At 40.0% G+C, this 115,343-nt stretch carries 112 protein-coding genes, 20 tRNA genes, 9 rRNA genes, 1 pseudogene and 2 other annotated features (1 of these 144 running past the window's edge); of the genes and pseudogenes, 2 read left to right on the forward strand and 140 right to left on the reverse strand.

Going from position 1 to position 115,343, the window contains the following annotated elements:
- From glmM to MHH45_RS15605, 18 genes and pseudogenes are all read right to left on the reverse strand, one after another.
- Window positions 1–111: the 5' portion of a phosphoglucosamine mutase gene (glmM, locus tag MHH45_RS15520; protein ID WP_016116970.1), read on the reverse strand. The gene continues 1,236 nt to the left of window position 1, outside the view; only the first 111 of its 1,347 coding nucleotides appear in the window; the start codon lies at window positions 109–111; its stop codon lies off the left edge, out of view.
- The gene (locus tag MHH45_RS15525; protein WP_077295741.1) at window positions 104–1,579 is read right to left on the reverse strand and encodes a CdaR family protein; all 1,476 of its coding nucleotides are present in this window, start codon (window positions 1,577–1,579) and stop codon (window positions 104–106) included. The genes glmM and MHH45_RS15525 overlap by 8 nt, the downstream gene beginning before the upstream one ends.
- Window positions 1,572–2,399 (reverse strand): diadenylate cyclase CdaA, encoded by an 828-nt coding sequence (gene cdaA / locus MHH45_RS15530; RefSeq protein WP_016116968.1) that lies wholly within the window; start codon window positions 2,397–2,399, stop codon window positions 1,572–1,574. The genes MHH45_RS15525 and cdaA overlap by 8 nt, the downstream gene beginning before the upstream one ends.
- Window positions 2,400–2,651: 252 nt before the next feature.
- The gene (rocF, locus tag MHH45_RS15535) at window positions 2,652–3,545 is read right to left on the reverse strand and encodes an arginase (RefSeq protein ID WP_003194411.1); all 894 of its coding nucleotides are present in this window, start codon (window positions 3,543–3,545) and stop codon (window positions 2,652–2,654) included.
- 220 nt (window positions 3,546–3,765) lie between these two features.
- Window positions 3,766–4,916, reverse strand: a pseudogene (locus MHH45_RS15540) (glycerate kinase).
- A 162-nt stretch (window positions 4,917–5,078) separates the two neighbouring features.
- Window positions 5,079–5,151: transfer RNA gene (locus tag MHH45_RS15545), tRNA-Ala, on the reverse strand.
- 10 nt (window positions 5,152–5,161) lie between these two features.
- Window positions 5,162–5,233: transfer RNA gene (locus MHH45_RS15550), tRNA-Gly, on the reverse strand.
- A 5-nt stretch (window positions 5,234–5,238) separates the two neighbouring features.
- A tRNA-Lys gene (locus tag MHH45_RS15555) sits at window positions 5,239–5,314 on the reverse strand.
- Between the two features lie 5 nt (window positions 5,315–5,319).
- A tRNA-Gln gene (locus tag MHH45_RS15560) sits at window positions 5,320–5,394 on the reverse strand.
- A gap of 65 nt (window positions 5,395–5,459) precedes the next feature.
- Window positions 5,460–5,543 (reverse strand) — tRNA-Tyr (locus MHH45_RS15565).
- Between the two features lie 16 nt (window positions 5,544–5,559).
- Window positions 5,560–5,635 (reverse strand) — tRNA-Val (locus tag MHH45_RS15570).
- Window positions 5,636–5,640: 5 nt separating this feature from the next.
- Window positions 5,641–5,715: transfer RNA gene (locus tag MHH45_RS15575), tRNA-Glu, on the reverse strand.
- A 23-nt stretch (window positions 5,716–5,738) separates the two neighbouring features.
- Window positions 5,739–5,811 (reverse strand) — tRNA-Thr (locus MHH45_RS15580).
- A 4-nt stretch (window positions 5,812–5,815) separates the two neighbouring features.
- A tRNA-Asn gene (locus MHH45_RS15585) sits at window positions 5,816–5,890 on the reverse strand.
- A gap of 8 nt (window positions 5,891–5,898) precedes the next feature.
- Window positions 5,899–6,014: ribosomal RNA gene (gene rrf / locus MHH45_RS15590) — 5S ribosomal RNA — on the reverse strand.
- 101 nt (window positions 6,015–6,115) lie between these two features.
- Window positions 6,116–9,037, reverse strand: a 23S ribosomal RNA gene (locus MHH45_RS15595).
- A 145-nt stretch (window positions 9,038–9,182) separates the two neighbouring features.
- Window positions 9,183–10,734 (reverse strand): 16S ribosomal RNA (locus MHH45_RS15600).
- Together the 16S, 23S and 5S rRNA genes with 9 tRNA genes alongside form the textbook arrangement of a ribosomal RNA operon.
- A gap of 222 nt (window positions 10,735–10,956) precedes the next feature.
- The gene (locus MHH45_RS15605; RefSeq protein WP_006093093.1) at window positions 10,957–11,175 is read right to left on the reverse strand and encodes a hypothetical protein; all 219 of its coding nucleotides are present in this window, start codon (window positions 11,173–11,175) and stop codon (window positions 10,957–10,959) included.
- A 401-nt stretch (window positions 11,176–11,576) separates the two neighbouring features.
- Here MHH45_RS15605 and pdaB point away from each other — a divergent pair, with 401 nt between their 5' ends.
- Window positions 11,577–12,341 (forward strand): polysaccharide deacetylase family sporulation protein PdaB, encoded by a 765-nt coding sequence (pdaB, locus tag MHH45_RS15610; RefSeq protein ID WP_016116966.1) that lies wholly within the window; start codon window positions 11,577–11,579, stop codon window positions 12,339–12,341.
- 216 nt (window positions 12,342–12,557) lie between these two features.
- Here the strand turns inward: pdaB and MHH45_RS15615 are convergent, their stop codons facing one another.
- Window positions 12,558–13,172: a KinB-signaling pathway activation protein gene (locus MHH45_RS15615; protein WP_006093095.1), complete on the reverse strand. Its 615-nt coding sequence runs from the start codon at window positions 13,170–13,172 to the stop codon at window positions 12,558–12,560.
- A 138-nt stretch (window positions 13,173–13,310) separates the two neighbouring features.
- Here MHH45_RS15615 and gerD point away from each other — a divergent pair, with 138 nt between their 5' ends.
- Window positions 13,311–13,931: a spore germination lipoprotein GerD gene (gerD, locus tag MHH45_RS15620; RefSeq protein ID WP_003205520.1), complete on the forward strand. Its 621-nt coding sequence runs from the start codon at window positions 13,311–13,313 to the stop codon at window positions 13,929–13,931.
- Window positions 13,932–14,002: 71 nt separating this feature from the next.
- Here gerD and MHH45_RS15625 read toward each other — a convergent pair whose 3' ends face one another.
- The 121 genes from MHH45_RS15625 to sspF form a co-directional block, all read right to left on the reverse strand.
- Entirely contained in the window at window positions 14,003–15,070 is a 1,068-nt protein-coding gene (locus MHH45_RS15625; RefSeq protein WP_018783612.1) for an Mrp/NBP35 family ATP-binding protein, read from the reverse strand.
- A gap of 148 nt (window positions 15,071–15,218) precedes the next feature.
- Entirely contained in the window at window positions 15,219–15,932 is a 714-nt protein-coding gene (cwlD, locus tag MHH45_RS15630) for an N-acetylmuramoyl-L-alanine amidase CwlD (RefSeq protein WP_016116963.1), read from the reverse strand.
- Between the two features lie 66 nt (window positions 15,933–15,998).
- Entirely contained in the window at window positions 15,999–16,427 is a 429-nt protein-coding gene (locus MHH45_RS15635) for a DUF2521 family protein (RefSeq protein WP_016116962.1), read from the reverse strand.
- Between the two features lie 413 nt (window positions 16,428–16,840).
- The gene (rpsI, locus tag MHH45_RS15640; protein WP_000079986.1) at window positions 16,841–17,233 is read right to left on the reverse strand and encodes a 30S ribosomal protein S9; all 393 of its coding nucleotides are present in this window, start codon (window positions 17,231–17,233) and stop codon (window positions 16,841–16,843) included.
- Between the two features lie 21 nt (window positions 17,234–17,254).
- Complete coding sequence (rplM, locus tag MHH45_RS15645; protein WP_001260793.1) at window positions 17,255–17,692, reverse strand: 50S ribosomal protein L13; 438 nt, start codon at window positions 17,690–17,692, stop codon at window positions 17,255–17,257.
- Window positions 17,693–17,844: 152 nt separating this feature from the next.
- The gene (gene truA, locus MHH45_RS15650) at window positions 17,845–18,588 is read right to left on the reverse strand and encodes a tRNA pseudouridine(38-40) synthase TruA (protein ID WP_016116961.1); all 744 of its coding nucleotides are present in this window, start codon (window positions 18,586–18,588) and stop codon (window positions 17,845–17,847) included.
- A 14-nt stretch (window positions 18,589–18,602) separates the two neighbouring features.
- Window positions 18,603–19,397, reverse strand: coding sequence for an energy-coupling factor transporter transmembrane component T family protein (locus tag MHH45_RS15655; RefSeq protein ID WP_088094332.1), 795 nt, complete (start codon window positions 19,395–19,397; stop codon window positions 18,603–18,605).
- On the reverse strand, window positions 19,385–20,266 hold the full coding sequence (locus MHH45_RS15660; protein WP_016133318.1) for an energy-coupling factor ABC transporter ATP-binding protein: 882 nt from the start codon (window positions 20,264–20,266) through the stop codon (window positions 19,385–19,387). Before MHH45_RS15660 ends, MHH45_RS15655 begins: the two co-directional genes overlap by 13 nt.
- A complete protein-coding gene (locus MHH45_RS15665) occupies window positions 20,242–21,084 on the reverse strand; it encodes an energy-coupling factor ABC transporter ATP-binding protein (protein WP_016116958.1) in 843 nt (280 codons plus the stop codon). Before MHH45_RS15665 ends, MHH45_RS15660 begins: the two co-directional genes overlap by 25 nt.
- Window positions 21,085–21,195: 111 nt before the next feature.
- On the reverse strand, window positions 21,196–21,558 hold the full coding sequence (gene rplQ, locus MHH45_RS15670; RefSeq protein WP_000331491.1) for a 50S ribosomal protein L17: 363 nt from the start codon (window positions 21,556–21,558) through the stop codon (window positions 21,196–21,198).
- Window positions 21,559–21,593: 35 nt separating this feature from the next.
- Window positions 21,594–22,538: a DNA-directed RNA polymerase subunit alpha gene (locus tag MHH45_RS15675; protein WP_000569645.1), complete on the reverse strand. Its 945-nt coding sequence runs from the start codon at window positions 22,536–22,538 to the stop codon at window positions 21,594–21,596.
- Between the two features lie 181 nt (window positions 22,539–22,719).
- Window positions 22,720–23,109: a 30S ribosomal protein S11 gene (gene rpsK, locus MHH45_RS15680; protein ID WP_000101797.1), complete on the reverse strand. Its 390-nt coding sequence runs from the start codon at window positions 23,107–23,109 to the stop codon at window positions 22,720–22,722.
- Window positions 23,110–23,133: 24 nt separating this feature from the next.
- Window positions 23,134–23,499 carry a 30S ribosomal protein S13 gene (gene rpsM / locus MHH45_RS15685; protein ID WP_003194382.1) on the reverse strand — a complete coding sequence of 122 codons (366 nt, stop codon included), beginning with the start codon at window positions 23,497–23,499 and terminating at the stop codon, window positions 23,134–23,136.
- 21 nt (window positions 23,500–23,520) lie between these two features.
- On the reverse strand, window positions 23,521–23,634 hold the full coding sequence (gene rpmJ, locus MHH45_RS15690) for a 50S ribosomal protein L36 (RefSeq protein ID WP_000868344.1): 114 nt from the start codon (window positions 23,632–23,634) through the stop codon (window positions 23,521–23,523).
- Between the two features lie 35 nt (window positions 23,635–23,669).
- Window positions 23,670–23,888 carry a translation initiation factor IF-1 gene (infA, locus tag MHH45_RS15695; RefSeq protein WP_001029884.1) on the reverse strand — a complete coding sequence of 73 codons (219 nt, stop codon included), beginning with the start codon at window positions 23,886–23,888 and terminating at the stop codon, window positions 23,670–23,672.
- A gap of 68 nt (window positions 23,889–23,956) precedes the next feature.
- Entirely contained in the window at window positions 23,957–24,703 is a 747-nt protein-coding gene (gene map / locus MHH45_RS15700) for a type I methionyl aminopeptidase (protein WP_016116957.1), read from the reverse strand.
- Window positions 24,703–25,353: an adenylate kinase gene (locus tag MHH45_RS15705; RefSeq protein ID WP_003194378.1), complete on the reverse strand. Its 651-nt coding sequence runs from the start codon at window positions 25,351–25,353 to the stop codon at window positions 24,703–24,705. Before MHH45_RS15705 ends, map begins: the two co-directional genes overlap by 1 nt.
- Before the next feature lie 54 nt (window positions 25,354–25,407).
- Complete coding sequence (gene secY, locus MHH45_RS15710) at window positions 25,408–26,709, reverse strand: preprotein translocase subunit SecY (protein WP_016116956.1); 1,302 nt, start codon at window positions 26,707–26,709, stop codon at window positions 25,408–25,410.
- On the reverse strand, window positions 26,709–27,149 hold the full coding sequence (gene rplO, locus MHH45_RS15715; RefSeq protein WP_006093108.1) for a 50S ribosomal protein L15: 441 nt from the start codon (window positions 27,147–27,149) through the stop codon (window positions 26,709–26,711). Before rplO ends, secY begins: the two co-directional genes overlap by 1 nt.
- Before the next feature lie 33 nt (window positions 27,150–27,182).
- Window positions 27,183–27,365 (reverse strand): 50S ribosomal protein L30, encoded by a 183-nt coding sequence (rpmD, locus tag MHH45_RS15720; protein WP_001085234.1) that lies wholly within the window; start codon window positions 27,363–27,365, stop codon window positions 27,183–27,185.
- Between the two features lie 16 nt (window positions 27,366–27,381).
- Window positions 27,382–27,882: a 30S ribosomal protein S5 gene (gene rpsE, locus MHH45_RS15725; protein ID WP_000554646.1), complete on the reverse strand. Its 501-nt coding sequence runs from the start codon at window positions 27,880–27,882 to the stop codon at window positions 27,382–27,384.
- Between the two features lie 21 nt (window positions 27,883–27,903).
- The gene (gene rplR, locus MHH45_RS15730; RefSeq protein ID WP_000628818.1) at window positions 27,904–28,266 is read right to left on the reverse strand and encodes a 50S ribosomal protein L18; all 363 of its coding nucleotides are present in this window, start codon (window positions 28,264–28,266) and stop codon (window positions 27,904–27,906) included.
- Between the two features lie 31 nt (window positions 28,267–28,297).
- Window positions 28,298–28,837: a 50S ribosomal protein L6 gene (rplF, locus tag MHH45_RS15735; protein ID WP_003194369.1), complete on the reverse strand. Its 540-nt coding sequence runs from the start codon at window positions 28,835–28,837 to the stop codon at window positions 28,298–28,300.
- A 32-nt stretch (window positions 28,838–28,869) separates the two neighbouring features.
- The gene (rpsH, locus tag MHH45_RS15740) at window positions 28,870–29,268 is read right to left on the reverse strand and encodes a 30S ribosomal protein S8 (protein WP_000245511.1); all 399 of its coding nucleotides are present in this window, start codon (window positions 29,266–29,268) and stop codon (window positions 28,870–28,872) included.
- 29 nt (window positions 29,269–29,297) lie between these two features.
- Entirely contained in the window at window positions 29,298–29,483 is a 186-nt protein-coding gene (rpsN, locus tag MHH45_RS15745; RefSeq protein ID WP_001085700.1) for a 30S ribosomal protein S14, read from the reverse strand.
- Between the two features lie 33 nt (window positions 29,484–29,516).
- Window positions 29,517–30,056, reverse strand: coding sequence for a 50S ribosomal protein L5 (gene rplE, locus MHH45_RS15750; RefSeq protein ID WP_016116955.1), 540 nt, complete (start codon window positions 30,054–30,056; stop codon window positions 29,517–29,519).
- A gap of 26 nt (window positions 30,057–30,082) precedes the next feature.
- Window positions 30,083–30,394, reverse strand: a complete 312-nt coding sequence (gene rplX, locus MHH45_RS15755) for a 50S ribosomal protein L24 (protein ID WP_000558201.1) — start codon at window positions 30,392–30,394, stop codon at window positions 30,083–30,085.
- Window positions 30,395–30,432: 38 nt separating this feature from the next.
- A complete protein-coding gene (rplN, locus tag MHH45_RS15760; RefSeq protein ID WP_000615914.1) occupies window positions 30,433–30,801 on the reverse strand; it encodes a 50S ribosomal protein L14 in 369 nt (122 codons plus the stop codon).
- A gap of 43 nt (window positions 30,802–30,844) precedes the next feature.
- Entirely contained in the window at window positions 30,845–31,108 is a 264-nt protein-coding gene (gene rpsQ / locus MHH45_RS15765; RefSeq protein ID WP_016116954.1) for a 30S ribosomal protein S17, read from the reverse strand.
- Window positions 31,109–31,128: 20 nt separating this feature from the next.
- Window positions 31,129–31,329, reverse strand: a complete 201-nt coding sequence (gene rpmC, locus MHH45_RS15770) for a 50S ribosomal protein L29 (RefSeq protein WP_000855718.1) — start codon at window positions 31,327–31,329, stop codon at window positions 31,129–31,131.
- Window positions 31,319–31,753 (reverse strand): 50S ribosomal protein L16, encoded by a 435-nt coding sequence (gene rplP / locus MHH45_RS15775; protein ID WP_016116953.1) that lies wholly within the window; start codon window positions 31,751–31,753, stop codon window positions 31,319–31,321. Before rplP ends, rpmC begins: the two co-directional genes overlap by 11 nt.
- Window position 31,754: 1 nt before the next feature.
- Window positions 31,755–32,414: a 30S ribosomal protein S3 gene (gene rpsC, locus MHH45_RS15780; protein ID WP_000529958.1), complete on the reverse strand. Its 660-nt coding sequence runs from the start codon at window positions 32,412–32,414 to the stop codon at window positions 31,755–31,757.
- A 3-nt stretch (window positions 32,415–32,417) separates the two neighbouring features.
- Window positions 32,418–32,759 (reverse strand): 50S ribosomal protein L22, encoded by a 342-nt coding sequence (gene rplV, locus MHH45_RS15785; protein WP_003194358.1) that lies wholly within the window; start codon window positions 32,757–32,759, stop codon window positions 32,418–32,420.
- 17 nt (window positions 32,760–32,776) lie between these two features.
- Complete coding sequence (gene rpsS, locus MHH45_RS15790; RefSeq protein WP_000124454.1) at window positions 32,777–33,055, reverse strand: 30S ribosomal protein S19; 279 nt, start codon at window positions 33,053–33,055, stop codon at window positions 32,777–32,779.
- A 60-nt stretch (window positions 33,056–33,115) separates the two neighbouring features.
- Window positions 33,116–33,946 carry a 50S ribosomal protein L2 gene (gene rplB, locus MHH45_RS15795; protein ID WP_003194355.1) on the reverse strand — a complete coding sequence of 277 codons (831 nt, stop codon included), beginning with the start codon at window positions 33,944–33,946 and terminating at the stop codon, window positions 33,116–33,118.
- Window positions 33,947–33,974: 28 nt separating this feature from the next.
- A complete protein-coding gene (gene rplW, locus MHH45_RS15800) occupies window positions 33,975–34,265 on the reverse strand; it encodes a 50S ribosomal protein L23 (RefSeq protein ID WP_016116952.1) in 291 nt (96 codons plus the stop codon).
- The gene (rplD, locus tag MHH45_RS15805; protein ID WP_001127261.1) at window positions 34,265–34,888 is read right to left on the reverse strand and encodes a 50S ribosomal protein L4; all 624 of its coding nucleotides are present in this window, start codon (window positions 34,886–34,888) and stop codon (window positions 34,265–34,267) included. Before rplD ends, rplW begins: the two co-directional genes overlap by 1 nt.
- Before the next feature lie 25 nt (window positions 34,889–34,913).
- Complete coding sequence (gene rplC / locus MHH45_RS15810; protein ID WP_016116951.1) at window positions 34,914–35,546, reverse strand: 50S ribosomal protein L3; 633 nt, start codon at window positions 35,544–35,546, stop codon at window positions 34,914–34,916.
- Window positions 35,547–35,580: 34 nt separating this feature from the next.
- The gene (rpsJ, locus tag MHH45_RS15815) at window positions 35,581–35,889 is read right to left on the reverse strand and encodes a 30S ribosomal protein S10 (protein ID WP_001040596.1); all 309 of its coding nucleotides are present in this window, start codon (window positions 35,887–35,889) and stop codon (window positions 35,581–35,583) included.
- A gap of 400 nt (window positions 35,890–36,289) precedes the next feature.
- The gene (gene tuf / locus MHH45_RS15820) at window positions 36,290–37,480 is read right to left on the reverse strand and encodes an elongation factor Tu (RefSeq protein ID WP_003205504.1); all 1,191 of its coding nucleotides are present in this window, start codon (window positions 37,478–37,480) and stop codon (window positions 36,290–36,292) included.
- A gap of 117 nt (window positions 37,481–37,597) precedes the next feature.
- Entirely contained in the window at window positions 37,598–39,676 is a 2,079-nt protein-coding gene (fusA, locus tag MHH45_RS15825) for an elongation factor G (RefSeq protein ID WP_016116950.1), read from the reverse strand.
- A 208-nt stretch (window positions 39,677–39,884) separates the two neighbouring features.
- A complete protein-coding gene (gene rpsG / locus MHH45_RS15830; protein ID WP_003194344.1) occupies window positions 39,885–40,355 on the reverse strand; it encodes a 30S ribosomal protein S7 in 471 nt (156 codons plus the stop codon).
- 29 nt (window positions 40,356–40,384) lie between these two features.
- Window positions 40,385–40,807 carry a 30S ribosomal protein S12 gene (gene rpsL / locus MHH45_RS15835; RefSeq protein WP_001142341.1) on the reverse strand — a complete coding sequence of 141 codons (423 nt, stop codon included), beginning with the start codon at window positions 40,805–40,807 and terminating at the stop codon, window positions 40,385–40,387.
- 115 nt (window positions 40,808–40,922) lie between these two features.
- Window positions 40,923–41,171 (reverse strand): 50S ribosomal protein L7ae-like protein, encoded by a 249-nt coding sequence (locus tag MHH45_RS15840; protein WP_016116949.1) that lies wholly within the window; start codon window positions 41,169–41,171, stop codon window positions 40,923–40,925.
- 113 nt (window positions 41,172–41,284) lie between these two features.
- Window positions 41,285–44,896, reverse strand: coding sequence for a DNA-directed RNA polymerase subunit beta' (gene rpoC, locus MHH45_RS15845; RefSeq protein ID WP_016116948.1), 3,612 nt, complete (start codon window positions 44,894–44,896; stop codon window positions 41,285–41,287).
- A gap of 37 nt (window positions 44,897–44,933) precedes the next feature.
- Window positions 44,934–48,464 (reverse strand): DNA-directed RNA polymerase subunit beta, encoded by a 3,531-nt coding sequence (rpoB, locus tag MHH45_RS15850; protein ID WP_016116947.1) that lies wholly within the window; start codon window positions 48,462–48,464, stop codon window positions 44,934–44,936.
- 290 nt (window positions 48,465–48,754) lie between these two features.
- Window positions 48,755–49,354, reverse strand: coding sequence for a class I SAM-dependent methyltransferase (locus tag MHH45_RS15855; protein ID WP_016116946.1), 600 nt, complete (start codon window positions 49,352–49,354; stop codon window positions 48,755–48,757).
- 75 nt (window positions 49,355–49,429) lie between these two features.
- Window positions 49,430–49,789, reverse strand: coding sequence for a 50S ribosomal protein L7/L12 (gene rplL / locus MHH45_RS15860; protein ID WP_003194333.1), 360 nt, complete (start codon window positions 49,787–49,789; stop codon window positions 49,430–49,432).
- Window positions 49,790–49,855: 66 nt separating this feature from the next.
- A complete protein-coding gene (gene rplJ / locus MHH45_RS15865; RefSeq protein ID WP_016116945.1) occupies window positions 49,856–50,356 on the reverse strand; it encodes a 50S ribosomal protein L10 in 501 nt (166 codons plus the stop codon).
- A 40-nt stretch (window positions 50,357–50,396) separates the two neighbouring features.
- Window positions 50,397–50,540 (reverse strand) — a sequence feature (ribosomal protein L10 leader region).
- A gap of 49 nt (window positions 50,541–50,589) precedes the next feature.
- Window positions 50,590–51,282: a 50S ribosomal protein L1 gene (rplA, locus tag MHH45_RS15870; protein ID WP_016116944.1), complete on the reverse strand. Its 693-nt coding sequence runs from the start codon at window positions 51,280–51,282 to the stop codon at window positions 50,590–50,592.
- A gap of 182 nt (window positions 51,283–51,464) precedes the next feature.
- On the reverse strand, window positions 51,465–51,890 hold the full coding sequence (gene rplK, locus MHH45_RS15875) for a 50S ribosomal protein L11 (protein WP_001085872.1): 426 nt from the start codon (window positions 51,888–51,890) through the stop codon (window positions 51,465–51,467).
- Between the two features lie 166 nt (window positions 51,891–52,056).
- Window positions 52,057–52,590, reverse strand: a complete 534-nt coding sequence (gene nusG, locus MHH45_RS15880) for a transcription termination/antitermination protein NusG (protein WP_000415795.1) — start codon at window positions 52,588–52,590, stop codon at window positions 52,057–52,059.
- A gap of 131 nt (window positions 52,591–52,721) precedes the next feature.
- On the reverse strand, window positions 52,722–52,901 hold the full coding sequence (secE, locus tag MHH45_RS15885) for a preprotein translocase subunit SecE (RefSeq protein WP_003194325.1): 180 nt from the start codon (window positions 52,899–52,901) through the stop codon (window positions 52,722–52,724).
- A gap of 32 nt (window positions 52,902–52,933) precedes the next feature.
- Entirely contained in the window at window positions 52,934–53,080 is a 147-nt protein-coding gene (gene rpmG / locus MHH45_RS15890; RefSeq protein WP_002055487.1) for a 50S ribosomal protein L33, read from the reverse strand.
- 130 nt (window positions 53,081–53,210) lie between these two features.
- Window positions 53,211–53,870, reverse strand: coding sequence for an RNA polymerase sporulation sigma factor SigH (locus MHH45_RS15895; protein ID WP_016116943.1), 660 nt, complete (start codon window positions 53,868–53,870; stop codon window positions 53,211–53,213).
- A 67-nt stretch (window positions 53,871–53,937) separates the two neighbouring features.
- On the reverse strand, window positions 53,938–54,450 hold the full coding sequence (locus MHH45_RS15900) for an NYN domain-containing protein (RefSeq protein ID WP_016116942.1): 513 nt from the start codon (window positions 54,448–54,450) through the stop codon (window positions 53,938–53,940).
- A gap of 2 nt (window positions 54,451–54,452) precedes the next feature.
- Window positions 54,453–55,196 carry a 23S rRNA (guanosine(2251)-2'-O)-methyltransferase RlmB gene (gene rlmB / locus MHH45_RS15905; RefSeq protein WP_003194319.1) on the reverse strand — a complete coding sequence of 248 codons (744 nt, stop codon included), beginning with the start codon at window positions 55,194–55,196 and terminating at the stop codon, window positions 54,453–54,455.
- Window positions 55,193–55,600, reverse strand: coding sequence for a Mini-ribonuclease 3 (locus MHH45_RS15910; RefSeq protein ID WP_016116941.1), 408 nt, complete (start codon window positions 55,598–55,600; stop codon window positions 55,193–55,195). The genes rlmB and MHH45_RS15910 overlap by 4 nt, the downstream gene beginning before the upstream one ends.
- Window positions 55,601–55,602: 2 nt before the next feature.
- Window positions 55,603–57,000 carry a cysteine--tRNA ligase gene (gene cysS / locus MHH45_RS15915; RefSeq protein ID WP_016116940.1) on the reverse strand — a complete coding sequence of 466 codons (1,398 nt, stop codon included), beginning with the start codon at window positions 56,998–57,000 and terminating at the stop codon, window positions 55,603–55,605.
- Complete coding sequence (cysE, locus tag MHH45_RS15920) at window positions 56,981–57,646, reverse strand: serine O-acetyltransferase (RefSeq protein ID WP_003194315.1); 666 nt, start codon at window positions 57,644–57,646, stop codon at window positions 56,981–56,983. The genes cysS and cysE overlap by 20 nt, the downstream gene beginning before the upstream one ends.
- Window positions 57,647–57,944: 298 nt before the next feature.
- Window positions 57,945–58,191, reverse strand: a binding site (T-box leader).
- A gap of 48 nt (window positions 58,192–58,239) precedes the next feature.
- Window positions 58,240–59,697 carry a glutamate--tRNA ligase gene (gltX, locus tag MHH45_RS15925; protein ID WP_016116938.1) on the reverse strand — a complete coding sequence of 486 codons (1,458 nt, stop codon included), beginning with the start codon at window positions 59,695–59,697 and terminating at the stop codon, window positions 58,240–58,242.
- Window positions 59,698–59,786: 89 nt separating this feature from the next.
- Window positions 59,787–60,263, reverse strand: a complete 477-nt coding sequence (gene ispF, locus MHH45_RS15930; RefSeq protein ID WP_003205484.1) for a 2-C-methyl-D-erythritol 2,4-cyclodiphosphate synthase — start codon at window positions 60,261–60,263, stop codon at window positions 59,787–59,789.
- Window positions 60,264–60,372: 109 nt separating this feature from the next.
- Window positions 60,373–61,053 (reverse strand): 2-C-methyl-D-erythritol 4-phosphate cytidylyltransferase, encoded by a 681-nt coding sequence (gene ispD / locus MHH45_RS15935; RefSeq protein ID WP_016116937.1) that lies wholly within the window; start codon window positions 61,051–61,053, stop codon window positions 60,373–60,375.
- Window positions 61,054–61,069: 16 nt separating this feature from the next.
- Window positions 61,070–62,188, reverse strand: coding sequence for a PIN/TRAM domain-containing protein (locus MHH45_RS15940; RefSeq protein WP_016116936.1), 1,119 nt, complete (start codon window positions 62,186–62,188; stop codon window positions 61,070–61,072).
- Between the two features lie 160 nt (window positions 62,189–62,348).
- Entirely contained in the window at window positions 62,349–63,422 is a 1,074-nt protein-coding gene (disA, locus tag MHH45_RS15945) for a DNA integrity scanning diadenylate cyclase DisA (protein WP_016116935.1), read from the reverse strand.
- A gap of 3 nt (window positions 63,423–63,425) precedes the next feature.
- On the reverse strand, window positions 63,426–64,802 hold the full coding sequence (gene radA, locus MHH45_RS15950) for a DNA repair protein RadA (protein ID WP_016116934.1): 1,377 nt from the start codon (window positions 64,800–64,802) through the stop codon (window positions 63,426–63,428).
- Between the two features lie 94 nt (window positions 64,803–64,896).
- Window positions 64,897–67,332 (reverse strand): ATP-dependent protease ATP-binding subunit ClpC, encoded by a 2,436-nt coding sequence (gene clpC, locus MHH45_RS15955; protein WP_016116933.1) that lies wholly within the window; start codon window positions 67,330–67,332, stop codon window positions 64,897–64,899.
- A gap of 22 nt (window positions 67,333–67,354) precedes the next feature.
- Window positions 67,355–68,419, reverse strand: coding sequence for a protein arginine kinase (locus MHH45_RS15960; RefSeq protein ID WP_016116932.1), 1,065 nt, complete (start codon window positions 68,417–68,419; stop codon window positions 67,355–67,357).
- A gap of 4 nt (window positions 68,420–68,423) precedes the next feature.
- On the reverse strand, window positions 68,424–68,975 hold the full coding sequence (locus MHH45_RS15965) for a UvrB/UvrC motif-containing protein (protein ID WP_016116931.1): 552 nt from the start codon (window positions 68,973–68,975) through the stop codon (window positions 68,424–68,426).
- 148 nt (window positions 68,976–69,123) lie between these two features.
- Window positions 69,124–69,585, reverse strand: a complete 462-nt coding sequence (gene ctsR, locus MHH45_RS15970; RefSeq protein WP_016116930.1) for a transcriptional regulator CtsR — start codon at window positions 69,583–69,585, stop codon at window positions 69,124–69,126.
- Window positions 69,586–69,814: 229 nt separating this feature from the next.
- Window positions 69,815–69,930 (reverse strand): 5S ribosomal RNA (gene rrf / locus MHH45_RS15975).
- Window positions 69,931–69,980: 50 nt separating this feature from the next.
- Window positions 69,981–72,902, reverse strand: a 23S ribosomal RNA gene (locus MHH45_RS15980).
- Window positions 72,903–73,047: 145 nt separating this feature from the next.
- Window positions 73,048–74,599, reverse strand: a 16S ribosomal RNA gene (locus MHH45_RS15985).
- 75 nt (window positions 74,600–74,674) lie between these two features.
- A tRNA-Ala gene (locus tag MHH45_RS15990) sits at window positions 74,675–74,750 on the reverse strand.
- Between the two features lie 10 nt (window positions 74,751–74,760).
- A tRNA-Pro gene (locus MHH45_RS15995) sits at window positions 74,761–74,834 on the reverse strand.
- Window positions 74,835–74,843: 9 nt separating this feature from the next.
- A tRNA-Arg gene (locus MHH45_RS16000) sits at window positions 74,844–74,917 on the reverse strand.
- Window positions 74,918–74,920: 3 nt separating this feature from the next.
- Window positions 74,921–75,009 (reverse strand) — tRNA-Leu (locus MHH45_RS16005).
- Between the two features lie 16 nt (window positions 75,010–75,025).
- Window positions 75,026–75,100 (reverse strand) — tRNA-Gly (locus tag MHH45_RS16010).
- 29 nt (window positions 75,101–75,129) lie between these two features.
- Window positions 75,130–75,210, reverse strand: a tRNA-Leu gene (locus MHH45_RS16015).
- Between the two features lie 13 nt (window positions 75,211–75,223).
- Window positions 75,224–75,299, reverse strand: a tRNA-Lys gene (locus MHH45_RS16020).
- Window positions 75,300–75,312: 13 nt separating this feature from the next.
- Window positions 75,313–75,388, reverse strand: a tRNA-Thr gene (locus MHH45_RS16025).
- 5 nt (window positions 75,389–75,393) lie between these two features.
- Window positions 75,394–75,469: transfer RNA gene (locus MHH45_RS16030), tRNA-Val, on the reverse strand.
- A gap of 4 nt (window positions 75,470–75,473) precedes the next feature.
- Window positions 75,474–75,589 (reverse strand): 5S ribosomal RNA (gene rrf, locus MHH45_RS16035).
- Between the two features lie 91 nt (window positions 75,590–75,680).
- Window positions 75,681–78,602, reverse strand: a 23S ribosomal RNA gene (locus MHH45_RS16040).
- Between the two features lie 145 nt (window positions 78,603–78,747).
- Window positions 78,748–80,299: ribosomal RNA gene (locus tag MHH45_RS16045) — 16S ribosomal RNA — on the reverse strand.
- Window positions 80,300–80,674: 375 nt separating this feature from the next.
- A complete protein-coding gene (gene lysS, locus MHH45_RS16050; protein ID WP_016116929.1) occupies window positions 80,675–82,174 on the reverse strand; it encodes a lysine--tRNA ligase in 1,500 nt (499 codons plus the stop codon).
- 163 nt (window positions 82,175–82,337) lie between these two features.
- Window positions 82,338–83,336 carry a tRNA dihydrouridine synthase DusB gene (dusB, locus tag MHH45_RS16055; protein ID WP_016116928.1) on the reverse strand — a complete coding sequence of 333 codons (999 nt, stop codon included), beginning with the start codon at window positions 83,334–83,336 and terminating at the stop codon, window positions 82,338–82,340.
- A 23-nt stretch (window positions 83,337–83,359) separates the two neighbouring features.
- Window positions 83,360–83,563 carry a helix-turn-helix domain-containing protein gene (locus MHH45_RS16060; RefSeq protein ID WP_000387032.1) on the reverse strand — a complete coding sequence of 68 codons (204 nt, stop codon included), beginning with the start codon at window positions 83,561–83,563 and terminating at the stop codon, window positions 83,360–83,362.
- Window positions 83,515–84,030 carry a 2-amino-4-hydroxy-6-hydroxymethyldihydropteridine diphosphokinase gene (gene folK, locus MHH45_RS16065; protein ID WP_016116927.1) on the reverse strand — a complete coding sequence of 172 codons (516 nt, stop codon included), beginning with the start codon at window positions 84,028–84,030 and terminating at the stop codon, window positions 83,515–83,517. Before folK ends, MHH45_RS16060 begins: the two co-directional genes overlap by 49 nt.
- Complete coding sequence (gene folB, locus MHH45_RS16070; protein ID WP_016116926.1) at window positions 84,027–84,389, reverse strand: dihydroneopterin aldolase; 363 nt, start codon at window positions 84,387–84,389, stop codon at window positions 84,027–84,029. The genes folK and folB overlap by 4 nt, the downstream gene beginning before the upstream one ends.
- Window positions 84,390–85,232, reverse strand: coding sequence for a dihydropteroate synthase (folP, locus tag MHH45_RS16075; protein ID WP_077295494.1), 843 nt, complete (start codon window positions 85,230–85,232; stop codon window positions 84,390–84,392).
- On the reverse strand, window positions 85,225–86,097 hold the full coding sequence (pabC, locus tag MHH45_RS16080) for an aminodeoxychorismate lyase (RefSeq protein ID WP_016116924.1): 873 nt from the start codon (window positions 86,095–86,097) through the stop codon (window positions 85,225–85,227). The genes folP and pabC overlap by 8 nt, the downstream gene beginning before the upstream one ends.
- Entirely contained in the window at window positions 86,091–86,678 is a 588-nt protein-coding gene (pabA, locus tag MHH45_RS16085; RefSeq protein WP_033671259.1) for an aminodeoxychorismate/anthranilate synthase component II, read from the reverse strand. Before pabA ends, pabC begins: the two co-directional genes overlap by 7 nt.
- Before the next feature lie 5 nt (window positions 86,679–86,683).
- Window positions 86,684–88,081 (reverse strand): anthranilate synthase component I, encoded by a 1,398-nt coding sequence (trpE, locus tag MHH45_RS16090; RefSeq protein WP_016116922.1) that lies wholly within the window; start codon window positions 88,079–88,081, stop codon window positions 86,684–86,686.
- A 211-nt stretch (window positions 88,082–88,292) separates the two neighbouring features.
- Window positions 88,293–89,216 carry a cysteine synthase A gene (gene cysK / locus MHH45_RS16095; protein ID WP_016116921.1) on the reverse strand — a complete coding sequence of 308 codons (924 nt, stop codon included), beginning with the start codon at window positions 89,214–89,216 and terminating at the stop codon, window positions 88,293–88,295.
- A 119-nt stretch (window positions 89,217–89,335) separates the two neighbouring features.
- Window positions 89,336–90,211 (reverse strand): redox-regulated molecular chaperone HslO, encoded by an 876-nt coding sequence (gene hslO / locus MHH45_RS16100; protein WP_003194276.1) that lies wholly within the window; start codon window positions 90,209–90,211, stop codon window positions 89,336–89,338.
- A gap of 6 nt (window positions 90,212–90,217) precedes the next feature.
- Window positions 90,218–91,006 (reverse strand): type III pantothenate kinase, encoded by a 789-nt coding sequence (locus MHH45_RS16105; protein WP_033671258.1) that lies wholly within the window; start codon window positions 91,004–91,006, stop codon window positions 90,218–90,220.
- A gap of 226 nt (window positions 91,007–91,232) precedes the next feature.
- Window positions 91,233–93,134 carry an ATP-dependent zinc metalloprotease FtsH gene (ftsH, locus tag MHH45_RS16110; RefSeq protein WP_016116919.1) on the reverse strand — a complete coding sequence of 634 codons (1,902 nt, stop codon included), beginning with the start codon at window positions 93,132–93,134 and terminating at the stop codon, window positions 91,233–91,235.
- A gap of 85 nt (window positions 93,135–93,219) precedes the next feature.
- A complete protein-coding gene (gene hpt, locus MHH45_RS16115; RefSeq protein ID WP_016116918.1) occupies window positions 93,220–93,762 on the reverse strand; it encodes a hypoxanthine phosphoribosyltransferase in 543 nt (180 codons plus the stop codon).
- Entirely contained in the window at window positions 93,759–95,189 is a 1,431-nt protein-coding gene (gene tilS / locus MHH45_RS16120; RefSeq protein ID WP_016131606.1) for a tRNA lysidine(34) synthetase TilS, read from the reverse strand. The genes hpt and tilS overlap by 4 nt, the downstream gene beginning before the upstream one ends.
- A gap of 227 nt (window positions 95,190–95,416) precedes the next feature.
- Window positions 95,417–97,888, reverse strand: a complete 2,472-nt coding sequence (gene spoIIE / locus MHH45_RS16125) for a stage II sporulation protein E (RefSeq protein WP_016116916.1) — start codon at window positions 97,886–97,888, stop codon at window positions 95,417–95,419.
- 262 nt (window positions 97,889–98,150) lie between these two features.
- A tRNA-Glu gene (locus MHH45_RS16130) sits at window positions 98,151–98,222 on the reverse strand.
- 13 nt (window positions 98,223–98,235) lie between these two features.
- Window positions 98,236–98,309 (reverse strand) — tRNA-Met (locus tag MHH45_RS16135).
- A gap of 169 nt (window positions 98,310–98,478) precedes the next feature.
- Window positions 98,479–98,994, reverse strand: coding sequence for a S1 domain-containing RNA-binding protein (locus MHH45_RS16140; protein ID WP_016116915.1), 516 nt, complete (start codon window positions 98,992–98,994; stop codon window positions 98,479–98,481).
- Window positions 98,995–99,081: 87 nt separating this feature from the next.
- Entirely contained in the window at window positions 99,082–99,441 is a 360-nt protein-coding gene (gene divIC / locus MHH45_RS16145; protein WP_016116914.1) for a cell division protein DivIC, read from the reverse strand.
- Window positions 99,438–100,091, reverse strand: a complete 654-nt coding sequence (gene yabQ, locus MHH45_RS16150; protein WP_016116913.1) for a spore cortex biosynthesis protein YabQ — start codon at window positions 100,089–100,091, stop codon at window positions 99,438–99,440. Before yabQ ends, divIC begins: the two co-directional genes overlap by 4 nt.
- On the reverse strand, window positions 100,088–100,396 hold the full coding sequence (gene yabP / locus MHH45_RS16155) for a sporulation protein YabP (protein WP_003194251.1): 309 nt from the start codon (window positions 100,394–100,396) through the stop codon (window positions 100,088–100,090). The genes yabQ and yabP overlap by 4 nt, the downstream gene beginning before the upstream one ends.
- Before the next feature lie 59 nt (window positions 100,397–100,455).
- On the reverse strand, window positions 100,456–100,731 hold the full coding sequence (locus MHH45_RS16160) for an RNA-binding S4 domain-containing protein (RefSeq protein ID WP_003194249.1): 276 nt from the start codon (window positions 100,729–100,731) through the stop codon (window positions 100,456–100,458).
- 12 nt (window positions 100,732–100,743) lie between these two features.
- Window positions 100,744–102,207, reverse strand: a complete 1,464-nt coding sequence (gene mazG, locus MHH45_RS16165; RefSeq protein ID WP_016116912.1) for a nucleoside triphosphate pyrophosphohydrolase — start codon at window positions 102,205–102,207, stop codon at window positions 100,744–100,746.
- Window positions 102,208–102,219: 12 nt separating this feature from the next.
- Window positions 102,220–103,821: a putative polysaccharide biosynthesis protein gene (locus tag MHH45_RS16170; RefSeq protein WP_088094413.1), complete on the reverse strand. Its 1,602-nt coding sequence runs from the start codon at window positions 103,819–103,821 to the stop codon at window positions 102,220–102,222.
- Window positions 103,822–103,992: 171 nt separating this feature from the next.
- On the reverse strand, window positions 103,993–104,529 hold the full coding sequence (spoVT, locus tag MHH45_RS16175) for a stage V sporulation protein T (RefSeq protein WP_006093076.1): 537 nt from the start codon (window positions 104,527–104,529) through the stop codon (window positions 103,993–103,995).
- Between the two features lie 135 nt (window positions 104,530–104,664).
- A complete protein-coding gene (mfd, locus tag MHH45_RS16180) occupies window positions 104,665–108,195 on the reverse strand; it encodes a transcription-repair coupling factor (protein WP_016131602.1) in 3,531 nt (1,176 codons plus the stop codon).
- Window positions 108,196–108,301: 106 nt separating this feature from the next.
- A complete protein-coding gene (locus MHH45_RS16185; protein ID WP_016116909.1) occupies window positions 108,302–108,526 on the reverse strand; it encodes an anti-sigma-F factor Fin family protein in 225 nt (74 codons plus the stop codon).
- Window positions 108,527–108,596: 70 nt separating this feature from the next.
- Complete coding sequence (pth, locus tag MHH45_RS16190) at window positions 108,597–109,157, reverse strand: aminoacyl-tRNA hydrolase (RefSeq protein WP_016116908.1); 561 nt, start codon at window positions 109,155–109,157, stop codon at window positions 108,597–108,599.
- A 72-nt stretch (window positions 109,158–109,229) separates the two neighbouring features.
- Window positions 109,230–110,183 (reverse strand): ribose-phosphate diphosphokinase, encoded by a 954-nt coding sequence (locus MHH45_RS16195; protein ID WP_000107420.1) that lies wholly within the window; start codon window positions 110,181–110,183, stop codon window positions 109,230–109,232.
- 18 nt (window positions 110,184–110,201) lie between these two features.
- Window positions 110,202–111,581, reverse strand: coding sequence for a bifunctional UDP-N-acetylglucosamine diphosphorylase/glucosamine-1-phosphate N-acetyltransferase GlmU (gene glmU / locus MHH45_RS16200; RefSeq protein WP_016116907.1), 1,380 nt, complete (start codon window positions 111,579–111,581; stop codon window positions 110,202–110,204).
- A 510-nt stretch (window positions 111,582–112,091) separates the two neighbouring features.
- Window positions 112,092–112,385, reverse strand: a complete 294-nt coding sequence (gene spoVG, locus MHH45_RS16205; RefSeq protein WP_002174553.1) for a septation regulator SpoVG — start codon at window positions 112,383–112,385, stop codon at window positions 112,092–112,094.
- 150 nt (window positions 112,386–112,535) lie between these two features.
- Complete coding sequence (locus tag MHH45_RS16210) at window positions 112,536–112,910, reverse strand: RidA family protein (RefSeq protein WP_016116906.1); 375 nt, start codon at window positions 112,908–112,910, stop codon at window positions 112,536–112,538.
- A gap of 204 nt (window positions 112,911–113,114) precedes the next feature.
- Window positions 113,115–113,963, reverse strand: a complete 849-nt coding sequence (gene purR, locus MHH45_RS16215; protein WP_016131601.1) for a pur operon repressor — start codon at window positions 113,961–113,963, stop codon at window positions 113,115–113,117.
- A 54-nt stretch (window positions 113,964–114,017) separates the two neighbouring features.
- On the reverse strand, window positions 114,018–114,887 hold the full coding sequence (gene ispE / locus MHH45_RS16220; RefSeq protein ID WP_018767331.1) for a 4-(cytidine 5'-diphospho)-2-C-methyl-D-erythritol kinase: 870 nt from the start codon (window positions 114,885–114,887) through the stop codon (window positions 114,018–114,020).
- A 196-nt stretch (window positions 114,888–115,083) separates the two neighbouring features.
- Window positions 115,084–115,263: an acid-soluble spore protein SspF gene (sspF, locus tag MHH45_RS16225; RefSeq protein WP_016116903.1), complete on the reverse strand. Its 180-nt coding sequence runs from the start codon at window positions 115,261–115,263 to the stop codon at window positions 115,084–115,086.
- Between the last annotated feature and the right edge of the window lie 80 nt (window positions 115,264–115,343).

Consider the following 115,343-nt stretch of genomic DNA (forward strand, 5'->3'; position numbering starts at 1 on the left):
ATCTTTTGTTAATACATACCCTCCAAAACGACCAATTTTAAACGCTAATTCAGGCGTTAATTCCTTATTCGCGACACCGCGCACACCATCTGTACCAAAATATTTACCCATTGCTATTCGCTCCTTTATTTTGCTCTTTTTGTTTTTCTGCTTCATTCTTTTTTTCAGATTCTTTGTTCTGTTCTTCTGTTGGTTTTTCTGTTGGTTTTTCTGTTGGTTTTTCTGTTGGTTTTTCTGTTGGTTTTTCTGTTTCATTCTCTTTATCTTTTTGTGAATCTGGTTGCTCCGGCTTACCTTGTACTTCTTGATCTGGTTTTTCTTTCTTTACAAGGGTTACCTTTACATTTTTTTGTTTTGCTTCTATTGAAACATTACTAGGACCACTAACCTGAATTGGAATATCATGCGTCCCAGAAGATACGTTTTGTAGATTAATTGATGCTGTTATTTGCGCCGCTGTTATTTTATCTACTATACTTGCTTCTCCTGAAATATCAACGCTTATCTTTTCACTTTGTGGAGAAAGTAATTGTAAAGTGAATTCATCTGACAATCCATTTTTTTGTATAGAAATGCCATCTATTGTCTTATGCTTTACATTTTTTTGTTTTTGCACTTCGACAGAAACCTTCACTTGACTGGGGCTTACATTGGTTACACCTTTCGGTAATAAAACAGAGGCATCGAATGTTGTAGATTCCGTAATTTTACTAAGATCTACTTCGACGCCCTCCAAGGACTTTATATTATCCAAAACATCTTTTGGGCCTGATATTGTCACTTCATTTGGTTCGATACCGATGTTTGTAACCGCTAACCCCTCTGGTAGACTTCCTTTTTTCACATAAGTTAGTGGCACAGTTTTTTCAATATTATTTGTCGCAGTTGGATTTGAAACTGGGATTGTAACATTTACTTTAGACGGTGTTGTTTGTAAGTCTAATTTCCGGCCCTCTTCATCATACAGTACAATTTCGGCTGTCTTTGTTACTGTTTTTGTTATCCCCTTCAAATCAATATACGCCCTGACAAGCGCAACTTTTGCTAGTTCCTCTTCTGTACCAATAACTTCAACAGTTCCTGGTTTGATAGTCGGTTTTTCAACCATACTACCTTGCATTTGACTCTCATTTGAGTACTTTACTTCCACAGGAAATGACTTTTTTGCTTTCTTTTGAATCGTAACTTTAACTTTCGCCGGTTGAGCTGTTGCTTTTAAATTGTTTTCCATCCCGGTATACTTTAAAGGAACATCGTATGTTCCTGTAGAATACCCACGTAAATCTAAAGATACTCCAAACTCACGTTGCGACCTTGCTGCAGTAATTACATTTTTTGGCCCTTCCAATTTTATTTTTACATACTTTGGAACACCACTTACAATATATTTATCTTCATCATAATTTACTGCTACTACAACGTTAGATACTGTCTCCGTTACATCACCTGTTGGAAAAAGTGATGCACTCGTATTCCCTGTCGTACTTTTATCTGACAAATTCGTCGACATGTAAAGCATTAACGCCAATAGTAATGAAATTCCTTTTAAAAACCAGTGGTTCTCCATTAGCTTATCCATGACGCTTTCTCCTCCAATTCCAATTCCATAAAGATGAAGAAGTTGTCTTCACATTTCCACTGAACTCTGCTAAAAGCATCTCTTTTAACTGTTCGGCTTTTAGGTCACGATGCAATTCTCCATTTTTAGTTAAAGAGATTTGGCCTGTTTCTTCTGATACAACCACTGTAATGCTATCAGTTACTTCACTAACTCCCATCGCAGCCCGGTGACGCGTTCCTAATTCTTTTGATATGAACGGGCTTTCCGATAATGGCAAATAACAAGCTGCTGCTTTAATCGTATTTCCTTGCATAATCACTGCTCCATCATGAAGCGGTGTATTAGGGATAAAGATATTAATAAGCAGTTCTGATGACACATTCGCATTTAAAGGAATCCCGGTTTCTACATAATCTCCCATTCCAGTTTCTCTAGATAATGTAATAAGCGCACCAATGCGTCGTTTCCCCATATATTCAGTTGCCTTTGCCACAGCATTCGCAACGATTTCATGCTCTTCTTCTTCCTGACCAATTCCACGGGAGAACAAACTTCCTCTTCCTAATTGTTCAAGCGCTCGTCTAAGCTCTGGTTGAAAAATAATAATTATCGCTAAAAATCCCCATGTTAAAGCTTGGTCCGTGAGCCACTGCAATGTATGCAACTCAAATAAATAACTTAATATACGAACGATAATAATAACTGTAATCCCTTTCAAAAGTTGAACAGCTTTTGTTCCTCGGATTACAAGAATTAGCTTATATATAACAAACCACACAACGGCGATATCTAATATCGTACTGAGATATTTCAAAAGGTTCATATCTCCAAAAGGCATGCTAACCCTTCCTCCTACTTATGAGCAATTTTATCCATATACTGAAATATTATTATTTTGCTCTATCTGTATGTATTTACAACAACTAGTTAATTATACCATACATGAAAGAAACGACAATTACAACGACACCCCCCTTGGTGGAAATTGGTAAGATGTCGAACTTTTCTTATAAAGTGGTATAATATAACTCATTATTATACTCTTTTTTTAAAATAAAAAAAAGCAGCATTTCAGCTGCTTTTCTTACATTTATTTTAGTTTTTCACCGAATAAAGAACCCATTAACGCTACCGCTGTTGTTGCCGTTCTATTTTTCTCATCTAAAATCGGATTTACTTCAACAAACTCAGCAGATGTAATGATATCAGCCTCCGATAACATTTCCATCGCTAAATGACTTTCACGATATGATAATCCACCAGTTACAGGTGTTCCAACTCCTGGTGCATCATGTGGATCAAGTCCATCTAAATCTAATGATAAATGAACACCATCTGTATGAGATAAATATGCAATCGTTTCTTCCATAACAGCAGTCATACCCATACGATCAATTTCATGCATTGTAAACACTTTAATTCCTTCATTACGAATGAATTCTTTTTCACCTTCATCTAACGCACGCGCACCGATAATAACAACGTTTTCCTTTTTAACCTTTGGATACGCTTCATATAAATTAACGAGTGAAGGATGTCCATAACCTAAACTTGCTGCAAGTGACATACCATGAATGTTTCCAGATGGTGATGTCTCTTCCGTATTTAAATCCCCATGTGCATCGTACCAAATAACACCTAAATTTTTATAGTTCTTTGCCACCCCTGCAAGTGTCCCGATAGCAATACTATGGTCACCACCTAATACAAGTGGAAAACGACCTTTTTCTATAATATGATCAACCTTACTTGCTAATTCATCACAAACATGTGCAACTTGTGTAAGGTTTCTTAATTTTGTATTTTCATCTATTTCCTGTTCTCTCTCAATACATAGGTCTCCGATATCTTCTACGTCATACCCAATATTTTGAATTCTTTCAATTACTCCCGCATAACGAATTGCACTTGGTCCCATATCAACTCCACGACGCATTTGCCCTAAGTCCATTGGAACTCCAACGATTGAAATTTCTTTCTTCATAGATAGTCTCCCCCTTTTATGCCTTCACTAAATATTTTAAATCTTTTCTATAGTCTGACTCAACTCGACATTTTTTTGTATGTATATGCACCTTATTCACTCATATCTACGTAGAAACCAATATCCTAAAGCTATTTTATGTATAAAACGAAACTCTTCCCAGGAAACCTCATTACACATGTGTTCATAAATAATTGAAAGTAAAAAAACGCCTCCTATATTAGAGACGTCTTTCTGATGCTATTTTCCATACAGATGCGATATTTCGTGCGGACATTTCAATATTTTCCTTTGCTGTTATATATGCTTCCTCTAATGTCATTGGACTTGATGTGGCAGCAAACACAGCATCTATTCCTTCTTTATAAACTGAAATGTGATTAGGGAGCACGGAACCCCCAATAGCTATAACGGGTATATGAAGCTTCTTTGCCCGTCTAGCAATTCCAACTGGAGCTTTTCCATAAGCTGTTTGTACATCTATCCTTCCTTCACCTGTAAGAACTAGATCCGCTTCTTTTATATGTTCATCAAAATTTGTATAATCTAGTACAATTTCAATTCCTTTTCTTAATTCCCCTTGTAGTACAGCAGCAACAGCAGCACCTAATCCCCCCGCAGCTCCTGCACCTGCAATCTCTTCCACATCAATATGTAAATATTTTTTTAATACATGGGCATAACGCTTTAAGTTATCATCTAACTGTGCAATCATTTCTGCACTTGCTCCCTTTTGTTTTGCAAATACAAAAGATGCTCCTTTTTGTCCTGTCAAAGGATTATCTACATCACACGCCGCTTCCAGTTTTACATGTGCTAAACGAGAATCCAACTTCGATAAATCTAAAGAATCAATAGAATGTAAATTTCCACCGACAGGTTCTATTACTCGTCCATCTTTCTCTAAAAATTTTACACCTAAGGCAGAGAGCATTCCGGCACCCCCATCGTTCGTAGCACTTCCTCCAAGACCTAAAATGATGTGCTGTACGCCTTTATCCAGCGCATCTAATATAAGCTCTCCCGTTCCTTTTGTTGTTGTAATAAGAGGATTTCGCTTTTTAACTGAAACATGCTGTAATCCTGATGCTGCTGCCATTTCAATAAACGCTGTTCTTTTGTCTTGAGAAATGCCGTAAAATGATTCTACACGCTCACCAAGTGGACCTGTTACATGAAGTGGAATAATCTTTCCTCCTGTAGCATCAACAAGGGACTGGACTGGACTGTACCTTCTCCTCCATCTCCAATCGGGACTTTTACATACTCAGCTTCAGGAAAAATTTTAGTAAATCCTTTTTCAATAGCCTTACATACCTCTATCGCTCGTAAGCTTTCTTTATATGAATCAGATGCAATAACAATTTTCAACACCGATCCCTCCATTCCCCTTATTCCAACACACTTCAATTCAAATAGTATATTTCACTCTATCTTTCTATTGTAAACGAAATGAATGGAAACTCATCCTTATTAAGCAAGATAAACAAAAAACCTTACATCAAAAGATGTAAGGTTTTTTCTAATTTATAATGGAGCCTAGCGGGATCGAACCGCTGACCTCCTGCGTGCAAGGCAGGCGCTCTCCCAGCTGAGCTAAGGCCCCGAAGTATAAAAGCGGAAGACGGGATTCGAACCCGCGACCCCAACCTTGGCAAGGTTGTATTCTACCACTGAACTACTTCCGCGAAAATGGTGAGCCATGAAGGACTCGAACCTTCGACCCTCTGATTAAAAGTCAGATGCTCTACCAACTGAGCTAATGGCTCGTAAATGGCTGGGCTAGCTGGATTCGAACCAACGCATGACGGAGTCAAAGTCCGTTGCCTTACCGCTTGGCTATAGCCCATTAATATTTACTAGTATGGTTGTCTTTTCAAAAAAATAAACCTTTTCAGGTTGTTTTTTTGAAAATGGTGGAGGGGGGCAGATTCGAACTGCCGAACCCGAAGGAGCGGATTTACAGTCCGCCGCGTTTAGCCACTTCGCTACCCCTCCGACATTATAAAATATATGGTGGAGGATGACGGGATCGAACCGCCGACCCCCTGCTTGTAAGGCAGGTGCTCTCCCAGCTGAGCTAATCCTCCAAAAGTGGTGACCCGTACGGGATTCGAACCCGTGTTACCGCCGTGAAAGGGCGGTGTCTTAACCACTTGACCAACGGGCCAAAAAGTTTTAATACCGTTCGCAAGCTTCCAACCGGGCTTGAACCGGTGACCTCTTCCTTACCATGGAAGTGCTCTACCAGCTGAGCTATGGAAGCATAATGGCTCCGCAGGTAGGACTCGAACCTACGACCGATCGGTTAACAGCCGATAGCTCTACCACTGAGCTACTGCGGAATAATATTGCCTGGCAACGTCCTACTCTCACAGGGACAAGGTCCCAACTACCATCGGCGCTAGAGAGCTTAACTTCCGTGTTCGGTATGGGAACGGGTGTGACCTCTCTGCCATCATTACCAGACATTATTCATTTGAGACAACAATCATTATAACTTATTCACTTGAAAAGTCAACAAGTTTTTTATATTCTCTCAAAACTAGATAACACTTGCTTCATATTATATGGTTAAGTCCTCGATCTATTAGTATTCGTCAGCTCCACATGTCACCATGCTTCCACCTCGAACCTATCAACCTGATCATCTTTCAGGGATCTTACTAGCTTACGCTATGGGAAATCTCATCTTGAGGGGGGCTTCATGCTTAGATGCTTTCAGCACTTATCCCTTCCGCACATAGCTACCCAGCTATGCCCTTGGCAGAACAACTGGTACACCAGCGGTGCGTCCATCCCGGTCCTCTCGTACTAAGGACAGCTCCTCTCAAATTTCCTACGCCCACGACGGATAGGGACCGAACTGTCTCACGACGTTCTGAACCCAGCTCGCGTACCGCTTTAATGGGCGAACAGCCCAACCCTTGGGACCGACTACAGCCCCAGGATGCGATGAGCCGACATCGAGGTGCCAAACCTCCCCGTCGATGTGGACTCTTGGGGGAGATAAGCCTGTTATCCCCGGGGTAGCTTTTATCCGTTGAGCGATGGCCCTTCCATGCGGAACCACCGGATCACTAAGCCCGACTTTCGTCCCTGCTCGACTTGTAGGTCTCGCAGTCAAGCTCCCTTATGCCTTTGCACTCTACGAATGATTTCCAACCATTCTGAGGGAACCTTTGGGCGCCTCCGTTACACTTTAGGAGGCGACCGCCCCAGTCAAACTGCCCACCTGACACTGTCTCCCGGGTCGATAAGACCCGTAGGTTAGAATTTCAATACAGTCAGGGCGGTATCCCACCAGCGCCTCCACCGAAGCTAGCGCTCCGGCTTCAAAGGCTCCCGCCTATCCTGTACAAACTGTACCAAAATTCAATATCAGGCTACAGTAAAGCTCCACGGGGTCTTTCCGTCCTGTCGCGGGTAACCTGCATCTTCACAGGTACTATAATTTCACCGAGTCTCTGGTTGAGACAGTGCCCAAATCGTTACACCTTTCGTGCGGGTCGGAACTTACCCGACAAGGAATTTCGCTACCTTAGGACCGTTATAGTTACGGCCGCCGTTTACTGGGGCTTCAGTTCAGAGCTTCGCTTACGCTAACCCCTCTCCTTAACCTTCCAGCACCGGGCAGGTGTCAGCCCCTATACTTCGCCTTACGGCTTCGCAGAGACCTGTGTTTTTGCTAAACAGTCGCTTGGGCCTATTCACTGCGGCTTTCCGTTAAGAAAGCACCCCTTCTCCCGAAGTTACGGGGTCATTTTGCCGAGTTCCTTAACCAGAGTTCTCTCGCACACCTTAGGATTCTCTCCTCGCCTACCTGTGTCGGTTTGCGGTACAGGCACCTTTTATCTCGCTAGAAGCTTTTCTTGGCAGCGGGGAATCAAAGACTTCGCTCCATAAGGAGCTTCCCCATCACAGCTCAGCCTTCACGATAAGCGGATTTGCCTACTTATCAGCCTAACTGCTTGGACGTGCACAACCAATCGCACGCTTCTTCTATCCTTCTGCGTCCCTCCATTGCTCAAACGATAAAGAGGTGGTACAGGAATATCAACCTGTTGTCCATCGCCTACGCCTGTCGGCCTCGGCTTAGGTCCTGACTAACCCTGAGCGGACGAGCCTTCCTCAGGAAACCTTAGGCATTCGGTGGACGGGATTCTCACCCGTCTTTCGCTACTCATACCGGCATTCTCACTTCTAAGCGCTCCACCAGTCCTTACGGTCTGACTTCACTGCCCTTAGAACGCTCCCCTACCACTGATACCATAGGTATCAATTCGCAGCTTCGGTGGTGTATTTAGCCCCGGTACATTTTCGGCGCAGAGTCACTCGACTAGTGAGCTATTACGCACTCTTTAAATGGTGGCTGCTTCTAAGCCAACATCCTAGTTGTCTAAGCAACTCCACATCCTTTTCCACTTAATACACACTTTGGGACCTTAGCTGGCGATCTGGGCTGTTTCCCTCTTGACTACGGATCTTATCACTCGCAGTCTGACTCCTAAGGATAAGTCATTGGCATTCGGAGTTTGACTGAATTCGGTAATCCGATGAGGACCCCTAGTTCAATCAGTGCTCTACCTCCAAGACTCTTACACTTAAGGCTAGCCCTAAAGCTATTTCGGGGAGAACCAGCTATCTCCAGGTTCGATTGGAATTTCTCCGCTACCCACACCTCATCCCCGCACTTTTCAACGTGCGTGGGTTCGGGCCTCCATTCAGTGTTACCTGAACTTCACCCTGGACATGGGTAGATCACCTGGTTTCGGGTCTACGACCACGTACTAAACGCCCTATTCAGACTCGCTTTCGCTACGGCTCCGCCTCTTCAGCTTAACCTCGCACGGGATCGTAACTCGCCGGTTCATTCTACAAAAGGCACGCCATCACCCATTAACGGGCTCTGACTATTTGTAGGCACACGGTTTCAGGATCTCTTTCACTCCCCTTCCGGGGTGCTTTTCACCTTTCCCTCACGGTACTGGTTCACTATCGATCACTAGGTAGTATTTAGCCTTGGGAGATGGTCCTCCCAGATTCCGACGGAATTTCACGTGTTCCGCCGTACTCAGGATACATTCAAGAGAGAACGAAGTTTCGACTACGGGGTTGTTACCCTCTGTGACGAGCCTTTCCAGGCTGCTTCGTCTACCTCGTTCCTTTGTAACTCCGTATAGAATGTCCTACAACCCCAAGAGGCAAGCCTCTTGGTTTGGGCTAGATTCCGTTTCGCTCGCCGCTACTCAGGAAATCGCATTTGCTTTCTCTTCCTCCAGGTACTTAGATGTTTCAGTTCCCTGGGTCTGTCTTCCATACCCTATGTATTCAGGTAAGGATACCATACCATTACGTATGGTGGGTTTCCCCATTCGGAAATCTTCGGATCAAAGCTTACTTACAGCTCCCCGAAGCATATCGGCGTTAGTCCCGTCCTTCATCGACTCCTAGTGTCAAGGCATCCACCGTGCGCCCTTTCTAACTTAACCAAACTAAAATTAAAAAATATGAGCTACACTGTTATCTAGTTTTCAAAGAACATACATTTATTTCTGAGAGATAGTTCTCTCAAAACTGAACAAAACGAAACACGGAAACTTATATTGATGAACAGCGTTCATCAATTCTCCATAGAAAGGAGGTGATCCAGCCGCACCTTCCGATACGGCTACCTTGTTACGACTTCACCCCAATCATCTGTCCCACCTTAGGCGGCTGGCTCCAAAAAGGTTACCCCACCGACTTCGGGTGTTACAAACTCTCGTGGTGTGACGGGCGGTGTGTACAAGGCCCGGGAACGTATTCACCGCGGCATGCTGATCCGCGATTACTAGCGATTCCAGCTTCATGTAGGCGAGTTGCAGCCTACAATCCGAACTGAGAACGGTTTTATGAGATTAGCTCCACCTCGCGGTCTTGCAGCTCTTTGTACCGTCCATTGTAGCACGTGTGTAGCCCAGGTCATAAGGGGCATGATGATTTGACGTCATCCCCACCTTCCTCCGGTTTGTCACCGGCAGTCACCTTAGAGTGCCCAACTTAATGATGGCAACTAAGATCAAGGGTTGCGCTCGTTGCGGGACTTAACCCAACATCTCACGACACGAGCTGACGACAACCATGCACCACCTGTCACTCTGCCCCCGAAGGGGAAGCCCTATCTCTAGGGTTGTCAGAGGATGTCAAGACCTGGTAAGGTTCTTCGCGTTGCTTCGAATTAAACCACATGCTCCACCGCTTGTGCGGGCCCCCGTCAATTCCTTTGAGTTTCAGCCTTGCGGCCGTACTCCCCAGGCGGAGTGCTTAATGCGTTAACTTCAGCACTAAAGGGCGGAAACCCTCTAACACTTAGCACTCATCGTTTACGGCGTGGACTACCAGGGTATCTAATCCTGTTTGCTCCCCACGCTTTCGCGCCTCAGTGTCAGTTACAGACCAGAAAGTCGCCTTCGCCACTGGTGTTCCTCCATATCTCTACGCATTTCACCGCTACACATGGAATTCCACTTTCCTCTTCTGCACTCAAGTCTCCCAGTTTCCAATGACCCTCCACGGTTGAGCCGTGGGCTTTCACATCAGACTTAAGAAACCACCTGCGCGCGCTTTACGCCCAATAATTCCGGATAACGCTTGCCACCTACGTATTACCGCGGCTGCTGGCACGTAGTTAGCCGTGGCTTTCTGGTTAGGTACCGTCAAGGTGCCAGCTTATTCAACTAGCACTTGTTCTTCCCTAACAACAGAGTTTTACGACCCGAAAGCCTTCATCACTCACGCGGCGTTGCTCCGTCAGACTTTCGTCCATTGCGGAAGATTCCCTACTGCTGCCTCCCGTAGGAGTCTGGGCCGTGTCTCAGTCCCAGTGTGGCCGATCACCCTCTCAGGTCGGCTACGCATCGTTGCCTTGGTGAGCCGTTACCTCACCAACTAGCTAATGCGACGCGGGTCCATCCATAAGTGACAGCCGAAGCCGCCTTTGAATTTCGCACCATGCGGTGCAAAATGTTATCCGGTATTAGCCCCGGTTTCCCGGAGTTATCCCAGTCTTATGGGCAGGTTACCCACGTGTTACTCACCCGTCCGCCGCTAACTTCATAAGAGCAAGCTCTTAATCCATTCGCTCGACTTGCATGTATTAGGCACGCCGCCAGCGTTCATCCTGAGCCAGGATCAAACTCTCCAATAAAGTTAGTTTGTCTAGCATCTAAAATAAAAATTGACGTTTCACGTTGTTTGTTTCGTTCAGTTTTCAAAGAACTTGTTTGTCGCTCATTTGCGACTTCCTTATGTTAACATCTTCGTTTTTTGATGTCAACTAAGTTTTTTAATTTCTTTTTTCGCTTTCTGCTGTTCCGCATCAGCGACGGTTATTAATTTATCATATATCAACTACTTGAGTCAACACTTTTTAATAAAAAATTCTTTTTCTTACATAACGGATGCATTCTTCTGCATTTGCTACTCTTCTAAATAAACAAAAAAGAATTTTATATCGTTCTTCCATTGTCTTTTTTACGACATCATGTATTCGCTCGTCTGCAAAATCAAATAAAAGCTCATCCAGCTCTCTCTTCAATACATATTCTATTTCTTTCTGTTCTTCTTTTGTAATCATAATCCCAAGCAAACTATCACCTCAACAATTACTCATATGCCTATATAAATACAAATTGAAAAACCAACATAAACCCTAATCTTTAGGTGGGAGAGAACATCCGGTCATGCATAGAAGCGATCAGACCCTCTTCCCGCGCCCTATGCCAAGTTAAAACAAAGAGTGAAACGAGTGCAGGTCACCCTTTGTTCTTCCTAGCAGCGACTTATATGTTAGAAAATCAAAACATATATATACACAAAATAGCGTAATATATTCATCAACTCTAATGACGAATGCATCACCACCAAAATTACAATTCATACTATATTGTCCATTATATCCATTTCCTACGATATTAATCGTTCAGTTCTCTTTTCAACTTTTTGAGCATATAAGTAACTGAAAAGGATTGGACAAAGGGGCGGAGTATTATGTTTTTCTTTTTTATAACAAGTAAACGTAAATTTAAGCACATTAGTTTAATTATCATACTGTCCTTATTTACAGCGTGGCTTCTTTTTTTAAAGACATATTCTCATCAATCGGCTTTTTCAACTGCAACTGGTCCAAAAGTCATTTACAAAGGCGATACCGCAAAAAAACAAGTTGCGTTAACATTCGATATTAGCTGGGGAGATAAAAAAGCAGTTCCTATTCTTGATACTTTAAAAGAAAGAGAAATTAAAAATGCGACTTTCTTCCTTTCTGCAGCATGGGCAGAAAGGCACCCCGATATTGTCGAACGGATTATACAGGATGGTCACGAAATTGGCAGTATGGGATATAACTATACATCTTATACTTCTTTGGAAGCGAACGAAATGCGAAGAGACCTTTTACGTTCGCAAGATGTATTTACAAAGCTTGGCATAAAACAAGTCAAGCTCTTGCGGCCTCCTAGTGGGGAATTTAATAAAACAGTTCTCAAAGTAGCAGAGTCTCTTGGATATACTGTTGTACACTGGAGTAATAATTCAAACGACTGGAAAAACCCTGGTGTAAATAAAATTGTATCAACAGTCGCTAACAATTTACGAGGTGGAGACATCGTTTTATTACACGCTTCCGATTCGGCACTTCAAACAAATAAATCTCTACCGCTGCTCCTGCAGAAATTAAAAAGCGATGGCTATGAGCAAGTATCTGTATCACAGCTTATTTCTAACACAAGTGCAAGAAGTAATGACATAAAGTAAAACTTTAATCAGTGGGGATTCTCTCCACTGATTATTAGCCCTCACCAATCGGGCTTTTATGGACCGTTCATCTTGCACCTAACCTCTTTAATTCCGCTGAATTTTGAGGTAGAAATGTTACTGTCCGCAAATAGCAGGATAAAAATCCCCATACTAAAAAGGATACAGCACCCCATACGAAAGGTGCTGTATCCTTTTTCACTCGTATATTGTTAATTAACTAACTGACTTACTTCTTTGTCCTATTAAACGATGTAATATGAGTAACTGATATGCATTACACAATAAAAGTGGTATAACCATCAAATATAACCAATCAGTATCATTAATCCGAAGCGCCGGTACCCATTCAAGGATTGTTACGACAACCATAAAGAACAAAGCCGGTATAAACGCTTTTTTATTCGTCTCTTTACTCTTTATATAGGCTACAAGTGCTCCAAATAAAAACAACATTCCTGCTACAAGAATATTATTCCCAAACGAAACATCTCCATTTGCAACGAGTACCGATCTTAAATAAACAAAATCAAAAAGTACAAATGCAATGAAAAAGAGCTGAACTGCGTTCCAAAGAGCAGACGATCGGAACATTCCTAGCCCAAAACGATGAACTGTTAAATACGCAAAAAAGCCCATTTGACTAATTACACTAAAAATAAAACCAACGCCAAGTAACCAAAAAGAAATCATTAGAATCTCTTTACCGTCAAAATTTTGAAAAAATTTAGCGTACTTGTCCCATCCTAAAATAAAACCAATAAGGATTGTACTAATCCCCCCAAGTAGCAACGTCGTTAAAAATAGTCGTACCCATTTTCGGCTATTCACAACACATCCCCCATTATTGATATATTTCTACTTAAATTGTATCAATGACAATTTCAAAAAGCTAGCCATGAACATGTATAAATTCCTCTAAGATATTTATATTAAAAAAGAGAACTGTGTTGAAAGGAGCTCCAGCTAATGAAACGGATGCTGCTCGTCTTAGTTTCTTCACTTCTTTTTACTGTACTTGTCGCATGTGCACAAGGAAAAGAAGCGAAATCTGAATTAGATTACGATCAAACAAAAAAAATGATTGTCGATATTTTAAAAACCGATCAAGGAAAGAAAGCAATTCAAGATGTATTAACAGATGAGAAAATGAAACAAGCACTTATATTGGATGAAACTGTGGTCAAAAAAACGATTGAAGATGCGATGGTATCCGAAAAAGGGCAGCAGCTTTGGGAAAAACTATTTAAAGACCCAGAGTTTTCAGCGAAATTCGCAAAAAGTATCAGTAAAGAACAAACAGCCTTAATGAAAACTCTATTAAAAGACCCTGAATATCAAGCAGGCGTTATAGAAATTATGAAAAATCCCGAAGTAGAGAAGATGATGCTACAAACAATGAAAAGCAAAGAGTATCGTCAATATTTACAACAAGTATTAACAGAATCCGCTGAAAGTCCACTCTTCCAAACTAAGATAATTGATATCATTAGCAAAGGTATTGAAAAAGCCGAAAAGAGCGGCGGCTCTGAAAAAAAAGAATCTGGCGGAGAAGGCGGTTCAAAAGGCGGAAGCAAAGAACAAAAATAAAACAACTCCTTGCACATAGGAAACTCCCCATCACCACATACAGGATGGGGAATTTTTCTACTTGCATAAATTTATTTTTGTTTAACTGATGTTCTATCAATAACTTGCTCAGCTATCGTCCGATAGATGACACCCGTTTTATGTGTATCCTCGTATACCGATGGCGCAAAATCTTCTTTATTCCAATCTGGTTGCTGAAGTGGAATTCGTCCTAATACATCTGTTTGTAATTCTGCGGCTAACTTATCTCCTCCGCCTTTTCCAAACACATACTCTTTCTCACCGGTTACTTTACTCTCGAAGTAAGCCATATTTTCAACAACCCCAAGAATACTATGTTCAGTACGAAGTGCCATAGCGCCTGCACGAGCTGCAACAAATGCCGCTGTTGGATGAGGCGTTGTTACAATAATTTCTTTACAAGATGGTAGCATTGAGTGAACATCTAAAGCCACATCCCCTGTACCTGGTGGCAAGTCTAATACTAAATAGTCTAAATCGCCCCATTCCACCTCTGTAAAAAAGTGATTTAACATTTTACCAAGCATTGGCCCTCTCCAAATAACAGGAGCATTGTCTTCTACAAAGAAGCCCATTGAAATTACTTTTACCCCTAAGCGCTCCACTGGAATAATTTTATCGCCCCTTACGATTGGACGTTTTTCGATTCCCATCATATCAGGCACACTAAAGCCATATATGTCAGCGTCAATAATACCAACTTTCTTTCCTAAACGAGCTAATGAAATCGCAAGGTTTACAGAAACAGTTGATTTACCAACTCCGCCTTTTCCACTTGCAACTGCTAAAAATGTTGTTTTAGAATGCTCTGATAATAAAGATTGACTTTCTTTCTCTTCTTGCGGCGGCGCAAACTGCGCTAGCTCTTCCTCTGTAAATTCAGCGAAACGCAAACCAACCGTTGCTGCTCCAAGTTCTTTCACAAGCTTCACAATAGTAGCCTGCAATTGCATTTGTTCGGCAGTCCCTGTTTTTACAATTGCAATTTTAACACTGACATGCTCTTTCTCAGGCTTTATATTTACCTCTTTAATTGCATTTGTTTCTTTTAATGTTTTATGTAGAAATGGATCATTAATCCCTTCAAGCGCCTCCACTACTTGCTCTTTCGTTACCATAATCGGCCCAGCCCCCTGTATGAAAAATAAAGTCATGTTAAATAAATTGGGTTTATTTATTTTCATTTCCAAAATAAATGCGTTTACATTTCCAGTATAACATATTTTCCGAAAACTTCGTTAACGAGAGGAACTCAAAAAACCCTCCTTACTCAGGAGGATTTCCTTTTTCCGTAAAATAACGTAGTATTCCCCGGTATATCGCAGCTGCAACCTTTTGCTGATACTTCTCTGAATTTAACATATATCGTTCATTTACATTCGATAAAAAACCAGCCTCAACTAAAGCACCTGGTGTTTTTGCATACTTAAGTAAATAAACACGGGAGATTGTTTTAGCTGAGCGGTTCGTATTTTCTAGGCTAGTTCGCAATTCAGCCTGTATAAACTTTGCTGCACGCTCATTTTCAATTAAAGAGCGATAATAAAACGTTTGTGCTCCCTTCGAACTACTGCTAGGCAAAGCATTTAAGTGAACACTCACAAAAAAGTCTACATCCGGCTTATTAATAATCTCTACACGTTTTTTGAGATCTTCTGCTTTGCGCCTACTATATGACTTTGTGTCTTTATCAGCTAGATCATAATCTCCCTCTCGCGTTAAAATAACTAAAGCACCTTGTTCTTGCAAATAGTCTTGTACCATTTTTGTAATTTCAAGCGTAATGTCTTTTTCTACAATATCTTTACCACCAACCGCCCCTCCATCTGGTCCACCATGTCCGGCATCTAGTACAATTACTTTTCCAGATAAGGGTAAATTCCAAGCTCTCCACGATTTTGTAATTTGAAATTCTTGTTTTACCAAGAAAAACAGTACAACCGCAGCAAGCATAAAAGAGATAATTCGAATTCTCTTCATACCTTTCCTCCTCCAGCTAGTCCCTCTAATTACTTATATGGGACAAGAGGAAAGTTTATGCTTCTCTTAATGCAGCTTTAAACGATATCTTCTTTCACCCTTTTCATACCCTTCGCGCCACCATGAACTAATAAACTGTTCACAGGACTCATACAGCAACTCCTTATCGTTTGATTCTATCTCTCGCATGGTCATGCTTGTTAAAAATTGAAACAACATTTCTGTTAATTGCTGCTCCTCTTCTAAAGCTCTATATTTCACATCAAAAAAAGATTCACCATAATAGCCAAATTTGCTATATCTTGCTCCTAATAAGTACGATTCAATTCCAAGTTCAATACAATAATCCTCGTACTGCCTGTGCAGCTCTTTCATATCGAAGGCAGCACGAATATTAGATCTTAATGTTTTTAATGATAGTTCGCGAAGCATCTTCCGTTCATATTTCAACTGCTTTTCTTTTTGTTTTTCTTGTAAGCTAACAATGACATTCATAGTACTTATAAACCTCCCTAATACGTATTAGTCTAAACTTCTAAAGATGAAGCATACGTAAGAAGGCAGCACTAAAATATTCCAAGCAATAATAAGGGGACTAAAAATAATTGAGGATAATTATATAAATAAAAAACAATATAAAACCTTTCTCTGCCCCATGCCAACCAAGTTTAAACAAAAAGAACATACGAGTGCAGGTTACCTTTTGTTCTTCATAGCAGTGATTTATATGGTGAAAAATCAAAATGAATTTATCCCGTAAGCTCACGATGGATGGAAGTTTCACTTTATATAGTTCCATTAGGCATATTAAACTCCCCTTACCTTCACTTCGTTTAGAGAAGGGGGTCTTACCGGTTGAAATAATAAAAAACCCCAGCCAATAGACTGGGGTTTGAAGTTCGCAAAAATTAACGTTTTGAGAACTGAGGTGCACGACGTGCGCCTTTAAGACCGTATTTTTTACGCTCTTTCATACGTGCGTCACGAGTTAATAGACCTGCACGTTTTAATGTTAGACGGTATTCTGGGTCAGCTTTTAATAAAGCGCGAGAGATACCGTGACGAATAGCACCAGCTTGACCAGTGTATCCACCACCATTTACGTTTACAAGTACATCGTAGTTACCTAAAGTTTCTGTTGCAACTAGAGGTTGTTTCACTACTTCACGTAATGCAGCAAATGGGATATAGTTTTCAAAATCACGACCGTTAATGATAACGCGTCCTTCGCCTGGAACTAGGCGTACGCGTGCTACTGAACTCTTACGACGTCCAGTACCATAGTATTGTACCTGTGCCAATGTAAGCCCTCCTTTAATTAATTATCCGCGAAGTTCGTAAACTTCTGGTTTTTGTGCTTGGTGTGGATGCTCAGCTCCAGCATACACATTTAATTTTTTAGACACTTGACGTCCTAAACGTCCTTTTGGAAGCATGCCTTTAATTGCAAGCTCTAACATTTGTACAGGGTAGTTTGTACGCATTTCTAGAGCTGTTCTTTGTTTAAGTCCACCTGGGTGGTTAGTGTGACGGTAGTAAATTTTATCGTTTAATTTATTACCTGTTAAATGAATTTTCTCAGCGTTAATAATAATTACATGATCACCCGTGTCAACGTGTGGTGTAAATGTTGGTTTGTTTTTACCACGTAAAATGGATGCTACTTCACTAGCAAGGCGACCTAAAGTTTGACCTTCAGCGTCAACCACATACCATTTACGCTCAACTTCGTTAGCTTTTGCCATAAAAGTCGTACGCATGTGTTTCCCTCCTCGTTATCTTTTCCATAGAAAAAATCTATTGTTTATCTTAAACACGATTTCCTTCCGGGGCTAATCGTGGTTTTAGAAACAATACCATATGTTATGATATCCTTTTGAGTTTCTAATGTCAAGTAAATGTTACACCAGGATTAGTTGTTATAGTTTACCTGCCATAAATAAAGCCCGTGCCCTGGCACCATCTTCCCAGCAAAACGACGATCTTGTTTTTTTAAAATCTCTGGAATGCTGTCAGGAACCATCTTTCCTTGTCCTACGCTAAGTAGTGTACCAACAATAATTCGAACCATATTATATAAAAATCCATTACCTACAAAACGAAAAATCAACTCATCATCTTGTTCCATTAAATCTATTTCGTAAATTGTTCGCACTTTATCCTTTTTGTCAGTTTTTGCCGAACAAAACGAAGTGAAATCATGCGTTCCAATAAAATAAGGAATTGCTTTTCTTATAGATTCTATCTCAAGCGGATATGGATACTGGTATACGTAATTTCTACGGAATACATCAGCATTTTTAGATAATAATACACGGTAGCGATATTCTTTTCTCTCAACACCATAGCGTGCATGAAAATCTTCTGTTTTTTTCTCTACTTGCCTGACAACTATATCGTCCGGCAGCATCGTATTTAGGGCATTCATCCATTGCCATTCTTCAAGAGACAACGGTGTGTCAAAATGAATAACCTGTCCTCTTGCATGAACAGTAGAATCTGTTCGTCCTGATGCCTGAACACGAACAAGCTCTCCTTTATGCAATTTTTGCAGAGCTTTCTCTATTTCTTGTTGAACAGTACGATGCTGCGGTTGAATTTGATAACCGCAAAAATTGATGCCATCATATGCAACTGTACATTTTATTCTTTCCATTTCTCTATTCTCCATTACGATCGCACCCATGCTAGAATACATGCTAAACAAAGTAAACTTACTATCGTTAACGTATCGCTTGTTTTCCAGCGTAGCTGCCTAAATTTAGAACGTCCCTCACCACTTTGATACCCACGCGCTTCCATTGCAATTGCTAAGTCCTCAGCACGCTTAAAGGCACTAATAAAAAGCGGTACAAGCAAAGAAATAACCGCCTTTAATCGGTCCTTTATCGGCCCATCAGAAAAATCAATACCACGGGACGCTTGTGCTTTCATAATTTTACTCGTCTCATCCATTAATGTTGGGATAAAACGAAGAGAAATAGACATCATCAATGCGATTTCATGAACAGGAACCTTTATACGCTTTAATGGCTTTAACAATGTTTCCATACCATCAGTAATTTCAATTGGTGTTGTTGTTAACGTTAATAATGTCGTCATTAAAATAATGACAAAGAAGCGTATAGAAATATATATCCCTTGCTCTAATCCCTTTTCATGTATCGAAAACCAACCAAGCTGAAGCAGTACATCCCCTTCTTTGTTTGTAAAAATATGCAGAAAAAAGGTAAACAGAAAAATCCATAAGATTGGTTTTAAGCCCGAAAGTACATAACGAATCGGCACTTTTGCAAAAAATAAAGCAATGAGTGCATATAAAAATAAAAATCCATATGAAATCGCATTATTTGCTAAAAAGACAACAAATACATATAAAAAGACAATCAACAGCTTCGTACGTGGATCAAGTTGATGAATGAGCGACCTACCTGGAATATATCTCCCAATAATCAACTGCTGCATGATTCATGACCACCTTTTCGTAACACCTGTACAACTTCATGAGTAAGATCCTCTAAAGATAAGGTAGCCTTTGGAATGGAGATACCAAACTTCTCTTCAATTGCACGTTTATACTTTAAAGACATTGGAAGATCCACGCCGATTTGTTCTAACTCATCTGCATGCGAAAATACTTCCTCTGCTGTTCCTTGCAAAAAGACCGTTCCTTTATGCATAACCACAATTTGATCCGCATATTTAGCAGCATCCTCCATATTATGGGTAACAAGGATTACTGTAAGCCCCTGTTCCTTATGAAGCTTATAAAACATTTCCATAAGCTCATGCTGTCCTTTAGGATCAAGCCCTGCTGTGGGTTCATCTAATACAAGCACTTCCGGTTCCATCGCAAGTACGCCTGCTATTGCAACACGTCTCATTTGTCCACCACTTAACTCAAACGGCGAACGCGCTAATAGCTCTGGATCCAATCCTACAAGCTCAATTGCATCCCTTGCCTTTTGTCTTGCCTCTTCTTCCGATACTCCGAAATTTGAGGGTCCAAAACAAATATCTTTCTCAACTGTTTCTTCAAATAACTGATGCTCTGGAAATTGAAAGACAACCCCTACTTTTTTTCGTAGCGGCTTTAATTTCTTTTCTTTCTTTTGCGAGGAAATCAAATGCTCCCCAATTTGGACCGTGCCATTTGTCGGCTGCAATAAACCATTTAAATGTTGAATCATCGTCGATTTGCCGGAACCAGTATGACCGATAATGGCATAATACCCCCCACTTGGAAACGACACGTTTACATCATAAAGCGCGCGTCTTTCAAATGGAGTTTTATATTGATAACGATGCTCTACTGTTTGGAATGTAATCTCCAAAGTTCGTTCACCAAGCTTTCCATTGTAAGATGCGTATTTTGCAGTGGAATTTCATTTCTTTTTAATAATTCTGCTATTTTCACTGAGAATGGTACATCTAATCCGATTTCCCTAAGCATATGAGAGGACTTGAAAATTTGCTCTGGCGTACCTACCTCTAATATTTCTCCCTGATTCAAAATGATAACACGGTCTGATTGTGCAGCTTCTTCCAAATCATGCGTAATCGATAACACGGTAATACCTTTTGTATCCACAAGCTTCCTAACCGTTTCAATTACTTCACGTCGTCCTTGTGGATCTAACATCGATGTTGCTTCATCCAATATTAAAATAGATGGTTGCAATGCTAGCACACCTGCAATCGCAACACGTTGCTTTTGTCCACCAGATAACGAATGAGGCTCTTCATTAAGAAACTCTTCCATTCGGACCATCTGCAGCGCTTGATTCATCCGTTCTACCATCTGTTCCCGAGGCATCCCGATATTTTCAAGACCAAATACAACATCATCTTGCACTGTTGTCCCAACAAATTGATTATCTGGATTTTGAAATACCATACCTATTTTCTTTCGAATATCCCATACCGTTTCTTCAGATAAAGTCATTGTATCATTTACAACAATCGTGCCTGATTCCGGTAAAAATAAACCATTTAATAGCTTTGCAAGTGTAGACTTTCCTGAACCATTTTGTCCAATTACAGAAACCCATTCTCCCTCATATAAAGAGAATGATACGTCTTTTAGCGCATAAGAAGTTGCCCCGGGATATTGAAATGATATATTTTGCGTGCGAAGTTTCTCTTTTTTCAATGCAAGGCACCCTCTCTCATTACTTCATCAAGTTAGCCTATTTTCTATATTTAAAAAAAAAGGGCCATGACCAGTTACTTGAAAAGAACTGTCCTGCCCTTTTAATTATCATTATACTAACTCGATAATTACCATTGGTGCTGCGTCTCCGCGACGTGGACCAATTTTTGCAATACGAGTGTATCCGCCTTGACGCTCAGCATAGCGTGGAGCTACATCAGCGAATAATTTTTGAAGTGCATCTTGACCAGTCTCAGCATTAGCAACTTCATTGCGGATGAAAGATGCAGCTTGACGGCGAGCATGAAGATCTCCGCGTTTACCTAAAGTGATCATTTTTTCCACTACAGAACGAAGTTCTTTTGCACGAGTTTCTGTCGTTTGGATGCGCTCGTTGATAATTAAATCTGTAGCTAAGTCACGTAACATAGCTTTACGTTGCGCACTTGTACGGCCTAATTTTCTGTATGCCATTCGTAGTTCCCTCCTTTGTTGATGAGATTAAATCCTCAGTCGTCTTTACGTAAGCCTAAACCTAATTCCTCAAGCTTATGCTTAACTTCTTCTAAGGATTTACGTCCTAAGTTACGAACTTTCATCATATCTTCTTCTGTTTTGTTCGCAAGCTCTTGTACAGTATTAATTCCTGCACGTTTTAAGCAATTATAAGAACGAACAGAAAGATCAAGTTCTTCAATAGTCATTTCTAGAACTTTTTCTTTTTGATCTTCTTCCTTCTCGACCATAATCTCAGCATTTTGTGCTTCATCAGTTAAACCAACGAAGATATTTAAATGCTCAGTTAAGATTTTGGCACCTAAAGAGATAGCTTCTTTTGGCCCGATGCTTCCATCCGTCCATACATCAAGCGTAAGCTTATCATAATTTGCCACTTGTCCGACACGTGTCTTTTCCACTTGGTAAGTCACACGTGATACTGGAGTATAAATAGAATCAATAGGAATAACTCCTATTGGTTGATCTTCGCTTTTATTTGCATCAGCTGGCGTATACCCACGGCCACGCTTTGCAGTTAAACGCACGCGGAAATGCGCATCTTTTGCTAACGTCGCAATGTATAAATCTGGATTTAAGATTTCAACATCACTATCGTGAGTAATATCAGCAGCTGTGACAATACCTTCGCCCTGTACATCGATTTCCAACGTCTTCTCTTCTTCAGAGTAGATTTTAAGAGCTAACTTTTTCAAGTTTAAGATGATCGTCGTAACGTCCTCTACTACGCCCTCAACTGTTGAAAATTCGTGTAATACGCCATCAATTTGGATAGCAGTTACAGCGGCACCAGGGAGTGAGGATAAAAGAATACGACGTAAGGAGTTACCCAAAGTAGTACCATATCCACGCTCAAGCGGTTCAATCACGAATTTACCATATTTAGCATCTTCGTTAAGTTCAACCGTTTCGATTTTCGGTTTTTCAATTTCAATCATTAACTAAACCCTCCTTCAAAACGTCGAAACCTCGGCTAAACAAAGGAAAAAACCTCTGTCTAACCGAAAGTCCCCCTTAGGCAGTTCCCGATTGTGCACAACAAGCGATGTTTCTGTACGAAATTTCTCGATAATGCATCATATCCATTATAGACAAAAGGGAAAATTCTATACAGAAAAATTAAACACGACGACGTTTTGGCGGACGACATCCATTATGAGGAACTGGAGTAACATCTCTGATTGCTGTTACTTCTAGACCTGCAGCTTGAAGAGCACGAATTGCAGCTTCACGACCAGCACCAGGACCTTTTACAGTAACCTCTAAAGTTTTTAAACCATGCTCCATTGCAACTTTAGCAGCAGCCTCAGCAGCCATTTGCGCAGCGAATGGAGTAGATTTACGAGATCCACGGAAACCAAGTGCACCAGCACTAGACCAAGAAAGTGCGTTACCGTGAGTATCTGTAAGTGTTACGATTGTGTTGTTGAAAGTAGAACGAATATGAGCAATACCAGCTTCAATATTCTTTTTCACACGTTTTTTACGAGTGTTTGTTTTACGTGCCATTGTTAGTTCAACCTCCTTTACTTATTATTTCTTTTTATTTGCTACTGTACGACGTGGACCTTTACGCGTACGAGCATTATTTTTAGAATTTTGACCACGAACTGGTAAACCACGACGGTGACGAAGACCACGGTAAGAACCGATCTCCATTAGACGTTTAATGTTAAGAGAAACTTCACGACGAAGGTCTCCCTCAACTTTAACGCGATCTACGATGTCACGGATACGACCTAATTCGTCTTCCGTTAAATCACGAACTCGTGTTTCTTCAGAAACACCAGCTTCAGCAAGAATTTTTTCAGCAGTCGTGCGACCAATGCCGAATACGTAAGTTAAAGAAATAACAACGCGTTTGTCACGAGGAATATCTACACCTGCGATACGTGCCATTCCGAATGCACCTCCTTCTGATTAACCTTGTTTTTGTTTATGTTTAGGGTTTTCACAAATAACCATTACTTTTCCACGTCTACGAATAACTTTACATTTTTCGCAGATTGGTTTAACTGACGGTCTTACTTTCATGTCTCGAACCTCCTTAAAGATTACGGAGTGCTATATTATTTAAAACGGTACGTAATACGACCACGATTTAAATCGTACGGAGATAATTCTACCGTAACTTTGTCTCCTGGTAAAATCCGAATGAAGTTCATACGGATTTTACCAGAAACGTGAGCCAATACGACATGCCCATTCTCTAATTCTACTTTGAACATAGCATTTGGCAACGTTTCAAGAACGGTACCTTCGACTTCAATTACATCATCTTTAGCCATTCAATAGTTCTCCCTTCTTCAAATCAGTAACATTTTACACTGCTCTGAAATCCCGGAGAGCCAGCTACTTATAAAGTGGTAAGGATTTCGTATCCTGCTTCTGTAAGAGCAATCGTGTGCTCAAAATGTGCACACCATTTACCATCTACCGTTACCACTGTCCAGTCATCAGATAGTGTTTTTACATATCGTCTTCCTTGGTTCACCATCGGTTCGACACAGATAACCATTCCCGGCTTTAATCTAGGACCTTTATTTGGTGGACCATAGTGCGGGATTTGAGGGTCTTCATGTAAGTCTTGCCCGATTCCGTGACCAACATACTCCCTAACGATCGAGAATCCATTGTCTTCAGCATACGTTTGAACCGCATGTGAAACATTTGATAATCTCACGCCTGGTTTTATTTGTTCTAGACCAAGATACAACGATTTTTCTGTGACATCAAGTAGCTTTTGAACAGATTCAGAAATGTTTCCTACTGGATACGTCCACGCAGAATCTCCATGGTACCCATTGTATTTCGCACCAATATCGATACTGATGATATCACCTTCTTGGAGCTTGCGCTTACCTGGAATCCCATGTACAAGCTCTTCATTTACAGAAGCACAGATGCTTCCCGGAAATCCGTTGTATCCTTTAAAAGATGGCGTAGCACCATATTTTCGAATCGTCTTTTCCGCTATTTGATCGAGCTCTTTCGTTGTAATTCCTGGAGTAATATGCTTTTTCAACTCTTGATGAGTTAAAGCAACGATCCTGCCAGCTTCTCGCATGATTTCTATCTCGCGAGGAGTTTTGCAAATGATCATTACGCTAAGTCTCCAATGAGAACATCAATATCAGCAAATACCTTATTGATATCTTGCTCACCATTAATGCTTTGTAAGTAACCAAGCTCTTCATAGAAATCAAGCAAAGGTTTTGTTTGCTTAATATTTACCTCTAAACGATTCGCTACAGTTTCTTCATTGTCATCAGAGCGTTGATATAATTCGCCACCACATTTATCGCACACGTCAGCTTTTGCTGGCGGATTGAATTCTAAGTGGTAAGTCGCACCGCACTCTTTACAAATACGACGGCCTGTAAGACGTTTTAATAGCAATCCTGAATCCACATTAATGTTTAAAACATAGTCGATTTTTTTGCCAAGATCTTTCATAATCTCTTCAAGTGCAGATGCCTGTGCAACTGTTCGTGGGAAACCATCTAGTAAGAAGCCTTTTACACAGTCTTCTTGACTTAAACGCTCACGAACAATTCCGATTGTAACTTCATCTGGAACAAGCGCACCTTTATCAATAAAGGACTTTGCTTGTAAACCAAGTTCAGTTTCAGCCTTCATAGCTGCACGGAACATATCTCCTGTTGAGATGTGAGGGATGTTATACTTGGCAACAATCTGTTCGGCTTGTGTACCTTTACCAGCACCAGGAAGCCCCATTAAAATTAAGTTCATCCTTGTTCCCCCTCAATACATGAGCATGTAGGGAAGACAATTCTTCCCACTTACTCACTGCTTGATAAACCCTTTGTAATGGCGTTTTACCAGTTGGCTTTCTAGCTGCTTCATTGTTTCTAAAGCAACGCCGATAACGATTAACATACTCGTTCCACCGATCTGTGCAGATGGAGGAAGATTTCCCAATTTCGTAAAGATAACTGGAAGAATTGCAATCGCTGCTAGGAAAATAGATCCTACAAAGGTCAAACGATACAAGATTTTTGTTAGATATTGTTCTGTATTCTTACCCGGACGAATACCTGGAACATATCCACCTTGCTTGTTTAGGTTTTCTGACATTTGCTCTGGATTAACCTGAACAAATGCATAGAAGTATGTGAAGGCTACAATGAGCGCTACATATATTATCATTCCCACTGGGTGGGAATAGTTAAAGTTTGCAATAATCCACTGCGATACGTCATGTTTCGGGAAGAACTGTGCAATAGTTGGAGGTGTAATCAAGAATGAAACAGCAAAAATTACTGGAATAACACCCGCACTATTTACCTTAAGCGGTAAATGTGTGTTTTGTGCTCCAGCATGATTACCATTTCCTCCTGTTACACGCTTCGCATATTGAATTGGGATCTTTCTAACAGCTTGTTGAATGAAAATAACACCAACAACAACTGCTAACACAGCTAGTAAAATCAATACAACTTTAACGATACTCATGAACAATTGATCTCCGGCATTTTGAAACTGTTGTTGATACACTTGAGATATTACACTTGGGATCGCTGCGGCAATACCACCAAAGATTAGGATGGAAATACCATTACCTACACCTTTAGCTGTAATCTGTTCACCTAACCACATTAAAAATGCAGTACCAGCAGTCAGTACCGTAGCAATGTATAAATAAGTGCTCCAACCTGGATTCAAAATTAACTGTCCACCTACCATACCGTTAAAACCGATTGACATACCAAACCCCTGAATAAACGCAAGAACAATTGTAAAATAACGCGTGAATTGCGTTAGTTTACGACGGCCCATTTCGCCTTGCTTCGACCATTCCGAAAATTTAGGAACAACATCCATCTGCAATAATTGCACGATGATGGATGCTGTAATATACGGCATGATTCCCATCGCAAAGATGGAGAAGTTTTTCAACGCGCCACCGCCAAATGTATTTAGGATGCCTAATGCATTTAACTGATCTTGTGCTTTCAGTACGTCTCCATTTGTAAATGGCACTGGGATAAACGTGCCAATCCTGAATACGATTAACATCGCTAAAGTGAATAATATTTTACGTCTTATCTCAGCAACGCGCATAAAGTTGGAGATTGTACGAAACATTAGATCACCTCAACTGATCCGCCAGCTGCTTCAATTGCTTCTTTAGCACTTGAAGAGAACTTGTGCGCTTTAACAGTTAATTTTTTCTCTACAGCTCCGCTTGCAAGAACTTTAACACCGTCGTTTAATTTGCTGATAACGCCAGTTTCCAGCAATAATTCAGGTGTTACTTCTGTACCATCTTCAAAACGATTTAACGTTGCTAAGTTTACGATAGTAAACTCTTTACGGTTAATGTTTGTGAAGCCGCGTTTTGGTAAACGACGGAATAATGGAGTTTGACCACCTTCGAAGCCAAGACGAACACCGCCACCAGAACGTGCGTTTTGTCCTTTATGACCTTTACCAGCAGTTTTACCGTTACCAGAACCGATACCACGACCGACACGGTTACGTACTTTACGAGAACCTTCTGCAGGTTTTAATTCATGAAGTTTCATTCCCAGGCACCTCCTTATATTAATGAGTTATCCTTAAGCTTCTTTTACAGTTACAAGGTGAGAAACTTTGTTGATCATACCAAGAATAGCAGGAGTTTCTTCCTTAACTACAGTTGAATTCAACTTTTTAAGACCTAAAGCTTCTACCGTCGCACGTTGATCTTGTGGACGACCAATTACACTACGAGTGAGGGTAATTTCTAACTTTTTCGCCATTTGTTTTCCCTCCTTCTTAACCTAGTAGCTCTTCTACAGATTTACCGCGTAATTTTGCAACATCTTCAGCGCGCTTAAGCTCGCTTAATCCGTTCACAGTAGCGCGAATCATGTTAATTGGTGTGTTAGAACCAAGAGATTTCGAAAGAATATCTTGTACACCAGCTAATTCAAGTACCGCACGAACTGGTCCACCAGCAATAACTCCAGTACCCTCAGCAGCAGGTTTTAAGAATACTTCACCAGCTCCAAAATGACCGTTGATTGTGTGTGGAATTGTTGTACCAACTAATGGTACTGCGATTAAGTTTTTCTTAGCGTCTTCGATAGCTTTGCGAATTGCATCTGGTACCTCTTGTGCTTTACCGGTACCGAATCCAACATGACCGTTTTTATCGCCAACTACAACTAGTGCAGCAAAGCGGAAACGACGACCACCCTTAACAACTTTCGCGACACGATTTATCGTAACTACACGTTCTTCAAGTTCTAATTTACTTGGGTCAATGCGATGCATCAATTTTCCCTCCTTTGACCATTAAAATTGTAATCCAGCCTCACGAGCAGCTTCAGCTAGAGCTTTAACACGGCCATGGTATAAGTAACCACCGCGATCAAATACTACTTCTTTAACGCCTTTCTCTACAGCACGCTTAGCAACTGATTCTCCAACTTTCGTAGCAGCTTCAGTATTGCTAGTACCGTTAAGAGCAAGGTCTTTATCAAGAGTAGATGCACTTACTAATGTTACACCATTTACATCATCAATAACTTGAGCGTAAATATGTTGGTTAGAACGGAACACATTTAAACGTGGACGTTCTGCAGTACCAGTAAGTTTTGCACGTACACGTGCATGTCTTTTCTTACGAGTCGCATTTTTATCAGCTTTAGTGATCATTCTTGTCACTCCTTTCTCTCACCTAACGGGTTTACTTAGCAGTTTTACCTTCTTTACGACGAACAACTTCGCCTTCGTAACGAATACCTTTGCCTTTATATGGCTCTGGAGCACGTACAGCACGGATGTTAGCAGCAAATTCGCCAACACGTTGCTTGTCGATACCTTTAATTACGATTTTAGTTGGTGCAGGTACTTCAACTTCAAGTCCTGCTTCCGGAGTCATTTCTACTGGATGAGAATAACCTACGCTTAATACAAGTTTATCACCTTGTTTTTGAGCACGGTAACCAACACCGACTAATTCAAGTCCGCGTGCGAAACCTGTAGTTACACCTTCAACCATGTTTCCGATTAAAGCACGAGTTGTACCGTGTAATGCACGGTGTTCCTTCTGTTCAGATGGACGCTCAACTGTTAGTGTATTTTCTTCAATTTTGATAGACATATCAGCATTGAAAGTACGAGTTAATTCACCTTTAGGGCCTTTTACTGTTACAGTATTGTCTTCTGCAACTGTGATAGTAACACCTGCAGGGATTTCAAGAATCTTTTTACCAATACGAGACATGTGGTCACACCTCCGTTCGTTTTAAATATATATTACCAAACGTATGCTACTACTTCTCCACCAGTTTGTAATTGACGAGCATCTTTGTCTGTCATTACTCCCTTAGATGTAGAAACAAGAGCGATACCTAATCCGTTAAGTACACGTGGTACTTCGTCAGCTTTAGCGTAAACGCGTAAGCCAGGTTTACTGATACGTTTTAATCCAGTGATTACACGTTCATTGTTTGCACCATATTTCAGGAAAATACGAAGGATACCTTGTTTGTTATCCTCGATGTATTCTACATCACGAATGAAACCTTCACGTTTTAAAAGTTCAGCGATCTCTTTTTTGATTTTAGAAGCAGGAACCTCTAATTTCTCATGACGTACCATGTTCGCATTACGGATGCGAGTAAGCATGTCTGCAATTGGATCTGTCATCACCATGTGTTTTACCTCCTTCCCATTTGTGGGTTTTACCAACTAGCTTTTTTAACACCAGGAATTTGACCTTTATATGCAAGTTCACGGAAACAAATACGGCAAAGTTTAAATTTGCGGTATACAGAATGCGGACGACCGCAGCGTTCGCAACGTGTATACTCTTGTACTTTAAACTTAGGAGTACGCTTTTGTTTCGCGATCATAGATTTTTTAGCCACGTTTTCGCCTCCTCTACTTAGCGTTGGCTTCCATTATTTTTGGAATGGCATACCGAATTGTGTTAAAAGTTCACGAGCTTCTTCATCAGTTTTCGCTGTAGTAACGATTACGATGTCCATACCGCGGACTTTGTTTACTTTATCATAATCAATCTCAGGGAAAATTAGTTGCTCTTTAACACCTAATGTGTAGTTACCACGACCGTCGAATGATTTCTTAGAAACACCACGGAAATCACGTACACGTGGTAAAGAAACTGATACTAATTTGTCGAAGAACTCATACATTTGCTCGCCGCGTAAAGTTACTTTTGCACCGATTGGCATACCTTCACGAAGACGGAAACCAGCGATTGATTTTTTAGCGCGAGTTACAACAGGTTTTTGACCTGCGATTTGCGTTAATTCTTCTACTGCATTGTCTAAAGCTTTTGAGTTAGATACCGCGTCACCAACACCAGTGTTGATTACGATCTTTTCGATTTTCGGTACTTCCATCACAGATTTATAGTTAAACTTGCTCACTAGAGCAGGAGTAATTTCCTTTTGGAACTTCTCTTTAAGGCGATTCAATGAAGTGACCTCCTTTCTTAAGAAAATTATTTATCTAATAATTCACCAGATTTTTTTGCAATACGAACTTTTTTACCATCTTCTACTTTGAAGCCTACACGAGTAGGTTCGCCTGTTTTCGGATCTAATACCATAACATTAGAAACGTGAATAGGTGCTTCTTTCGTAATAATTCCACCTTGTGGATTTAATTGAGATGGCTTAGAGTGTTTCTTAACGATGTTAACACCCTCAACGATAACACGGTTTTGCTTTGGGAAAGCCACAAGGATAACACCTTGTTTTCCTTTGTCTTTACCAGTGATTACCTGTACTTTATCACCTTTTTTTACATGCATCTTAATTCTGCACCTCCTTAGCAAGGCAATACCTTAAATTATAGAACTTCTGGAGCTAAAGAAACGATCTTCATGAAGTTGCTATCACGTAATTCACGAGCTACTGGTCCAAAGATACGAGTACCACGTGGGCTCTTATCGTCTTTAATGATAACCGCTGCGTTTTCATCAAAGCTAATGTAAGAACCGTCCGGACGACGAGCTCCGCTCTTCGTACGTACCACTACTGCTTTAACAACGTCACCTTTTTTAACAACGCCACCTGGTGTTGCTTGTTTTACCGTAGCAACGATAATATCACCAATGTTAGCATATTTACGACCAGAGCCGCCTAATACTTTAATTGTTAAAAGTTCACGTGCACCAGAATTGTCAGCAACTTTCAAACGAGATTCTTGTTGGATCATGTTATGAAACCTCCCTTCGGACTAAAAATTCCGATTCGTCTATTTAGATAATAACCGCTTCTTCAACGATTTCAACTAAACGGAAACGCTTAGTAGCAGAAAGCGGGCGAGTTTCCATGATTTTTACGATATCGCCAATTTTTGCTTGGTTTTGCTCATCATGGGCTTTGTACTTTTTAGAATACTTAACACGTTTTCCGTACAAGGAATGAGTTTTGTAAGTTTCAACTAAAACTGTAATCGTTTTGTCCATTTTGTCAGACACTACACGACCAGTATAAACTTTGCGTTGGTTACGTTCGCTCACTATGCAAACCTCCCCTCAATTTATCGATTAATTCCGATCTCTCTTTCACGAACTACAGTTTTCATACGAGCAATCGCTTTACGCACTTCACGGATGCGAGTTGGATTCTCTAATTGTCCTGTAGCAAGTTGGAAGCGAAGATTAAACAACTCTTCCTTTAAAGCTTTAACTTTTGTTTCGATTTCGGCAGTGGTTAATTCACGAATATCATTAGTTTTCATTAGATTCACCACCATTTTCTTCACGTTTTACGAATTTACATTTCACTGGTAATTTGTGAGCTGCAAGACGTAAGGCTTCGCGTGCTACCTCTTCAGATACACCCGCGATTTCGAACATAATTTTCCCAGGTTTTACTACTGCTACCCAGCCTTCTGGTGCCCCTTTACCGGAACCCATACGTACTTCTAGAGGTTTTGCAGTGTAAGGCTTAGAAGGGAAAATTTTAATCCATACTTTACCGCCACGTTTCATGTAACGAGTCATTGCACGACGAGCAGCTTCGATTTGACGGTTTGTAATCCATGAAGCGGCTTGTGCTTGTAAACCGAATTCACCGAAAGCAATTTCAGCTCCACCTTTTGCACGACCACGCATTTTACCACGATGCTCTCTACGATATTTTACGCGTTTAGGCATTAACATATTATTTTCCTCCTTCCTCAGAAGCTTTCTTTTTTGTAGGAAGGACTTCTCCACGGTAGATCCATACTTTTACGCCTAATTTACCGTATGTTGTATCAGCTTCAACTGCTGCATAGTCAATATCAGCGCGAAGTGTATGAAGTGGAACAGTTCCTTCACTGTAAGATTCTGCACGAGCGATATCAGCTCCGCCAAGACGACCAGAAACCTGTGTTTTAATACCTTTAGCTCCTGCACGCATAGCACGTTGAATTACTTGCTTCTGTGCACGACGGAAAGATACACGGTTTTCTAATTGACGAGCGATGTTTTCGCCTACTAATTTAGCGTTAAGATCAGCTCTCTTAACTTCTAAGATGTTGATGTGTACACGCTTGCCTGTTAATTGGTTAAGAGCTTTACGAAGTGCTTCAACTTCTGTACCACCTTTACCAATTACCATACCAGGTTTTGCAGTGTGAATTGTAACATTTACACGATTTGCTGCACGTTCGATTTCTACTTTAGCAACAGCAGAATCTTTTAAGCGTACAGTAATGTACTCACGGATTTTGATGTCTTCATGTAATAATGTAGCGTAATCTTTTTCAGCGAACCAACGAGATTCCCAGTCACGGATAACACCGACACGAAGACCAATTGGATTAACCTTCTGACCCATCGATTATCCCTCCTTTTTTTCTGATACCACAACTGTGATGTGGCTTGTGCGTTTGTTAATTTGGCTTGCACGACCCATTGCACGTGGACGGAAACGTTTCAACGTTGGACCTTCGTCAACGAAAACTGTTTCAACAACTAGGTTGTTAATGTCCATTTCGTAATTGTGCTCTGCATTTGCGATTGCAGATTTTAAAACTTTCTCTACAACTGGAGAAGCAGTTTTTGGTGTGTGGTTAAGGATAGCAATCGCTTCACCCACTTGCTTACCTCGGATTAAGTCTACAACTAAACGAACTTTACGAGGAGCAATACGAACTGTTCTCGCTACTGCTTTAGCTTGCATTGAAGTGCCTCCTCTCATTATCTTCTAGTTTTCTTATCGTCAGCAAGGTGACCTTTGTACGTACGAGTTGGTGCGAATTCACCTAACTTATGGCCAACCATATCCTCAGTGATGTACACAGGTACGTGTTTACGACCATCATATACAGCAATTGTATGACCGATGAACTGAGGGAAGATTGTTGAACGGCGAGACCAAGTTTTAACAACTTGTTTTTGCTCAGATGCAACTAATTTTTCCATTTTGCTCATTAAGTGATCATCGACAAATGGTCCTTTTTTTAAGCTACGAGCCATTGTGGTGCCTCCCTTCGTGATTGGCGTACGGTTCTAGAAATGAACCGTACTACAATCCCATTATTTTTTACGACGACGAACGATAAATTTATCAGACGCTTTATTTTTCTTACGAGTCTTGAATCCAAGAGTTGGTTTACCCCATGGAGACATTGGAGACTTACGTCCGATTGGAGAGCGTCCTTCACCACCACCGTGTGGGTGATCAACTGGGTTCATTACAGAACCACGAACTGTTGGGCGCTTACCTAACCAGCGAGAGCGACCTGCTTTACCGATTTTGATAAGTTCATGTTGTTCGTTACCTACTTGACCAACTGTAGCGCGACAAGCAGATAATACTAAACGCACTTCACCAGAAGTTAAACGTACAAGTACGTATTTTCCTTCTTTACCAAGTACTTGAGCAGATGTACCAGCAGAACGAACTAATTGTCCGCCACGACCAGGCTTAAGCTCGATGTTATGAACAACAGTACCTACTGGAATGTTGATTAATGGTAATGCGTTACCGATTTTAATGTCAGCTTCAGCGCCAGACATAACTTCCATACCTACTTCTAAGTTTTTAGGAGCAAGGATGTAACGTTTTTCACCGTCAACGTAGTTAATTAATGCGATATTCGCAGAGCGGTTTGGATCGTATTCGATCGTAGCAACGCGTCCTGGAATTCCATCTTTATTACGTTTGAAGTCGATGATACGGTATTGACGCTTATGTCCGCCACCTTGGTGACGTACAGTAATTTTACCTTGGTTATTACGACCAGCCTTTTTGCTTAAAGGCGCAAGTAAAGATTTTTCAGGTCTGTCAGTAGTAATTTCAGCGAAATCATTCGTTGTCATATTACGACGACCGTTAGTAGTTGGTTTATACTTCTTAATTGCCATCTCAATTTCCCTCCTTCTTTAGTAAGAATTAAACACCTTGGAAGATTTCGATTTCTTTGCTGTCAGCAGTTAGCTTAACGATTGCTTTACGACGACGGTTAGTAAAACCAGCGTGACGACCAACGCGTTTTGCTTTCGGCTTGTAGTTCATGATATTTACTTTGTCTACATTAACACCAAAGATCGCTTCTATAGCGTCTTTAACTTCTGTTTTATTAGATTTAACGTCCACGTCGAACGTGTATTTTTTTTCAGCCATCATTTCCATAGAACGTTCAGTGATAACTGGGCGCTTAATGATATCACGAGGATCTCTCATTATGCAAGCACCTCCTCTACTTTTTCCACTGCCGCTTTTGTCATGATTAGCTTATCATGATGAAGCACGTCTAAAACGTTTACGCCATCAGCAGTGATTACTGTTACTCCAGGGATATTGCGAGCAGATAACTCTACAGATTCGTTTGCATCAGCAGTTACGATAAGAGCTTTCTTTTCAACAGTTAATCCTTTAAGTACTGCTACCATGTCTTTTGTTTTTGGTGCATTTAACACTAGGTCTTCAAGAACTACAATGTTGTTCTCAACTACTTTAGTAGCTAATGCAGATTTGATCGCTAAACGACGAACTTTCTTAGGAAGTTTGTACGCATAGCTTCTTGGTGTAGGTCCGAATACCGTACCACCACCACGCCATTGAGGAGAGCGGATAGAACCTTGACGAGCACGTCCAGTTCCTTTTTGACGCCATGGTTTACGACCACCACCGCGCACTTCAGAGCGAGTTTTTACTTTGTGTGTACCTTGACGTAAAGACGCACGTTGCATCATTACAGCTTCGAAAAGTACAGCTTCATTTGGTTCGATACCGAAAATAGCTTCAGCTAATTCGATTTCACCAACCTGTGAACCAGTTTGGTTATATACAGTAACTTTTGGCATTGGAATTCCTCCTTCCTATTGTGAATTATTTACTAACCTTCACAGCGCCTTGAACAACTACAAGAGATTTCTTAGCACCTGGAACGTTACCTTTTACTAATAATAAGTTGCGCTCAGCGTCAACTTGAACGATTTCTAAGTTTTGGATTGTAACTTGGTCTCCACCCATACGTCCAGCAAGTTTTTTGCCTTTGAATACACGGTTCGGAGCAACTGGGCCCATTGAACCAGGACGACGGTGATAGCGAGAACCATGAGACATAGGTCCGCGAGATTGTCCGTGGCGTTTAATAACACCTTGGAAACCTTTACCTTTAGAAATTCCTGTTACGTCAACGATTTCACCTGCAGTGAAAACTTCAACTTTTACCTCTTGACCAACCTCTAATCCGTCCACGTCTGCATCGCGGATTTCGCGAATGAAGCGCTTAGGAGTAGTAGATGCTTTAGCAGTGTGGCCTTGTTCAGGTTTGTTAGTTAACTTTTCACGTTTATCTTCGAATCCTAACTGAATTGCATTATAGCCGTCAGTTTCTGTTGTTTTCTTTTGAAGAACAACGTTTGGGTTCGCAGCGATTACTGTTACTGGGATTAACTCACCGTTTTCAGCAAATACTTGAGTCATACCGATCTTTCTTCCTAAGATTCCTTTGGTCATGAGTTACACCTCCTACATTTTTAAGTTATATGAATTATAGTTTGATTTCGATATCTACACCAGATGGTAAATCTAAACGCATTAATGAATCTACTGTTTGAGGAGTAGGACTCACGATGTCGATTAGACGTTTGTGCGTGCGCATTTCGAATTGCTCACGAGAATCTTTGTACTTATGGACAGCACGAAGAATTGTGTAAACAGTTTTTTCAGTTGGTAATGGGATCGGACCAGAAACTGTTGCCCCAGAACGCTTAGCTGTTTCTACAATTTTCTCAGCTGACTGATCAAGAATACGGTGATCGTAAGCTTTTAAACGGATACGAATTTTTTCTTTTGCCATTATTTTCCCTCCTTCGTTCGCCTATTTCTAAAATAGACCTTCTCCATGGAAATTTCCCCACACCATGCCATGGCAAAGCGGCCGGGTGTGTCAGCAACCTTCCACTTCATCGCAGTCAAAGACCAACATTTTCTATTATACAATGTTATTCGTCTAGATGCAAGCATCTTTTTGTTTGCATCTGCTTTTCTCTACTTTTGCTATTATACATGGCACTTTAAAGAATTTCAAGTTTTCATCTACTCTTATTCAACTTACAGTTTTTGGGTGTTGTTTTCGTTTTATATACTGTAGAAGAAACTCATTCAAAAATAGAAAACGCACCTCTTTCTTCTATATAAATAAGCAATAAAAAAACTCAAGGGAAAATCCCTTGAGTTTTTAATAATCTATTTAAAGATTATTCAGCAACGATTGTAGCAACTACACCGTAACCTACTGTACGTCCACCTTCACGAATAGAGAATTTAGTTCCCTCTTCGATTGCGATTGGAGCGATAAGTTCGATAGTCATTTCGATGTTGTCACCAGGCATTACCATTTCAGTACCTTCTGGTAATTGGATGATACCAGTTACGTCAGTTGTACGGAAATAGAATTGCGGACGGTAGTTAGCGAAGAATGGAGTGTGACGTCCACCTTCTTCTTTAGATAATACGAAAACTTCAGCTTTGAATTTAGCGTGAGCTTTTACAGAACCGCTTTTAGCAAGAACTTGTCCACGTTGGATGTCTTCACGAGCAACCCCACGAAGTAGAGCACCAATGTTGTCTCCAGCTTGAGCTTGGTCAAGAAGTTTACGGAACATTTCTACACCAGTTACAGTTGTAGAAGCGTTCTCTTCAGCAAGACCGATGATTTCTACTACGTCACCAACTTTAACTACTCCGCGCTCTACACGACCAGTTGCAACTGTACCACGACCTGTGATAGAGAATACATCCTCGATAGGCATTAAGAATGGTTTGTCAGTTTCACGTTCTGGAGTTGGGATGTAAGCATCAACTTCAGCCATTAACTCAATGATTTTTTCTTCCCACTCAGCTTCGCCTTGAAGAGCTTTAAGAGCAGAACCTTTAACTACAGGAATATCGTCGCCTGGGAATCCGTATTCAGATAATAGGTCGCGAACTTCCATTTCTACTAATTCTAATAATTCTTCGTCGTCTACCATGTCGCATTTGTTTAAGAATACAACGATGTAAGGAACACCTACTTGACGAGAAAGAAGGATGTGCTCACGTGTTTGAGGCATTGGGCCATCAGCAGCAGATACTACTAAGATACCGCCGTCCATTTGAGCAGCACCAGTGATCATGTTTTTAACATAGTCAGCATGTCCTGGGCAGTCAACGTGTGCATAGTGACGAGTTTCAGTTTCGTACTCAACGTGTGCAGTTGAGATTGTGATACCGCGCTCTCTTTCTTCTGGAGCAGCATCGATTTGATCGTATCCGCGTGCTTCAGCACCACCAGCTTTTGCAAGAACTGTAGTGATCGCAGCAGTTAATGTAGTTTTACCATGGTCAACGTGGCCGATTGTACCGATGTTAACATGGGGTTTAGAACGTTCGAATTTAGCTTTAGCCATTCTAAATTCCTCCTTAGTTTATATAGGTTATTTTATATTTAGACTAGAAAGCGCGACATAAGCCTCACTTTCTAAGCTTACATAAGTAGTTATACTTGAACAATCGATAAAAATCAATTATTCACCTTTATTTTTTTTGATAATTTCTTCTGAAACAGACTTTGGTACTTCTTCATAATGATCAAATGTCATTGAGAATGTTCCGCGTCCTTGCGTGTTAGAACGTAATGCCGTTGCATAACCGAACATTTCAGAAAGCGGAACCATAGCACGAACAACTTGTGCGTTACCGCGAGCTTCCATACCTTCTACGCGTCCACGACGAGATGTTACGTCACCCATAATGTCACCCATGTACTCTTCAGGAATTACAACTTCAACTTTCATCATTGGCTCAAGAATTACTGGGCTACATTTAGAAACCGCAGCTTTAAGCGCCATAGATGCAGCGATTTTGAACGCCATCTCAGAGGAGTCAACATCATGGTAAGATCCGTCAACTAATGCAGCTTTAATGTCAACTAGTGGATATCCAGCTAGTACACCATTTTTAAGTGAATCTTCAAGACCCGCTCCAACAGCTGGGATGTATTCACGTGGAACTACACCACCGACGATCTTGTTTTGGAATTCGAATCCTTTACCTTCTTCATTAGGCTCAAACTCAATCCAAACGTGACCGAATTGTCCACGACCACCAGACTGACGAGCGAACTTACCTTCAACTTTCGCAGCAGCGCGGAAAGTCTCACGGTATGCTACCTGAGGAGCACCAACGTTTGCTTCCACTTTGAATTCACGGCGCATACGGTCAACGATGATATCAAGGTGAAGTTCACCCATACCAGCGATGATTGTTTGGCCAGTTTCTTGGTCAGTGTGAGCACGGAATGTTGGATCTTCTTCAGAAAGCTTAGATAATGCTGTACCCATTTTATCTTGGTCAGCTTTAGATTTTGGTTCGATAGCTACAGAGATAACTGGCTCTGGGAATTCCATAGACTCAAGGATAACAAGGTTCTTCTCCTCACAAAGAGTATCACCAGTAGTAGTATCTTTTAAACCGACAGCAGCAGCGATATCACCAGCATAAACTGTTGAAATCTCTTCACGGCTGTTAGCATGCATTTGTAGGATACGTCCTACACGCTCACGCTTACCTTTAGTTGAGTTTTTCACGTAAGATCCAGAGTTTAACACACCAGAATACACACGGAAGAACGTTAATTTACCAACATAAGGGTCAGTCATGATTTTGAACGCTAGAGCTGCGAATGGTTCTTCATCGCTAGACTTACGTTCTACTTCTTCATCTGTATCCGGAAGAATACCTTTAATAGCAGGTACATCTAGTGGAGATGGTAAGTAGTCAATAACTGCGTCTAACAGAATTTGAACACCTTTGTTTTTGAATGCAGAACCACAGATTACTGGGAAGAATTCAACAGAAATTGTAGCCTTACGGATACCAGCTTTAAGCTCTTCTACAGTAATTTCTTCACCTTCTAGGTACTTCATCATCATTTCTTCATCAAGCTCAGCTACCGCTTCGATTAATTTTCCACGGTATTCTTCAGCTAGCTCTTTATGCTCTTCAGGAATTTCGATACGTTGAATATCTGTTCCTAAATCGTTACCGTACATATAAGCACACTCTTCAACAAGGTCAATGATACCATTGAACTCGTCTTCAGCACCGATTGGTAACTGAATTGGATGTGCGTTTGCTTGTAAACGGTCATGGATTGTACCTACAGAGTATAAGAAATCTGCACCGATCTTATCCATTTTGTTAACGAATACGATACGAGGTACACCATAAGTAGTAGCCTGACGCCAAACAGTTTCTGTTTGTGGTTCTACACCAGATTGTGCATCAAGAACTGCTACTGCGCCATCAAGTACGCGTAAAGAACGTTCTACTTCTACTGTGAAGTCTACGTGTCCTGGAGTGTCAATGATGTTTACACGATGACCTTTCCATTGAGCTGTAGTTGCAGCAGAAGTGATTGTGATACCACGCTCTTGCTCTTGCTCCATCCAGTCCATCTGAGATGCACCTTCGTGAGTTTCACCGATTTTATGAATACGTCCTGTGTAGTACAGGATACGCTCAGTTGCTGTTGTTTTACCAGCATCGATGTGAGCCATGATACCAATATTACGAGTGTTTTCTAAAGAGAACTCTCTTCCCATTTGGTGTCTTGCTCCTTCCATATATGGATTGGATTATTTTATTTTAAGTAGCAAAAAAGCCACTTTATTTTGTTACTTATGTCAGTATGTCCAGTACCCTCATTATGTAAAATGAGCGCTCATTGAAAGGGAGAGGCATCCTCCCTCTCCACACTTCCATAAGCGACAAATAAAGCGGTTTATGCTTACATTTATTTTACGTTGAATCCTACCAACGGTAATGAGCAAATGCTTTGTTAGCTTCTGCCATTTTATGAGTGTCTTCACGTTTCTTAACAGATGCACCAGCGTTGTTAGCTGCATCTAAGATTTCGTAAGCTAGACGCTCTTCCATAGTTTTTTCACCACGAAGACGAGCATAGTTTACTAACCAGCGAAGACCTAAAGTTGTACGGCGTTCTGGACGAACCTCAACTGGAACTTGGTAGTTAGCACCACCAACACGACGAGCGCGTACTTCAAGAACAGGCATGATGTTCTTAAGAGCTTGCTCGAATACTTCCATTGGCTCTTTACCAGCACGTTCACGAACGATATCGAACGCGTTATAAAGAATTGTTTGAGATTTACCTTTTTTACCGTCAACCATCATTTTGTTGATTAGGCGTGTTACAAGTTTAGAATTGTACATTGGATCTGGTAACACGTCACGTTTCGCAACAGGTCCTTTACGAGGCATATTGAGTTCCTCCTTTCATTGTAAGTTTATTATTTCTTAGCAGGTTTTGGTCGCTTAGTACCATATTTAGAACGTCCTTGCATACGTTTGTCAACACCAGCTGTATCAAGCGCACCACGAACGATGTGGTAACGTACCCCTGGTAAATCTTTTACACGACCACCGCGAATTAATACTACGCTATGCTCTTGTAGGTTATGACCGATACCTGGGATGTAAGCTGTAACCTCGATACCATTTGTTAAACGTACACGAGCGTATTTACGTAACGCTGAGTTTGGTTTCTTCGGAGTCATTGTACCAACACGAGTACACACACCACGTTTTTGAGGTGCAGAGATATCAGTTGATTTTTTCTTTAAAGAGTTGAAACCTTTGTTTAACGCAGGTGATTTAGATTTCCATACTTTATCAGTACGACCATTTCTCACTAATTGGTTAATAGTAGGCATTTGATTTATCCTCCCTTCGCATGTTTGTATGACCACATATCCAGGTGGTTCATTATTAGTTGAAAACAAAGTTTTTGCAAGGAAGAGCAAATGCTCTCTCCTCACAAAAACAGTTTTAACTTATTATTCCTATTGCTGAAGCTCCCACTTGAATCCCCGAAACTTTTCCAAGTTTACGAATTGATTCAACTTTGGTTATGGGTACGTTATATTGCAATGCAGTACGAGTAATAACATGGGTTAACCGCATGTCAGCATCTTCTGCAATGACAACTTCTTTAACTGTACCATTTTTGATTGCTTCCAATGTTCGTTTATGACCAACGACTACATTTTCAGCAGTTGACACTTTTTGATAAGACATATACATATCCTCCAAAGCATCGTTCAGGAGCAACCTTGCTTATAGTAACATTTTGACTCATATAATGTCAACTAGGATTATCTGTTTTTGTACAAAATTTACGACGGAAAATTTTACTGTTCCACATAAACTTCATCGTTTTCTACATTCATGTCATCTTGTGTTGTTTTCACAAGATCCACTTTGCGATAACGATTCATACCTGTTCCAGCAGGAACAAGTTTACCGATAATAACATTCTCTTTCAATCCTAGAAGTTCATCACGTTTTCCTTTAATTGCTGCATCTGTCAGAACACGAGTTGTTTCTTGGAACGATGCTGCAGATAAGAATGAATCTGTTTCTAGTGAAGCTTTTGTAATACCAAGAAGAACTGGTCTAGCTGTTGCTGGTTGTTTACCTAATAGTAACACCTTCGCATTCGCATCAGTGAACTGATGGATGTCTAGTAACGTTCCTGGTAATACATCTGTTTCACCAGCATCGCTTACGCGAACTTTACGAAGCATTTGGCGAACCATTACTTCTACGTGCTTATCACCAATTTCTACCCCTTGCATACGGTATACTTTTTGAACTTCACGTAGTAAGTATTCTTGAACTGCTGTAATATCAGTTACTTTTAATAATTCTTTCGGATCAATAGAACCTTCTGTTAACTCTTTTCCGTGACTGATAGGCTGTCCTGGAGTTACTTTCAGACGAGCACCGTAAGGAATAGCATACGTACGAGCTTCAACTTCACCCTGTACAACTACTTCTTGACGATCTTTAACATCGTTGATCGCTGCGATAACACCGTCAATTTCACTAATAACTGCCTGACCTTTCGGATTACGAGCTTCGAAGATCTCTTGGATACGAGGTAAACCTTGTGTGATATCATCTCCGGCAACCCCACCTGTATGGAACGTACGCATCGTTAACTGTGTACCTGGCTCACCGATAGATTGAGCTGCGATAATACCTACCGCCTCTCCTACTTCTACATCTGTACCAGTTGCTAAGTTACGACCGTAACACTTCTTACATACACCATGGCGAGTATTACATGTAAACGCTGAACGAATGTTTACAGTTTCAACACCCGAACTTTCAACGATATGAGCGATATCTTCAGTAATTAATTGGTTTTCACCAACTAATACTTCACCTGTTTCAGGATGTTTTACAGTTTTTCTTGCAAAACGTCCAACAAGACGATCATATAATGACTCAATAACTTCATTACCCTCTTTAATCGCACCAATTAGTAAACCACGATCTGTTCCACAATCATCTTCACGGACAATTACATCTTGTGCAACGTCTACAAGACGACGTGTTAAGTAACCAGAATCGGCAGTTTTAAGTGCTGTATCGGCAAGACCTTTACGCGCACCATGCGTAGAGATGAAGTACTCAAGTACTGTTAAACCTTCACGGAAACTTGATTTGATTGGAAGTTCAATGATACGACCAGATGGGTTTGCCATCAAACCACGCATACCAGCAAGCTGAGTAAAGTTCGATGCGTTACCACGGGCACCAGAATCACTCATCATGAAGATTGGATTGCGCTTATTCAAGGATTTCATCAGTTTTCCTTGGATAACATCTTTCGCATTACTCCAAATAGAGATAACACGATCGTAACGTTCTTCTTCCGTGATTAAACCGCGACGGAATTGTTTAATTACATTATCTACTTTTGCTTGTGCTTCGTGGAGAATTTCATCTTTTTCACCTAATACAAGAATATCTGCTACCCCAACTGTAATACCAGCTTTTGTAGAATATTTAAATCCTAAGTTTTTCATGCGATCAAGCATACGAGATGTTTCCGTAATTTGGAAACGTTTAAATACTTCCGCAATGATATTTCCAAGGATTTTCTTGCTAAATGGCGCCACTTCTTCACGACTAGCAATAATCTCTTTAATGTTCGCACCTTTTTCAACGAAATACTTCGCTGGTGTTTCTTTTTCAAGGTTTGAATTTGTCGGTTCGTTAATATAAGGGAACGACTTCGGTAAGATTTCGTTAAACATTAATTTACCAACTGTTGTTAGTAGAAGTTTGCTCTTTTGCTCTTCAGTAAATGTTTCGTTGTTTACTGAACTTGCAGCAACTGCAACACGTGTGTGCAGATGTACATATCCATTTTGATATGCAAGCAATGCTTCGTTTGCATCTTTGAACACCATACCTTCACCAATTGCACCTTCGCGCTCAAGTGTTAAGTAGTAGTTACCTAATACCATATCCTGAGATGGAGTAACAACTGGTTTTCCGTCTTTTGGATTCAAGATGTTTTGTGCTGCTAACATAAGAAGACGAGCTTCCGCTTGAGCTTCTGATGATAACGGAACGTGAACCGCCATTTGGTCACCGTCAAAGTCAGCGTTGTATGCAGTACATACAAGTGGATGAAGACGGATTGCGCGACCTTCTACTAATGTAGGTTCAAACGCCTGGATACCAAGACGGTGAAGCGTTGGCGCACGATTTAGAAGTACTGGATGCTCTTTAATCACAGATTCTAAAACATCCCAAACTTCAGGTTGTACACGCTCGATTTTACGTTTCGCACTCTTAATGTTGTGCGCTAATCCTTTTCCAACTAACTCTTTCATAACGAAAGGTTTGAACAATTCAAGCGCCATCTCTTTCGGTAATCCACATTGATACATCTTTAAGTTCGGTCCTACAACGATTACAGAACGACCAGAGTAGTCAACACGTTTACCTAATAAGTTTTGACGGAAACGTCCTTGTTTACCTTTAAGCATGTGAGATAGTGATTTCAATGGACGGTTACCTGGTCCAGTAACTGGACGGCCACGACGACCATTATCGATTAGTGCGTCTACAGCTTCTTGTAACATACGTTTTTCGTTTTGAACGATGATGCTTGGTGCACCTAAGTCCAATAGACGTTTTAAACGATTATTACGGTTAATTACACGACGGTATAAGTCGTTTAAGTCAGAAGTAGCAAAACGTCCACCATCTAACTGTACCATTGGGCGTAGTTCTGGCGGGATAACTGGAAGAACATCTAAGATCATCCAAGATGGGTGATTTCCAGAGTTACGGAATGCTTCTAATACTTCTAGACGTTTAATAGCACGAGTACGGCGTTGTCCTTGTGCTGTTTTTAATTCTTCTTTTAAGAAGTCTACTTCTTTATCTAAATCGATGTCTTGTAATAGCTTCTTAATTGCTTCTGCACCCATAGCAGCTTGGAATGTGCTGCCATATCGATCACGATATGCACGGTATTCTTTTTCAGAAAGTAATTGCTTCTTATCAAGTGGTGTATCTCCACTTTCTGTTACAACATAAGAAGCGAAATAAATTACTTCTTCAAGCGCGCGAGGGGACATGTCTAAGACAAGTCCCATGCGGCTCGGGATACCTTTGAAATACCAAATATGAGATACAGGAGCAGCTAATTCGATATGGCCCATACGTTCACGACGAACTTTTGCACGCGTTACTTCAACGCCACATCGATCACAAACTACACCTTTATAACGTACACGTTTATATTTTCCGCAATGACATTCCCAGTCCTTTTGTGGTCCGAAAATACGCTCACAGAACAAGCCATCTTTTTCAGGCTTTAACGTACGATAGTTAATCGTTTCTGGTTTCTTAACTTCACCGTATGACCAAGAACGAATCTTGTCAGGTGAAGCAAGTCCAATCTTCATATATTCAAAGTTATTTACATCTATCAAGGGGCCTACCTCCCTTTTAGTCTACAGGTTATCCCGATTATTCCTTAGTTGTCTCAACTTCGATATTCAATTTGTCTGCTGATTGATGATCATCATCTTCCGTATCACGCATCTCAATTTCTGTATCGTCGCTAGACATCATTTTAACGTCCATACCTAAACTTTGCAGTTCTTTAATCAATACTTTGAATGATTCTGGAACGCCTGGTTCTGGAACATTTTCACCTTTAACAATTGCTTCGTACGTCTTAACACGTCCAACAACATCATCAGACTTCACTGTTAAGATTTCTTGAAGAGTATAAGCAGCACCGTAAGCTTCAAGTGCCCAAACCTCCATCTCACCGAAACGCTGTCCACCGAACTGAGCTTTACCTCCAAGAGGTTGCTGCGTTACAAGTGAGTATGGTCCAGTAGAACGAGCATGAAGTTTATCGTCAACCATGTGCGCAAGTTTGATCATGTACATGACACCAACAGATACGCGATTGTCGAATGGTTCACCAGTACGTCCATCATAAAGGATTGTTTTCGCATCATTTGCCATACCAGCTTCTTCGATTGTACCCCATACGTCTTCCTCACGAGCACCATCGAATACTGGCGTTGCAATATGGATGCCAAGGTATCTTGCTGCCATACCAAGATGAAGCTCTAATACCTGACCGATATTCATACGAGATGGTACCCCTAATGGGTTCAACATGATATCGATTGGCGTGCCATCTGGTAAGTAAGGCATATCTTCTTCCGGTAAAATACGAGAGATAACACCTTTGTTACCATGACGACCGGCCATCTTGTCACCTTCAGAAATTTTACGTTTTTGAACGATATATGCACGTACAAGTTGGTTCACACCTGGTGGCAATTCATCGCCATCTTCACGGTTGAATACTTTTACGTCTAAGATAATACCGCCACCACCATGTGGTACACGTAGTGATGTATCACGTACTTCACGCGCTTTTTCACCGAAGATTGCATGTAATAGACGTTCTTCTGCTGTTAATTCTGTTACACCTTTTGGCGTTACTTTACCAACAAGTAGATCTCCGTCTTTTACTTCAGCACCGACGCGAATAATACCGCGCTCGTCAAGATTACGAAGTGCATCTTCCCCAACATTCGGGATATCACGTGTAATTTCTTCTGGTCCAAGCTTCGTATCACGGGCTTCTGATTCATATTCTTCAATATGGATAGAAGTGTACACATCATCTTTTACAAGGCGCTCACTCATGATGATTGCATCCTCGTAGTTATAACCATCCCATGTCATAAAGCCAACAAGCACGTTACGTCCAAGTGCTAGTTCACCTAGTTCCATAGAAGGACCATCCGCAAGGATTTCACCTTTTACAACTTGATCTCCAACACTTACAATTGGACGTTGATTGTAACAAGTTCCTTGGTTAGAACGAATGAATTTCAACATTTTGTAGCGATCTAAATCGCCTTTTACTTTTTGACCGTCAACTTCTACATAGCGACGTACCCAAACTTCACGTGCTTCTACGCGCTCAACAGTACCAGGATGTTTACAGATTACTGCAGCCCCTGAGTCTTTTGCTGATACGTACTCCATACCTGTACCTACAATCGGAGATTCCGGATTCATTAACGGAACCGCCTGACGTTGCATGTTCGCACCCATAAGTGCACGGTTGGAGTCATCGTTTTCTAAGAACGGAATACAAGCTGTCGCTGCGGACACTACTTGTTTTGGAGATACATCCATGTAATCGATACGTTCTTTATTTGTGACAATGTTTTCACCACGGAAACGAGCTACGATATCTTCATCAAGGAATTCTCCTTCTTCAGATAATTTCATGTTCGCTTGGGCTACAACATAGTTATCTTCTTCATCTGCTGTTAAGTAATCAACATGGCCCGTTACACGTCCAGTTTCTGGATCAACACGACGGTATGGTGTTTCAATGAAACCAAACTCATTTACTTTCGCGAATGAAGATAATGAGTTGATCAAACCGATGTTTGGTCCCTCTGGCGTTTCGATTGGACACATACGACCATAGTGAGAGTAGTGAACGTCACGTACTTCAAAGCCTGCACGCTCACGCGTTAAACCACCAGGTCCTAATGCAGATAGTCTTCGTTTGTGTGTTAACTCTGCTAATGGGTTTGTTTGGTCCATGAACTGAGATAACTGAGAACTTCCGAAGAACTCTTTAATAGATGCAATAACCGGACGAATGTTAATTAACGCTTGCGGTGTAATTGCATTTGTATCTTGGATCGACATTCTCTCACGAACAACACGTTCCATACGAGAAAGACCGATACGGAATTGGTTTTGTAATAACTCCCCTACAGAACGAAGACGACGGTTTCCTAAATGGTCAATATCATCTGTATCCCCTACTTTGTATAGTAAGTTAAAGAAGTAGCTAATAGAAGCAAGGATATCACCTGGTGTGATGTGTTTTACGTCACGAGTGATATTTGCATTCCCAATTACATTGATAGAACGTTCACCGTCTGACTCTGGAGCATAAATCTTAATCGATTGCAGCTCAACATCGCCTTCTACCACTCCACCCATTGGTTTCGCTGTCTTGAATCCAATGTTTTTCTCTAAGTAAGGTAAAATGCGATCTAGTGTACGACGGTCTAAGACTGTTCCTTCTGCCGCTAAAATTTCTCCAGTTTCTGGATCTACTAATGTTTCAGCTAAGCGTTGGTTAAACAATCTGTTTTTAATGTGTAGCTTTTTGTTGATCTTGTAACGACCTACATTTGCTAAATCGTAGCGCTTCGGATCAAAGAAGCGAGAAACAAGCAAGCTTTTCGCATTTTCTACTGTTGGTGGTTCACCTGGGCGTAGACGCTCATAAATTTCAAGCAATGCTTTTTCTGTGCTATCTGTGTTGTCTTTTTCTAGCGTATTGCTTAAGTATTCGTTATCACCTAAAAGCTCGGTGATTTCTTGATCAGAGCCAAACCCTAATGCGCGTAACAAAACAGTTACAGGAAGTTTACGCGTACGGTCGATACGCACATATACAACATCCTTAGCATCTGTTTCATACTCTAACCAAGCTCCGCGGTTTGGAATTACAGTAGCAGTAAAACCACGTTTTCCGTTTTTATCCACTTTGCCACTATAGTATACGCTTGGAGAGCGAACTAACTGGGAAACGATAACACGTTCTGCACCGTTAATTACGAATGTTCCTGTCTCTGTCATGAGTGGGAAATCTCCCATGAACACATCCTGTTCTTTTACTTCACCAGTTTCCTTATTGATTAGACGAACTTTCACACGAAGTGGTGCTGCATACGTCACATCACGCTCTTTACATTCTTCTACAGAGTATTTAGGTTCACCTAAGCTGTAGTCGATAAATTCAAGCGATAGATTTCCCGTAAAGTCTTCAATCGGAGAAATGTCTTGGAACATTTCTCGCAAACCCTCATCAAGAAACCACTGATAAGAAGAGGTTTGAATTTCGATAAGATTTGGTAACTCTAATACTTCACTAATACGGGCATAACTTCTTCGTTGGCGGTGGCGTCCGTATTGAACTAGTTGACCTGTCAACTGCTTCACCCCTCAAATCATGAGTATTATAAATGCACAAAAAAATTTGTGCAAAATCACAAATAAATACAGCTAACGCCAGTAGCGCAGCTTTTTCTCTCAAAGATAGATACGCTGAGTCTTTCTACCTGCTCAAAAAAGAAAAATGGCTTCTATAAGAAAACCATCATTCTGTTTCATCATCTGCTGATTTTACTATCTTTTCCAAGAGAAGCAAAAATATACATCGTTCTCAACGCAGAAAATCATATATTGGCATTGTATAATGTTAACATAGCCAAAAATAACCGTCAACGTTTTTTTGATTTTATGATATAATATCCTTTTTTCTTTTCTACAACTTCAACTTCAGAAAATGTTTCCTCTAGTTTTTTAAGCGCAGATGGTGCACCTTGTTTCTTTTGAATAACAATCCAAAGCTCTCCACCCGACACTAGATGAAGGGCAGCTTTTTCTAAAATCTCATGCACGATATGCTTACCAGCACGAATTGGAGGATTAGATAGAATAGCAGCATACTTGCCATCTACATTTTCATAGACACTACTTTGAAAAATACGAACGTTTTCAATTTTGTTATTAGCAGCATTTTCTTTTGCAAGTCCAAGTGCCCTTTCGTTCACATCCACCATGTGAACACTACGCTCTTGAAACTCTTTTGCTAACGACAAACCGATTGGACCGTATCCACATCCCACGTCTAATACGTCACCTTTAATATCCGGCATTTGAAACGCTTCAATTAAAAGGCGAGAACCAAAGTCCACCTCGTTTTTCGAAAACACCCCATGATCAGATAAAAAAGCAAAGTGGGATCCTCGCAATGCATATTCCCATCGTTTACGATCACTTTTGCTCGAAGGATCATTAGAAAAATAATGGTCTGCCATATGGCCACCTCTTTTCTTTACAGTTAAAAAAAAAGCCCGCATAAGAGCGAGCTTTTTTATAGCTTCAAAAGTTAATTACTTAACTTCTACAGAAGCGCCAACTTCTTCAAGTTTAGCTTTGATTTCTTCAGCTTCTTCTTTAGAAGCGCCTTCTTTAACTGCTTTTGGAGTGTTGTCAACTACTTCTTTAGCTTCTTTTAAGCCAAGACCAGTGATTTCACGAACAACTTTGATAACTTTGATTTTTTGTGCGCCCGCGCTAGCAAGTACAACATCAAATTCAGTTTGCTCAGCAGCAGCTTCACCAGCGCCACCAGCTACAGCTACAGGAGCAGCAGCAGTTACGCCGAATTCTTCCTCGATAGCTTTTACTAAGTCGTTAAGTTCTAATACAGTCATAGATTTAACTGCTTCAATGATTTGTTCTTTAGTCATTGTAAATATCCTCCCTTAATTAGGTTCTTATTGTTTTATCGATAACACGTAATTATCTTTTGAAAATTAAGCGCCTTGCTCTTCTTTTTGATCTGCAACTGCTTTAGTAGCGATTGCAAGACCACGCATTGGAGCTTGAAGAACGCTAAGAAGCATAGAAAGTAAGCCTTCACGTGATGGAAGAGTAGCGATAGCTTTAACCTCATCAAGTGATACAAGTTTACCTTCGATTACGCCCGCTTTAATTTCTAAAGCTTCATGATCTTTAGCGAAGTCGTTTAAAACTTTCGCAGGAGCAATTACATCCTCGTTACTGAACGCGATTGCGTTTGGTCCTGTTAAGAATTCGTTTAACTCAGCCATTTCAACAGATTCTGCAGCACGGCGAGTTAAAGAGTTTTTGTAAACTTTGAACTCAACGCCAGCCTCACGTAAGTTTTTACGTAATTCAGTTGCTTCAGATACTGTTAAACCACGGTAGTCAACAACGATTGTAGATTTACTTTCGCGAAGTTTATCAGCGATTTCAGTTACAACTTGTTGTTTAGTTTCGATTGCTTTGCTCATGTTATTACACCTCCTGTAGATTATATAGAAGATGTACCGAAAGTGCACTAAAAAACCTCCATGCCCAGTTGTAGACATGGAGGCATATAGTCACAGAAAAAAATTCCGCTTCGTATATTAACACCTAGGTAGGAAATTAAGCCAAGTTGGCACCTACTGTCTACGGTACACTATTTAAATTCACAACATAAATGATTATATTAAAACTTCTTTATGAAGTCAACTTCCAATTTTTACGCGATTGTAGAAACGTCTACACGTACGCCAGGTCCCATTGTAGAAGCAACAGTTGCATTCTTCATGTAAGTACCTTTTGCAGCAGCTGGTTTAGCTTTTAATAGCGTATCAGCAATTGTTTTGAAGTTTTCTACTAGTTTAGCATCTTCGAAAGATACTTTACCGATTGGAACATGGATGTTACCAGCTTTATCAACGCGGTATTCAACTTTACCAGCTTTGATTTCGTTAACAGCTTTTGTTACATCGAAAGTAACTGTTCCAGTTTTAGGGTTTGGCATTAAACCTTTAGGTCCTAATACGCGACCAAGTTTACCAACTTCACCCATCATGTCAGGAGTTGCTACTACTACATCGAAACCGAACCAACCTTGTTGGATTTTGCCGATGTAATCAGTATCGCCTACGAAGTCAGCGCCAGCAGCTTCAGCTTCTTTTGCTTTTTCGCCTTTAGCGAATACTAATACACGTTGTACTTTACCAGTACCGTGTGGAAGAACAACTGCACCACGAATTTGTTGGTCAGCTTTCTTAGGATCAACACCTAAACGGAATGCAGCTTCTACAGTTGCATCAAATTTAGCTGTGTTTGTTTTCTTTACTAATTCTACTGCTTCTGTTGCAGAGTAAGCAGTTGCACGATCAACAAGCTTCGCAGCTTCTACGTACTTTTTACCTCTTTTAGCCATGTTTATTTCCTCCTTGAATGTGGTTTTAGCGGAATAACCTCCCACGTTTACGCCTTCATTCCGGGAACCCCCGAGGATGTGCGCCCATCCATTTATTTAAAAACGATACTCATTTACGATAATAAAGGTTGCGAATTGGAATTCCAGACCCGCAACCTTTTTTACAAAAAAAACAAATCGAATTAGTCTTCGATAACGATACCCATACTGCGCGCAGTACCTTCAACCATACGCATTGCAGCTTCTACACTAGCAGCGTTTAGGTCAGGCATTTTTGTTTCAGCGATTTCGCGTACTTTATCACGCTTAACAGTTGCCACTTTATTACGGTTTGGTTCACCAGAACCAGACTCGATACCAGCTACTTTCTTAAGAAGAACAGCAGCAGGAGGAGTTTTAGTAATGAAAGTGAATGAACGGTCTTCGAATACCGTAATTTCAACAGGAATGATAAGACCAGCTTGATCTGCTGTACGAGCGTTGAACTCTTTACAGAAGCCCATGATGTTAACACCCGCTTGTCCTAATGCTGGACCAACTGGTGGAGCTGGGTTAGCTTTACCTGCAGGAATTTGAAGTTTTACCATTTTAATTACCTTTTTAGCCACGAGACACACCTCCTTAAGTCCGTGATGTGGTCAATTGGGCAGTGATTTGCCCTCCCACTTTTATTTTATCTGTACGATAAAATCTTTTCAAAAAACGTCTCCGTTACCGAAGACGTACTGACTTAAAAGATATTATCACTTTTTACAATTCATTTCAAGTTTCATTTTATAATTTTTCAATTTGATGGAAATCCAGCTCGACCGGTGTTTCACGACCAAACATGTCTACAAGCACTCTTACTTTTTGTTTTTCCATATCAATCTCTTCGATTGCGCCTGTATAGTTCGCGAATGGCCCTTCATTTACACGCACTGTTTCATGAAGTTCAAAGTCAAAATCAACCACTTCATTGTCCATTCCCATATGCTTCATAATGGTAACAACTTCCTCTTCTAATAAAGGAGATGGTTTTGAACCTGACCCAGAAGATCCAACAAAACCTGTTACGCCTGGTGTATTACGAACAACATACCAAGAATCATCAGTCATAATTAGTTCAACTAATACATAACCTGGGAATACTTTTCTTTTTGTTAATTTTTCTTTTCCGTTTTTCATTTCTACTTCTACTTCTTCCGGAACAACAACACGGAAAATTTTATCTTGCATTCCCATTGATTCTACACGTTTCTCTAGGTTTGCTTTTACTTTATTTTCATATCCAGAATAAGTATGGACAACATACCAACTTTTTTCCATTCATTTAGGACGAGCGTCCTTCCCTCCCTGACGTACATTTTTTTGTGCAAATGAAAAAACCCGTTCATCGGGCTTTTACACAGTTCGTATAAATAACATTATATCATGGATAAGTGCTTCTTATTCAAGAACTAACCAAGAATTAACCGAATTAAAGAAGAAATACCCATGTCAACTACTGCAAAGAAAACTGCAAAAAACACAACTGTCGCAATAACAGTAGCTGTTGAACGGAGTAATTCATCTTTCTTAGGCCAACTTACTTTTTTCATTTCGCGACCTACATCGCCGAAAAAGTTCGTCAAACGCATTTACGGGACCTCCAGTGTATTGTTTCGATTATTTATTTTGTTTCCTTATGAACTGTATGCATATTGCATGTTTTACAAAACTTCTTTATCTCAAGTCGCTCTACTGAGCTCGTATCTTTCATTGTGGAGTAGTTTCGATTCTTACACTCTTCACATGAGAGTACAACTTTTTTCCTCATTTGTTACACCAACCTTGTAACGTTATGTCCCTAAAAATGTATCATACAATAAAAGACAATGTCAATGACATGCCGCTTACTACCTTACAAAAAGAAAACAGGAGAATCACTTTACCTCCTGCGACATATACTATGAGTTTAAAGTTGTATTTTCTCTCATTTCCATATATCGTTCAAGTTTTCTTTTCACACGCTGCAGGGCATTATCAATAGACTTTACATGTCTATTTAGCTGTTCTGAGATTTCTTGATAAGAGCGACCATCTAAATATAAAGAAAGGACTTTCCTTTCTAAATCGCTTAATAATTCAGATATCTTTAGTTCTATGTCGGTATATTCTTCCTGGCTAATAATCATCTCTTCAGGATCAGTTACCTTTGCTTCTGAAATAACATCTAATAGCGTACGATCAGATTCCTCATCGTAAATCGGTTTGTCTAAAGAAACATACGAATTTAAAGGAATATGTTTTTGTCTCGTTGCTGTCTTAATAGCAGTAATAATTTGACGAGTAATACATAATTCAGCAAATGCTTTAAAAGAAGAGAGCTTGTCCCCTTTATAATCACGAATAGCTTTAAACAATCCAATCATACCTTCTTGAACAATATCTTCCCGATCGGCACCTACTAAAAAATACGATCTTGATTTTGCGCGAACAAAGTTCTTGTACTTGTGAATTAAATATTCAAGAGCATCAATATTACCTTTTCGAACTAACTCAACTATTGCCTCATCCTCTAAATCACGAAACGTAACGTTGTTGGTACTTACGAAGCCTGTTTCCACTCTGATCCCTCCGACCGCTATTTATTTAGAAATATTATACAGTAAGCGCTTGAAGAGCGTCAATGGTTCAACGCTCTCCTCGCCTTAATTTTTCTAACTTTTCTGTAATATCCTTGCTAAATATCGTTCGCATAGCTGGTTGTTTATCTTTTACCTCTCGCGTTTGATGGCGCACTTGTTGTTCCATCGCCTGTACTTCTATCTCTAGTTCACGGGCTGATTTCCTAAGTGCTCCTTGCGCAAAAATAACCCACTGTTCTGTATAATCGGAAGTCGCAACATAAATTTGTGTATTAATGTTACGAAGCTCAATCGCGAGCTGTTCAATTTTTTCATCAGCAGTTTGATTTCTCCTTGTGAAAATAACTTCAACACGCGATTGCTGCATCTTCTTCTCAATACCTTGAACTGTATAAGCATCAAATACAATCATGACTCTTGTTCCTGTGTAGCCCTGATAATCCGCCATCTTATCAATTAGCGCGTCCCTTGATGACTGTAAGTCTACATCCCTCAATTTTTTCAAGTCTCTCCAAGCCCCAATAATGTTATAACCGTCAACGATTAAAATATCGTCCATTTTTACTCACCAATCTGGTGACGTTTGCGATATACCTCGTACATTAGCAGACTAGCAGCTACTGAAGCATTTAAGGATGTAACTTTACCAACCATCGGTAAATGAATAAGGAAATCACACTTTTCACCAATAATACGGCTCATACCTTTCCCTTCACTACCAATTACTAACCCAATCGGCATATTGCCATCTAAGTTGCGATAATCTGTTTTCCCTTTTGCATCTGTGCCCGCAATCCAAAGACCACGTTCTTTTAACTCATCAATTGTTCGTGATAAATTTGTCACACGAGCAACGGGAATGTATTCAATTGCCCCTGTTGAAGCCTTTGCAACCGATGCCGTTAACCCAACTGCTCGGCGCTTTGGAATAATAATCCCATGCGCTCCGGTTGCATCCGCTGTACGCATAATAGATCCTAGGTTATGTGGGTCTTCAATTTCATCAAGAATTAAGAAGAACGGATCTTCGTTACGCTTAGCAGCTACCTCAAATAAATCTTCTAATTCCGCATACTGATATGCCGCAACTTGCGCAATCACCCCTTGATGATTTCCTTCAACAAGCTGATCTAATTTTTTCTTTGGTGCATGCTGTAAAATAATTTTATTCTCTTTCGCTAACGCTAATACAATTTGCACTTGTCCCTTGGCAGCACCTTCTGCAATCCAAATCTTATTAATATCTCGCCCTGATCGTAACGCTTCAATTACAGGGTTACGGCCGATAATGTATTCACTACTCATGTTGATGCGCCTCCTTCTTTTACTTCTAATACATCAATTGCTTTATATACAAGCTCTTCTAATCGTTCACGATTGTTCAATAAATAATGATAGCCGAGCAATGCCTCGAAGGCCGTACTATAGCGATACGTTTGTACATCCGTATTTTTTGGAACAGTACCAGAATTCGCATTACGCCCTCTTCTTAGTACCGCTTCTTCTTCCTCTGTTAGAAATGCTGTCTCTAAAAAATGATAAACAACTTTCGCCTGCGCCTTTGCTGAAACAAAGCTTGTCCCTAAACGATGTAGTTGATTGGGACGAACTGTTCCTTTTTGAAGGAGGTGATAGCGGATATATTGTTCATATACCGCATCACCCATATAGGCTAACGCTAAGCTGTTCAATTGCTTTGCATCAATCATGTTTATCCTCTTTTCCATCTTGTACCTTGTGCTGTATCTTCTAAAATAATATTGCGCTCTTTTAAATCATCGCGAATTTGATCTGATAATGCGAAATCACGATTTTTACGAGCTTCAATACGTTTTTGAATTAACACTTCAATCTCTTCATCAAGTAATTCTTCTTTTGTTAATTCTAATCCTAAGATGCCAAATAATGTTTCAAACTGTTTTACATACGCCTCAAGCACAGCTTTTGATGTATGTTCTTCTAGTAAATATTGATTTACATGGTTTGCTAAGTTATATAATTCTGTTACTGCGTTTGCTGTATTAAAATCATCATCCATCGCTGCTTCAAATGCAACTTGGAATTTTTCCATTTCAGCTAACCACTTCTCGTTATGATCCGTTAAATCCGTACTACTTTCCATGCGATGTTTTAAATTACCGTATGCCGTTTTAATACGCTCTAACCCATTATTCGTATTCTGTAATAATTCTTCACTAAAGTTAATTGGATGACGATAGTGAACCGATAGCATAAAGAAACGAATTAATTGCGGATTATATTGCTTAATAATATCGTGAACTAAAATGAAGTTCCCTAATGATTTAGACATTTTTTCATTGTTAATATTAATATATCCATTATGCATCCAGTAACGTGCAAATGTTTTTCCAGTCAAAGCTTCTGATTGTGCAATCTCATTTTCATGATGCGGGAACGCTAAATCTTGACCACCAGCGTGAATATCGATTGTATCCCCCAAATATTTCCGTGCCATTGCAGAGCATTCAATATGCCATCCCGGACGACCTTTCCCCCAAGGGCTCTCCCAGAAGATCTCTCCTTCTTTCGCAGCTTTCCATAATACAAAGTCAAGTGGATCTTGTTTCTTTTCTCCAACTTCAATACGTGCACCATGACGCAAATCTGCAATTGGTTGATGAGACAATTTGCCGTAGCCTTCAAATTCTTTCGTTTTGTAATAAACATCTCCTTCTGATTCATATGCATATCCTTTTTTCACAAGTTCCTCAATAAACTCAATAATGATATCCATATTTTCTGTTACACGAGGGTGAACTGTAGCGTGCTTGCAACCTAATGCAGTTACATCTTCAAAATACGCTTCAACAAAGCGATCTGCAATTGTTGGAACGTCCTCTCCTAGCTCATTTGCTGCTTTAATTAATTTATCATCTACATCCGTAAAATTAGAAACATATTGTACATCATACCCTTTATATTCTAAGTAGCGACGCACTGTATCAAATACCATAGGTGGTCTTGCATTTCCAATATGAATATAGTTGTATACTGTCGGCCCGCATACATACATCTTCACTTTATTTTCTTCTAAAGGAACAAACTCCTCTTTCTGACGCGTTAACGTATTATAAATGTGAATAGTCATTTTCATCCTTCCTTTCCACTTTTACTTCAAGTTGCTTTTTTAATTTCTCAAGTTCAGCTTCCATCACTTTCAATTTATCGAAAATTGGATCCGGAAGATCCGAATGGTTTAATTCCTGACCTACCTTGACTCCATTCTGAATTACGACACGACCAGGTATACCTACAACTGTCGAATGCGCAGGAACTTCTTTCAACACAACGGACCCTGCACCAATTTTAGAATTCTCTCCAACCGTAATGGATCCGAGTACTTTCGCACCAGTTGCAATAAGTACATTATCTTGAATTGTTGGATGCCTTTTTCCTTTTTCTTTCCCTGTACCGCCTAATGTAACTCCTTGATAAATGGTTACATTGTCTCCAATTTCACATGTCTCCCCAATAACAACTCCCATACCATGGTCAATAAAAAAGCGGCGACCAATTGTGGCTCCTGGATGAATCTCGATACCAGTAAAAAAACGACTAACTTGTGAAATCCAACGCGCAATAAAGAAAAAATTTCGTTTATAAAAGGCGTGTGCAATTCGGTGTGCCCAAACTGCATGTAATCCAGAGTAAGTTAAAATGACTTCGAAATAACTTCGCGCCGCTGGATCTTGTTCAAAAACGACTTCAATATCTTCTCGAAGCCTCTTAAACATCGATGTCCCCTCCCCTTTATGGACTACTATTCCGAGTGAACTGATTCCCCCGCTATTGGTGGACAGTACTACCTCCACCTCATCATTCAGTGAAAGAAAAGAAGTTAGATTGGAGATGAATTACCCGTAAAGGCCCAATTGGTGAAGGCTAATAATTAGTGAGGAATGAAGCCCCCACTGATTAGAGGTTCACTTTATCGCTAACTTCCTTGTTTGTTACCTAGTTTTTATCCATCTGTACAAAAACTTATACCCATACCTATTTACATGGTATAAAAAAAGACGCCTCTGTCATATTGACAGAGGCGCCTTATAAGCGCGGTTCCACTCTGTTTAGGCTTAAATAAAGCCTCAAACTCATCCATGATAACGGTTTATACCGCTTCTGCTTACTTTGCGTCCTTATGACGTCCCGAAACTCTTCGTTGTTCAGCAGAAGACTCGAAGGGGCATTTCAAAAATCCACTTATAAACCACTTCCAGCCAAAAGGTGGTTCTCTCTGTAAAAAGCCTGATTTTCTACTTCTCCTTCTCGTCGCTTTCCCTTATTAGGTTTTTAAGTATTCTTATTATATTTCTAAATTCGTCAAATGTTAACCAATTACTTTACGAATACGATTTAAAACTTTTTCTTTTCCAAGAAGTGCAATTGCGTTTGGAAGTTCTGGGCCATGTGTTTGACCCGTAGTTGCAACACGAATTGGCATAAATAAATTTTTACCTTTATGACCTGTTTCTTTTTGAACAGCTTTAATTGCCTTCTTAATTGCTGCTGGTTCTAGTTCATCTAAAGCTTCTAATCCCGCTGCAAATGCACGAAGTACTTCAGGTACTTGTTCACCTTTTAATACTTCTTGTCCTTCTTCTTCATAGTCTACATGATCTTTGAAGAACATTTCAGAAAGCTCTACAATTTCAGCTCCAAAGCTCATTTGTTCATGGTATAAAGCAATTACATCACGAACCCAAACCTGTTCTTGTTCGCTTAAGTTTTCACTTACACGACCAGCTTTCACTAAATGCGGTAAACTTAATGCAACAACAGCATCTAGGTCTTGCTTTTTCATATATTGATTGTTCATCCATTTTAGTTTTTGAGAATCGAATAATGCAGGTGATTTTGATAAACGTGCCGCATCAAACATTTCAATAAACTCATCTTTAGAGAAGATTTCTTCCTCCCCTACTGGTGACCAACCAAGTAATGCGATAAAGTTAAAAATCGCTTCTGGAAGATATCCAAGCGCTTGATATTGTTCAATAAATTGAATAATAGATTCATCACGTTTACTTAATTTTTTACGGCTCTCATTTACGATTAATGTCATATGACCGAATTGTGGGATATCCCATCCAAATGCTTCATAAATCATCATTTGTTTCGGTGTGTTAGAGATATGGTCATCGCCACGAAGAACATGTGTGATTTCCATTAAATGATCATCTACCGCTACTGCAAAATTATAAGTTGGAATACCATCTTTTTTCACAATAACGAAATCACCAAAGTCATTTGAGTGGAAAGCAACTTCATCTTTTACGATATCCTTAAACGTGTAGTCGCGGTCAGCTAGTACACGGAAACGAATACTTGGAATGCGGCCTTCTGCTTCAAATTGCTTGATTTGTTCTTCTGTTAAATCACGGTGATTACCTGCATAACGAGGTGTTTCACCACGAGCAATTTGTCCTTCACGCTCTGCTTCTAATTCCTCTTCTGTCATGTAACATTTATAAGCTAAACCACGTTCTAGTAAATCTTCATATAACTTTTTATAAATATCTAAACGTTCTGTTTGACGATATGGTCCATATTCACCACCAACATCAACACCTTCATCCCAGTCCATACCGAGCCATTTCAAGTATTTTAATTGGCTTTCTTCCCCACCAGCAACATTGCGTTTTACATCAGTATCTTCAATACGAATAATAAACTTGCCATCTTGATGACGAGCAAATAAATAATTAAATAATGCCGTACGCGCATTTCCGATATGTAAGTGTCCTGTTGGACTCGGCGCATAGCGTACTCTCACTTGCTTTTCCATAATTGGTACACCTTCCATTCTTAATGTCAACACATTCTATAATTGTACACCAAAAAAATCTGATTATCCATCTTACGAATCAAAAACAACTATTTTTTCTGTAATAATACAACTGCTTGAGAAGCAATCCCTTCTTCTCTTCCTGTAAATCCTAATTTTTCAGTTGTTGTTGCCTTCACATTAATATTGCCTATAGAAGTTTCTAATAACTCACTAATACGCTTACGCATATTTTCAATATGTGGTGCCATTTTCGGCTTCTGCGCAATAATTGTACAATCTAAATTACCTAACTCATACCCTTGTTCACGCACAAACTCCCAAACTTTTTGCAATAACACCGCTGAATCTGCATCCTTAAAGGCAGGATCTGTATCTGGAAAATGTTTTCCGATGTCACCTGCAGCAATTGCTCCTAAACATGCATCAGCAATTGTATGTAAAAGTACATCTGCATCTGAGTGACCTAACAAACCTTTTTCATGCGGAATCGTAATTCCACCGATAATTAACGGTCTACCTTCTGCAAATTCGTGTACATCAAAACCTTGTCCAATTCGAAACATTTTACATCCTCCTCAAGCTAAACTACTGAACGTTATGATTCTATATTATATCTATGCACCTATAAAGAAAAGCCCGGCAGTAACCGGGCTTTTCTTTATATTCTTTCTACTACCCCTTCTGAACACGCAAGAAACTTTCAGCAATTAATAAATCTTCTGGCGTTGTCACTTTAATATTGTAATAACTACCCTCTACTACGCCCACTTCCTTACCAATACGTTCTACAAGACTTGCATCATCTGTACCAAGGAAACATCCCTGCTTTGCACTTTGATGCGCTTCTAGTAAAAGTGGAACAGAAAACCCTTGAGGTGTTTGTACGGCTCTCAACTGAGAACGTTCAACTGTTTCAACAACTGTATTTTGTTCTACCCGTTTTACCGTATCCTTTACAGGTACCGCACAAATCGAAGCACCTTTCTGCTTCGCTGCAATCAATACATCACGGGTCATTTTATTCGTTACAAACGGACGTGCTCCATCATGTACGAGAACATACTCAGTTTGCTTCACATATTGAAGTGCATTATATACACTATCTTGTCTTTCAGCCCCACCTTGGATAAACTGCACACTCTTTTGAATCGGATATCTCTGTATTAACCCTTCAAAATAGGAACGTTCTTCTTCATTAATTGCCATAATAATATTTTTACATGCTTCATCTTTTTCAAAAACACGTAATGTATGCACAATAATAGGCACTTCATTAATAAGCAAAAATAATTTATTTTTACCAGCACCCATTCGCTTTCCTTGGCCCGCGGCCGGAATAATTAATGTATACATGCTAATAACCCTCTACTTATAATGCTTTTTCTAGTAATTTTCGCTTTGCAAAAATCATGCGACCAGCAGATGTTTGTAGTACACTCGTAACGAGTACATCAAGTTGTGAACCAACATATTGTCGACCATCTTCTACTACAATCATCGTACCATCATCTAAATAAGCAACACCTTGATTTTGCTCTTTTCCATCTTTGACAACATAAACGCTTAGTTCTTCACCGGGAAGTACAACTGGCTTAATTGCATTTGCTAAATCATTAATGTTTAGAACTGTTACTCCTTGTAGTTCAGAAACTTTATTTAAGTTGAAATCATTTGTGACAACAGTACCACCAGTTACTTTCGCTAATTTCACAAGCTTGCTGTCTACTTCTTGAATATCTTCGAAATCGCCTTCATAAATCTCTACTGGAATTGGCATCTCTTTTTGAATACGGTTTAAAATATCTAATCCTCTACGTCCTCGATTACGCTTTAATGCATCCGAAGAATCCGCAATATGTTGCAACTCCTCTAATACAAACTGAGGAATGACAATCGTTCCTTCTAGGAATTTCGTTTGACAAATATCAGCAATACGTCCATCAATAATTACACTAGTATCAAGAATTTTCCAATGCGAAGAAGATTCCTCTACTCCTGTTTCCGTTTCAGCCTCTTCATTATCACTATTGTTATTTTTCTTCTTGCCACCGCGTTGTGGTAGTGTAAATAATCCTAACAATTCATTTCTCTTTTTAAATCCTACCTGGAATCCTAAGTAACCAAGTAGAAGTGTAAAGAAGATTTGCAATACAGTACTAATGACTGGAATTGTAAATTCACGAATTGGTATCAAAATTAAATACGCAACAATAAGACCTGAGATTAATCCTAGCGTGCCAAATAAAACATCTGTTACAGGCGCCTTTACAAGAGCTTCCTCAATATGTTTAATAAGCTGAACAATATAATCTACAAGCCAAAATGTTGTTAAAAATAAAATAATTGCACCAATAATTGCACGAACATATGAGCCCTCCAGTAACGGGATTGCACCCATGTCCAATACATTAATAAATTTCGGGATTAAATAAATCCCTAACGCTCCTCCGATTACTAAAACAAAGAGCTGTACGATCCGTTTTAACATCCAACCACCTCCTACTCATTATTAACCATTGTTTTGCTAATCAAAACGCCGAATGCAAAAGCGGACGTGTCTTTTTATAAATTGGTTTATTTACCAATATATCATATCATATACCAAAAATGTGATAGTGTCGTTATATTATGAAATCAATGTAATATTCTTAATTGTGTCTACTCATATATAAATGCTCTTGGATTCGTTTTAAACCTTCTCGTATTTTTTTCGCCCGAACTTCTCCAATTCCTTCTACATCATCTAACTCATTAATACTTGCACGACAGACACCTTGCAATGTTTTAAATCGATTGATTAAATTTTCAATAATAAGAGGTGGTACCCGAGAAATTTTACTTGTAATCCTATATCCTCTCGGTGTAACACTTTCCTCTAAACTCATTTGCCCTGGGTAACCAAGCAATTTCACTAAATCACTATCTTCTAAAAGCTGTGCATTTGCAAGTTCCTGTAATTTTTTTAAAATTTGATAGTGATCCTGCGTCTTTTCTTGATAGTAGTCTTTAATTAATAATGCTGCCTCTGCTTCCAAATCAGCCAACAGCTCAGTAAGCTGTAAACGAATAAGTCTACCTTCTGTTCCTAATTCATGAATATAACTTAGGATTTCATTCTTAATACGGAGTACCATCTCGACACTATGTAGGACGTGGACCACTTCAGACATCGTAACAACTTCCTCAAATTCTAGAATACCCAAGTTCGTAATACCATCATTCCATACTGCTTTATATTTTTCTAAAGTTTGAATAGCCTGATTTGCCTTTGTTAAAATAACGCCTATGTCTTTTAGTGTATAACGTAAACTTCCCTGATATAGCGTAATTACGTTACGTCTTTGTGAAATAGCAACAACAAGACTTCCTGTTTGCTTCGCTACACGTTCTGCTGTGCGATGACGCATTCCTGTTTCAATGGAATCAATAGATGCCTCGGGAACTAACTGTGCATTTGCAATTAAAATTTTACTTCCCGTCTCATTTAAAATAAGAGCCCCATCCATTTTTGCTAATTCGTATAAACTAGCGGGAGAGAATGCACAATTAATGTGAAATCCTCCATCAACAATGCTTTTAATTTGATCATTATACCCAAGGACAATTAAGCCACCTGTTTGCGCACGAAGCACATTATCTATGCCTTCTCGCAAAGGTGTCCCTGGTGCAACAAGCTGCAAAATATTAATCATACTTTTGACACGTTGCTTGTTTTCTTCCATAGCCTAGCCTCCTAATGTCAAACGAAGCGCTTCTCCTAAATTAGAAACACCAACTACTTCAATCCCATCAGGAATTGTCCAACCCCCTAAATTTTTTTGCGGGATGATGGCACGCTGAAATCCTAATTTAGCCGCTTCTTGTACCCGTTGTTCAATTCTCGATACCCTTCTTACTTCTCCAGTTAACCCAACTTCTCCTATTACCGCATCGGTTGGGGCAGTTGACTTATCTCGAAAACTCGATGCAATACTTAAAGCCACCGCCAAATCAATTGCTGGTTCATCCAATCTCAATCCTCCAGCAACCTTTAAATACGCATCTTGGTTTTGCAATAATAAACCTGCTCTTTTTTCTAGCACTGCCATAATAAGCGATACACGATTATGATCAATCCCTGTAGCCATTCTTCGTGGATTTCCAAAACTAGTAGGAGAAATTAATGCTTGTATTTCTACTAAAACAGGCCTTGTCCCTTCCATAGAAGCAACAACTGTAGAGCCAGCAACTCCAACAGGCCTTTCTTCTAGAAAAATTTCAGAAGGATTTAATACTTCCGCAAGACCGAGTTCCTTCATTTCAAAAATACCCATCTCATTTGTAGAACCAAAGCGATTTTTAACCGCTCGCAAAATACGATATGTATGATGACGGTCTCCTTCAAAATAAAGAACCGCATCCACCATATGTTCTAACATACGCGGTCCTGCAATTGCCCCTTCTTTCGTTACATGTCCTACGATAAAAATTGGAATTCCTTTCGTTTTTGCAAGTTTCATCAGTTCCGCTGTACATTCACGTACTTGTGAAACACTACCTGGTGCTGAAGTTACTTCTGGCAAATAAATAGTTTGAATGGAATCAATGACAACAAAGGAAGGGTTCATTTCATCAATATGTGCCGCAATTCGCTGTAAATCTGTTTCCGAAACAACAAATAAGTTGCTTCCATTTACATGTAGACGATCTGCACGAAGTTTAATTTGTTTTGCTGATTCTTCACCAGATATATACAATACATCATACGAAGAATCTGCTAATTGCGATGATATTTGTAGTAGTAAGGTTGATTTTCCAATTCCAGGATCTCCTCCAATAAGTACGAGGGAACCGTCAACAATTCCTCCACCGAGTACACGATTAAATTCTTGAAATTTTGTTTCAATCCGTGCCTCTGACTTTGTTTCTACTTCTGTAAGACGCCTTGGCTTTGTTACTTCCGTTTGAATCGCATTTGCATAGTTGATGCGACGCGATGATACAACTTGTTCCATCTCTTCGACAAGCGTATTCCATTGCCCACATCCGGGGCACTTACCCATATATTTTGGTGACTGATAACCACATTCTTGACATATAAATCTCGTTTTCTTTTTAGCCATCTTGTTTTTACTTCACTTCACTTTCATCTATAAACATACATCCTTCTCGTACAAGAAAGAGGGCTATTATTTAGCCCTCCTTGTTTGTCTATACTTATTTTACCTTTTCTACACTGCGAATGACAAATGATTCCCCTTCGGCGTCAAAGACAACTTTTTGACCTTTCTCAATTTCTCCTTTTAGAAGTTCTTCTGATAATCGATCTTCCACATGTTTTTGGATTGCTCGACGAAGTGGACGAGCACCATACTCACGATCGAATCCTTTATCAGCAATCGCTTCAATTGCTGCACTTGTTAACTCTAATTCAATCTCTTGTTCTTTTAACCGATTTACTAATTGATTAACCATAAGCGTTACAATTTCTTGAATATGTTTTTTCTCAAGCATATGGAAAACAATGATTTCATCAATACGGTTTAAGAACTCTGGACGAAATGCTTTTTTCAATTCATCCATTACTTTACCCTTCATATCTGAATAATCACGGCTCTCATCTTGTACGTTAAAACCGAGATGTTTATTACGTTTTAATGCTTCGGCACCAACGTTAGATGTCATAATAACAATTGTATTTCGGAAATCAACTGTACGCCCTTTAGAGTCTGTTAAACGCCCATCTTCTAGCACTTGCAGTAAAATGTTAAATACATCTGGATGTGCCTTCTCTACTTCATCTAGCAGCACGACAGAATATGGTTTGCGACGAACTTTTTCTGTTAATTGGCCGCCTTCTTCATATCCCACATATCCTGGCGGAGACCCCACTAAGCGAGAAGTAGAATGTTTCTCCATATACTCAGACATATCAATACGAATCATTGCATCTTCATCACCAAACATAGATTCTGCTAATGCACGCGCAAGCTCCGTTTTACCTACACCAGTCGGTCCTAAGAAAATAAATGAACCAATTGGGCGTTTCGGATCTTTTAAACCCGCTCTTGCGCGGCGCACTGCTTTCGCTACTGCGACAACAGCTTCATCTTGGCCAATTAAACGGTCATGTAAAATGGATTCTAGATTCAATAATTTATTTGTTTCTGTTTGTGCAAGTTTAGAAACCGGAATACGCGTCCACGTAGAAACAACATTTGCAATGTCTTCTACTGTTACTTCTGAATTTTCTTTTCCTTGCTGCTCTTTCCACTGACGTTTTGTATCCTCTAATTTTTCACGTAAACGTTGTTCCATATCTCGTAAAGAAGCTGCCTTTTCAAATTCTTGGCTCTGTACGGCTGCATCCTTTTCTTTTCGAATTTCTTCAAGTTTCACTTCAAGTTCTTTTAAATTTGGTGGTGTTGTATAAGAACGTAAGCGTACTTTTGAAGCTGCTTCATCGATTAAGTCAATTGCTTTATCAGGTAAGAAACGATCTGTAATATAACGATCCGAAAGTTTTACAGCTGCTTCAATTGCATCATCTGTAATGGAAACGCGGTGATGTGCCTCGTAACGATCGCGTAACCCTCTTAAAATTTGAACCGATTCTTCTAAGCTTGGCTCGTCAACATGAATTGGTTGGAAACGTCTTTCTAGTGCTGCATCTTTTTCAATGTATTTACGATACTCATCTAATGTTGTCGCCCCAATACATTGCAATTCACCACGTGCTAATGATGGTTTCAAAATATTGGATGCGTCAATTGCACCTTCTGCACCACCTGCACCAATTAATGTATGAAGTTCATCAATAAATAGAATGATATTACCAGCTTGGCGAATTTCATCCATCACTTTCTTTAAACGATCCTCAAACTCACCACGGTATTTCGTGCCAGCAACAACTGTACCCATATCTAACGTCATAACACGCTTATCGCGTAATGTTTCTGGAACTTCATTATTTACAATTTGCTGTGCTAGACCTTCAGCAATTGCTGTTTTACCTACCCCAGGTTCTCCAATTAATACCGGGTTATTCTTAGTTCTACGGCTCAATACTTCAATAACACGTTGAATCTCTTTACTACGGCCAATAACAGGATCTAAGCGTCCTTCACGTGCAACAACTGTCAAATCTCGCGCTAAACTATCAAGCGTTGGTGTATTTGCATTTGCTGATGCACCACCTTGATGGCCTGATGTAGCTTCATTGCTTCCAAGGAGCTGCAATACTTGTTGTCTTGCTTTGTTTAAACTTACGCCTAAGTTATTTAAAACACGCGCTGCAACACCTTCACCTTCACGGATCAACCCTAGTAAAATATGTTCCGTTCCAACATAAGAATGACCAAGCTTACGTGCCTCATCCATTGATAACTCAATTACTTTTTTGGCACGCGGTGTATAATGAACAGTTTGAGACATCTCTGTTCCACGACCAATTAATGCCTCTACCTCTTTTTGTACCTTCTCTGGACTTAGCCCAAGAGCAATTAACGCTTTAGCTGCAATTCCTTCCCCTTCACGTACAAGCCCAAGTAAAATATGTTCTGTACCAATATTATTATGCCCAATGCGAATTGCTTCTTCTTGAGATAAAGCTAATACTTTCTGTGCTCTTTCTGTAAATCTTCCAAACATCATAGAAATCGCCTCCTACTTGCGCTCAATTTTGTTCAATTCGTAGTCTTTCACGGATTAATGTCGCCCTTCGATAATCCCTTTCTTCTGGGCTTAAAGGACCTCCCGCGTATTGCTGTAAAATTCCCGGCTGAGTTAGTACCATTAACTCTGTTAAAATATTTCTTGATATATTTTTTATATAATCAAGATCAATACCTAACCGCATATCTGACAGACAAGTAGCAGCTTCTGCCGATTGAATTAATCGACTATTAGCCAGTACACCGTAAGAACGATATACTCGGTCTTCAAGTTCAATACTTGAATTTTTCATAATTAGTTCTCGAGCTACTCTCTCTTGTTGTATAAGCTGATGAACAACACTCTCTAAATCTGCTATAATATCTTCTTCTGATTTTCCTAATGTCATTTGATTAGAAACTTGAAATATATTACCTAAGGCTTCGCTACCTTCACCGTATATTCCTCTTACGACTAAACCTAATTGTTGAATTGCTTGTATAATACGATTTATCCGTTTCGTCAAAACAAGTGCTGGTAAATGCATCATCACAGAAGCCCGTAACCCCGTACCAACATTTGTGGGGCAACTGGTAATATAGCCAAGCGATTCATCAAAAGCATATTCAACTGCTTTTTCAATCCATGTATCCATTTTGTTTGCGCTTTGCAGTGCTTCTGATAATTGCAGCCCTGAGAACAAACATTGAATTCGCACATGATCTTCTTCATTAAGCATCACACTTATATGTTCACTTTCTGATAGTAGACAAGCACCAAATTCCGTTCCAGCAAGATTAGGACTAATTAAATGTTTTTCTACTAAAACCCTTCGCTGAAGCGGTTTTAGTTCATTCATTTTTAATAGTTCAAAATTCCCGAGGGATTTCACTTTCTGATTTACAAACTTCTTTTGAAATAAATTAGTAATCTGCTTAGCTTCTTCATCAGTTTGCATAATAGGGAAATGATAATCTTTTAAATTACGAGCCAAACGAATACGACTACTTAAAACAATATCAGAATCGGGGCCATCTCCCCTCATCCACGGACTAATTGCTTCGTTCATAATACGATCCAGTGACATAGAACTATTCCCCCTCTCTATGCTCACTAAGCTGATTTTCAATACTTCGGATTTGATCACGCGTTTGAGCTGCTTTTTCAAATTCTTCTTTCTGTACACATTGCTTTAATTTTAATTTTAGTTCATCTAATTCTTTCTTTAGATGAATATTTCCTCCCATACGCTCGGGAATTTTTCCACAATGATGTGTATGACCACCATGAAGCCGCTTCAACATTGGCTTTAGTTGTTGTTCCTTAAATGTCTCATAACAAGAAGCACATCCAAAGCGACCTACTTTTGCAAATTGTTTATATGTCATATTACAAGTTGGACATCGTAATACTCTTTCATCTGAAAAACTATCCTCTTGGTTTTCAAACATTGATGGTTCTCCATGTAGCAATCCAGCTAGTAAGTCATGGAAGGAAAAACTAGATTGTGGTGATTGAAAGAAAGACGTATAGCCATTTTGCTCTGCACATTGCTCACAAAGATGAACTTCCGTCTTTTGTCCGTTTATTACTTTTGTATAATGTAATGCTGCTGGTCTTATATTACAATTTTGACAAATCATCTTATATCCCCACCTTTACAATAGGAACGATCTACCTCATGATACTTTTTATACACCACTAGATTATTTTGTTCACTTAATCTTGTCTGTAAAAAGTTCCACTATAAAATGAATTACCGCTAAAAACATTTCTTAACAAAAGCTGTATTTATTTATATTTCAGTGTCCTTAACATTGCGCATAATATTCGAGCCCTAAGTTCATCTCTAGAAGGTAAATCCATTAATAATACAGATCGATCTAATACGCTCAGCATAAGTTTTGCTTCCCGATTGGTCACAATATCTTCTTCCACTAATCGTATAATGATACTTTCCGCATTCCCTTGCGCAATACTATGCTCGATCATATGAAGCATTTGATCAATAATGTCTATATCATCATGCAATTTGACCTTGATAATGCGAATGTAACCTCCCCCGCCTCGTTTACTTTCAACTACAAATCCTCTTTCCAACGTAAAGCGAGTATTGATTACATAATTAATTTGAGACGGAACACAATCAAATCGATCCGCAATCTCATTTCTCTTAATCTCAATCACATTATTATTGCTTAAGTCAATAACTTGCTTTAGATATTGCTCAATGATATCAGATATATTTCTCATTTATCCGCCACCTTTATTGACTTTGACTATCTTTGACTTTAATTATATACGTATTAAAGAAATTTGCAACTCTTTTGCTTCCTCACTATCCTAGCCAAAATTTCTTTTCTTTAATCACTACGTTTATATTTTATACAACAGAATTAACTTCTCATTTTTATTTGTACATATTAATACCAAATAAAAAAATATACAAAAAAGCACGAGTCAATTGACTCGTGCTTTAATTGCTTGGCGACGTCCTACTCTCACAGGGACAAGGTCCCAACTACCATCGGCGCTAGAGAGCTTAACTTCCGTGTTCGGTATGGGAACGGGTGTGACCTCTCTGCCATCATCACCAAACTATTGAAGGTATATTCCTTCAAAACTAGATAACATTTGCTTCATATTATATGGTTAAGTCCTCGATCTATTAGTATTCGTCAGCTCCACATGTCACCATGCTTCCACCTCGAACCTATCAACCTGATCATCTTTCAGGGATCTTACTAGCTTACGCTATGGGAAATCTCATCTTGAGGGGGGCTTCATGCTTAGATGCTTTCAGCACTTATCCCTTCCGCACATAGCTACCCAGCTATGCCCTTGGCAGAACAACTGGTACACCAGCGGTGCGTCCATCCCGGTCCTCTCGTACTAAGGACAGCTCCTCTCAAATTTCCTACGCCCACGACGGATAGGGACCGAACTGTCTCACGACGTTCTGAACCCAGCTCGCGTACCGCTTTAATGGGCGAACAGCCCAACCCTTGGGACCGACTACAGCCCCAGGATGCGATGAGCCGACATCGAGGTGCCAAACCTCCCCGTCGATGTGGACTCTTGGGGGAGATAAGCCTGTTATCCCCGGGGTAGCTTTTATCCGTTGAGCGATGGCCCTTCCATGCGGAACCACCGGATCACTAAGCCCGACTTTCGTCCCTGCTCGACTTGTAGGTCTCGCAGTCAAGCTCCCTTATGCCTTTGCACTCTACGAATGATTTCCAACCATTCTGAGGGAACCTTTGGGCGCCTCCGTTACACTTTAGGAGGCGACCGCCCCAGTCAAACTGCCCACCTGACACTGTCTCCCGGGTCGATAAGACCCGTAGGTTAGAATTTCAATACAGTCAGGGCGGTATCCCACCAGCGCCTCCACCGAAGCTAGCGCTCCGGTTTCAAAGGCTCCCGCCTATCCTGTACAAACTGTACCAAAATTCAATATCAGGCTACAGTAAAGCTCCACGGGGTCTTTCCGTCCTGTCGCGGGTAACCTGCATCTTCACAGGTACTATAATTTCACCGAGTCTCTGGTTGAGACAGTGCCCAAATCGTTACACCTTTCGTGCGGGTCGGAACTTACCCGACAAGGAATTTCGCTACCTTAGGACCGTTATAGTTACGGCCGCCGTTTACTGGGGCTTCAGTTCAGAGCTTCGCTTACGCTAACCCCTCTCCTTAACCTTCCAGCACCGGGCAGGTGTCAGCCCCTATACTTCGCCTTACGGCTTCGCAGAGACCTGTGTTTTTGCTAAACAGTCGCTTGGGCCTATTCACTGCGGCTTTCCGTTAAGAAAGCACCCCTTCTCCCGAAGTTACGGGGTCATTTTGCCGAGTTCCTTAACCAGAGTTCTCTCGCACACCTTAGGATTCTCTCCTCGCCTACCTGTGTCGGTTTGCGGTACAGGCACCTTTTATCTCGCTAGAAGCTTTTCTTGGCAGCGGGGAATCAAAGACTTCGCTCCATAAGGAGCTTCCCCATCACAGCTCAGCCTTCACGATAAGCGGATTTGCCTACTTATCAGCCTAACTGCTTGGACGTGCACAACCAATCGCACGCTTCTTCTATCCTTCTGCGTCCCTCCATTGCTCAAACGATAAAGAGGTGGTACAGGAATATCAACCTGTTGTCCATCGCCTACGCCTGTCGGCCTCGGCTTAGGTCCTGACTAACCCTGAGCGGACGAGCCTTCCTCAGGAAACCTTAGGCATTCGGTGGACGGGATTCTCACCCGTCTTTCGCTACTCATACCGGCATTCTCACTTCTAAGCGCTCCACCAGTCCTTACGGTCTGACTTCACTGCCCTTAGAACGCTCCCCTACCACTGATACCATAGGTATCAATTCGCAGCTTCGGTGGTGTATTTAGCCCCGGTACATTTTCGGCGCAGAGTCACTCGACTAGTGAGCTATTACGCACTCTTTAAATGGTGGCTGCTTCTAAGCCAACATCCTAGTTGTCTAAGCAACTCCACATCCTTTTCCACTTAATACACACTTTGGGACCTTAGCTGGCGATCTGGGCTGTTTCCCTCTTGACTACGGATCTTATCACTCGCAGTCTGACTCCTAAGGATAAGTCATTGGCATTCGGAGTTTGACTGAATTCGGTAATCCGATGAGGACCCCTAGTTCAATCAGTGCTCTACCTCCAAGACTCTTACACTTAAGGCTAGCCCTAAAGCTATTTCGGGGAGAACCAGCTATCTCCAGGTTCGATTGGAATTTCTCCGCTACCCACACCTCATCCCCGCACTTTTCAACGTGCGTGGGTTCGGGCCTCCATTCAGTGTTACCTGAACTTCACCCTGGACATGGGTAGATCACCTGGTTTCGGGTCTACGACCACGTACTAAACGCCCTATTCAGACTCGCTTTCGCTACGGCTCCGCCTCTTCAGCTTAACCTCGCACGGGATCGTAACTCGCCGGTTCATTCTACAAAAGGCACGCCATCACCCATTAACGGGCTCTGACTATTTGTAGGCACACGGTTTCAGGATCTCTTTCACTCCCCTTCCGGGGTGCTTTTCACCTTTCCCTCACGGTACTGGTTCACTATCGATCACTAGGTAGTATTTAGCCTTGGGAGATGGTCCTCCCAGATTCCGACGGAATTTCACGTGTTCCGCCGTACTCAGGATACATTCAAGAGAGAACGAAGTTTCGACTACGGGGTTGTTACCCTCTGTGACGAGCCTTTCCAGGCTGCTTCGTCTACCTCGTTCCTTTGTAACTCCGTATAGAATGTCCTACAACCCCAAGAGGCAAGCCTCTTGGTTTGGGCTAGATTCCGTTTCGCTCGCCGCTACTCAGGAAATCGCATTTGCTTTCTCTTCCTCCAGGTACTTAGATGTTTCAGTTCCCTGGGTCTGTCTTCCATACCCTATGTATTCAGGTAAGGATACCATACCATTACGTATGGTGGGTTTCCCCATTCGGAAATCTTCGGATCAAAGCTTACTTACAGCTCCCCGAAGCATATCGGCGTTAGTCCCGTCCTTCATCGACTCCTAGTGTCAAGGCATCCACCGTGCGCCCTTTCTAACTTAACCAAACTAAAATTAAAAAATATGAGCTACACTGTTATCTAGTTTTCAAAGAACATACATTTATTTCTGAGAGATAGTTCTCTCAAAACTGAACAAAACGAAACACGGAAACTTATATTGATGAACAGCGTTCATCAATTCTCCATAGAAAGGAGGTGATCCAGCCGCACCTTCCGATACGGCTACCTTGTTACGACTTCACCCCAATCATCTGTCCCACCTTAGGCGGCTGGCTCCAAAAAGGTTACCCCACCGACTTCGGGTGTTACAAACTCTCGTGGTGTGACGGGCGGTGTGTACAAGGCCCGGGAACGTATTCACCGCGGCATGCTGATCCGCGATTACTAGCGATTCCAGCTTCATGTAGGCGAGTTGCAGCCTACAATCCGAACTGAGAACGGTTTTATGAGATTAGCTCCACCTCGCGGTCTTGCAGCTCTTTGTACCGTCCATTGTAGCACGTGTGTAGCCCAGGTCATAAGGGGCATGATGATTTGACGTCATCCCCACCTTCCTCCGGTTTGTCACCGGCAGTCACCTTAGAGTGCCCAACTTAATGATGGCAACTAAGATCAAGGGTTGCGCTCGTTGCGGGACTTAACCCAACATCTCACGACACGAGCTGACGACAACCATGCACCACCTGTCACTCTGCCCCCGAAGGGGAAGCCCTATCTCTAGGGTTGTCAGAGGATGTCAAGACCTGGTAAGGTTCTTCGCGTTGCTTCGAATTAAACCACATGCTCCACCGCTTGTGCGGGCCCCCGTCAATTCCTTTGAGTTTCAGCCTTGCGGCCGTACTCCCCAGGCGGAGTGCTTAATGCGTTAACTTCAGCACTAAAGGGCGGAAACCCTCTAACACTTAGCACTCATCGTTTACGGCGTGGACTACCAGGGTATCTAATCCTGTTTGCTCCCCACGCTTTCGCGCCTCAGTGTCAGTTACAGACCAGAAAGTCGCCTTCGCCACTGGTGTTCCTCCATATCTCTACGCATTTCACCGCTACACATGGAATTCCACTTTCCTCTTCTGCACTCAAGTCTCCCAGTTTCCAATGACCCTCCACGGTTGAGCCGTGGGCTTTCACATCAGACTTAAGAAACCACCTGCGCGCGCTTTACGCCCAATAATTCCGGATAACGCTTGCCACCTACGTATTACCGCGGCTGCTGGCACGTAGTTAGCCGTGGCTTTCTGGTTAGGTACCGTCAAGGTGCCAGCTTATTCAACTAGCACTTGTTCTTCCCTAACAACAGAGTTTTACGACCCGAAAGCCTTCATCACTCACGCGGCGTTGCTCCGTCAGACTTTCGTCCATTGCGGAAGATTCCCTACTGCTGCCTCCCGTAGGAGTCTGGGCCGTGTCTCAGTCCCAGTGTGGCCGATCACCCTCTCAGGTCGGCTACGCATCGTTGCCTTGGTGAGCCGTTACCTCACCAACTAGCTAATGCGACGCGGGTCCATCCATAAGTGACAGCCGAAGCCGCCTTTGAATTTCGCACCATGCGGTGCAAAATGTTATCCGGTATTAGCCCCGGTTTCCCGGAGTTATCCCAGTCTTATGGGCAGGTTACCCACGTGTTACTCACCCGTCCGCCGCTAACTTCATAAGAGCAAGCTCTTAATCCATTCGCTCGACTTGCATGTATTAGGCACGCCGCCAGCGTTCATCCTGAGCCAGGATCAAACTCTCCAATAAAGTTAGTTTGTCTAGCATCTAAAATAAAAATTGACGTTTCACGTTGTTTGTTTCGTTCAGTTTTCAAAGAACTTTTGGTGGAGCCTAGCGGGATCGAACCGCTGACCTCCTGCGTGCAAGGCAGGCGCTCTCCCAGCTGAGCTAAGGCCCCAAAATAAGTATCGGGAAGACAGGATTTGAACCTGCGACCCCCTGGTCCCAAACCAGGTGCTCTACCAAGCTGAGCCACTTCCCGAAGGAAAAGCGCGCCCGAGAGGACTCGAACCCCTAACCTTTTGATCCGTAGTCAAACGCTCTATCCAATTGAGCTACGGGCGCATATGGTGCCGAGGGCGGGGGTCGAACCCGCACGGTGGTCACCCACCGCAGGATTTTAAGTCCTGTGCGTCTGCCTGTTCCGCCACCCCGGCATATCATATTGTAAATTGGAGCGGAAGACGGGATTCGAACCCGCGACCCCAACCTTGGCAAGGTTGTATTCTACCACTGAACTACTTCCGCTCGATATGAAATTGATTTCGCTTATAAAGTGCGGGTGAAGGGAGTCGAACCCCCACGCCAAAGGCGCCAGATCCTAAGTCTGGTGCGTCTGCCAATTCCGCCACACCCGCGAATTATTATAAATGGTGAGCCATGAAGGACTCGAACCTTCGACCCTCTGATTAAAAGTCAGATGCTCTACCAACTGAGCTAATGGCTCGTACAAGAAAAACTGGTGCCGGCTAGAGGACTTGAACCCCCAACCTACTGATTACAAGTCAGTTGCTCTACCAATTGAGCTAAGCCGGCGTATATGGTGGAGGATGACGGGATCGAACCGCCGACCCCCTGCTTGTAAGGCAGGTGCTCTCCCAGCTGAGCTAATCCTCCATTTGCCTGGCAACGTCCTACTCTCACAGGGACAAGGTCCCAACTACCATCGGCGCTAGAGAGCTTAACTTCCGTGTTCGGTATGGGAACGGGTGTGACCTCTCTGCCATCATTACCAGACTTTTATTATTATACACATTCTTTTTAGAATGTCAACAGGAATTTTAAATATATATTCCTTCAAAACTAGATAACATTTGCTTCATATTATATGGTTAAGTCCTCGATCTATTAGTATTCGTCAGCTCCACATGTCACCATGCTTCCACCTCGAACCTATCAACCTGATCATCTTTCAGGGATCTTACTAGCTTACGCTATGGGAAATCTCATCTTGAGGGGGGCTTCATGCTTAGATGCTTTCAGCACTTATCCCTTCCGCACATAGCTACCCAGCTATGCCCTTGGCAGAACAACTGGTACACCAGCGGTGCGTCCATCCCGGTCCTCTCGTACTAAGGACAGCTCCTCTCAAATTTCCTACGCCCACGACGGATAGGGACCGAACTGTCTCACGACGTTCTGAACCCAGCTCGCGTACCGCTTTAATGGGCGAACAGCCCAACCCTTGGGACCGACTACAGCCCCAGGATGCGATGAGCCGACATCGAGGTGCCAAACCTCCCCGTCGATGTGGACTCTTGGGGGAGATAAGCCTGTTATCCCCGGGGTAGCTTTTATCCGTTGAGCGATGGCCCTTCCATGCGGAACCACCGGATCACTAAGCCCGACTTTCGTCCCTGCTCGACTTGTAGGTCTCGCAGTCAAGCTCCCTTATGCCTTTGCACTCTACGAATGATTTCCAACCATTCTGAGGGAACCTTTGGGCGCCTCCGTTACACTTTAGGAGGCGACCGCCCCAGTCAAACTGCCCACCTGACACTGTCTCCCGGGTCGATAAGACCCGTAGGTTAGAATTTCAATACAGTCAGGGCGGTATCCCACCAGCGCCTCCACCGAAGCTAGCGCTCCGGTTTCAAAGGCTCCCGCCTATCCTGTACAAACTGTACCAAAATTCAATATCAGGCTACAGTAAAGCTCCACGGGGTCTTTCCGTCCTGTCGCGGGTAACCTGCATCTTCACAGGTACTATAATTTCACCGAGTCTCTGGTTGAGACAGTGCCCAAATCGTTACACCTTTCGTGCGGGTCGGAACTTACCCGACAAGGAATTTCGCTACCTTAGGACCGTTATAGTTACGGCCGCCGTTTACTGGGGCTTCAGTTCAGAGCTTCGCTTACGCTAACCCCTCTCCTTAACCTTCCAGCACCGGGCAGGTGTCAGCCCCTATACTTCGCCTTACGGCTTCGCAGAGACCTGTGTTTTTGCTAAACAGTCGCTTGGGCCTATTCACTGCGGCTTTCCGTTAAGAAAGCACCCCTTCTCCCGAAGTTACGGGGTCATTTTGCCGAGTTCCTTAACCAGAGTTCTCTCGCACACCTTAGGATTCTCTCCTCGCCTACCTGTGTCGGTTTGCGGTACAGGCACCTTTTATCTCGCTAGAAGCTTTTCTTGGCAGCGGGGAATCAAAGACTTCGCTCCATAAGGAGCTTCCCCATCACAGCTCAGCCTTCACGATAAGCGGATTTGCCTACTTATCAGCCTAACTGCTTGGACGTGCACAACCAATCGCACGCTTCTTCTATCCTTCTGCGTCCCTCCATTGCTCAAACGATAAAGAGGTGGTACAGGAATATCAACCTGTTGTCCATCGCCTACGCCTGTCGGCCTCGGCTTAGGTCCTGACTAACCCTGAGCGGACGAGCCTTCCTCAGGAAACCTTAGGCATTCGGTGGACGGGATTCTCACCCGTCTTTCGCTACTCATACCGGCATTCTCACTTCTAAGCGCTCCACCAGTCCTTACGGTCTGACTTCACTGCCCTTAGAACGCTCCCCTACCACTGATACCATAGGTATCAATTCGCAGCTTCGGTGGTGTATTTAGCCCCGGTACATTTTCGGCGCAGAGTCACTCGACTAGTGAGCTATTACGCACTCTTTAAATGGTGGCTGCTTCTAAGCCAACATCCTAGTTGTCTAAGCAACTCCACATCCTTTTCCACTTAATACACACTTTGGGACCTTAGCTGGCGATCTGGGCTGTTTCCCTCTTGACTACGGATCTTATCACTCGCAGTCTGACTCCTAAGGATAAGTCATTGGCATTCGGAGTTTGACTGAATTCGGTAATCCGATGAGGACCCCTAGTTCAATCAGTGCTCTACCTCCAAGACTCTTACACTTAAGGCTAGCCCTAAAGCTATTTCGGGGAGAACCAGCTATCTCCAGGTTCGATTGGAATTTCTCCGCTACCCACACCTCATCCCCGCACTTTTCAACGTGCGTGGGTTCGGGCCTCCATTCAGTGTTACCTGAACTTCACCCTGGACATGGGTAGATCACCTGGTTTCGGGTCTACGACCACGTACTAAACGCCCTATTCAGACTCGCTTTCGCTACGGCTCCGCCTCTTCAGCTTAACCTCGCACGGGATCGTAACTCGCCGGTTCATTCTACAAAAGGCACGCCATCACCCATTAACGGGCTCTGACTATTTGTAGGCACACGGTTTCAGGATCTCTTTCACTCCCCTTCCGGGGTGCTTTTCACCTTTCCCTCACGGTACTGGTTCACTATCGATCACTAGGTAGTATTTAGCCTTGGGAGATGGTCCTCCCAGATTCCGACGGAATTTCACGTGTTCCGCCGTACTCAGGATACATTCAAGAGAGAACGAAGTTTCGACTACGGGGTTGTTACCCTCTGTGACGAGCCTTTCCAGGCTGCTTCGTCTACCTCGTTCCTTTGTAACTCCGTATAGAATGTCCTACAACCCCAAGAGGCAAGCCTCTTGGTTTGGGCTAGATTCCGTTTCGCTCGCCGCTACTCAGGAAATCGCATTTGCTTTCTCTTCCTCCAGGTACTTAGATGTTTCAGTTCCCTGGGTCTGTCTTCCATACCCTATGTATTCAGGTAAGGATACCATACCATTACGTATGGTGGGTTTCCCCATTCGGAAATCTTCGGATCAAAGCTTACTTACAGCTCCCCGAAGCATATCGGCGTTAGTCCCGTCCTTCATCGACTCCTAGTGTCAAGGCATCCACCGTGCGCCCTTTCTAACTTAACCAAACTAAAATTAAAAAATATGAGCTACACTGTTATCTAGTTTTCAAAGAACATACATTTATTTCTGAGAGATAGTTCTCTCAAAACTGAACAAAACGAAACACGGAAACTTATATTGATGAACAGCGTTCATCAATTCTCCATAGAAAGGAGGTGATCCAGCCGCACCTTCCGATACGGCTACCTTGTTACGACTTCACCCCAATCATCTGTCCCACCTTAGGCGGCTGGCTCCAAAAAGGTTACCCCACCGACTTCGGGTGTTACAAACTCTCGTGGTGTGACGGGCGGTGTGTACAAGGCCCGGGAACGTATTCACCGCGGCATGCTGATCCGCGATTACTAGCGATTCCAGCTTCATGTAGGCGAGTTGCAGCCTACAATCCGAACTGAGAACGGTTTTATGAGATTAGCTCCACCTCGCGGTCTTGCAGCTCTTTGTACCGTCCATTGTAGCACGTGTGTAGCCCAGGTCATAAGGGGCATGATGATTTGACGTCATCCCCACCTTCCTCCGGTTTGTCACCGGCAGTCACCTTAGAGTGCCCAACTTAATGATGGCAACTAAGATCAAGGGTTGCGCTCGTTGCGGGACTTAACCCAACATCTCACGACACGAGCTGACGACAACCATGCACCACCTGTCACTCTGCCCCCGAAGGGGAAGCCCTATCTCTAGGGTTGTCAGAGGATGTCAAGACCTGGTAAGGTTCTTCGCGTTGCTTCGAATTAAACCACATGCTCCACCGCTTGTGCGGGCCCCCGTCAATTCCTTTGAGTTTCAGCCTTGCGGCCGTACTCCCCAGGCGGAGTGCTTAATGCGTTAACTTCAGCACTAAAGGGCGGAAACCCTCTAACACTTAGCACTCATCGTTTACGGCGTGGACTACCAGGGTATCTAATCCTGTTTGCTCCCCACGCTTTCGCGCCTCAGTGTCAGTTACAGACCAGAAAGTCGCCTTCGCCACTGGTGTTCCTCCATATCTCTACGCATTTCACCGCTACACATGGAATTCCACTTTCCTCTTCTGCACTCAAGTCTCCCAGTTTCCAATGACCCTCCACGGTTGAGCCGTGGGCTTTCACATCAGACTTAAGAAACCACCTGCGCGCGCTTTACGCCCAATAATTCCGGATAACGCTTGCCACCTACGTATTACCGCGGCTGCTGGCACGTAGTTAGCCGTGGCTTTCTGGTTAGGTACCGTCAAGGTGCCAGCTTATTCAACTAGCACTTGTTCTTCCCTAACAACAGAGTTTTACGACCCGAAAGCCTTCATCACTCACGCGGCGTTGCTCCGTCAGACTTTCGTCCATTGCGGAAGATTCCCTACTGCTGCCTCCCGTAGGAGTCTGGGCCGTGTCTCAGTCCCAGTGTGGCCGATCACCCTCTCAGGTCGGCTACGCATCGTTGCCTTGGTGAGCCGTTACCTCACCAACTAGCTAATGCGACGCGGGTCCATCCATAAGTGACAGCCGAAGCCGCCTTTGAATTTCGCACCATGCGGTGCAAAATGTTATCCGGTATTAGCCCCGGTTTCCCGGAGTTATCCCAGTCTTATGGGCAGGTTACCCACGTGTTACTCACCCGTCCGCCGCTAACTTCATAAGAGCAAGCTCTTAATCCATTCGCTCGACTTGCATGTATTAGGCACGCCGCCAGCGTTCATCCTGAGCCAGGATCAAACTCTCCAATAAAGTTAGTTTGTCTAGCATCTAAAATAAAAATTGACGTTTCACGTTGTTTGTTTCGTTCAGTTTTCAAAGAACTCATTGCCGCCGAAGCGACTTTATCAATATAACATTTTGTTATATTTTCGTCAACAACTTTTTGTCTTAAAAGTTGTTTTCGTTTGTTTTCTTTGTTGTCTTTCGTGACAACGAATATAAATATACCAGTTCATTTATTAAAATGCAATAGTTTTTTAATAAAATTTTTAACCTAATCAAAAAGTATAAAAACAGTATCGATCCTCCTACATAAAGACACCTTTCTTCTATATAGTAAATGAATCATTTTAACTTCACTATATGACAAAAAGAAAAGCTTTGGAGAAATCTCCAAAGCTTGGATTAATCTTGCTTATGACGCATCGCTGGGAATAACAGCACGTCGCGAATAGATGGCGCATTTGTTAATAGCATAACAAGACGATCAATACCAATTCCAAGTCCACCTGTAGGAGGCATGCCGTACTCAAGTGCTTCAATATAATCATTGTCCATCATATGCGCTTCATCATTACCTTGTTCACGCTCTTTTAATTGCGCTTCAAAACGTTCTTTTTGATCGATTGGATCATTTAATTCCGTAAATGCATTCGCATGCTCACGAGCAACAATGAATAACTCGAAACGATCTGTAAAGCGTGGATCTTCATCATTCTTTTTCGCAAGCGGAGAAATTTCCACTGGGTGTCCATAGATAAATGTAGGTTGAATTAACTTTTCTTCTACTTTTTGTTCGAAGAATTCATTGATAATATGACCAACTTCCATTGTATCTTTAATTTCCACACCATGTTCTTTCGCCAATGTACGTGCTTCTTCCACGCTCATCGGGCTCCAGAAATCTGCTCCAGAATATTGTTTAATTGCATCTACCATGTGGAGACGTGTCCATTCTGGCTCTAAATTAATTTCTTGCTCACCGTACTGGATTGTTGTTGTACCTAGTACTTGCTTTGCGATATGAGCAATCATGTTTTCTGTTAGTTTCATAATATCTTCATAGTCAGCATATGCTTCATATAATTCGATCATTGTAAATTCAGGATTATGACGTGTTGACACACCTTCATTACGGAATACACGGCCGATTTCGTATACCTTCTCTAAGCCACCTACAATAAGGCGTTTTAAGTGTAACTCAATTGCAATACGCATATATAATTCCATATCTAACGCATTATGATGCGTAATGAATGGGCGAGCAGAGGCACCGCCCGCAATCGCGTGCATCATTGGTGTTTCTACTTCAAGGTAGCCATTATCATCTAAGTATCTTCTCATTTCACGAATGATTTTACTACGAGTAACAAATGTTTCACGGCTCTCCATGCTCGTAATTAAATCTAGGTAACGTTGGCGGTAACGTTGTTCAACATCTTTCAACCCATGGTATTTATCTGGAAGTGGACGAAGAGCTTTCGTTAATAACGTAAATCCTGTTGCTTTCACTGAAAGCTCACCTACGTTCGTTTTGAAAACTTTCCCTTCAATTCCTACTAAATCACCTAAGTCAGCTGTATTAAATAATTCATATTGCTCATCTCCAACAGCATCTTTACGAACATAGATTTGAACTTGTCCGTGTAAATCTTGGATATGCGCAAAACCTGCTTTCCCTTTACCGCGCTTTGTCATAATACGGCCAGCAATAGAAACAGAGATTCCTTTCTCTTCTAATTCTTCTTTAGAGAACTCTCCATACAAGTTTAATAATTCTTTCGTTGAATTCGTACGTTCAAAACGTTTACCAAACGGATCGATCCCTTGTTCACGTAAGTTATGTAACTTCTCACGACGAACAAGCAATTGGTCATTTAATTCTTCGTGGTTCATGTTATCCATGGTATTGATATCACTCCAGCTCTATTAAATTTTACAATATATACAGTATATCATTTTCTACTCAACTAGAAAAACTGCCAGTAGTATACTGGCAGTTCTTCTTTCTTTCACGTAATTATAGGTAGTGAGAGAAGGAATGTCAAACGTTCTCTCTTTCCTCCTTTTAACCAACGTGAATTGTTTTTTGTTTTGTTTCTACTTCTTCTATAAATGCACCTAATAAAGAGGCAAGATCTTCACGAGTATTACAAGTATTAATTGCATTACGTACTCTCGCATTACCACCAACACCTTTTAAATACCAAGCTGCATGCTTTCTCATCTCTCTTACTGCAATATCTTCATTCTTTAAGTCAATAAGACGATCTAAGTGCAACATACATACATCCATTTTCTCACGCACTGTTGGTTCCGGCATTAATTCCCCTGTTTCTAAATATTTTACTGTACGATAAATCATCCATGGGTTCCCGAGAGCTGCACGCCCAATCATAACGCCATCTACCCCTACTTCATCAAGCATACGTTTCGCATCTTGAGGAGTTTCTACGTCACCATTTCCAATAACAGGAATATTCACAGATTGTTTTACCTGTTTAATAATATCCCAATCCGCTTTCCCTTCATACATTTGAACACGTGTACGTCCATGAACCGCTACCGCTTGACCGCCTGCACGTTCCACAGCTCTAGCATTTTCAATTGCGAAAATGTGGTCTTCATCCCAGCCAATACGCATTTTAACTGTAACTGGTTTTTCAACAGCATCTACAACGGCCGCTACCATTTCATATACTTTATCTGGATCTAATAACCACTTTGCACCAGCATCACACTTCGTAATTTTCGGAACTGGGCAACCCATATTGATATCGATAATATCCGCCGTTGTGTTTTTATCTACATATTTCGCAGCACCAACAAGCGTTTCCTTCTCACCGCCAAAAATTTGTAAACTTAGCGGCTTCTCTCTCTCATCGATATATAACATATCTAATGTTTTTTGGTTATTAAATAAAATCGCCTTATCACTTACCATTTCAGCACATACTAAACCTGCACCAAATTCTTTTACTGTTAAACGGAATGCAGAGTTACACACTCCCGCCATTGGTGCTAGTACAACTGGATTCTTCATCTCAATGTTTGCAATCTTTAACACTCGACTGTCTCCTTCTTTTATCCTCACTTTGGCATTAATTCATCTATTGAAATATTTAATGTCTTAGCAACTTCTACTACAAAATCTTGAGAAGGGGTTCTATTCCCTCTCTCTACTTCTCCTAAAACAGATACAGATACCCCTAATTCCTTTGCAAAACCTTCTTGTGTATAACCTTTTAATTTCCGAAAAGCACGAATGCGTCTTCCCCATTTTTCTGCTTCCATACCGTTACTCCCTCTCGCCTTTTCATTTCATCTACTTGCGAACGTGAAATATTTTGTTTTATATCTTGATTGATCTCTAACAACGGAACGATAACAAAAGCTCTTTCGAACATCCGCGGATGCGGCACAATAAGATTCTCTGCTTCAATATTTTCTTGATTATAGAGCAAAACGTCAAGGTCAATGGTTCGCGGGCCCCATCTAATTTCCCTTTTTCTTCCTAAATCTATCTCAACCTTTTGCGTTACTTTCAACAATTCTTGCGGCGGTAAATTGGTAGAAATTTTTATAACTAAATTTAAAAAACGATTTTGATCTGTATATCCCACTGGATCTGTTTCATATACAGAAGAGACATCCTCCACTTGAATATGAGGATTTTTATTTAACAGCTCAATCGCTTGCAATAAATAAACATAACGATCACCAATATTTGATCCTAACGCAACGTATACTACATTTTTCATGGTCGATCTCTCGTAATTTCTACCGCCACAGCACGATAGTGCCCTGGTATTGGTGGATCCGGTTTAACAACCTTTACTGTACATCGCAAAATACTTACGTACTGATTCAATATATTCGCCGCTATATTTTCCGCAATACTTTCTACAAGCTTATATGTTCGATCTTCTACCACTTGTCTGCAAAGTTCAAAGAGCTCTCCGTAGTTTACCGAATACTCTAAGTTATCACTTTCGCCCGCTTGTTTTAAATCCAGTTCCACTGTTAAATCCACTTTAAATCTTTGCCCCAATTTATTCTCTTCTGGAAATACGCCATGATAGCCATAAAACTCCATATCATGAATATAAATTTTATCCAATCATTTTACCCCCTTGCCAATCATTGCATCCATCATCTTTGCCATACGTGCCATTTCCTTCACATCATGAACACGAATCATTTCACAGCCTTTATCAATACCAAGACAAATCGATGCTCCTGTGCCTTCTACACGTTCCTCTACCGGCAAATCTAAAACATGACCGATAAACGATTTTCTCGAAGTCGCAAGAAGGACTGGATACCCTAACACATGTAATTTTTCTAGATTACGCATCGCTTCTAAATTTTGTTCTGGCGTCTTCGCGAAACCGATACCCGGATCTAAAACGATATTCTCATCAGGTACACCTGCACCTTTTGCAATTTTAACACTCTCATATAGATCCGCAATCATATCCGCCATAAGATTACGGTAATTTGTGTTATCGCGATTATGCATTAAAATTATCGGCACATTATAATGTGCCGCAACTTCTGCAATTTTCGGTTCCGCCTTTGCTCCCCATACATCATTAATAACATGAGCACCCGCTTCAATTGCTTGTTTGGCTACTTCAGCTTTATACGTATCGATAGAAATAGGCACTTTCACTTCTTTCGAAACCGCTTGAATCATCGGAATTACACGCCCTAATTCTTCCTCCACCGAAACTTTCGCGAAACCAGGACGAGTTGATTCCCCACCGATATCAATAATATCAGCTCCATTACTCACCATTTCTCTCGCATGACTTACAGCTGCGTTCACCTCATCGTAGTTTCCACCATCTGAAAATGAATCTGGTGTAACATTTAAAATCCCCATGATTAATGTTTTTTTATTTAAGTCCAATGTATATTCGCCGCAGCGCAAATCATAATTCCACTTCACACTACACATCTCCTCTTAGCAGTTCATTTCGGCTCCAAAGACTTTCTCTATGCATTTCATACACACACATGAAAGACTTTGTAACCTTCCCTTCTTTACCTGGAAAATTAACTTCTTCAATCTGATTAAGTGGGACAATTTCTTGAATAGAATTTGTTACAAACACCTCATCGGCAGAAAGCAATTCCTTTTGTGTAAACAAACCTTCTTCTACACGTACATCTAATACTTCAGCAATTCTTATAATAAAAGCGCGAGTGATCCCATTTAAAATCCCTGTTTCCAGCGACGGCGTGTATAAAACACCCTCCTTCACAAAAAAGAGATTCGAAACAATCCCCTCCGCTACATAACCTGCTTCAGTAAGGAAGATTCCTTCTTTATTCACAACATTTCCAATTTCACGTTTTCCTAAAATGTTATTTAAATAGTGATGAGACTTTAAACGAAACGTCCCTTCCGGCGTATTTCGTTTTTGATTCAAAATAACGCCTTTCTTTTCTACCGCTTTACCCGGAACCGTCAAAGGTTTTATAAATACAATAACGGAAGGCTCTTCATATAGCCCTGTCTGTAAGCCTATTTCACCTATACCAGCTGAAACATTAAAACGAACATACGCATGTTCTAATCCATTTCGCACGAGTAATTCCTGCAAAATACGAAGTACGTCATCTTTCGTCATCTTCCACTCAATTTGCAATACAGAAAGGGCATCCATTAAACGCTCATAATGATCGTCTAATAAAAACGGATAGCCATTATAAATACGAAATGTCTCAAAAACCCCCAGCCCATATAAATACCCATGGTCATAAGGGGAGATTTTCGCCTCACTCGCTTCCACATATGCACCATTTACATAAATTAACATGACGATACACTGGGGCTATAACTACGAATAAAGTTCTGCAGTAACTCTTTCCCATGTGAAGTCATAATGGATTCCGGATGGAACTGCACTCCTTCAATTGGCAATGTTTTATGACGAAGCGCCATAATCTCTCCCTCTTCTGTCCAAGATGTCACTTCTAAACATTCTGGCAATGTTTCTTTTTTTACAATAAGAGAATGATAACGCGTTGCTGTAAATGGATTTGGAATGTCTGCAAAAATCAGGTTTCCATCATGATACATAAGAGAAGTTTTTCCATGCATTAAACGATCCGCACGAACAACATCGCCTCCGAACACCTGTGCAATCGATTGATGACCTAGACACACACCAAAAATCGGAATCTTTCCTGCAAAATATTTAATGACACCCATACTTATACCAGCTTCATTCGGACTACAAGGACCTGGTGAAATCATAAGAAAGTCAGGTTTCATTTGTTCAATATCTGAAATTGTAATTTCATCATTGCGCTTGACGATAAGCTCTTGTCCAAGTTCCCCAAGAAATTGCACTAAATTAAACGTAAATGAATCATAATTATCAATCATCAATATCATTTCTCTCACCTAACCGTTTCTTCGCTGCTTTCTTTCGCACGCCATAAGGCGATTGCTTTTTTCAACGATTCTTCATACTCATATTTCGGATTTGAATCAATTACAATTCCTGCCCCTGCCTGCACATATGCTTGGCCATCTTTTGCAAGAAGCGTACGAATCACAATATTTAATTCCATATCTCCTGAATAACCAATCCAACCAATTGAACCTGTATAAATTCCACGGCGAACCGGTTCTAATTCCTCTATAATTTCCATCGTACGTATTTTAGGTGCCCCCGTAATTGTTCCACCTGGAAACACAGCTCTTACTAAATCGAAAGCATCCTTATCCGTTTCAACCTCACCACGAACGTTTGAAACGATATGCATAACATGCGAATATTTTTCAATGACCATAAATTCATCTACTTCTACAGTTCCATACTTACAAACTCTCCCTAAATCATTACGCTCTAAATCCACAAGCATGACGTGTTCTGCACGTTCCTTTTCATTTTCAATTAACTCTTTCGCTAAACTCTCATCTTCTTGTTCGTTTTTCCCACGAGAACGTGTACCAGCAATCGGACGGGTACTCACTTCATTCCCTTGCTTTTTAATTAACAATTCAGGTGAACCGCTAACAATTTGAAAATCTCCAAACTCTAAATATCCCATATATGGTGATGGATTAATTTCACGAAGACTCGTATAAATCTCCAGTGGGTGTGTTTGTAATGTTTTCTCTTGTCTTGTAGACAAATTCACTTGAAACACATCTCCAGCCCCAATATATTCTTGAATACGCTGAACAGCTTTCATAAATCCTTCTTCTGTAAAAGCTACCGCTTCATTTCTATTTTCAGGACATTCAAATGGCACTTTAACTTCAGGAATTTCCTTCATCCAAAGGCTCTTCCATTCATTTAAACGACTTTCCGCTTCCTCACGTTCATCTATATAATGCGTAATAATCCACAACACATTCTCTTGTTGATCATACACAAACACGTCATCAAATAATAAAAAGAATATGTCAGGTATATCCACATCATCCTCCGCAAGGGAAGGAAGTTTTTCAATATAACGGATACAGTCATAACTAAAATATCCGATTGCACCACCTTGAAATGGCGGATAGTCCGGATTATGCTTCGTTCTCCATCGTTCCATATACCTTTGCATTAAATCTAACGGATTGCCTTTCTCTATTGTTTCCTTACCGCTTTCACTTATATGTAACGTTTCATCTTTCCCCTGAATCACCGCTACCGGATCGAGCCCCGCAATACTATAACGACCCCCACGTCCACTTTCTAACAAAATATGTTGATTCTTATTCTGAGAAAGAAACTTATATTGCTTAAAAAAATCTAAATGATATGGAACAGAAAGCGCTAAAGATTTTCTTCGCTGCATACCAACACCCCGTCTTCTTTTATCCCACTCCCTTAGACTAATCACCCCAAATTACAGATGGTTAATATGACATACTCGTCCCTGAGAGCTAGTGAAAATATTTTAACTTTACTACTACTTATTTTACATGAAGTTTTCTAGTCATTCACTATTTTCAAACGAAAAAAGAAAAAGCATTCCTTTTCAGGAATGCTTTTTCTGGCCATACTAATTATGATTCAAATTGATAAAGCGGTGTACTTAAATAACGTTCACCATTACTTGGAATAATTACAAGAACCTTTTTCCCTTTACCAAGCTTTTTCGCAACTTCTGTCGCGGCATAAATGACAGCACCTGAAGAAATACCAACTAAAATACCTTCTTCACGAGCCACTCTTCTCGCATATTCAAATGCCTGTTCTGTCTTCACTTGAATAATTTCATCATATACTTCTACATCCAATGTTTCAGGAACGAATCCAGCCCCAATACCTTGAATCTTATGCGGACCTGGTTTCCCACCAGATAACACCGGAGAATCTGCAGGTTCTACTGCGTAAATTCTAATATCTTTATATATTTCTTTTAACACTTCACCAGCACCTGTAATTGTTCCACCAGTACCGATACCAGCGATAAATGCATCTAATTGATTACCCATTTGTTCAACAATTTCTGGCCCTGTCGTCAAACGGTGAATTTCTGGATTCGCCGGGTTTTGGAATTGTTGTGGTATAAAGTAACCATGCTCTTTCGCTAATTCAGTTGCCTTACGAATTGCGCCGCCCATTCCTTCTGAACCCGGAGTTAATACTAATTCAGCTCCATAAGCACGTAATAAGTTACGACGTTCAATACTCATTGTCTCCGGCATTACTAAAATTGCCTTATAGCCCTTTGCAGCCGCTACCATCGCTAAACCAATTCCTGTGTTACCACTCGTTGGTTCAATAATTGTATCGCCTTCTTTTAATAATCCCTTTTTTTCAGCAGCTTCGATCATAGATAATGCAATACGATCTTTTACGCTACTTCCAGGGTTCATGAATTCTAATTTTAAGTAAATGTCTGCACTGTCTTGCTCTACGATGCGGTTCAACTTAACGATCGGCGTTTTCCCGATTAATTCTGAAACTGATTGTGCCACTCGCATTCCTGTCACTCCTAACACCGAGTATTTTTATTGGTTTTATCTACATTTTAATTTTGACAGAATTTTTCTTACTTGTCAATTTATTTAGATGATTCGCAATTGCTAGAAAACCCTTTTGTTTACAAGCTTTCAATCAAGTTTGTAATATCTTCTTTAGAGAAATTATATCGCTCATTACAGAAATGACAATGCACTTCCGTTTCATCTTCTTCCTCACGAACTTGTTCTAATTCTTTTTTACCGAGGCTAATTAATACACTCTCAATACGTTCACGAGAACATGTACAATTAAATTGAACGTCCATTGTTTCTAATACCTTCACTTTTTCTTTTCCTAGTACTTCGTATAATAATTCCTCTGGCGAAAGACCTTGTTCAATTAATTTTGAAACAGGTGGGATTTTTTGCAGACGCTCTTCAATAAAGGAGATTGTCTCTTCCTGTGCTCCTGGCATAATTTGCAGGATAAATCCACCTGCAGCAAGTATGCTATCATCCCCATTTACAAGGACACCAATACCAACAGAAGAAGGCGTTTGCTCAGAAACAGCAAAATAATACGTGAAATCTTCCCCTAATTCTCCCGAAACAATTGGAGACTGCCCGATAAACGGTTCACGCATACCGATATCTTTAATTACCGTTAAAAATCCTTCTGTACCTACCGCTTGATATACACGTAATTTCCCTTGCTCTGTTGCTTCAAAATCAACGTGGGGATTCGTTACATATCCACGCACATCTCCATTCGCATGAGCATCCACTAAGATTGGGCCAAGTGGGCCATTTCCTTCCACCTTAATCGTCAGCTTCTGATCACCTTTTAACATAGCCCCCATCATTGCACCAGCTGTTAACGAACGCCCAAGTGCTGCTGAAGCAGTTCTCCATGTATCATGACGTCTTTGCGCCTCACTTACCATATTTGTTGTACGTACACTATACGCACGAACTTCTCCATCAAACGCTAACGCTTTTACTAAATAATCTTTCATACTTATTTATTCACCCTTCTCATGCTGTAAATTTGCATTACGTTCATATAGCATATGCAAGCCTTTTAATGTTAAAAACGGATCTACAACATCAATTACATTAGATTCTTCTGCAATTAATTTTGCTAATCCTCCAGTTGCAATAACTTTCGGTTCTTGTTTAGCTTCTTCTTTCATACGCCTCACAATACCTTCCACTTGTCCAACATACCCATAAAGAATGCCAGCTTGCATTGCACTTACTGTATTTTTCCCAATAATACTACTTGGTTTTGTAATTTCAATACGAGGAAGTTTAGCCGCTCTACTGTATAAAGCTTCTGCCGAAATCATAATACCTGGTGTAATTACCCCGCCCATATAATGCTTATTTTCGTTAATATAACAATATGTAGTAGCTGTTCCAAAATCGACAATAATAAGCGGGCCTCCGTATAATTGGATACCAGCTACAGCATTTACAATACGATCCGCTCCAACCTCACGCGGATTTTCATATTTAATATTTAAACCTGTTTTTATTCCTGGTCCCACTACAAGTGGTTTAATTTTGAAATATTTCTCACACATACGCTCTAAGGCAAACATAATTGGTGGTACAACCGAAGAAACAATAATTCCTTTCACATCTTGAAAAGAAAGGCCTTCATGTTCAAGTAACTGTTTCACTAACATACCATATTCATCTTCTGTTTTATGACGATCAGTCTCCATGCGCCAATGCTGACGAAGTTTCCCATCTTCAAATACACCAAGCACCGCATTTGTATTCCCTACATCCAATACAAAAATCATATTCTCACCACTTATCTTATTTAATCTATATTTGTGCAGTATGTACAAAACTGATAATGCCATCATATCATACATACCTATATAATCAGTTTTTCCATCTTCACCATTTTACAAAAAGATCGTTCACTATTTCAATTTTTAAAGCAAAGAAGCTTCAAATTTATATACAAGTACACAAATTTCTCAGCATAGAAAAAAGGAGTGACTATTGTCACTCCTTCATTTCTTATTTATCTTCTGCGTTCTCATCATCTTTTTTCATTGTGATATTCACTTTCACATCTTCAGAGGACTTTTTACGCTCAGGTAAAACTCCATAATCATATAAATGATTAATTTGCTCTGCATCTAACGTTTCCACTTCAAGTAACGTTTTTGCGATAATATCAAGCTTATCACGTTTTTCAGTAAGAATTTGTTTTGCACGAGCATAACATTCTTTCATAATCGTTTGCATTTCTACATCGATGTCATGTGCAATTGCATCACTGTAGTTTTGTTCTGAATGGAAGTCTCTTCCTAAGAACACCTGACCACCTTGTGAGCTTCCAAACTGCATCGGTCCAAGCTTATCACTCATACCAAATTCCGTTACCATACGTCTCGCAATGCCAGTCGCACGTTGGAAGTCGTTATGAGCTCCTGTACTCACTTCACCAAATACAACTTCCTCAGCCACTCGGCCACCAAGTAAACCAGTGATTTTATCAAGTAATTCTGGTTTTGTCATGAAGTAACGATCTTCTTTCGGAAGCATTACCGCATACCCACCAGCTTGACCACGAGGAACAATTGTTACTTTATGAACGATATCCGCCTCATCAAGCACGACACCAATTACAGTATGGCCCGCTTCATGGAATGCGACAATATTACGTTCTTTTTCAGAAATGACACGACTTTTCTTCGCAGGACCTGCAATAACACGATCCGTCGCTTCATCGATATCAGACATGTCAATTTTCTTTTTATCTTGACGCGCAGCTACTAATGCAGCTTCGTTTAATAAGTTCTCAAGATCTGCACCAGAGAATCCTGGTGTGCGAGTCGCAATTGCTCTTAAGTTAATATCATCATCAAGTGGTTTGTTACGTGCATGTACTTTCAGTACCGCTTCACGTCCATTTACATCTGGACGATCCACTGTAATTTGACGGTCAAAACGTCCTGGACGTAATAACGCTGGGTCAAGAATATCAGGACGGTTTGTTGCAGCGATGATAATAATACCTTCGTTTGCACCGAATCCATCCATTTCAACAAGAAGTTGGTTTAGCGTTTGTTCACGTTCATCGTGACCACCACCAAGACCTGCCCCACGTTGACGACCTACTGCATCAATCTCATCGATAAAAATGATACAAGGAGCATTTTTCTTCGCATTTTCAAACAAATCACGTACACGGGAAGCACCGACACCAACGAACATCTCTACGAAATCAGAACCACTAATAGAGAAGAAAGGAACGCCAGCTTCACCTGCAACAGCACGTGCAAGCAATGTTTTACCTGTACCTGGAGGTCCAACTAGCAGAACACCCTTAGGAATACGGGCACCAACTTCAGCAAACTTGCGAGGATCTTTTAAGAATTCTACTACCTCAACAAGTTCTTGTTTCTCTTCGTCTGCTCCAGCTACATCTCTGAAGCGCACTTTTTTCTTTTCATCATTGTATAACTTCGCCTTACTTTTCCCGAAATTCATAACACGGCTACCGCCGCCCTGAGCTTGATTTAGTAAGAAGAAGAATAAGATGAAGATAATCACAAACGGAATGATAGAAGTAAAGAATGTCACCCAAGCACTTGTTTCCTCTGCTGGTTGATACTTCACTTCAGCACCTTGCGCTTTGTCATTAATTTTCTTTTGTAATTCTTCAGTATTTGGTGCATAAGTAACAAATTGTTCTTCCTGACTAGCATTGCTAAATTGTCCTTTTACCTCAAACACACCATTTTTTGGTTGAAGCTGCACATTACGCACTTCACCTTTTTCAAGTTTAGTAATGAATTTATCGTAGCTAACTGATGTTGTTTTTTGTGTTGAACCATTAAAATAGCTCACGATTCCAATCACTACTAAGAATATCAGTAAATAAAAGATGGTATTACGGAAGATACGATTCATTCCTAACCTCCTCTCACGGCATAAACACTATAGTAAATCGTAACATAGAAAAACTTTCCTATCCAATTTTAACGCCTGTATTTAATTAATTTGAGTAAACGCTTGGTTTCAATACTCCAACATAAGGAAGATTACGATATTGCTCCTTATAATCTAAGCCATATCCTACAACAAATTCATGAGGAACAGTAAATCCAACATAATCCGCTCGCAGGTCGACTTTGCGACCAGTTGGCTTATCTAGTAGCGTAACAATCTTTACAGATTTCGCCTTACGATATTTGAATAGGTCCACTAAGTAACTTAATGTAAGGCCGCTATCAATAATATCTTCAACGATTAAAATATCGCGACCTTCTACAGAAGTATCAAGGTCTTTTAAAATTTTCACTTCACCTGTTGAAACTGTAGAATGACCGTAGCTAGAAACAGCCATAAAATCCATTTCAAGATATGTATCTGTTCTTTTCAATAAATCTGCCATAAATGGCATTGCACCCTTTAATACACCGATTGCAAGAGGTACTGTATTTTTGTAATCCTCTGCAATAATTGCACCTAGCTCATGCACCTTTTCTTGTATTTGTTCTTCGGAAATTAATACTTTTTCGATATCTTGATTCATCATTTCATTATCCTCCTGGAAGACTCCTTGCTTTTGTAGTGAATAATCATATATTTATCCTTATCTGCTGTTCCGTGTGAAATAGCAAATGCAGATTGTTTCAACAACGGAACCCAAATAATGTTCCCGCTTGCATCACAAACAATCGGCCACTCTTCTCTCTTTTCTTTTGGTACTTTTTCCTCAATAAAAATAGCTTTTATCTTTTTTGTACCACTCATACCTTTTATTGACATGCGATCTCCGTTTTCTCTAGAGCGAATAAGAAGAGGATATGATATATCATTATACTTAGCAACAAATACTGTTTCATTCATGTTACTTGGTAATTCCTCATTTACTTCTGCTACAAGTTCATCACCGTTTGCTAAGGTAACAGCACCCGGTACTGATAAAACTTGTGAAAAAGGAAAAACAATTTCTTGCTTAAATCGGAAACTACATTCTTCATATGTACGAACAATTTTTAGGCCACCAGGAAAATCAAGTGAGCCTGAAGGGTGTGTCCGCTTAAAAAATGCAATAACTTTGTCAATATGTATAGAAGAAAGCGAAGACGGAATCTTGTATTCATAAAGATAGTTTAATATTAGTTGAATCCCTCTCCTTTGTAAAGGCATAGACATGGATTCAAAGGCAGGAATTGATAAGACAATGTGTTTATCACTTTTTTTTGTAATTACTTTATTCATCTTTTCAAAAGCTAATTCCTGCAAATACGCCTCATCCTCTTGCATAAGCATACTAAAATTTTGAAATCGCTCATGCACATGCGGATTTTCCTCTTTTAAATAAGGTAGAACATACTTACGTAATCGATTCCTCGTATATACTTCCTTTTCGTTACTTGGATCCATACGTGGTGTAACCCCTAACCTTTTACAATAAGCATTAATCTCTTCCTTTGTTACCGCTAACAAAGGCCTAATTACATATCCACCATGGAAAGGGCGTTTCACGGCAATTCCAGCATAACCCTTCGGAGTACTCCCGCGGACGAGACGCATTAAAATCGTCTCCATCTGATCATCTCCATGATGCCCAAGAGCTACATATCGTGCATCATATTTCTTCATTATTCTTTCCAAAAATGCATATCGGCATTCCCTAGCAGCCACCTGTGCATTCATTCCATATTGCTGTTGATATTGCGATACATTAATTCTTATCGTTTCGCAAATAACCCCAATCTTCCGGCAAAGATTTTCTACAAATTGTAAGTCTTCATAGGATTCATCTCCTCTAAACATGTGATCCACATGCGCGACTACAATCTTCAATTTCTTCTCTTCCCTTTTCTCTAATAAATAATATAAAAGAGCTAAAGAATCAGGGCCTCCAGAAACTCCTACAACAATTGTCGAATGTTCCTCTAATACATCATGCTGCTTTGCAAACTCATCTACTTTTTCAACAAATGTATCTCTCAACTCCGCAATCACCTTTCGTTAAAACCAAACAATAACATACTTTTTACCTTACTTATAATGGTACAACTTTTACAAACTTTGTGCAAAAAAAAGATGTACAAAATTCACTTTTTTATCTTACATCCCTTCCCTATCTTCATAGAAATAATAAAGCTACTTTCTCCTATAAAAAAAGGCCTAGGTATCAACCTAGACCTCATAACCAAACTGAAGAGATTTCCGCTCCCCTATTGCGCTTGTTTACCCATAATTGGAATCGTAGCCCACTTTGGCATATTCTTCTTTACCTTCGCAACGACAATCGTCATATCATCATTGATATATCCATCACTAGATCGAATGACCTCTTCCATAATAATATCGGCAATTTCTTGTGGATCATCGGTTTGTAATTCTTTAATTTTACGCTTCATCCACAATTCATGGTTTTCCACATGTTGCGCCCCTTCAAAAATCCCATCACTCATCATAATTAGAATGTCCTCTGTTTTTAATTGTTCACCAACAACATCCACCTCAACATCCTCAATGATTCCCATTGGCAAGTTGCTTGCTTCTATTTGTAAAACGTTATTTCCACGTTTTACAAAACTTGGGGTTGAACCAATTTTTAAAAACTTAGCGCTTGCATCACGTAAATCTACCATAGCTAAATCAAGCGTCGTAAACATTTCTTCTGTCGTCCTCAATGAAAGAATTGAATTAATAGACTTAATAGCAATTTCTTCATCAATACCGGATTGCAATATTTTTTGTAACAATTTTACCGTTTCCTTACTTTCCATATGTGCCCTTTGTCCATTGCCCATTCCGTCACTAATGGCAAGGGCATATTTCCCAACACTTAAATCCATCATCGCATACGAATCTCCTGATACAAATCCGCCTCCTTTTGCCGCTGTAGCAAGCCCTGTATCAAGAGAAAATGTTTTCGCTGATCCAAAAGATATCATGCTATGACCATTTGGATAAGCAGAAGGTTCTTCATGTTTAACAATAATATTTTCTTTTAAAATATCCGAAAGCATCGGCGCAACTAATTTGTCACATTCCCCATGTTGATTAGATGCTGCCGGAATCATCATTTCAATATCAATATTCCCTCTATCTAAACAATAGATATCAACATGTTCCACCCCGACACCAAAGTCACGAAACGCTTGTAAAATTTGTTCTTCCTGTACCTGATGATTTTCCCGTTCACGCTGAATTTCTTTCGCAAAATCTTCCATTACTTTTGAAACACCTAATAATTGTTCTGCAACAATTCTACGATTCTCTTTCATTTGTTTTCGTAACTTTTGCCCCTCATAGAAATGACCTAATTCTCCTGCCATTAAATCTGTTACCTTTTTTCCTCTTACGCAGTGCTTTTCCCATTCACGAACCAACTTACGGTTATGCTGAAGCGTCCCTTCTTCTGTTTCATTCATAATTTGTTTCATATAATCATATGTTTTATCAAAATTCACTACCCAGCATTGATCCTTTTTAAAACATGATTGACACGTCTTTGCTGTAATTGTACTTAAAAATAAATCAGCTTCTGTTTCCTCATCCTCTTCCTCCACATATCCATATACCGAAAAGCTATTAGATAATGCAGAGAATACATTTGCAAATTGATTAATTTTATTAGCTGTCACATCACGCATTCTTCGTAAATATTGTTGTTGATCCTGAGAATGTTCTTGTGTTCCTGGCATAAATTTAGCAAGCCGATCGATAATTGCCTGTGGTGTTAGTAAAAAGAATCCTATCGCCACTCCAGATTCTATTAAAGTTGTTATAATATTTACTTGCTTGTCGACGTATAATGTAATTAGACCTGTACCAATTAGCAACCCTAAACTAACGCCCAAACGCTTCCCTTCTTTTAATAATCCACCAAGTAACCCCGAAAAAGCCAATAGACTAAGTTGAGATAAGCTACCTATATTCGCTAAACTCAATATCAATCCTGTAACAACCCCTACTGTTGAGCCAGTAGCTGCCCCTGCAACAAAAGCAAATAATAACACTAAATATCTCGTGAAAATATGTTGAACTGAAGCGTCGTAAATAAACCAATCTGTTGTACCCGTTAACACAGATGCAAGTAATATAATTAAACAAACAATTTCTTCCGTTTCTAACGCTTGTTGCTTTCCCTTTCTTTCTGTCAATAACGGTACACTTTGTAGAAAAATCATTGTTAAAACAAAACTAAGCCCTGCTTCAATAGTACTTACGAGTAAATCATACATAGTGACGGTTTGCTGCGCGAAGTAAACAACAGCGAGATGTGCGGTTAATGCGGAGATAAATACTTGAAATGGTACAAGTCCAACAATTTTACGTGTAAATCGACTAAAGAAGATATTGTAAATGAAGAAAGTAAAAATAGATGCAAAGGCAAAAAGTAAATTATCTAGTGAAACGGAAAGCGCACCACCCATAAGAGCAAGAAATGCGAGTGCCATCTTATCACGTTTCATTACATAAACAGCAGCAAAAAACGGTAGTGCAAACGGTAAAATGTTCGTTAATATATATGCTCGTCCTAAAAGAAAACCGATTACAGCAATAACAAATCCCCATCTAAAGAAAACTTGCTCCAACTTCACTTTCAACTTGCTTGTCCATGTTATTGATCTGAGTTGCCCATCATTCATAGCCAGTGTACTTGTGTTCACAGTATTCCTTCCTGCTTTTGGCATATTTTTAACACCACCTGCATAGTTTAATTACTGTTATTATAAAAGATGATTATTGGGATTTTTGTCAAAACAACAGTTCACACTTACATAATCGTTCGACTTTTTATTCGAAATAAACCTATATATATACAAGTTGTTAAAAATAAGCACCTTAAAAGAACGGAAAATTCAAAAAATATAGGGTGTTTTTGTAGAAGCTTTGCAATTATTTACAATTTCTTAATAAAAAAAAGATCATGCTATCTGCATGATCTTTTTTAGATGACCCGTACGGGATTCGAACCCGTGTTACCGCCGTGAAAGGGCGGTGTCTTAACCACTTGACCAACGGGCCGTTAAAATAAATATAGCGGCGGAGGGGATCGAACCCCCGACCTCACGGGTATGAACCGTACGCTCTAGCCAGCTGAGCTACACCGCCATGTCGTCTTATTTAACGGACAATTAGTATCTTATATCAAATTCACTTTAAAGTCAACATGTTTCAAAAAGTTTTTTATTCTTTTTTTAATATACTCATTTACATAAAAAAGCACCCCGAGTGACTTACTCCGGGCACCTCTCTATATGTTAAGAATAAAACGTTCGTTTTATCCGCGACGAGCGCCACGGCCACCACGTTTAGATTCTGTATTACGCTTTAAAGAAGTTAGACGATCTTCACTGTCTTTTAAAAAGCGTGCCATCTTTTGCTCAAACGTTTCCTTTTGATTGCCACCATTATCACGGCCACCACGGTTATCTCTGTTAAAAGAACGATTGCGTTGTGGACGTCCAGAACGTTGTTGATCACCACCACGTTGCTCTCCACCACGTTGCTCTCCACCACGTTGATACTCACCGCGTGGACGATCTCCTTCTGGCCTTACACGCTCTTTCGCTTTTTTAATAGATAGACCAATTTTTCCATCTTTTTCAACATTAATAACTTTTACTTCTACTTGGTCGCCTACTTTTAAGTGATCATTAATATCCTTCACATAATTATCAGCAACTTCACTAATATGAACAAGACCCGTTAAGCCTTCTGGCAGCTCCACAAAAGCCCCAAAATTTGTAATACCTGTTACTTTACCTTGTAACTTGCTGCCTATCTCGATTGACATAAAAAAAATGCTCCTCCTTAGTGGTTAAAAAGTCAAATTTTACTTTATTATATATAATCCTAAAATATAGTGTCAATAAGACACGACCTACTTAGAAACAGGAAAAATTATCTCCCCTTTTCCAGAGAAGAAATAATCCCTCCTAGCAATCTTTAAAACATACTCTTCATCATTCAACTTTTGAACATCATCTTGTAATTTTTTTTCTTTCTTTGTTAATGAACCCAATTCTTTTTTCATCTCTTCAACCTTTACTTCTTTTGCTTTAACGGAACTATTTTGTTGATAAAACGTTACACTAATGCTCGCAATAATTGTAAAAGCAAAGACAAGAAAAACTGCTAAACGGCGATATAATCGCCTCCTGTTTTCATTTGTTTGTATTATATGTTCTCTGACAGAATTTGGATTCTGCTCTTCAATCAATCTTTGCCTCAGTTCCCTCATTTCCGAGGTCCCCCTAACTTCTTTTTTATACGCTCCCAAATTTGAAAGGTATATTTCTTCAATTTCCTTGTATGTTGCAGTAATCCTACATATCTCTTTATAAAAAGTTTAACACGGTTAGGGAGAAGTTTCCATATGAGCAAAGTAAGAAATCGAACAGGCCAGAAAAAAATTTTCCATACAAAAAGTAATATCCATACGGTACATTTCCACAACACATGCCCAATTGAAAATAATATACGAAATAAAAATAAAATAAAAGCAATAATAAGCTGCGCTATAATAATAACAGGTTTTATCATAAGTAGCTGTACAATTTGGATAAAAAATTGTATCGTTTGTACAAAAATATAAATGAGAAAATTCAATACTCGCATATACACTGCTTTCAATAAGCTTTGATATGCAGCAAAACCACAAAGCAAAGCTACAAAAACATATATACGTAATTCAGCTTCATTTACAAGCAGCAATACATAAAAGACAAACAGTGCTTGGACAATCCAAAACAGTATATCATATATAAATACAATCCAACGCTTACGCCGCGGTCGCTGTAAAAAGCGTTGGTATGTATCTAACGCCGCTCCAATCCAAGCACCCATTCCAATCATAGAAAGCATTGTATACAGTTGAATCGTTAAACTCATTTAAACAACTTACTAAAGAATCCTTTAGCTTTCTCCCCTTGATTTTCATCAATGTACAACATCTCATGAATTTTCCCTTTAATGGATACAATACCTTTTTCTACATCTAAATTTTTCATCTGTAAGTTTTGACCGCGAATTGTTAAAAAACCCATTACAGTTTCTAATAAAAACTCTTCACTATCAAAACTCTCTACTTGCTTTACGCCAGTAATATCTATTACACGTCTACCACGCATAATAATATCATGCTCTACAGAAACATTCTGTTGATTAGAAGACGCAACTGAGTAGCCCTTATTCACGTCAATCCCCCCATAGCTTTATACTATCTAGTAAATAATGTATGAGGAGAGAAAATAATTTAGAACAAGCCTTCTTCTGCTTTCACTTTCTCTTCACGAACTACCGTATACATGTTAGCTGCATCTTCTTTTTTCGTTGTTTCTTTTAATTCATTTACTTTTACAGTTACTACTTTTTGTCCAAAACGAATTGTTAGTTCATCTTCTACTTTCACAACAGAGCTCGCCTTTGCAGCTTGCCCATTAATCGCAATTCTTCCTTGATCAGCTACTTCCTTTGCTAATGTTCTCCTTTTAATTAGACGCGATACTTTCAAAAATTTATCTAAGCGCATCTCATTTCCCCCCTATTGATTCTCTATCTGCTTCGCTTCTTCCCATAAAGCATCCATTTGCTCTAACGTTAACTCCTGCATTTCCTTATTCATTTCAGCTACTTTGGCTTCCATGTATATAAATCGGCGCATGAATTTCTCATTTGTGGTACGAAGTGCCTCTTCTGGATCCAATTTATAGTAGCGAGCAATATTAACAAAGGCGAATAGTAAATCCCCAAATTCACCTAACATTTTTTCTTTATCCATCTTTGCAACTTCCTGCTCAAACTCTTTCAATTCTTCAAAAGCTTTATCCATCATTGGCTGTACATCATCCCAATCAAAACCAACTTTTCCTGCTTTTTTCTGGATTTCATACGCACGCATTAATTGTGGTAAACTTTTTGGAATTCCCGTTAAAGCAGACTCCCTTACATGCCCTTTTTCTTGTTTTTTAATTTCTTCCCAGTTTAAAACAACTTCTTCCGCATTCTCTACATCTATATCTCCAAACACATGTGGATGACGACGTACCATTTTTTCAGATAGCGTTCGGATGATATCCTCAACAGAGAACCAGCCCTCATCTTCTCCAATTTGAGCATGAAGCATAACTTGTAATAACACATCACCAAGTTCTTCAATCAAGTGGTCATCATCTTCTTCATCAATTGCCTCTAACACTTCATATGTCTCTTCAATTAAATATTTCTTTAAAGACTGATGTGTTTGCTTTTTATCCCATGGGCAGCCATTTGGTCCACGAAGCTCAGCAATAATTTCTCGGAGCACATCAAATTGTTGATATAAAGAAGCTCGCTCAGTAACAGGCGGTACATATACGCTCGTTAGATTGTTCAACTCTGTTTCATGATCCAACATATAGAGCGGCACTTTTTTCACTTGCTCAAAAGATGTTCCTGCGGCTGTTACAATATATACTTCATACTCATCAGGCAACATTTCCATTAATGTCAACTTAACCTCAGATGCAACAAACGCATCATATACTTGGCAAAAAATTAAGTGTTGACGTAATTCTAATTGACCTCTTTCAAATGAAGTTGCATCAATAAGTTGGAATCCTTCAATTGGATCTATTTTTAAACTAGCAAACATCGGATCCAAAAAGCTTTGTCCACCTTCAATTCGCACCTCAATCTGCTTCGTTTCCCCTTTTTGCAAGAGTAATTGAACAGTTCGTTCCGCAACAAGTGGATGACCTGGTACAGCATATATAATATCCGCACCTTGCGCTTGTTCTATTAACGTATTCGCAATTGTTTCATACACGATTTCAAATGTATCGTGCGACTCATATACATCATCAAAAGCCGTGTACTTTATACCTTCCTTTTCTAACTCTTCAATAACAGGATGCTCTTTCGTACGCACATACATATGATCTGCTTCTTTTATTTTTCGGTATACACCCATTGTCAGCTGATCTAATTCACCAGCACCTAATCCTAAAATCGTGATTACTCTACTCACAACCATTCACCTCTATCCACTCTTCTTCAATGAAGCTTCTACCTTCTCTTGCTTCATAACAGTCCCTAATTCTTTTTTTGTAAAAACACTTAACTTCGTAATTAAAAACAGATATACCAATCCGCCAATCGCTACGCCTAGCAACGCTTCAATTAAAGCTAATCCTCTATACCCTTCATCACTTGCTAGTCCCAACCCTTCATAAATACGCATAAATAACATTAATATAACGACCATTCCTAATCCGCTGATCGTTACTCCAAATATGCCTTGTTTATGAATGAGTGGTTCTTCTACAATTCGAATAAGGAAAGCACTATTTAACAAAGCGATAACCATGAGCGAAATTAACGTTGCGACTGCCGCCCCAGTTACACCAAATTGCGGCATTAACATATAATTGAGCAATAATTTTAGACACCCTCCAAATATAACAAACAGTGCCGGCTTTACAGTTTGACCAAGCCCTTGCAAAATAGAAGCCGTTGTAATGGATAAGGAACTAAATAAAATAGAAACAGCTAAAATAGCTAACACACCTGAGCCCTCACTATTTTCAAACAACATAATATTTGTCGGCTTAATGATACACGCTAATCCTAATGCAGCCGCAACTCCAATCACAAAAGTTATCTTCATCGCTAACTGCACCTTTTGTTGAATAAACAGACGATCTCCTCGTTCTTTTGCTGAAGTAATAATTGGAATAAGCGAAAGTGAAAATGAAGTCGTCACAACTGTACCAAGCTGCATAAGCGGGATACTTCTGTCATAAACACCCTTTAATACTTTTGCAATTTCCGCCGGTTCTCCTGCCTGAATAAGCAATGTGTAAAACGAAACGGAATCTGCCATTTGTATAAAAATTAACACTAAATTACTAACACAAATAGCCATTCCTTGCCAAAAAAGGATTCGAATGATTTTCTTTTTATTGTGTATCCTCTTCCATCCTTGTAAGAAAATAGAGCGAAAATTATGCCGCATATAAAATAAAAGTACGAGTATACCAATAAACCCGCCTGCAATCGACCCCAACATCGCTCCTGCTCCAACTGTATATAAATCAAATTCATGTGCGATGAGGAACAACGATAAGAACACAATAATTGACACACGAACCGTTTGTTCAATCACTTGCGATATAGCTGTCGGTATCATATTGTTAAACCCTTGAAAGTGCCCTCGTGCAACAGATAAAAAGGGCATTAACAAGAATGAAAATGAAATAACTCTTAGCAGTTTATCTAAATTTGCATCGCCCATGACTGATGCAATCGTGTGCGCTCCCAAAAACAACGTAAAGAAACCTATACAACCGATTCCTAATAAAAACCAAAAAGAAACACAAATAATTCCCTCTGCCTCTTCCTGCTTCCCTTGTTCTAAACGCTCTGCTACCATCTTAGAAATAATGATGGGAAAACCATAAGTAGCTAAAATTAAACAAAATCCATAAAATGGATAAATTTGTTGATAAATATAAAAACCAACATCTCCCGCTATATTTTGATATGGAATACGGTAAAAAGCGCTTAATACTTTCGTAACAAAACTTGCAATCGTTAATATAATAGCCCCGCGCCAAAAAGCTTGATACTTCTTCGCTTCCATACGAGAAAACTCCTTTTCCTATTCTCATCCCTCGTATTATATCACAAAGAAAAAACAGGATTCCTTTTAGATTTATACAATAAAAAAGGTAGCAAGACGCTACCTTTAAATGAAATACAATCCTACTTTCCGAAAAAACCTTTTATAAAGAAATATTATGATTAAGAAGAATTACTGTTCCATTTGTTTTGCTAAAAAACTTGCAGCAGTATTTACTGCCTTATGCTCTACCTCACTTATAATTGCTTCTTTTGAAAAGATGATAACAGCTCCAATCGGATCTCCATTTGCAACGATTGGTCCAACCGTATAAGAGCTAACCTTTTCGGTTACACCATCGATAATCGAAATTTCACTTTCATCTGTCATAACAACAGATTTTCGATCTTCCATCGTTTTTTCGATTAAATCGCCAACACTTTTATTTAAGTATTCTTTCTTAGATACCCCCGCTACGGCGATAATGGAATCGCGATCACATACGAGTACGTTATGTCCTAAACTATCGTATAAAGCTTCTGCATATTCTTTTGCAAAATCACCTAATTCACTAATTGGAGAATATTTTTTCAAAATCACTTCTCCATCGCGATCCACAAAAATTTCTAGCGGATCTCCTTCTCGGATACGAAGGGTTCTACGAATTTCTTTCGGAATTACTACCCTACCTAAATCATCAATTCGACGTACGATTCCAGTTGCTTTCATTCTAATGCTGCCTCACTTTCTACTGATGATGAAAGTGGTGAATTTACCTGTTCATGTAAAAATCACCAACTGTTAGACATAGTATTTTACACATTAGTTCTTCTATGCACGTCGAATTACATTTTTTATTTTGTTTTAGGCATTTATTACTTCTTTTTTCACGTCAGACAAACCTTTTAATAAATTTTCGGCGATTGTTAACCATTTTGATGTCTCTAATCCATTCGTTTTCATAACAATTTTCAAACGAGAACCTTCCATACCAAGACCAATCATACGACCAAAACTATTACCAAGCATAAATAATTTTCCACCATCAATATTTTGGCTTGATTGCTCTGAGAATAAAAACGTCACTTCAAATTTTGTTTGTTTAATTAGCTCAATCTGTTCTTTCGTTGCTAATACTTTAATATTTGCAATTTGTAATAAATATCCAACTTCTTGCGGATAGTCTCCAAAACGATCAATCATTTCTTCTTGTAATTCCTCAATATCTTCAATCGCAGAGACACCTCTAAATTGTTTGTACATCATAATTTTTTGTTTACTATCTGAAATATAAGCGTCTGGCAAGTAAGCATCCACTTCTAAATCAATTTCAACATCAACCGTATTTTCAATTCCTTGTGTTCCTTTACGCTGTTCAATCGCATCTTTTAACATTTGAGAATATAGATCAAATCCGACAGAATCGATGAATCCATGCTGCTCAGCCCCTAACAAGTTACCAGCACCACGAATGGATAAATCTCGCATTGCAATTTTAAATCCTGATCCAAGTTCTGTGAATTCTTTAATTGCTTGTAAACGCTTCTCAGCGACTTCTGATAACACTTTATCACGCTTATATGCAAAGTATGCATAAGCAACACGGTTTGAACGACCAACGCGCCCACGAAGCTGATAAAGCTGTGATAATCCCATACGATCGGCATCAAATACAATTAATGTATTTACATTAGGAATATCAACACCTGTTTCAATAATCGTTGTACTTACAAGAACATCATGCTGTCCATCTAAAAATGATAGCATGACAGACTCTAGTTCACCTTCGTTCATTTTCCCATGAGCATACGTCACACGCGCCTCTGGGACTAACATAGAGATTTCATCTGCTTTTCTTTCAATATCTTCAACACGGTTATACAAGAAATAAATTTGACCGCCCCTTGCAAGTTCCCGTTCTATCGCCTCTCGAATTAACCCTGGATTATACTCAACCACATATGTTTGTACCGGGAAACGATTTTCTGGCGGCGTCTCAATAACAGATAAATCTCGTACACCGAGCATAGACATATGGAGCGTACGCGGAATTGGCGTTGCCGTCAATGTTAATACATCAACATTCGCTTTCAATTGTTTAATCTTTTCTTTATGCGTAACACCAAATCTTTGTTCTTCATCGATAATTAGTAAGCCTAAATCTTTATAGGTTACATCTTTAGATAAAATGCGATGTGTTCCAATAACAATATCAACTGTCCCATCTTTTAAACCTTTAATTGTTTCATTTTGTTGTTTTCTAGTACGGAATCTACTTAACAATCCAATATTAATTGGGTAGTCTTGAAAACGTTCTCGAATCGTTTCATAGTGTTGTTGTGCAAGAATCGTTGTCGGTACTAAAATTGCAACTTGCTTTTCATCCATAATTGCTTTAAACGCTGCACGAATTGCAACTTCCGTTTTACCATATCCAACATCACCACATAGAAGTCGATCCATCGGACGCCCACGTTCCATATCTTTCTTAATTTCTTCAATAGAACGCAACTGATCTTCTGTCTCCTGGTACGGGAAAGATGATTCAAATTCCTGCTGCTCTGCAGTGTCCGGCGTATACGCATATCCCTTTGAAGCCTCACGCTCTGCATACAATTTAATTAAGTCATCTGCAATATCTTGTACAGATTTTTCTACCTTCGTTTTGACCTTTTTCCAATCGTTTCCGCCTAGTTTGTAAACTTTCGGATTCTTACCTTCTGATCCTACATACTTTTGTACTTGATCAATTTGTTCGATTGGCACATATAACTTATCATTACCTTGATATTTAATGTTCAAATAATCTTTATGGACACCATTAATTTCTAACGTTTCAATTCCTAAAAATTTACCGATACCATGATTTACATGAACAACGTAGTCGCCAACTTTTAACTCTGAATAACTTTTAATACGCTCTGCATTCGATAGTTTTTGCTTACGTTGTGATTTTTTTACTTTTTTATGGAACAGCTCTTTTTCTGTAATCACAACAAGCTTTTGCATCGGCATTTCAAATCCTGCATGTAAATCACCTACAGCAATTTGAAGGCGACCAGGAAGCAATATATCTGTAGATTCTATAATGTCTGCTTCAATATCATAATCACTTAAAATATATTGTAATTTTTTTGCGCGTTCTTCATCTGTTCCCAATACAACAGTCGTGAAATCCCCTTCAGTCCATCTATCAATTTCTGTTTTTAACAATTGCATTTGCCCATGAAAGTCCTGCATTGTTTTACACGTTACATTAACAATATTTTGCGGGTGCGTATGTGCAATATGGCGTAAAAATAATGTTAAATATACAAAGCTTCTCTTTTTATGGTGTAGAAATTCTTCAAATTGGTGTGAGAACACCAAATCTTGAATAATTGCCCCTTCACTTAGAAGCGATGTATACCATTCCGCTTCTTCTGTCTCAAGATGTGATGCCGTTTCTTGAATACGCGAAATTTCATCTAAGATAACGACACCATTCTCAGGTAAATAGTCTATTAGACTAGCATGTTCTTTGTAAAAAATAGATAAATATTTAAACATTTGCTCTATAGTCTGTCCGTTTTTCAATATTTCTATCTCGTGACTAACTGTTTCAAGTACTGCTGTCTTGATTTTATCATCAGAGAGCTTCTGCATCGTCTTCATTAAACCTTCCTCAAGACGCTCTACCCCTAATTTCAGTTCATCTTTTGAAAATAAAAATTCTGTCGCAGGACCGAATTTCACGCTTTCTCTTTTATCTTGAGAGCGTTGTTCTTCTACATCAAATGAGCGGATAGAATCTACTTCCGTATCAAAGAACTCTATACGAAACGGTAATTCTTCAGTTAACGGATAAATATCCAGTATACCCCCGCGCAAACTAAATTCTCCAGGTGCTTCTACCATTGACTTACGTTCATATCCAATATGATGCAATGTATGAAGCAATACATCTAAATCAATCTCTTGCCCTAGACTAATTTCGATTTGCTTTTGCTTCCATAATTCTTTTATTGGTAAAAATCTACGTAATCCAGCAACTGGAACAACAATAATGCCCCGCTCGCCCATCGCTAAACGATTTAATACTTCAATACGCTGCGCTTTCAGTTCTGGGCTTGCAACCCCTATTTCTGACGCAATTAATTCATTAACCGGATATAACCATACATCCTGCTCACCAAGTAGTGATACTAAATCCTCATATACTTTTTGCGCTTGAAATAAGTTGTGTGTAACAACAAGTTGCGACTGCTTTGTTTTTTTATATAAAGCAGCCATTAATAAAGAACGAGAAGAAGTTGCCATACCTGATACAAGCTGCTCTTTCAATCCTTCTTCTAGTCCATTAATAATGGATTGTATTTCTTTATTTTTATAAAATTGCTCTAATAACCCTATCATTTTCAAAACCCCTCTCAACATAAAGAGCAAGTTAATATATTTTTATGCAAATATTTTGGAAAAAGAAAACAGAAAAATGCTTTGGACACGCCAAAGCGACAACATTTTATTGCAAAAATTTTTCATACTCATAATACTCCGGATAAGATGAGAGCGTTTCTTGGCACGACTCACAGATTGTTTTTATATATATATTTCCATTTTCATGAAAATGAATCATATCCAATCGTTCTTGCTCTGTTAGTTGAAATAAAACTTTGCTGTATACCTTTTCTGCGGTAATGGCACCTACGTTACACCCACAATGTCTACAGTAATAATGTCCTTCCATACTATCCTCCTAAGTGTACAATTACTATTAGTATGGATTAAAACATCATAAAATATTCCAAATTAGAACATTAACCGTTAAAAGTATTCATAATTTGAAGAAATGGTTTCTTTAACCACTCTTCACATGCGGCCGCAGCCTTTTCAATGGAATGATTTACTTCTGGCAGCTCTTCTGCTGTGAAGCGCCCCAATACATAATCCACTACTTTCATACCATTTTTCGGGCGATCAATCCCCATACGAATACGTTGAAACTCTTGCGTTCCTAAATGGGAAATTGTCGATTTCACACCGTTATGGCCGCCTGCACTACCTTTCATACGAAGGCGCAATTTACCTACTGGAATATCCAAATCATCATACATGACAACAAAATCTTCCACATCAATTTTATAGTAATCCATAAGCGGACGGATACTTTCTCCAGATAAATTCATATACGTAAGTGGCTTTAATAAAATTACTTTTTCGCCATTAACAAATCCTGAACCATACATACCTTTAAACTTTTGTTCATTTAAAGAAATTCCCCATCGTTTCGCAAGTTCATCAATTCCCATAAATCCGATATTATGCCTTGTTAATTCATATTCTCTACCTGGGTTCCCAAGTCCTACTATTAATTTCATTCTTGTACCACTACTTTCTTTTTACGATACGAAAAGACGTAACCAAATTTGGTTACGTCTCATTCTATCCAATTAATTGAATAATACACTCACAGATTCTTCTTCGTAAACACGAATGATTGCTTCTCCGATTAATGGAGCAACAGAAAGCTCATGTACTTTATCAATTTTCTTCTCTTCTGGTAATACGATAGAGTTTGTTACAACTAACTCTTTAATATTTGAGTTTTGGATACGCTCAATTGCTGGGCCAGATAAAACTGGGTGTGTACAGCAAGCATATACTTCAGAAGCACCGTTCTCAACAAGAGCGTTTGCTGCTAATGTAATTGTACCAGCTGTATCAATGATGTCATCAATTAAAATTGCTGTCTTACCTTCGATATTACCAATAATGTTCATTACTTCCGATACATTCGGACGTGGACGGCGTTTATCGATAATAGCGATTGGCGCTTTTAGGCGATCCGCCATTTTTCTTGCACGTGTTACACCACCGTGGTCAGGAGATACGATTACGATATCTTTAAGACCTTTTGTCTCAAAGTAATCAGAAAGAATCGGTACACCCATTAAGTGGTCGATTGGGATATCAAAGAACCCTTGAATTTGTGGAGCATGTAAATCTAGAGTGATTACACGAGTTGCACCTGCTGTTTCAAGCAAGTTTGCTACAAGTTTCGATGTAATTGGTTCACGAGAACGCGCTTTACGGTCTTGACGCGCATAACCATAATAAGGAATAACGATATTAATTGTTTTTGCAGATGCACGTTTTAACGCATCAATCATAATAAGTAATTCCATGATATGTTCGTTTACTGGGAAGCTTGTAGATTGAATAATGAATACATCACAACCACGAATACTTTCTTCAATGTTAATTTGAACTTCTCCATCACTAAAACGGTCAACAGAACATTTCCCTAACCCTACTCCAATATGCTTTGCAATTTGCTCAGCAAGTTCCTTATTAGAGTTTAAAGAGAATACTTTCAAATTAGAATTTAGATATTGAGTCGACATCTAGATTAACCCTCCACATTATGATTTTTTCTTATTCAGCAATTGATCAACATAGTCTTCTTTGTTAACTTGACGTGCACGTGCAATTGATAATGCTTTTGATGGAACACTCTCTGTAATTGTAGAGCCTGCCGCAACATAAGCACCATCTTCAACTGTTACAGGAGCAACAAGGTTTGAATTACAACCAATAAATACGCCGTTACCAATAACTGTTTTAAATTTATTCTTGCCATCGTAGTTCACCGTAATTGAACCACAACCAAGATTCACGTCTTCTCCAACTTGTGCATCCCCGATATAACTTAAGTGTGAAGCTTTACTTCTATTACCAAAAACAGTCTTTTTGATTTCCACGAAGTTTCCAACGCGTACTTCGTCACCAATAACTGAATCTGGACGGATATGTGCAAATGGACCGATTGAAACTTCCATACCAATCTTACTGTCATGTACAGTAGATTGACGAATTGTCGTACAATCTCCAATTTCACTATCACGTACTACTGTATGTGGACCAATTTCACAATCAGAACCAATTACAGTTTTGCCTTCAATAACTGTTCCTGGATAAAGAACTGTATCATTACCAATGATTGCATCAGCAGAAATGTATGTGTTATTTGGATCAATAATTGTAACACCATTTACCATGTTCTTTTGGTTAATACGCTTTTTCATAATAATTTCCGCTTGCGATAGAGCGACTCTGTCATTAACACCTAATGTTTCATCGAAATGCTCTGTTTGATAAGCTGATACAATATGACCTTCACTTTTCAAAATCTCAATAACATCTGGAAGGTAATATTCACCTTGAACATTATCGTTTGAAACTTTAGAAAGTGAAGCAAATAGTGCCTTATTATCAAAACAATACGTCCCTGTATTAATTTCTTTAATAGCTCGCTCTACTTCATTTGCATCTTTATGCTCAACGATTTTTTCAACATGACCACTTTCATTACGAACAATGCGGCCATATCCAGCAGGCTCTTCTATGTACGCTGTTAACACCGTCGCTTTCGCTCCTGCTTCTTCATGATGCTTTAACAATGCTTCCATTGTTCCTGCAGTTATAAGGGGTGTATCACCACAAATAACTAAAGTTGTTCCCTCTTCATTTGCAAGTACATCGGCAGCTTGATCAACAGCATGTGCTGTACCAAGTTGTTCTGCTTGCAATGCAAATTCACTTACGTTCCCTAGTTGTTCTTGTACTTTTTCAGCACCATGTCCAACTACCGTTACAAGTTTCTGCAATCCTAATTGAGATACTTGATCAACTACATGCTGTACCATTGGTTTTCCGCATACAGGATGAAGCACTTTGTATAGCTTGGACTTCATACGTGTGCCTTTACCTGCAGCTAAAATCACTGCAAATCTGTTTGACATATAGAACCTCCATCGCAACCTATTTATCCATTAAAGATATTATCCTAAATCATTATATATTTCAAGAAACACGGCATAACTATTAAATTTTACCATACTTCTTATAAGATGTTTTATTCTTTAGTATCTTTTTTTAGGAAATAAGATATACTATTTCGAATGATTTTAAAGAAATTAGAAGTTTACATATAACGAGGACAATAAAGTGAGGCTTTAATTAGCGGAAAATTTTATTCAAAATAAACACTTTATAAGTAAAAAACCGTTCTTTTTAGGCGGGAGAGAGCGCCCCGCCTCGCACAGAAGCGGTCAGGGCCTTTTTTGCCTCCATGCCAAGGGAAGACAAAAGGAGATAACGAGTTCCGATCTTCTTTTATTTTCATAGCCGGAACTTAGGCGCCAATAAATCAAAATGGATTTACAAATAAAAAAACAAACCCCTGTAAGTGTTTACAGGAGTTTGTTACAAAATTATAGAGCTCCTTTATTAGAGCCCTTTTTATTCGAATTTTACGAAGCTCCTGCTTCTTCAAACTCAACTTCTTCTAACTCGCCTAAACGGTGATACTCAGCTAAAACCGCATCTTGAATTTTTGAGCGTGTGTTAGAATTAATTGGATGCGCAATATCACGGAACTCCCCATCTGGAGTACGTTTACTTGGCATTGCTACAAATAATCCATTATTGCCATCAATTACACGAATATCATGAACAACAAACTCATGGTCTAATGTAATAGAGGCAATCGCTCTCATACGGCCTTCTGTGTTTACGCGGCGTAATCTTACGTCAGTCACTTCCATCTTGTGTTCACCACCCTTTTCTAAATAAGCGATATATTTGTATAAATTCCACAAATTTTCTATTTTCCCTTTAATTTTTTAAAAATTTTTAAGATAAAAATTTTTTTTAACGGAATATAAGAATTAATGGACGTTATCGCTTACAAATTTTCATTTTACAAGGGCAATAACTTCAATTTCGATGGAAACATCTTTCGGTAATTTTGCAACTTGTACACAAGAACGAGCTGGTTTATGTGCAGAAAAATATGTTCCATATACTTCGTTTACATCATTAAAATCATCCATATCTTTTAAAAATACAGTTGTTTTTACAACCGTATCAAATGATGCTCCTGCCTCTTCTAACACAGCTTGTAAATTTTGAAATACTTGTTCGGTTTGTATTTTCACATCACCTGTTACAAGTTCTCCACCTGCCGTTAATGGAATTTGTCCTGAGCTATAAAACATGTTATTTACGATAATTCCTTGTGAATATGGACCAATCGCTTGTGGTGCTTGATTTGTTTGAACTACTTTCATATTTTCTCACCCTTTTATTATTTTATTTTCCTTAAATAAAAACTCCTAGAAAACTTTCTTCCCATATAAACTCAGTTCATCCTATCTAAAATAATTAGGATGAACTGTGCTAGCGGGCGGTAAGACTTTCACAATACAAGAAAAGACTTAACGTCCACTAGCACTTTCATTTACAAAAAAAGATAAAGCTTCTGCTTTACCTTTTTATTCAGCTTCTACAAGCCCTTCGTCAAATGGCACAAGTGAATAATTCCCTTTTTCCACTTGAATTGTTTTCTCTTTAATATCTACTTCTGATAAGCGGATTAAAGAAACAAAGTTATTAATAAGTCTTTCTTCAATATCTGTCGATTCTACTAATACGCCGATTCCAACAACATTGGCATTAAACTCTTCTAGCATGCTAATCATGCCTTGAATTGTTCCTCCAGCCTTCATAAAATCATCAACGATTAAAACATTGGCACCTTCCGGAAGACTACGTTTTGCTAAAGTCATTGTTTGAATACGCTTAGATGAACCTGATACATAGTTAATACTAACTGTTGGTCCTTCTGTTACCTTATTATCTTTTCTTGCAATTACTACAGGTACATCTAAATAATTCGCTACCGCATATGCAAGCGGAATCCCTTTTGTTGCTACCGTCATAACCGCATCAATCGGCTGCCTCGCAAATACAGAAGCAAATAGGCGACCTGCCCCGTTGATATAGCGTGGATTACTCAAAAGATCCGTCATATATAAGTATCCACCTGGAAGAATACGATCTGGATTCTCAAATAAGCCACAAAGCTCATTAATGATCAGATTTGCTTCCTCTTCACTTATATATGGAATATATTTCACTCCTCCTGCTGCCCCTGCTATCGTTTGCAATGTGCCGACCCCTTGTTGTTCAAACGTTTGCTTAATAATAACTAAATCTTCACTAATGGAAGACTTAGCTGATTGATACCGTTCAGCAAAAAAAGTGAGAGAAACTAACTGACGAGGATTTTGCAATAAATAGTAAGTCATATCAACTAGTCTTGTACTCCGTCTAATTTTCACATTCTCACCCCAAATCACGAATATTCTAAACAAATCATAACTTATTATACGTCTTTATTCAAGCGTTTCTCGCTCTCCTAATAGACGGACTGCGTATACTTGTTCACAAAATCCTTTTAAACCATTATAAATACGGTGCATACGCGAATCATGATGCACAAGCCCAAACACAGTTGGACCACTGCCACTCATTAAAACTGCATCTGCGCCAAAGCGCTTCATCTGTGCTTTAATACGTGCAACTTCAGGATGCATCGCAAATGTCACATCTTCTAATACATTTCCAACTGCATTGCATATTCCTTTATAGTCACCTTGATTGATAACTTCAACCATTTTATCTACGTCTGGATGTGTGACACGATTTAATTGTAAATTTCCATATACGTCAGCAGTAGATACACCGATGTGAGGCTTCGCTAAAATAACCCAACAAGAAGGAGGTGTCTTTATATGCTCAACCTTTTCTCCTCTTCCTGTCGCAATCGCTGTTCCGCCATATACACAAAAGGATACGTCAGATCCAATTTCTGCTCCAAGTTCCGCTAATTCACCTATTGTAAGACCTAAATTCCATAGCTTATTAAGACCACGTAATGTAGCAGCCGCATCACTGCTTCCACCTGCTAATCCTGCTGCTACTGGAATTGTTTTTTCAATAGCAATAGATACACCTTGTTTTACCTTAAATTTCTCTTTTAATAATTTCGCTGCTTGATAAGCTAAATTACGCTGGTCGTCTGGGACATACCGATTATGGGATACAATTTCAATACGGTCTTCTGATAACTCCGTTAACTCTAAACGATCTGCTAAATCGATTGTTGTCATAATCATTTTCACTTCATGATAACCGTCTTGTCTTTTCCCTAGTACATCTAACGACAGATTAATCTTTGCTGGTGCTTTCACTAGTAGCTTCAATCTATTCACCCACTCTATGTACTCAATCTTTTATCGTTTATTTTACCATAAATTTATAGTAAGACGATGACACTTCCCTAATTATAACGAAAAGCATTCAGAATGAAACTACTTATGCAAAATGATGATACCTTTTGGCGTGCAAAAAGCCGAGGAATTTCTCCTCGGCTACCGTAGCATAGAAGTTATTTTGCAACTACTGGTTTTGTTTCATTAATTGCTGCTGTGCAATTTCAATAGCACGTTTCACCATATTACCAGCATCTTTCGCACGAATTCCGCCCCATCCTTCTTTCTGAACAACATCATAAAATCCAAGCTCTTTTGCAAGCTCTTCTTTAAACTGATTTGACATGACTCCTCTTCGTCTACTCAATGCAGGTCCCTCCTTATTTTGCTACGGTATAATTAGTATGCAAAAAAATGTCTTTTTTATTTATGGAAATATATGTAACA

Source organism: Bacillus sp. FSL K6-0042, from assembly GCF_038006685.1.
Classification (GTDB): domain Bacteria; phylum Bacillota; class Bacilli; order Bacillales; family Bacillaceae_G; genus Bacillus_A; species Bacillus_A pseudomycoides.

What these genes read in the sequence shown, in the direction of transcription:
- rpsG (WP_003194344.1), bottom strand. Translation starts at nt 40,355, where the DNA reads ATGCCTCGTAAAGGACCTGTTGCGAAACGTGACGTGTTACCAGATCCA.
- MHH45_RS16195 (WP_000107420.1), bottom strand. Translation starts at nt 110,183, where the DNA reads ATGTCGACTCAATATCTAAATTCTAATTTGAAAGTATTCTCTTTAAAC.
- cysK (WP_016116921.1), bottom strand. Translation starts at nt 89,216, where the DNA reads ATGCGAGTGGCACAATCAGTTTCAGAATTAATCGGGAAAACGCCGATC.
- ftsH (WP_016116919.1), bottom strand. Translation starts at nt 93,134, where the DNA reads ATGAATCGTATCTTCCGTAATACCATCTTTTATTTACTGATATTCTTA.
- rplF (WP_003194369.1), bottom strand. Translation starts at nt 28,837, where the DNA reads ATGTCTCGTATTGGTAAAAAGATTCTTGAAATCCCTGCAGGTGTTACT.
- MHH45_RS15525 (WP_077295741.1), bottom strand. Translation starts at nt 1,579, where the DNA reads ATGGATAAGCTAATGGAGAACCACTGGTTTTTAAAAGGAATTTCATTA.
- tuf (WP_003205504.1), bottom strand. Translation starts at nt 37,480, where the DNA reads ATGGCTAAAGCTAAATTCGAACGTTCTAAACCCCATGTTAACATCGGT.
- glmU (WP_016116907.1), bottom strand. Translation starts at nt 111,581, where the DNA reads ATGTCAAACAGATTTGCAGTGATTTTAGCTGCAGGTAAAGGCACACGT.
- gltX (WP_016116938.1), bottom strand. Translation starts at nt 59,697, where the DNA reads ATGGAAAAGCAAGTGAGAGTACGCTATGCGCCGAGTCCAACAGGACAC.
- ispF (WP_003205484.1), bottom strand. Translation starts at nt 60,263, where the DNA reads ATGTTTCGAATTGGACAAGGTTTTGATGTACACGAATTTGCAGAAGGT.
- rpsM (WP_003194382.1), bottom strand. Translation starts at nt 23,499, where the DNA reads ATGGCACGTATCGCAGGTGTAGATATTCCTCGTGACAAACGCGTTGTT.
- rplC (WP_016116951.1), bottom strand. Translation starts at nt 35,546, where the DNA reads ATGACCAAAGGAATCTTAGGAAGAAAGATCGGTATGACTCAAGTATTT.
- rplO (WP_006093108.1), bottom strand. Translation starts at nt 27,149, where the DNA reads ATGAAACTTCATGAATTAAAACCTGCAGAAGGTTCTCGTAAAGTACGT.
- rpsC (WP_000529958.1), bottom strand. Translation starts at nt 32,414, where the DNA reads ATGGGTCAGAAGGTTAATCCAATTGGTCTTCGTGTCGGTGTTATCCGT.
- cdaA (WP_016116968.1), bottom strand. Translation starts at nt 2,399, where the DNA reads ATGCCTTTTGGAGATATGAACCTTTTGAAATATCTCAGTACGATATTA.
- mfd (WP_016131602.1), bottom strand. Translation starts at nt 108,195, where the DNA reads ATGATAGGGTTATTAGAGCAATTTTATAAAAATAAAGAAATACAATCC.
- rpmJ (WP_000868344.1), bottom strand. Translation starts at nt 23,634, where the DNA reads ATGAAAGTAAGACCGTCAGTTAAACCAATCTGCGAAAAATGTAAAGTT.
- rplA (WP_016116944.1), bottom strand. Translation starts at nt 51,282, where the DNA reads ATGGCTAAAAGAGGTAAAAAGTACGTAGAAGCTGCGAAGCTTGTTGAT.
- rpsL (WP_001142341.1), bottom strand. Translation starts at nt 40,807, where the DNA reads ATGCCTACTATTAACCAATTAGTGAGAAATGGTCGTACTGATAAAGTA.
- cysS (WP_016116940.1), bottom strand. Translation starts at nt 57,000, where the DNA reads ATGACTATTCACATTTATAATACGTTAACGCGTCAGAAAGAGGAGTTT.
- gerD (WP_003205520.1), top strand. Translation starts at nt 13,311, where the DNA reads ATGAAACGGATGCTGCTCGTCTTAGTTTCTTCACTTCTTTTTACTGTA.
- folP (WP_077295494.1), bottom strand. Translation starts at nt 85,232, where the DNA reads ATGTGTAGTGTGAAGTGGAATTATGATTTGCGCTGCGGCGAATATACA.
- MHH45_RS15625 (WP_018783612.1), bottom strand. Translation starts at nt 15,070, where the DNA reads ATGGTAACGAAAGAGCAAGTAGTGGAGGCGCTTGAAGGGATTAATGAT.
- folK (WP_016116927.1), bottom strand. Translation starts at nt 84,030, where the DNA reads ATGAAAAATGTAGTATACGTTGCGTTAGGATCAAATATTGGTGATCGT.
- MHH45_RS16170 (WP_088094413.1), bottom strand. Translation starts at nt 103,821, where the DNA reads ATGGAAGCGAAGAAGTATCAAGCTTTTTGGCGCGGGGCTATTATATTA.
- pth (WP_016116908.1), bottom strand. Translation starts at nt 109,157, where the DNA reads ATGAAATTAATAGTAGGACTTGGGAACCCAGGTAGAGAATATGAATTA.
- MHH45_RS15910 (WP_016116941.1), bottom strand. Translation starts at nt 55,600, where the DNA reads ATGATTGATGCAAAGCAATTGAACAGCTTAGCGTTAGCCTATATGGGT.
- MHH45_RS15965 (WP_016116931.1), bottom strand. Translation starts at nt 68,975, where the DNA reads ATGATTTGTCAAAATTGTAATATAAGACCAGCAGCATTACATTATACA.
- hpt (WP_016116918.1), bottom strand. Translation starts at nt 93,762, where the DNA reads ATGATGAATCAAGATATCGAAAAAGTATTAATTTCCGAAGAACAAATA.
- truA (WP_016116961.1), bottom strand. Translation starts at nt 18,588, where the DNA reads ATGGAAAGAATAAAATGTACAGTTGCATATGATGGCATCAATTTTTGC.
- pabA (WP_033671259.1), bottom strand. Translation starts at nt 86,678, where the DNA reads ATGATATTGATGATTGATAATTATGATTCATTTACGTTTAATTTAGTG.
- pabC (WP_016116924.1), bottom strand. Translation starts at nt 86,097, where the DNA reads ATGTTAATTTATGTAAATGGTGCATATGTGGAAGCGAGTGAGGCGAAA.
- rocF (WP_003194411.1), bottom strand. Translation starts at nt 3,545, where the DNA reads ATGAAGAAAGAAATTTCAATCGTTGGAGTTCCAATGGACTTAGGGCAA.
- MHH45_RS15635 (WP_016116962.1), bottom strand. Translation starts at nt 16,427, where the DNA reads ATGAATGTCATTGTTAGCTTACAAGAAAAACAAAAAGAAAAGCAGTTG.
- MHH45_RS16105 (WP_033671258.1), bottom strand. Translation starts at nt 91,006, where the DNA reads ATGATTTTTGTATTGGATGTAGGGAATACAAATGCGGTGCTTGGTGTA.
- rplJ (WP_016116945.1), bottom strand. Translation starts at nt 50,356, where the DNA reads ATGAGCAAAGCAATCGAAACTAAACAACAAGTTGTAACTGAAATCGCT.
- MHH45_RS15655 (WP_088094332.1), bottom strand. Translation starts at nt 19,397, where the DNA reads ATGCAGCAGTTGATTATTGGGAGATATATTCCAGGTAGGTCGCTCATT.
- rplL (WP_003194333.1), bottom strand. Translation starts at nt 49,789, where the DNA reads ATGACTAAAGAACAAATCATTGAAGCAGTTAAATCTATGACTGTATTA.
- rplX (WP_000558201.1), bottom strand. Translation starts at nt 30,394, where the DNA reads ATGCATGTAAAAAAAGGTGATAAAGTACAGGTAATCACTGGTAAAGAC.
- MHH45_RS16060 (WP_000387032.1), bottom strand. Translation starts at nt 83,563, where the DNA reads ATGGAAGCAGAAAAATGGGGAAGACGCATTCGTGCTTTTCGGAAATTA.
- rplQ (WP_000331491.1), bottom strand. Translation starts at nt 21,558, where the DNA reads ATGGCATACAGAAAATTAGGCCGTACAAGTGCGCAACGTAAAGCTATG.
- rpmC (WP_000855718.1), bottom strand. Translation starts at nt 31,329, where the DNA reads ATGAAAACTAATGATATTCGTGAATTAACCACTGCCGAAATCGAAACA.
- trpE (WP_016116922.1), bottom strand. Translation starts at nt 88,081, where the DNA reads ATGCAGCGAAGAAAATCTTTAGCGCTTTCTGTTCCATATCATTTAGAT.
- fusA (WP_016116950.1), bottom strand. Translation starts at nt 39,676, where the DNA reads ATGGGAAGAGAGTTCTCTTTAGAAAACACTCGTAATATTGGTATCATG.
- MHH45_RS15855 (WP_016116946.1), bottom strand. Translation starts at nt 49,354, where the DNA reads ATGGCAGACCATTATTTTTCTAATGATCCTTCGAGCAAAAGTGATCGT.
- secY (WP_016116956.1), bottom strand. Translation starts at nt 26,709, where the DNA reads ATGTTTCGTACAATCTCCAACTTTATGCGCGTTGCTGAGATAAGACGT.
- rpsS (WP_000124454.1), bottom strand. Translation starts at nt 33,055, where the DNA reads ATGGCTCGTAGCTTAAAAAAAGGACCATTTGTCGATGATCACTTAATG.
- rplB (WP_003194355.1), bottom strand. Translation starts at nt 33,946, where the DNA reads ATGGCAATTAAGAAGTATAAACCAACTACTAACGGTCGTCGTAATATG.
- spoVG (WP_002174553.1), bottom strand. Translation starts at nt 112,385, where the DNA reads ATGGAAGTGACTGACGTAAGATTACGCCGCGTAAACACAGAAGGCCGT.
- clpC (WP_016116933.1), bottom strand. Translation starts at nt 67,332, where the DNA reads ATGATGTTTGGAAGATTTACAGAAAGAGCACAGAAAGTATTAGCTTTA.
- rplP (WP_016116953.1), bottom strand. Translation starts at nt 31,753, where the DNA reads ATGTTAATGCCTAAACGCGTAAAATATCGTAGAGAGCATCGTGGTAAA.
- MHH45_RS16140 (WP_016116915.1), bottom strand. Translation starts at nt 98,994, where the DNA reads ATGTCAATCGAGATAGGCAGCAAGTTACAAGGTAAAGTAACAGGTATT.
- rplR (WP_000628818.1), bottom strand. Translation starts at nt 28,266, where the DNA reads ATGATCACTAAAGCTGATAAAAATGCGACTCGTAAGAAAAGACATGCA.
- ctsR (WP_016116930.1), bottom strand. Translation starts at nt 69,585, where the DNA reads ATGAGAAATATATCTGATATCATTGAGCAATATCTAAAGCAAGTTATT.
- cwlD (WP_016116963.1), bottom strand. Translation starts at nt 15,932, where the DNA reads ATGAAGAGAATTCGAATTATCTCTTTTATGCTTGCTGCGGTTGTACTG.
- rpsK (WP_000101797.1), bottom strand. Translation starts at nt 23,109, where the DNA reads ATGGCACGTAAAACAAACACTCGTAAAAAACGTGTGAAAAAGAATATT.
- radA (WP_016116934.1), bottom strand. Translation starts at nt 64,802, where the DNA reads ATGGCTAAAAAGAAAACGAGATTTATATGTCAAGAATGTGGTTATCAG.
- rpsE (WP_000554646.1), bottom strand. Translation starts at nt 27,882, where the DNA reads ATGCATCGCATTGACCCAAGTAAATTAGAACTTGAAGAACGTGTAGTT.
- MHH45_RS16185 (WP_016116909.1), bottom strand. Translation starts at nt 108,526, where the DNA reads ATGGAAGGACATTATTACTGTAGACATTGTGGGTGTAACGTAGGTGCC.
- divIC (WP_016116914.1), bottom strand. Translation starts at nt 99,441, where the DNA reads ATGAGGGAACTGAGGCAAAGATTGATTGAAGAGCAGAATCCAAATTCT.
- rplN (WP_000615914.1), bottom strand. Translation starts at nt 30,801, where the DNA reads ATGATCCAACAAGAATCTCGTTTGAAAGTTGCTGACAATTCTGGTGCA.
- MHH45_RS16210 (WP_016116906.1), bottom strand. Translation starts at nt 112,910, where the DNA reads ATGAAAGTAGTTCAAACAAATCAAGCACCACAAGCGATTGGTCCATAT.
- rpsH (WP_000245511.1), bottom strand. Translation starts at nt 29,268, where the DNA reads ATGGTGATGACAGATCCAATTGCAGACATGCTTACTCGCATCCGTAAT.
- map (WP_016116957.1), bottom strand. Translation starts at nt 24,703, where the DNA reads ATGATCATTTGCAAAACTCCTCGCGAGATAGAAATCATGCGAGAAGCT.
- rplV (WP_003194358.1), bottom strand. Translation starts at nt 32,759, where the DNA reads ATGCAAGCTAAAGCAGTAGCGAGAACAGTTCGTATTGCTCCTCGTAAA.
- infA (WP_001029884.1), bottom strand. Translation starts at nt 23,888, where the DNA reads ATGGCTAAAGATGATGTAATTGAAGTCGAAGGTACCGTTCTTGAAACG.
- pdaB (WP_016116966.1), top strand. Translation starts at nt 11,577, where the DNA reads ATGTTTTTCTTTTTTATAACAAGTAAACGTAAATTTAAGCACATTAGT.
- MHH45_RS15900 (WP_016116942.1), bottom strand. Translation starts at nt 54,450, where the DNA reads ATGGACGATATTTTAATCGTTGACGGTTATAACATTATTGGGGCTTGG.
- rpsJ (WP_001040596.1), bottom strand. Translation starts at nt 35,889, where the DNA reads ATGGCAAAAGAAAAAATTCGTATCCGTTTAAAAGCTTACGATCACCGT.
- nusG (WP_000415795.1), bottom strand. Translation starts at nt 52,590, where the DNA reads ATGGAAAAAAGTTGGTATGTTGTCCATACTTATTCTGGATATGAAAAT.
- MHH45_RS15960 (WP_016116932.1), bottom strand. Translation starts at nt 68,419, where the DNA reads ATGTCACTGGATCGTATTATGAACGAAGCAATTAGTCCGTGGATGAGG.
- rpmG (WP_002055487.1), bottom strand. Translation starts at nt 53,080, where the DNA reads ATGAGGAAAAAAGTTGTACTCTCATGTGAAGAGTGTAAGAATCGAAAC.
- rplW (WP_016116952.1), bottom strand. Translation starts at nt 34,265, where the DNA reads ATGAGAGATCCTCGTGATATCATTAAGCGCCCAGTTATCACTGAACGT.
- hslO (WP_003194276.1), bottom strand. Translation starts at nt 90,211, where the DNA reads ATGAAAGATTATTTAGTAAAAGCGTTAGCGTTTGATGGAGAAGTTCGT.
- ispD (WP_016116937.1), bottom strand. Translation starts at nt 61,053, where the DNA reads ATGTATACATTAATTATTCCGGCCGCGGGCCAAGGAAAGCGAATGGGT.
- rplM (WP_001260793.1), bottom strand. Translation starts at nt 17,692, where the DNA reads ATGCGTACGACTTTTATGGCAAAAGCTAACGAAGTTGAGCGTAAATGG.
- spoIIE (WP_016116916.1), bottom strand. Translation starts at nt 97,888, where the DNA reads ATGCCAAAAGCAGGAAGGAATACTGTGAACACAAGTACACTGGCTATG.
- MHH45_RS15940 (WP_016116936.1), bottom strand. Translation starts at nt 62,188, where the DNA reads ATGTTAAAACGGATCGTACAGCTCTTTGTTTTAGTAATCGGAGGAGCG.
- rlmB (WP_003194319.1), bottom strand. Translation starts at nt 55,196, where the DNA reads ATGAGTAGTGAATACATTATCGGCCGTAACCCTGTAATTGAAGCGTTA.
- rpmD (WP_001085234.1), bottom strand. Translation starts at nt 27,365, where the DNA reads ATGGCGAAAAAGTTAGAAATTACCCTCACTCGTAGTGTAATTGGTCGT.
- MHH45_RS16160 (WP_003194249.1), bottom strand. Translation starts at nt 100,731, where the DNA reads ATGCGCTTAGATAAATTTTTGAAAGTATCGCGTCTAATTAAAAGGAGA.
- MHH45_RS15840 (WP_016116949.1), bottom strand. Translation starts at nt 41,171, where the DNA reads ATGTCTTATCAAAAAGTGTCAACTGCTGAAAATGTAGTCGTTGGTCAT.
- cysE (WP_003194315.1), bottom strand. Translation starts at nt 57,646, where the DNA reads ATGTTTAAGAGGCTTCGAGAAGATATTGAAGTCGTTTTTGAACAAGAT.
- spoVT (WP_006093076.1), bottom strand. Translation starts at nt 104,529, where the DNA reads ATGAAAGCAACTGGAATCGTACGTCGAATTGATGATTTAGGTAGGGTA.
- rplD (WP_001127261.1), bottom strand. Translation starts at nt 34,888, where the DNA reads ATGCCAAAAGTTACTGTATATAACCAAACTGGTTCACAGGTTGGTGAA.
- MHH45_RS15675 (WP_000569645.1), bottom strand. Translation starts at nt 22,538, where the DNA reads ATGATTGAAATTGAAAAACCGAAAATCGAAACGGTTGAACTTAACGAA.
- disA (WP_016116935.1), bottom strand. Translation starts at nt 63,422, where the DNA reads ATGGAAGAAAACAAGCAACGTGTCAAAAGTATGATTAATATTTTGCAG.
- MHH45_RS15705 (WP_003194378.1), bottom strand. Translation starts at nt 25,353, where the DNA reads ATGAACTTAATTTTAATGGGGCTTCCTGGTGCTGGTAAAGGTACACAA.
- lysS (WP_016116929.1), bottom strand. Translation starts at nt 82,174, where the DNA reads ATGGATAACATGAACCACGAAGAATTAAATGACCAATTGCTTGTTCGT.
- secE (WP_003194325.1), bottom strand. Translation starts at nt 52,901, where the DNA reads ATGCGTTTGACGAACTTTTTCGGCGATGTAGGTCGCGAAATGAAAAAA.
- yabQ (WP_016116913.1), bottom strand. Translation starts at nt 100,091, where the DNA reads ATGAGTTTAACGATTCAACTGTATACAATGCTTTCTATGATTGGAATG.